Here is a 115343-nt window from a genome sequence, read left to right on the forward strand (position 1 = left end):
GCATCACCTCGCGGCTGATGAACGACCGGACGGTGTCCCGCACCGCCCGCTCCTCGTCGGTAAGCGAAAAATCCACTGTGGTCCTCCTGGCGTCGGAGCTGCCGGTCACCCTTAAACTAGCGGTGTAAGTTTTCATTCGTCCAGACCCCTGCCCGCCCGTGGTCCCCGATAGGGTGCGTGAACAGGCGGTTCCCACGGGGAGGGACGCCGCACACCGAGGAGGTCCGACGTGCCCCGACCTCTACGGCCGCTGCTCACCCGCGACCGGATCGTCGAGACGGCGCTCGCGCTCATCGACGCCGACGGGCTCGGCGCGCTCTCCACCCGCCGACTCGCCGCCGCCCTGGGGGTGCAGGGCCCCTCGCTCTACAACCACTTCGCCACCAAGGACGAGATCCTCGACGCGGTCGCCGACACGGTCACCGGCGCCGTCGACACCAGCGGCTTCGCCAGCCGGGACTGGGCCGCCGCGCTGCGCGACTGGGCCTGGTCGTACCGGCGGGCGCTCACCGCGCACCCGAACATCGTGCCGTACCTGGCGCAGGGGCCGGGCCGTCGACCGGCCGCGCTGACCATGGCCGACGCCGTCTACGGCGGTCTGGTACGCGCCGGCTGGCCGCCCGCCCGCGCCACCCACATCGGGGCCGCCCTGCGGTACTTCGTGGCCGGGTCGGCGCTCGGCTCGTTCGCCCGGGGCTTCGTCGAGGACCCGGAGCTGTACGCCGCGCACTACCCGCACCTGCGGCAGGCGCACCGGCTCGCCGAGCACCAGCAGAGCGTGGACGAGGGCGCCTTCGCCCTCGGCCTGGACGCGCTGCTGCACGGTCTGGCCGCCGAGTACGCCCGCAGCGTCGCCACGGTGGAGTCCGGGCGACCCAACGGGTAGCGTCCAAACTCCCAGCGCTAGTTTCATCGCCCGTCGCCATCGCCCGTCGACCACCCCCCGAAGGGACGCCATGGACCTCGCCGCCCCGCCGTCGCAGCTACCCGACACCCTGCGCTACCGGCGTCACCTGCACATCGGCGGCGAGTGGACCTCTCCCGCCGGCACCGACGTGCTCGACGTGCTCGACGTGGAGAATCCGAGCACCGGTGAGCCGGTCGGGCAGGTTCCCGCCGGCACCCCGGCCGACGTGGATCGCGCCGTCGCCGCGGCCCGTGCCGCCTTCCCCGGCTGGGCGGCCACCGCTCCCGCCGAGCGTTCCGCCCACCTCGACCGGCTGCACACCGCGCTCGCCGCCCGCGCCGACGACCTCGCCCGCACCATCGCCGTGGAGCTGGGCTCGCCGCTCCGGTTCGCCACCCGGGTCCAGGTCGGGCTGCCTTTGACAGTGCTGCGTGACCACGTCGCGCTCGCCGCCCGACCACCCGTCGAGGAGAGCATCGGCAACTCGCTCGTCGTCCGCGAGCCGATCGGCGTGGTCGGCGCGATCACCCCGTGGAACTATCCGCTGCACCAGGTGCTGGCGAAGCTGGCGCCCGCGCTGGCCGCCGGCTGCACTGTGGTGCTCAAGCCCAGTGAGCTGACCCCGTTGACCGCGTACCTGCTGTTCGACGCGGTCACCGAGGCCGGCTTCCCGCCGGGGGTGCTCAACCTGGTCCCCGGCACCGGGCCGGCGGTCGGCGAGGCACTGAGCGGGCACCCCGACGTCGACCTGGTCTCGTTCACCGGCTCCACCGCCACCGGCGCCCGGATCATGCGGGTCGCCGCCGACCGGATCGCCCGGGTCGCGCTGGAGTTGGGCGGCAAGTCCGCGAACGTGATCCTGCGCGACGCCGACCTGGCCGGCGCGGTGAAGGTGGGCGTCGGCAACGCCCTGCTCAACTCCGGGCAGACCTGCACCGCATGGACCCGGATGCTCGTGCACCGCGACCGGTACGCCGAAGCACTCGACCTGGTCGCCACGGCGGTGGCCGGCTACCGGCTCGGCGATCCGTTCGATCCGGCCACGCGGCTCGGCCCGCTGGTCTCCGCCGCCCAGGTCGAGCGGGTACGCGGCCACGTCGACCGGGCCCTCGCCGACGGCGCCCGGCTGGTCGCCGGCGGCCCGGACGCGCCGGTGCCGGCCCGGGGGCACTTCGTCGCCCCGACCGTCTTCGCCGACGTGCACCCCGACAGCGCGCTCGCCCAGGAGGAGGTCTTCGGCCCGGTCCTCGCCGTCCTCCCGTTCGACGACACCGACGAGGCGGTCGCCATCGCCAACAACTCGCGCTACGGGCTGGCCGGTGCGGTCTGGTCGGCCGACACCGAGGCCGCGCTCGCGGTGGCCCGGCGGCTGCGCACCGGCGCGGTCGACATCAACGGCGCCCCGTTCAATCCGCTCGCCCCGTTCGGCGGCTACAAGCAGTCTGGCCTGGGCCGGGAGCTGGGCGTGCACGGGCTCGCCGAGTTCTGCGAGCTGAAGGCGATCCAGCGATGAGCGCCCCCGAGCGGTCTCCGGCCGTGCCGGGCGGCGGCGAGCCGGTCACCGTCCGCGCGCTCGTCGCGCGCGGTGCCGGTGCCGAGTTGCGCATCGAGCGGGTACGCCTGCCCGCGCCCGGCCCCGGCGAGGTGCGGGTGACGATCCGAGCCGCCGGCGTCTGCCACTCCGACCTGTCCATGGTGAACGGCACCATCGCCGCGAGGTTCCCGCTGGTGCTCGGGCACGAGGCGACCGGCGTGATCGCCGAGGTCGGACCGGGCAGCGGCCTGCGGGTCGGCACTCCGGTGGTGCTCAACTGGGCGCCGGCCTGTCGGGCCTGCTGGTGGTGCCGCAACGGCGAGCCGTGGCTCTGCGCCGACACCACGGCCCCGACGGTGCCGCGCGGCGAGACCGACGACGGCCAACCGCTGCACCTGACCCTCGGCCTCGGCGCGCTCGCCGAGGCGGTGGTGGTGCCCGAGAACGCCGTCATCCCGATCCCCGCCGGCCTGCCTCCGGAGCGGGCCGCGCTGCTCGGCTGCGCGGTGCTCACCGGTGTGGGCGCGGTCCACAACACGGCCCGGGTCGCGCCCGGTGAGTCGGTCGCGGTGATCGGGCTCGGCGGGGTCGGGCTCGCCGTGCTCAGCGCCGCCCGCCGGGCCGGCGCCACGACGATCCTCGCGGTCGACGTCGCCGAGGCCAAACGGGACCTGGCGCTCGCCGCCGGCGCGACCGACTTCCTGCTCTCCGACGACCGGCTCTCCAAGGAGGTACGGGCGCGCACCGAGGGTCGGGGCGTCGATCACGCCTTCGAGTGCGTCGGCCGCGCCGCCACCATCCGCGCTGCCTGGCGGCTGACCCGGCGCGGGGGAGTGGTGACGGTGGTCGGCATGGGCGCCAAGGACGACATGGTCAGCCTCGGCGCGCTGGACATCTTCCACTCCGCCCGCACCCTGCGCTCCTCGGTGTACGGCTCGTCCGACCCGGAGCGGGAGGTGCCGGTGCTGGCCGCCGGGCTGGCCGACGGTGCGCTGGATCTGCGTGTGCTGGTCAGCGGCACGTTCCCGCTCGACGAGGCGCCCACGGCGTTCGCCCGGCTGGCACGCGGCGAGGGTGCCCGCTGGGTGGTCACACTGGACTGAGGCGGGTGGGTCGGCCGCGGCAGCTCAGCCTGACGCGTGTCACATCCGCGCCCGCAGCACGTCGACCTCGCAGCCTGGCGACGAGGGGTCGAAGCCGTGTTCGACAAGCCAACGGATGCCCAGCAGGCTGCGCATCGACCACCACGCCCGGATCACGTCGACGTCGACGTCGGCACCGTAGCCGGCCAGGACGTCGCCGAGGTGCTCCTCGTGCCCGAGCGTCAACGTGGCGAGGTCGAAGAGGGCGTCGCCGGCACCGGCCTCGGACCAGTCGAGCACGCCGGTGATCTCGTCACCGTCGACGAACACGTGGGCGATCTGCAGGTCACCGTGCGCGAAGACCGGGGTCCACGGGCGGAGCGCCGCCTCGGCGACGTGTCGGTTGCGGGTGACCAGGTCGGTGGGAAGAACGCGGTTGCTGACGAGCCACTCGCACTCGGCGTCGAGCCGCGCGGCCAACTCGTCGAGGCTGCGGCCCGGCCAGGGCGGCAGCGGCGCGTCGTGCAGCGTGCGCACGGCGGCGCCGGCTGCGGCCCACGCCGCCGGTGACGCGGTCGACGGCTCGCCGAGGCGACCGAGCGCCGCACCGGGCAGGGCGGCGAGCGCGAGCACGGGCGGCCGGTGCCAGAGGACGTCGGGGGTGGGGACCGGCGCCAGCGCCATCGCCTCGACCTCGACGTCGGTACGCCCCGGGTCAGCGTCGATCTTCAGGAAGACGTCGCCGACGCGCAGGGTCGCGCGTTCCTGATGGGCGACGACGACTTTGACCTCCGGCACAGCGCCATTGTCGCGTCCGACCCATTGACAGCCCCAGCGGTTTTTCGGGGCGACAGAGCCTGGGTGGTCAGGCGCCCCGGGCCGACCCCGGACGGGGGGCAACCCTGGGCGCCTGAGCGACAGGTCAGAAGGGTGGTGCGTCCTCGCCCATCAGCGCCAGGACGACGCCGCCCTTGCCGCTCTTGAGGCCCTGGACCACGACTTTGCCGGTGCTGCCGTCGGGCAGCTCCAGGGTGAAGGTCTTTCCGATCGCGTTCTTGGGGCCGTTGCCGGCGCTGTTGGCGGGTCGGAAGTCGCCTGCCCACGGCGGGGTTCCGCCCTTGCGGGCGGGCTCGGCGAAGAGCGCGGCGGTCCCGGGAGTGCGGGTGCCGTCTGCGGAGAGGAGCACTGAGGCGCTGCGAAAGGTAGCCATATGCGCCAAGGCTAACCCGGACCGCGCCCGTTCGGGGCACCGCAGCCGCCGGTGCCGGCGATTCGGACACCACCCGTTACCGCCGAATCGATACCTAGCAGTACGATGCATCGTACTTCTAGGGTTAGGGGTGGGAGGCTTCATGAAGGTCGCCAAGGATCTGGTCGCCGCCTCGGCGACACCGATGGTGCTCGGCATCCTGGCCGAGGGTGACAGCTACGGCTACGCCATCCTCCGACGGATCAACGAGCTGTCCGGGGGTGAGCTGGACTGGACCGAGGGGCTGCTCTACCCGTTGCTGCACCGGCTCGAGCGCCTCGCCTATCTCGAGTCGAGCTGGCAGGCGGTCGCCGGTGAGCGCAGGCGCAAGTACTACCGCATCACCGACCGGGGTCTGGCCGAGCTGGCCGAGCAGCGCCGGCAGTGGGACACGGTCGTGGGCGCGCTCAAGGAGATCTGGCACGACCGCGCTCCGCTGACGGCGCACCCGCTGGGGGGCCTCGCATGACGACACACGACGGGCCGGAGGAGCTGGAAGCGCAGTTCGCGCAGTGGCGTCAGTACGTGCTGCGCCGCAGGGAGCTGCACGCGGTGGACGCCGACGAGCTGGAAGACCACCTTCGCGGCTCCGTGGACGAGCTCATCACCGCTGGCCTGAGCCCGGACGAGGCGTTCCTGGTCGCGGTGAAACGGATGGGCAGCCTCGACGACCTCTCCCGCGAGTTCGCCCGGGAGCATTCGGACCGTTTGTGGAAGCAGTTGGTGCTGACCGGCGACTCCGACAGCCCGGTCGCCGGCACGCGCTCCCGCCGCACCCTGTGGGTCATGCTCGGCTGCGCGGCGGGCGCGGTGGTGTCCGTCAAGGCGCCCGCGCTGTTCGGGCTGAGCTTCGACGACGACGGCTCGTTCTACGCCCGGAACGCCACCCTGTTCGCGCTGCCCTGGCTGGCGGCGTTCCTGGCCTGGCGCCGGCAGGCCCGACCGGCGGTGATCGCGGTGCTGGTGGCGCTGTTCGCCCTCGGCGCCGTGGCGGCCAACGCCTACTCGGTGGCGGACGACTCGCAGTCCGTGGTCGTCACCGGCGTCCACCTGCCCATCGCCCTCTGGCTCGTGGTCGGTCTGGCCTACGTCGCCGACGACTGGCGCTCGGCTCGTCGACGCATGGACTTCATCCGCTTCACCGGCGAGTGGTTCATCTACTTCGTGCTGATGGCCCTCGGCGGCGGCGTGCTCGCGGCGTTCCTGTTCAACACCTTCGCGGCCATCGGAATCGTCCCGGAGGCGTTCGTCTCGCAGTGGCTCCTGCCCTGCGGCGCCGCGGCCGCGGTCGTGGTGGCCGGGTGGCTGGTCGAGGCCAAGCAGAGTGTCGTCGAGAACATCGCGCCGGTGCTGACCCGGCTGTTCACGCCGCTCTTCACGGCCGCCCTGCTCGCCTTCCTCGTCGCCGTGGTCTGGACCAGCCACGGCATCGACGTCGAGCGCGAGGCGCTGATCCTGTTCGACCTGTTGCTGGTCGTGGTGCTGGGGCTGCTGCTCTACTCCCTCTCGGCCCGTGATCCGCTGGCCCCGGCCGGTCCGTTCGACAAACTCCAACTCGCGCTCGTGGTCAGTGCGTTGGCCATCGACGTGCTGGTGCTGCTGGAGATCACCGGGCGCATCACCGACGAGTACGGCAGCACACCCAACCGGGCGGCCGCGCTCGGCGAGAACGTGATCCTGCTGGTCAACCTCGCGTGGTCGGCGTGGCTCCTGCTGACCTTCATCCGTCGGCGTACGCCGTTCGCCACGCTCGAACGGTGGCAGACCGGCTACCTGCCGGTGTACGCGGCGTGGGCCTGGATCGTGGTCCTCGTCTTCCCGCCGTTGTTCAACTACGCCTAGTCGCCGCGCTCGACTTTGTACGCCGGTCCGACCCAGGCACCGTCCGACCCGGGTCGGACGGCGCCCACCAACCATGTGGTTGACACGTGGTGACACAGATGCTGAACTATCAACCAACCACTTGGTTGGGGATGGGCTGAGGGATGACTGAACAGCTCGACCGCCGGCAGGCCCTGGTGCACGCGGCCTTCTCGGCGATCGCCGAGAGCGGCTTCGAGGGGTTCCGGCTGCGACCGATCGCCGCCGCGGCGGGCATTGACCACTCCACCCTGCACCACTACTTCCGGACCAAGGCCGATCTGATCGCCGCGGTGCTCGAGCACGTGACAAGCCAATTCGAGGCGACGATGCACAACGATCTGGAACCCGCCGCCCGGTTGCGGCGCCACCTCAGCGAGATCGCCGCGGCCGTCGCGGAACGACCCGAGTTGTTCGTCGTGCTCGATGAACTCGATCTCCGCGCCCGACGTGACGGGTCCACCGGGGCCGACATCGAGCGCGACGAACAGGGTTGGCGCGACGCGCTGGCGGCGATCTTCACCGAAGGCATCGAGCACCAGGTCTGGTCGGTGAACCTCGACGTCGCTGCCAGCGTCGAGCTGGTGATCGCCACCGTCAAGGGCATTCGCCTGCGTCCGGAGAAGGCCGAGTCGGTTGTCAACCAACTGTGCGACCTCTTCTCACCAGAAAGGCTCACGCATGACTGACGTACTCATCGTCGGCGGTGGCATCGGCGGCCTCGCGCTCGCCCAGGGTCTACGCAAACACGGCATCACCGTCGCGGTGTACGAGCGGGACCGGCGCCGCGACGACCGGGCGGACCGCTACCGGCTCGCGATCAACCCGGCGGGCAGCCGGTCGCTGCGCGCCTGCCTGCCCGACCGACAGTGGCAGGCGTTCACCGACACCACGGGCCGCCCCGGCGGCGGTTTCGGTTTCCTGGGCACGGACCTGCGCACGCTGGTCCTCGTCGAGGACGCGCTCATGTATCCCGAGGATCCCGACCCCGCGGAACGGGCCTACCCGGTCGACCGTCAGACGCTGCGCGGCGTTCTCCTCGACGGACTCGACGACACCGTCCACTACGACAAGACATTCGACAGCTACGAGCTCGCCGCGGACGGTCGCCCCACCGCGCGCTTCGCCGACGGGACGTCCGTCACCTGCGACGTCCTGGTGGGCGCCGACGGGATCAACTCCCGGGTACGCGCGCAGTACCTGCCGACCGCCACCCAGCGGGACACCGGTGCGGTGGGCGTCGGGCTCAAGTTGCCGCTGGACGACGACACCCGAGCCTGGTTGCCCGCCCGGCTGGCCCACGGCATGAACCTCGTCCTGACCGGTGCGCCGCACTTCCTGTTCACCTCCGTGTTCGAACGCCAGCAGCCGGTGGGGGACGACTACCTGCTGTGCGCGTTCGTCGCGAGTACCGAACTGTTCCCCTCACGTCCGGAGCGCCTCGACGGCACACAGTTAAAGGCCTACATCACCGGGCTGATCACGGACTGGCACCCCGCGCTCCGCCACCTGATCGCCGCGTGCCCACCGGAGGACGTGAGCGCGTTCCCGTTCCAGGCGTCCGACCGTCCCGCGCCCTGGGCGCCCGCACGGGTCACCGTGCTCGGCGACGCCGTGCACGGCATGCCGCCGGCCGGCGGCAACGGCGCCAACACCGCGCTGCGCGACGCCGCCCTGCTCACCCGCCAGTTGTCGCTGGCCGGCACCGGCCACCTGCCGCTGCTGGAAGCGATCGGCGAGTACGAGACCGAGATGCGCGAGTACGGCTTCCAAGCCGTCGACCTGGCTCTGCGGACCCTCCAGCAGGGCATGATGAGCAACCCGGTGAACGTGGGCTTGACCCGAGGCTGGTTCAGCCTCTGCGACGTCGTGGCACCGCTGCGCCGGATGACCTTCGGCCCGAGCTGGGCCAGGATCAGCGCTCCCCGCCACTGGGAGCGGGCCGCCGCCGTCTGACCAGCCGTTCCCGCTCGGCAGCCGGGGCAGCGCCGTCGCGGTGGCCACCGGCCGTCGACCCGCCGTCGGTAAATCACGCGCCGGCGCATCCACCGCGCCCCGTTTCAGCGAACCCCCGGGTAGGGAACGTCTATCCGGGGGTACGTCTGGTGCTGACCGAGCCGATGCCGGCGGAGACCGTGGAGATCGCGCACAAGCAGGTCTCGCTGGCTGCCGAGGACCTGGACGGCAACGCCGTCGCCACGCTGATGCTGGAGTTGGCCGAGGCCTGGGGCGTGCCGGCGCTCTGGGAGCAGGTCTGTCGTCCGTTGCTGGCCCGGCTGCCGGGGCGTACCGCCGCCGAGGTCGCCGTCGAGCACGCTCTCTGCGAGGGCGTCCGGGTCGGGTTGGACGTGTACCGCCGGGAGCCGGGCCGGTCGCTGCCCACCGGCGGGGTGCTGGTGGCCGGCGCCGAGCAGGAGGCGCACTGCCTCGGTCTGCACGCGCTCGCCGCCGCGCTGCGCGAGCAGGGCCGCGGCTGTCTGCACCTCGGTCCCGCGCTGCCCTGGCCGGCGCTGACCCGTGCGGTGTACCGGGCCAGCCCGCACACAGTGGTGCTCTGGTCGCAGACGCCGGTCACCGGCCGCGCGTACCGTCTGGTGCGTTTTGCCCGGGACTTCCCCCGCCTGCGGGTGTACGGCGCGGGGCCGGGTTGGATCGAGCCACTCACCGCGCCGGCGCGGCGTCTCGACTCGCTGCCGAGCGCCGTCACCGCCTGTCTGGCCGCCGCTCCCGGGCGTGACGCCCACCACATACGATACGGATCGGTGCCGTATCGTTAATGCGCGCCGTAGGCTGACTCGCGTTACGAGTCTGACCCGTATCGTATTGCGGCGCGGGAAAAGCGTGGGGGGAAAACCAGGCATGGAGCTGCACAACAACACCGGCCACCCGAGGAGGTGGGCGATCCTGGGGGTGCTGGTGATCAGCCTCCTCGTGGTCGTTCTCGACAACACGATCCTGAACGTCGCCCTGCGCACCCTGGCCGACCCGGTGCACGGCCTCGGCGCCAGCCAGGGCGAGCTGGAGTGGTCCATCAACTCCTACACGCTCGTCTTCGCCGGCCTGCTGTTCACCTTCGGGGTGCTCGGCGACCGTGCCGGCCGCAAGCGCTTCCTGATGATCGGTCTGGTGCTGTTCGGCCTGGCATCGCTGCTCTCCGCGTACGCCCAGAGCCCCGGACAGCTCATCGCGGCCCGCGCCCTGATGGGGGTCGGCGGCGCGGCCATCATGCCGGTGACGCTCTCGATCATCTCCAACGTCTTCGACCCGCGCGAGCGCGGTCGGGCCATCGGTGTCTGGGCCGGCGCCGTCGGTCTCGCCGTGGCCATCGGCCCGATCCTCGGCGGCGCGCTGCTGGAGCACTTCTGGTGGGGCTCGGTCTTCCTGATCAACGTGCCGGTGGTCGTCGCCGGCGTGGTGCTGGTGGGACTGCTGGTCCCGGAGTCGCGTGACCCGCGACCGGGCCGGATCGACGTGCTCGGCGTCCTGCTCTCCGTGGTCGGCCTGGTCGCCCTCTCCTACGGCATCATCGACGGCGGCGAGCACGGCTTCGACCGCCCGCTGGCCTGGGGTTCGATCCTGGTCGGCATCGCGGTGCTCGCCTGGTTCGTGCAGCACGAGCGGCGCAGCGACCACCCGTCGCTGGACGTCCGGCTGTTCCGGGTGCCCCGCTTCGCCGCGCCGGTCGCCATCGTCGGCCTGGTGTTCTTCGCCGCCATGGGCTCGATGTTCTTCGGCTCGTTCTACCTGCAACTCGTGCGCGACTACAGCCCGCTGCAGACCGGTCTGCTCTTCCTGCCCTTCGCCGGCGCCCAGCTGATCTTCGCGCCGCGCAGCGCCGCGATGGTCCGCCGCTACGGCGGCAAGGCCGTCGCCACCGTCGGGCTGGCGCTGACCGTGGTGTCACTCGGCGCCTTCGTCTTCATCGGCGCCTCCACCCCGATCTGGATCGTGCTGCTCGTCTTCCTCATCCAGGGCGCCGGAATGGCGAACATCATGCCGCCCGCCACCGAGTCGATCATGTCGGCGCTGCCCCGGGAGAAGGCCGGCGTCGGCTCCGCGGTCAGCAACACCATCCGCCAGGTGGCCGGCGCGCTCGGCGTGGCCGTCCTCGGCTCGGTGCTCTCCGCGGTCTACCGCAGCGACATCGGTGACGCGTTGACCGGCCTGCCTCCGCAGGCCCGCGACGCGGCCAACGAGTCGATCTCCGGCGCGTACGCTGCGGCGGGCCAGCTCGGCCCGGCGGCGCCGACGCTGATCTCGGCGGCCAACGACGCCTTCGTCACCGCCATGCACTGGGCGGCCGGGCTCTCCGCGGTGATCGCCGCACTCGGGATCATCGTGGTGTTGCGCTGGATGCCGGGTCGGGAGGAAGCCAGCGTCGCCCCGGCGGCCCCGGTTGCCGAGCCCGAGTTGGCCGGTACGGCGTAGGTGCGGGAAGAATGTCGGACATGACGTCCACTGCCGATGCTCCGCGGTCGCCCGGGCGACCGCGGAGCATCCGCGCCGACGAGGCGATCATCGAGGCCACCCTCGACCTGCTCGCCGAGGGCAGCACCATCGAGGCGCTCTCGATCGAGGCGATCGCCGCCCGCGCCGGGGTCGGCAAGGCCACCATCTACCGCCGCTGGGCGGGCAAGGACGCCCTGCTGCTGGACGCGCTCCGTCGGCTCAAGGGCGTCCTGGCCCAGCCGACCGGGCACTCCGTCCGCGAGGACCTGGTGCTGCTTGTCGGCGCGATCGGCAAGAACGTCGACCCGCGCGCGGCGAAGATCATGCCCTGTCTGGCGCCCGCCGTGAACCGCAGTGCGGATCAGTTCCAGCTCTACCAGAACATCATCTCGCCCCGCCGGCAGCTGATGCGCGAGGTGCTGCGGCGCGGCATCGACGAGGGAGTGCTCCGGGCCGACATCGACGTCGAGGTGACGATGGCGCTGCTCACCGGGCCGATGCTGATCCAACGGGTGCTGCAGTGGAATCCGGAGCTGGACGAGCAGACCCTGCCCGAGCGGGTCGTCGACGCCGTGCTGGAGGGCATCCAGGTCCGCTGAGCGTGACGCGGCTCAGCCGGCGCGCAGCCGGTGCAGACGCAGCGCGAGCTGCACCTCCAACGCCCGCTCGGGCCGCTGCCAGTCCGCGCCGAGCAGTTGCCCGACCCGCTCCAACCGCTGGGTCACCGTGTTCACGTGCACGTGCAACTGCTCGGCGGCGCGGGCCAGACTGCCACCCACCCCGAAGTACGCCTCCAACGTCCGCACCAGAGCCGTGCCCCGCCGGGCGTCGTAGTCGACCACCGGCCCGACCGTGGTGCGGAGGAACTGGGCCACGTCCGTCTCGCCCCGGTCACCGACGGTGCCCAGCAGCAGCCCGACGAAGCCCAGCTCGGCGGTGCTCGCCCCCTGGCCGGCCCGGCCCAACGCGCCAAGCGCCGTCAGGCAGCGGTCCGCCTCGTGGAACGTCCCGGCAAGCGCCGCCGGCCCGTTCGACGGGCCGCTCGCCCCGGCGGTCACCGGACGGCCGGTCACCCGGGACAGGTCCCGGGCGACCGCACGGGCACTGCCGCCCGCGTCCAGCCCCGGCAGCATGAGCACCACCCGACCGTCGCGCGCCGCGGCGAGCCCGCCGCGCGCCGAGGCGTACGTGGTGGCCCAGGAGAGCACCCGCTGCCGGGCCGAACCGGTCGCGGCGATCGCGTCATCGCCCACCGCCACCAGCACGTGCGGCGCGTCCAGGTCCACCCCGAGCCGTCGGGCCCGGCCGCGCAACGCGTCGGTGTCGCGCAGCGGACGAGCGATCAGGTCGTCCAGCAACTCGCCCCGGACCCGCCCCTCCGCCTCGGCGACCGTCCGGCGGAACAGCAGCAGCAGCGCGGTCACCAGCGCGGCCCGTTCCAGGATGCGCTGGTCGGCGTCGACCAACTCGTCGTCCGGACGCAGCACCAGCGCGCCCAGGTTCTCCGCGCCCGCCACCACCGCCGCGTACCAGAGCGGACCCCGGCGGACGCTGCGCCCCTCGGTCCGCGACGCGGCCACCGCCTCGACGATGTCCGCGCGGTCCGGCTCCTCGATCTCACCCACCCGGGCCAGCCGGCGACCCTCGGCGTCCAACGCCAGCAGCGCCCCACCCAGCACCTCGGTCACCGCCGCCGCCACGTCCTCCACGCCGCCGCCGCGCAGCACCAGCGCCGTCATCCGGTCGTGTGCCGCGGCGGCCCGCTCCACCGAGCTGCTGTGCGCCCGGATGGTGGTGTTCGCCGCCGACAACTCGGCCAACGCCGAACGGGTCTCGGTCAACAGTCGGGCGGTGTCGATCGCCACCGCGGCGTGCGCGGCGAGCGACACCAGCAGCGCCACCTCTTCCCGGACGAACGGCCGGGCCGAACGGTTGGCCGCGTAGAGCACGCCGATAGAGGTGGAACCGAGCCGCAGCGGCACCCCGAGGATCGCCACCAGGCCCTCCTCGCCGACCCCGGCGTCGATCTCACCGGTGTGGTGGAAGCGCGCGTCCTCCCCGTAGTTGGCGGTCACGTACGGCGCGCCGGACTGGGCCACCAGACCGCCCAGGCCGGCGCCCATCGGCAGCCGCAGCCGCTGGAAGCGGGCCGAGACCGACCCGTCGGTCACCCGCATGTAGGTGTCGCCGCGCTCGTCGTCGTTGAGCGTCATGTAGGCCACGTCCGCGCCGAGGAGGTTGCGGGCCCGGTGCGCGATCGCCCGCAACACGTCGTCCAGGTCGCGCAGCCCGGCCAGGTCGCTGACCGTGTCGTACAGGCCGGACAGCTCGGTCTCCCGGCGGCGGCGACGCTCCAACAGCGCGCGGACCCGCAACGCCACCGACCTGGCCTGCTCCAGCTCGGCCAGCCGCTCCGGCGGCAGCCCCGCGGCCCGCGCGGCCACCAGCGGTCCCTCGAACTCGACCGCCGCGGCCTCACGGGCGAGCAGCTCCAGGAACTCCACCGGCGATGACATGGTCGACATTGTGCTCAGCCCCACTAGTTGGCCGTCCAGCCCCCGTCGAGGGCGATCGACGCGCCGGTGATGAACGCCGCCGGCGGCGAGCAGAGGTACGCCAACAGCTCGGCGACCTCCTCCGGCTCGATCAGTCGCTTGATCGCCGCCCGAGCCAGCATGATCTTCTCGATCACCTCGGCCTCGTCGATGCCGTGACTGGCCGCCTGGTCGGCGATCTGGCTCTCCACGAGCGCGGTGCGTACGTACGCCGGGTTGATGCAGTTGGCGGTCACCCCGTGCGCGGCGCCCTCCAGCGCCACCACCTTCGACAGCCCCTCCAGGGCGTGCTTGGCCGAGACGTAGGCCGCCTTGTACGGCGACGCGCGCAGCCCGTGCACCGAGGAGATGTTGACGATCCGACCCCAGCCCCGGGCGTACATGTGCGGCAGCGCCCGGCGGATCAGCAGGAACGGCGCCTCCACCATCACCCGGTGGATGTACTCGAAGCGCTCGACGGGAAAGTCCTGGAGCGGCGCGACGTGCTGGAGCCCGGCGTTGTTCACCACGATGTCCACGTCCACGTCGAGGCGGTCCACCGCCGCGGCGTCGGACAGGTCCACACCCTCGGCCCGGCCACCGACCTCGGCGGCCACCGCCCTGGCCGCCGCCAGGTCGCGATCCACCACGAGCACCGTGGCGCCGGCCGCCCCCAGCCGCCTGGCACACGCCCGCCCGATGCCGCTACCACCCCCGGTGACCAGGGCGGTCCGACCGGCGAGGTCGATCTGCACGACGTGGGGGACCGCCACGGGTTCTGCCGTCATGGCGCAAGAAGTTACGAGCTGTGTGCTCCCCGGCACATGGGCCAGCGACACATACTCCGTACCAAAGCTGTGTGGCCCACCCGCCCTCGCGCCGCAAGATCGCGCAGCATCCAGGATGTAGTTGTCTCCTGATGCTTCGTTGCCACTACATCCCGGATCGAGCGTGACCTTGCGGCTGGCGCTCCGGAACCCCGCTCCCGGCCGGTCGAGCGCGGGGCGGGAGGGCGTGTCCCGTGGGGCTGGTGGGAAGAGCGCCGGTTAGGGTGTCGAACACACGTACTGCTGACGGCTGGGGAGGGGGCGGCGTGCGGGTGCTGGGGGTCGACCCGGGGCTGACCCGTTGTGGGGTGGGCGTGGTCGAGGGTGTGCCCGGGCGTCCGTGCACTCTGATCGCCTACTACGTGGTCTACACCGACCCGGCCGACGACCTGGCGCTGCGCCTGCTGCACCTGGACCGGTCGCTGAACAAGTTGGTCGCCGAGCACCAGCCGGAGAGCGTCGCCGTCGAGCGGGTGTTCAGCCAGCACAACGTGCGTACGGTGATGGGCACCGCGCAGGCCAGCGGCATCGCCGTGCTGGCCGGGGCGCGCGCCGGCCTGCCGGTGCAGACGTACACGCCGAGCGAGGTGAAGGCGGCCGTGACCGGTTCCGGTCAGGCGGACAAGGCGCAGATGACCGCGATGGTCACCCGGCTGTTGCGGCTGGCCGAGCCGCCGAAGCCGGCCGACGCCGCCGACGCGCTGGCGCTGGCCATCTGCCACGTGTGGCGCGGCGGGACCCGCTCGAAGCTGGCCGCGGCAGCCGACCGGGCACGACGAGGAGGAGCGCGATGATCGCCAGCGTGCGCGGCACGGTGACCGCGACGGGTCCGGACCAGGCCGTGATCGAGGTCGGCGGTGTCGGCCTCGCGGTGAACTGCGCCCCCGGCACCCTCGCGGAGCTGCGGGTCGGCCAGGTCGCCCGGCTCGCCACCAGCCTGATCGTGCGGGAAGACTCGCTCACCCTCTACGGCTTCGCCGACGACGACGCCAAGTCGCTGTTCGAGCTGCTCCAGACCGCCAGCGGGGTGGGGCCGCGACTGGCGCAGGCGGTGCTTGCCGTGCACAGCCCGGACGGGGTGCGCAAGGCGATCGCCAACGCCGACACGGCAGCCCTGACCCGGGTGCCCGGGATCGGCAAGAAGGGCGCCGAGCGCCTGGTGCTGGAGCTGCGCGACCGGATCGGCCCGGTGCCGATCGGCGCCGACGGGGTGGCCGGGGTGACCCGCGGCAGCTGGCCCGACCAGGTCCGGCAGGCGCTGGTCGGCCTGGGTTGGACGGCCGGCCAGGCCGATCAGGCGGTGGCCGCGGTGGCCGAGACGATCGAGGGTGAGACCCCGCCGGTGCCGGTCCTGCTCAAGCAGGCCATCCGCCTGCTGGGTCGGACCCGATGAGCGCCCCGGCGGCGACGGAGGGTGGCGCGGTGCGCGCGAGGAGTGCGTCGGGGTCGCGAGCCCCGCGGTCGCGAGTGAAGAGGGCACGGTGAGCGAGACCGACGGGCTTGTCTCGGCGTACGTCAGTGAGGCCGACCGGGACGCGGAGGCCACAGTCCGGCCGAAGCGGTTGGCCGAGTTCATCGCCCAGAACCGGGTGCGTGATCAGCTCGACCTGTTGTTGCAGGGCGCGATGCGGCGGGGTTCGCCGCCGGATCACATCCTGCTCTCCGGCCCACCCGGCCTGGGCAAGACGAGTCTGGCCAACATCGTCGCCGCCGAGTTGGGCGCGGGTATCCGGGTGACGAGTGGCCCGGCGATCGAGCGTTCCGGCGACCTGGCGGCGATCCTGACCAGTCTCGCCGAGGGGGACGTGCTCTTCATCGACGAGATCCACCGCATCGCGCGTCCGGCCGAGGAGCTGCTCTACAGCGCGATGGAGGACTTCCGGGTCGACGTGGTGGTCGGCAAGGGGCCGGGGGCGACGGCGATCCCGCTGGACGTCGAGCCGTTCACCCTGGTCGGCGCGACGACCCGCTCGGGTCTGTTGACCGGGCCGATGCGGGACCGGTTCGGGTTCGTCGCCCACCTCGACTTCTACGCCCCGGCGGATCTGGAGACGCTGCTGCACCGGTCGGCGCGGATCCTCGGTGTGCCGATCACCCCCGAGGGCGCGACCGAGATCGCCGGTCGGTCCCGGGGCACGCCGCGGATCGCCAACCGGCTGCTGCGCCGGGTCCGCGACTACGCCGAGGTGCGGGCCGACGGCGTGGTCGATGTCGACACCGCCCGTGCCGCGTTGATCGTGTACGACGTGGACGCGCTCGGGTTGGACCGGCTGGACCGTGCGGTGCTGACCGCGTTGGTCGACTCGTTCCGGGGTGGCCCGGTAGGTCTGTCCACCCTTGCCGTGGCGGTGGGGGAGCAGCCGGACACGGTCGAGGAGGTCTGCGAGCCGTTCCTGGTCCGCGCCGGTCTGTTGGCCCGTACGCCGCGGGGGCGGGTGGCCACGGAGGCCGCCTGGCGGCATCTGGGGCGTACTCCGCCGAATGGTACCTTTGGCATGGATAGTCCACCCGTGCCCGATCTGTTCTCGATGGATACCGATCAGCCGTGATAGGAACGTGATCTGTGCCGCATTCGGCGTTCTCAGGCGCAGGGTTTAGACTTCGCCGCGGTCTGTACAGGACGTGAGATTCCGCCTCCGCTCCGGCGCCCCAAGCGCCGGGCCGGTGGCCAGTGGGAAGGTCAGTAACCGTGAACTACATAGCAGCGGGCCCCTCAGGCGGCGGCATCACGCCGATCCTGATGATCGTCCTGCTCTTCGGTGTCATGTATTTCATGATGATCCGACCCCAGCAGAAGCGCCGCCGTGAGGCCGAGTCGATGCAGTCCGGGCTCGGCCCGGGCGACGAGGTCGTCACCATCGGCGGGCTCTACGGCACGGTCACCGGCATCGAGGACGACACCGTCCTGATCGAGGTCGCCCCGGGCGTGCAGACCCGCTACGCCCGCGCCGCCATCGCCCGGGTGACCACTCGCGCGGAGCTGCCGAGCGAGCCGGTCAGCGAGGACGCCGACACCATCAAGGAATGACCCCTGCTCCCGGGGAATGGCGGGTCCGGCGTACGGCCGGTCGGCCGACCTCCGGGCCACCGCGCCCGACGGGGCAGCGGACCAGGCAGTAAAACTGGATAGTTGGGTCGACGCCGGGCGTCGGCACGTTCCCGTGACCAGCGGCGTTCCACGCTGGCGTGTCCGGGCCACGTGTCGGCATCTCGTCGGCCCAGGTCAGACCCGTCAGCCGGGACCCCCGGCCCGACACCGCCGCCGCTGCGCACAGCGGCGCGACCGCACAGGGAGACAGGACAGCCGTGGCACCACCTCAGGGACAGATGCGCCCCGGGCGGCAGCTCGCCGTGCTCGGGTTCATCTTCGTCGTCCTCTATCTTCTGGTGTTCTTCTCCGGCGGCGCCAAGGGCAGCTTCCAGGACCGGCTCGAGCCTCGGCTCGGTCTGGACCTGATCGGCGGCACCCGGGTGACGTTGGAGGCGACCAACAGCATCGGCGGCAAGGCCCCGACGGCGGAGAATCTCGAGGAGGCTCGTCAGATCATCGAGAGCCGGGTCAACGCGTTCGGCGTGGCCGAGGCCGAGGTGGTCACCGAGGGCAACCGGAACATCGTCATCTCCCTGCCCGGTGAGAACCGCAACCTGGACAACGTGGGCAACGCCGCCGAGCTGCGCTTCCGCAAGGTGCTCAAGGGCGCCGACGGCAGCGGTACGGCGGCCGTGCCGCCACCGGCCACGGCCGCCCCGCCCGGCAGCGTGACCCCCTCCGGCGGGGCGACTCCGTCCGCCGGCGCGACCCCGACCCCGTCGGGCAGCGGCGCGCCGAAGGTGACCTCGTCGCCCAGCGGCGGTCAGGGTGGGATGGCCCCGGCGCCCAGCGCCACGCCCACTCCCTCCGCGTCCGCCTCGCCCTCGGCGAGTGCCGCGCCCAGCGCCAGTGCCAGCGCGGAGCCGGTGTCGGCCAGCATCGAGGAGCAGCGCAAGGCCGTCGAGCAGAAGGTCGGCGCCCCCGCCTGGCAGGCCGCCAGCGGGTTGCAGGCTCCCGCGGACCTGAGCGCCGACCCGTCGCTCGCCGACAAGCTCAAGCCGTTCAGCACGCTGTCGCCGCAAGAGGTTGCCGTGCTGTCGGCGCAGATGCAGTTCAACGTGCCGACCATCGGCTGCAAGCAGCTCGACGAGCGTCCCCCGGCGTCGATCTCCGACCCGAAGCAGCAGGTCGTCTCCTGCGAGGACGGCGCCTCGAAGTACCTGCTCGACCAGGCCAAGGTGCAGGGCACCGACGTGTCCGACGCCGACGCGGTGCTCGACCAGACCAACGCCTGGGTGGTCAGCCTGGACTTCAAGGGCGACGGTCAGGGCAAGTGGACCGGCCTGACCCGCGAGGCGTTCACCAACGAGGGCCAGGCCTGCGACGCCACCGCGCTCGGGCAGGACGGCAAGTGCCGCGTGGCCGTCGTGCTGGACAACAAGATCGTCTCCTCCCCGGAGATCCAGGGCGTGCTGACCGGCAACTCGCAGATCACCGGCAGCTTCACCCAGAAGGACGCGAGCGCGCTCGCCGGTCAGCTCCGCTACGGCGCGCTGCCGGTGACCTTCAAGCAGCAGGAGGCGCAGAACGTCACCGCCACGCTGGGTGCCAGCCACCTGCGCGCCGGTCTGCTCGCCGCCGGCATCGGCATGCTGCTGGTCATCATCTACTCGTTCTTCTACTACCGGCTGCTCGGCTCGGTGATCTTCCTGAGCCTCATCCTCTCCGCGCTGCTCGTCTTCGGCGCGCTCGTGGTGCTCGGCCGGCAGATCGGCTTCACGCTCACCCTCGCCGGCATCGCTGGCATGATCGTCTCACTAGGTGTGGCGGCGGACTCGTTCGTCATCTACTTCGAACGACTGAAAGACGAGATCCGCGAGGGCCGCAGCCCACGGAGCGCGGTGCCGCGCGCCTGGATCCGGGCCCGCCGGACGATCATCTCGGCCAACGCGATCACCCTGCTCTCCGCCGTGGTGCTCTACGTGGTCTCGGTCGGCACGGTCAAGGGCTTCGCCTTCGCTCTCGGTCTGGCCACCGTGCTGGACCTGGTCGTGGTCTTCCTCTTCCGGCACCCGATCATGACGATGTTCGCCCGCACCCGGGCGTTCCTGTCCCCGCGGGTCAGCGGTCTGGGCCGGGCACTGCCGGCCCGCAACCAGCCGACTCAGACTCAGCCCCGCAACCCGCGCGCCAAGGAGGCCTGAGATGGCTCAAAACGGTCTGGCGAGCCGCCTCTACAACGGCGAGGCCGGTCTCAACATCGTCGGCCGCCGCAAGCTCTGGTTCGGCGTCGCCGGGACCCTGATCCTGATCGCGCTGCTCAGCTTCGGTCTGCGGGGCTTCAGCCTCGGCATCGAGTTCGCCGGCGGCAACTCGTTCCAGGTGCCGGCCAGTGTCGGCACCCTGGAAGACGCCGAGCGGGAGGTCAACTCGGCCCTCGCGGCGGAGAACACCGGCATCAAGGTGGCCACCGTCCAGAAGGTCGGCGGCACCGGTGGTGACACCTACGAGCTGCGGACGCCGCAGCTCGACGCCGAGAAGACCAACGCGGTGAAGGGTCAGATCGCCGAGGACCTCGGGATCAACCCGGATCAGATCAGCAGCAACCAGGTCAGCGAGGCGTGGGGCAGCCAGGTGACCCAGCGGGCCTTGCTCGGTCTGGTCATCTTCATCGCGCTGGTGATGGTCTACCTGATCCTGCGCTTCGAGTGGCGGATGGCCGTCGCCGCGGTGGCGTCGCTCATCACCAACCTGATCCTCACCGCCGGCATCTACTCGCTCGTCGGCTTCGAGGTCACCCCGTCGACGATCATCGGCTTCCTCACGATCCTGGGCTTCGCGCTCTACGACGTGGTGGTGGTCTTCGACAAGGTCCAGGAGAACACCCGCGGCATCACCGCCAACAACAACCAGACGTACGGCGAGGCGGCCAACCTGGCCGTCAACCAGAGCCTGATGCGGTCGCTGAACACCTCGGTGGTCGCCCTGCTTCCGGTCGGCGGTCTGCTCTTCATCGGTGCCGGCCTGCTCGGTGCCGGCACGTTGAAGGACCTCGGCCTGGTGCTGTTCGTCGGTATGGCGGTGGCGTTCCTGACCTCCATCCTGGTGGCCACGCCGCTGCTGGCCCTGCTCAAGAGCTACGACCCGCGGATCCAGGCGCACGCCAAGCGCGTCCAGACCCGGCGGGGCGGGCTCGCCCGGGGCGAGGTCACCAGCAAGGGCGCGGTGAGCCCGACCGAGGGCCAGGCGACCGAGGAGTCGCTCGACCCGGACGCCGCCGCGCTGGCCGGTGCCGCGCCCAAGGTGGGCGCTCGCCCGGCGGGTAAGCGGCCGACCGGCGCCCGGGGCGGTCGTCCCGGTGGCGGCGGCAACCGGCCGGGTGGCGCCAAGCGGCGCTGACCCACCACGAAACACCCGAACGGCGTCCGGCATGCTGTGCGTGCCGGACGCCGTCGTCGTTGAAGGAGAGCGGAACAGCCATGACGGAGACCCACAGCACCGCGGCGCGCGGGGACAGCGGCCCGGAGGCCGCCCGACTGGTCGCCAGCCGGGTGCTGGACGTGCCCGACTTCCCCAAGCCCGGTGTCATGTTCAAGGACCTGATGCCGCTGTTCGCCGACGGTGCGGCGTTCCGTGAGGTGATCGACGGGATCGTCGCGTACCACGGTCGGGACGCCTTCGACGTGGTGGTCGGCATCGAGGCGCGCGGGTTCGTCGTCGCCGCGGCCGTCGCGTACGCGACCGGGGTCGGCGTGGTGCCGGTCCGGAAGGCCGGCAAGCTGCCCCGCCCGGCGCACTCGGTCTCCTACGCGCTCGAATACGGCGAGGCCACCCTCGAGGTGCACGAGGACGCCTTCACGGCCGGGCACCGGGTGCTGGTGGTCGACGACGTGCTGGCGACCGGTGGCACCGCCGAGGCGACGCTTGACCTGGTGGAGCGGGCCGGCGGAACCGTCACCGGCTTCACCGTGCTGCTGGAGCTCGGCTTCCTGGGTGGACGCAAGCGGTTGGCACCGCGTCCCGTCCATGCCCTGCTGACCGTTTGACCCCGTCGGTGACGGACTGACCGTTTGGTGGCGGAGTCGTCGGGCGGAGCCCGTGCCGACCGTCCGGCGGAGCGGCAGCCGACCGTGCGTGCGGGTAGCATTGCCCATTGCTGACGCCGGCGGTACGCCGCCTGCGTGGCGCGAGACCAGGCCGGCCGAGTGTTCGGCAGGTGTTTTCCCGGCGAGCGGTGAGGAGGCCGGTGTCCCACGATGTCGTCCCTCCGGCGGAGGGCACGGTGCACCCGACAGGCGACGCTGACGGCACGGTGACCGACCGGGCAGGCGACGCGCCAGCCCGGGTGACGGGCGCCGACAGCGGCTCTGGCCGGGCTGCGGGCGAGAGCCCGGCAGATCCGATCAGCGGCCCGCCGAGCGTCCAGGCGTCCCCCGGTGCCGACGGGGTGGTGGTGCCGTTCCCGAGCGACGCCGGCGTCGACCCGTCGCCGAGCGGTGGCTTCGGGTTGTCCAACGCGCCCACCGGGCGGCGGGTGCGGGCCCGGCTGGCCCGGTTCAACGCGCCCTGGCAGACCTCGCAGGTCAGTGAGGTGCTGGAGCCGCTCATCGCGAGCCACCGGGACAACCACCCCAAGGCCGACGCCCGGCTGCTCCAGCGCGCCTTCGACACGGCCGCGCGGTGGCACTCCGGGCAGTACCGCAAGTCCGGCGACCCGTACATCACCCACCCGCTCGCGGTGGCGACCATCCTCGGCAACCTGGGGATGGACACCACCACGCTCGTGGCCGCGCTGCTGCACGACACCATCGAGGACACCGAATACACCCTCGACGCGATGCGCGCCGACTTCGGCGGCGAGGTCGCCCTGCTCGTCGACGGCGTCACGAAGCTCGACAAGGTCAAGCTGGGTGACGCGGCCAAGGCCGAGACGATCCGCAAGATGGTCGTGGCGATGGCCAAGGACCCCCGGGTGCTGGTGATCAAGCTGGCCGACCGGTTGCACAACATGCGCACCCTGACCTTCCTGCCCCGCCCCAAGCAGGAGCAGAAGGCCAAGGAGACGCTGGAGATCCTGGCGCCGCTGGCGCACCGGCTCGGTATGAACACGATCAAGTGGGAGCTGGAGGACCTGTCCTTCGGCACGTTGTTCCCGAAGCGCTACGAGGAGATCAACCGCCTGATCGGGGAGCACCAGCCGCAGCGCGAGACGCTGTTGCGGCAGGTCACCCAGAAGGTCGGCACCGACCTGAAGGCCGCCAAGATCAAGGCGGAGACCACCGGGCGGCCGAAGCACCTCTACTCGATCTACCAGAAGATGATCGTGCGCGGTCGTGACTTCAACGACATCTACGACCTGGTGGGCGTGCGGATCCTGGTCGACACGGTGCGCGACTGCTACGCGGCGCTGGGGGTCATCCACGCCAACTGGCAGCCGGTGCCGGGCCGGTTCAAGGACTACATCGCGATGCCCAAGTTCAACATGTACCAGTCGTTGCACACGACTGTCATCGGGCCCACCGGCAAGCCGGTGGAGATGCAGATCCGCACGTACGCGATGCACCGCACCGCGGAGTTCGGCATCGCCGCGCACTGGAAGTACAAGGAGCACAAGGGCACCCAGATCGTCGGCCCGCCCGCGCACATCGACGAGATGACCTGGCTGCGGCAGTTGCTGGACTGGCAGCGGGAGGCGGCCGACCCGAGCGAGTTCCTGGACGCGCTGCGCTTCGACCTGTCCAGCCAGGAGGTGTACGTCTTCACCCCGAAGGGTGACGTCATCCCGCTGCCGACCGGGTCGACGCCCGTGGACTTCGCGTACGCGGTGCACACCGAGGTTGGGCACAAGTGCATCGGGGCGCGGGTCAACGGCAAGTTGGTGCCGTTGGAGTCGACGCTGTCCAACGGCGACGTGATCGAGATCTTCACGTCGAAGTCCGAGACGGCCGGCCCCACGCAGGACTGGCTGGGCTTCGTCAAGAGCCCGCGGGCGCGCACGAAGATCCGCCAGTACTTCAACAAGGAGCGGCGCGAGGAGGCGATCGAGGCCGGCAAGGACGCGATCGTCAAGGCGATGCGCAAGCAGGGCATGCCGTTGCAGCGGATGCTCACCTCCGACGCGCTGATGTCGATCGCACGGGACCTGCACCTGGCCGACGTGGCGTCGCTCTACGCGGCGGTCGGTGACAGCCAGGTCTCCGCGCAGTCGGTGGTGCAGAAGCTGATGGCCGCGTACGGCGGCGAGGAGGGCGCGGCGGAGGACATCGCCGAGACCGCCGTCGCCACCCGGCCGCCCCGCAGCCGCCAGAGCAGCAACGACCCGGGTGTCGTGGTCCGTGGCGTCAGCGACGTCTGGATCAAGCTGGCCCGCTGCTGCACCCCGGTCCCACCGGACTCGGTGTTCGGCTTCGTCACCCGCTCCGGCGGGGTGAGCGTGCACCGCGACGACTGCGCCAACGCCGAGGACCTGCGGGCCCAGAGCGAGCGGGTGGTCGAGGTCAGTTGGAAGCTCACCTCCGCCTCGACCTTCCTGGTCGCCATCCAGGTCGAGGCACTGGACCGGCACAAGCTGCTGGCCGACGTCACCCGGGTGCTCTCCGACGAGCGGGTCAACATCCTCTCCGCCACCGTCACCACCACCCGCGACCGGGTGGCGGTGAGCCGGTTCAGCTTCGAGATGGCCGACCCGAAGCACCTGGGCCACCTGCTGGCCACGGTCCGCAAGGTGGACGGCGTCTTCGACGCGTACCGGGTCACCTCCGGCGCCTGACGCGTACCCCGGACACGACAGCGCCCGCCGGCTCAGCCGGCGGGCGCGTGGTCGTCTGCGCGGGTGTCAGCCCTGCGGCGCGCTCATCGTGAGGTCCTTGATGATGACCTCCTTCTTCGGGTGGCCGCCGCCGGCCTGCTGGGCGAACGCCCCGTCGTCGCCGGCCTTGGCCACGTCCTTGACGATGTCCATGCCACCGGTGATGGTGCCCAGCACCGTGTACGCCGGGTCCAGCGGCGAGTCGCCGTAGACGATGAAGAACTGGCTTCCGGTGCTGCCCGGATCGGAGGACTTGGCCATCGCGATGACACCCTCCGGGTACGGCGGGCGCTTGTCGGTGGGCAGGTTCTCCTCGGCCATGCGGTAGCTCGGGCCGCCCTGGCCGTCGGTGTCCCGCCAGCCGTTGCCGGTGGCGCTGGGGTCGCCGCACTGCAACACCTTGATGCCCTCGCTCACGAGGCGGTGGCACTTGGTGTTGTCGAAGAAGTTCTTCTCCGCGAGGTAGGTGAAGCTGCCCGCCGTGCAGGGGACCTGCGACCTGTCGACCTTGGCCGTGATCGGGCCCAGGTTGGTGTCGATCGTCATGGTCTGCACGCCGGTGCCGGACTGCTGGTTGCTCGGCAGCCCGACGTCCTTGATCTGCGGGGGCCGCTTGTCGGTGGGCAGCGCGTTGAACGCGCACTCCGCCGCGCCGGCCGCCGGTGCGGCGGAGTCCTTCTTGTCGTCGTCGCCGCCGCCGAGGCTCACCGCCAGCCACACGGTGCCGGCGACCACGAGCACCAGCGCGGCGGCCGCGCTGATGATCGCGCGGGTCTGCCGGCGCTTACGGGCCGTGGCCGCGCGCTCGGCCATCTCCTTCTCGAGCCGGGCGCGTGCCGCCGCGCGCTGCCGCTCTCTGGTGGACGTCACGCCTGGATCCTCCTGGCTGTCTGCTGCTGGGTGCCGCTTGGGTGTGGGTGGTTGCGACCGGTCAGCCGGCGCTGGGGCTGCTGGCCGGCGCGCCGGAGGCCGACGGCGCCGGTGCCGCCGCGGTGACCGGCTCACCGACGGTGAGGCTCTGGATGGTCACGTCGGTGCTGGGCTTGACCTTGGCCCCGGTCCCATTGTCCACGGTCGGGAGGGCACCGATCTTCTCCACCACGTCCAGCCCGCCGGTCACCCGGCCGATCACCGGGAACTTCGGGTCGGTGGTGGTGAAGTCCTTGAAGAAGATCAGGAACTGGCTGCCGTTGCTGCCCGGCGGGTTGGCGATCATCGCCACGGTGCCCTTCGGGTACGTCGGCGGCTGGCCGGGGGCCGGGCTGGCCGACGGTGACGCCGACGGCACGGTGGGCAGCTCCTCGTCGTAGAACGAGTAGGTCGGCCCACCGAGACCGGTGCCGCTCGGGTCGCCGCAGCGCAGCGCGCCGTCGGCGGTGATCTCGTGGCACTTGGTGTTGTCGTAGAACGACCGGCTCGCCAGGTGCACGATGCTCGCCGCCGCACAGGGCGAGTTGGTCAGGTTGAGCTCCGCGGTGATCGGCGCACCCTGGTTGGTGGTCACCGTCATCGCCCGGGTGCCCTCGGTGGGCAGACCCTTGCTCTCCGGCGTGCCGACGTCCTTGAGGTTGGCGTTGGCCGCCGCGTCCTGCGGCGTCCAGAGGCAGGTGTCCCCGGTGGCCGTGGTCTGCTTCGAGTCGGAGTCGAACGCCCCGAGCGCCCAGGCGGAGCCGGCCACGACCAGCACCAGGATCAGGGCGGCACCGACACCGGCCTGGATCTGCCGACGTCGCCGCGTGGCGGCGGCCCGGCGAGCCAACTGCCGGTCGAGCTTGGCCCGCGCCAGTTTGCGCTGCCGGTCCCTGCTGGAAGCCACAGGTGCTCCCCTTTCCTCTACCTGGTCGTCGCCGGCGGCCGGACGTCCCGGCCCGTCCGGGCGTCACGTGTGCCGCGCCACACGCCCGCCAGAGTGTACGGCTAGTGACTGGGAAAGTGGTGTACGAGGTCCACCCCGTCCCGAGCAGCGCTTATCGGGCGATGTCACTGTGCCCCACGGGGCCCGCGGGACGGACGCGGCAAACTCGCTCGGCGCGCCCGTTAGGCTGCTGGGCAGGACGACAGCCGTTCGACGAAAGGACAGCGCCCGTGCTCGTGGCCGGCTTTCCCGCGGACGCCTTCGGCACCAACTGCTACGTGGTTGCCACCGCGCCGGGGGAGCAGTGCGTGGTGGTCGACCCCGGCATCGGGGTGCTCGACCAGCTCGACGCGCTGCTCGCCGAGCACCGCCTGCATCCGGCCGCCGTGCTGCTCACCCACGGCCACCTCGACCACACCTTCTCGGTCGCGCCGGTGTGCGGCGCGCGGGGCGTCACCGCGTACGTGCACCCCGGTGACCGGGAGATGCTCGCCGACCCGACCAAGGGCCTCTCCGCCGACCTGACGTCGCTCTTCGGCGGCCGGCTGAGCTACACCGAGCCGGACGACGTGGCCGAGCTGACCGACGGCGCCACCCTCAGCCTCGCCGGCCTGGAGATCGCCGTCGACCACGCCCCGGGCCATACCGGCGGGTCGGTGCTGTTCCGGCTGCCCGGCGCGGGCTCGGGCTGGGAGGCGGACGAGATCTGCCTGTCCGGCGACGTCCTCTTCGCCGGGTCGATCGGCCGCACCGACCTGCCGGGCGGGAGCATGCCGGCGATGCTCACCAGCCTGCGCGACAAGGTCCTCCCGCTGGCCGACGACACCGTCGTGCTGCCCGGCCACGGCCCGAGCACCACCATCGGCCGCGAGCGCGCCAGCAACCCGTACCTCATCGAGGTGGCCGGCACGTCGCCGGCCGCTCCCACCCGGGGCCTCTAGATCTCCCGTCCGCGCCGCGCGCGGACCCACGACACCACCGCGCCGTGGGCGCGGCACCGCAAGGAGTACGCCGATGAGCAAGCCCACGCCCATCTCCGGTTTCCCGGAGTGGACCCCCGGTCAGCGGATGATCGAGCAGTTCGTGCTCGACAAGATCCGGACCACGTTCGAGCTGTACGGCTTCGCGCCGCTGGAGACCCGCGCGGTGGAGCCGCTGGACCAGTTGCTGCGCAAGGGCGAGACCTCGAAGGAGGTCTACGTGATCCGTCGGCTGCACGCCGATGCCGAGAGCGGGGGCGGCGACGACCAGCTCGGCCTGCACTTCGATCTGACCGTGCCGTTCGCCCGCTACGTGCTGGAGAACGCCGGCAAGTTGACCTTCCCGTTCCGTCGCTACCAGATCCAGAAGGTGTGGCGGGGGGAGCGGCCGCAGGAGGGGCGCTACCGGGAGTTCGTCCAGGCCGACATCGACATCGTCGACCGGGACACCCTGGCGCCCCACCACGAGGCGGAGATGCCGCTTGTCATCGGGGACGCGCTGCGGTCGCTGCCGATCCCGCCGGTGACCATCCAGGTCAACAACCGCAAGATCCCCGAGGGCTTCTACCGGGGCATCGGGCTCACCGACCCGGAGGCGGCGCTGCGGGCGATCGACAAGCTCGACAAGATCGGCCCGGTGAAGGTGGCCGACCTGCTGGCCCAGACCGCCGGGGCGAGCGAGGCGCAGGCCAAGGCGTGCCTGTCGCTGGCCGAGATCTCCGCACCGGACGCGTCGTTCGCCGACGCCGTGCGGGCGCTCGGGGTGAGCGACCCGCTGCTGGACGAGGGCATCGAGGAGCTGGTCCGGGTGGTGCAGACCGCCGCCGAGCACTCGCCCGGCCTCTGCGTGGCGGACCTGCGCATCGCCCGCGGCCTGGACTACTACACCGGCACCGTCTACGAGACCCAACTGCGCGGCTACGAGCGGTTCGGCTCGATCTGCTCCGGCGGCCGGTACGACAACCTGGCCAGCGCCGGCGCTGTCTCGTACCCCGGGGTGGGTATCTCGATCGGGGTGACCCGGCTGCTCGGGCTGCTGTTCGGAGCGGGTGACCTGTCGGTCTCCCGCTCGGTGCCCACCTGTGTCCTGGTGGCGCTGGCCGACGAGGAGCACCGCGGGGCCAGCGGCCGGATCGCGGCGGCGCTGCGGGCCCGCGGGATCGCCACCGAGGTGTCGCCGAGCGCGGCGAAGTTCGGCAAGCAGATCCGCTACGCCGAGCGGCGCGGCATCCCGTACGTCTGGTTCCCGGGCGTCGACGGGGCGCCGGACGAGGTGAAGGACATCCGGTCTGGTGCGCAGGTCACGGCCGGTGCGCAGGAGTGGGTGCCACCCGTGGAGGACCTTCGGCCGACGGTCAGCTGACTCTCCCCACTGGCGCTCATGGCCGCGGGGACCTACGGTAGCGTAAGTTACGCCACCGTAGGGAGTTTCTCGTGACCATGAGCACCACACTGAGCCAGACCGCGCTCCTCGTCGAGTTGGAGCCGGTGGTTGCCCGCAACCTCGACCGCCACCTTTCGCTGGCCAAGGAGTGGTTCCCGCACGAGTACGTGCCGTGGAGCGAGGGGCGGACCTTCGACGGGCCGCTCGGCGGCGAGGCGTGGTCACCGACCGACTCCACGATCCCCGACGTGGCCCGCACCGCCCTGATCGTGAACCTGCTGACCGAGGACAACCTGCCCTCGTACCACCACGAGATCGCCACCCTGTTCGGCCGGGACGGCGCGTGGGGCACCTGGGTGCACAGGTGGACCGCGGAGGAGGGCCGGCACGGTGTCGCGATCCGCGACTACCTGACGGTCACCCGGGCGGTCGACCCGGTGGCGTTGGAGCGGGCCCGGATGACGCACATGTCCGAGGGGTACACGAACGCCCACGGCGACGAGGTGCTGCACTCGCTGGCGTACGTCTCGTTCCAGGAGCTGGCCACCCGCATCTCGCACCGCAACACCGGCAAGGCCACCGGCGATCCCGCCTGCGAGGCGCTGCTCGCCCGGGTGGCCGCCGACGAGAACCTGCACATGGTCTTCTACCGCAACCTGCTCGCCGCCGCGTTCGAGCTGGCCCCGAGTCAGGCCATGCGGGCCGTCGCCGACGTGGTGGCCGACTTCCAGATGCCGGGCAGCGGCATCGACGGCTTCGCCCGCAAGTCGGTGGCGATCGCCCTGGCCGGCATCTACGACCTGCGCCAGCACCGTGACGATGTGCTCCAGCCGGTGCTGCGCCAGTGGGACGTCTTCAACGTGACAGGTCTCGACGCCGACGGCGAAGCCGCCCGCGAGCAATTGGCCACCCAACTGGACACCCTGGACCGCGCCGCGAGCCGCTTCGAAGAAAAGCGCGCAGCCCGAGCCGCCCGCCTAGCCCCCCGCTAACCCCGACCCGCCCCCCCCGCGCCCACCCGGGCCCCCACCCACCCCCACTCCCCGCGTTGATCATGACGTTATTGCCACTCGCATCGGCGTGTCAGGGCAATAACTCCATGATCAACGGGGGAGTGGGCTGGGCGGGCGGGGTGGGGCGGGCGGGTGGGGGTGGGGGCGGTGGGGGTCAGGGTTGGGGGAGGAGTAGGCAGGTGCTGGTGGCGTGGGCTACCAGGCGGTTGGTGGCGTCGGTGATGCGGGCTTCGGCCAGGGCCGTGCGGCGGCCGCGTTGGAGCACCGTGCCCTCGCAGCGCAGCGTGCCGCTGTCGACGGTGACCTGGCGGAGGAACTTCACGTTGAGGTCGAGCGAGGTGTAGCCGACGCCGGCCGGCAGGGTGGTGTACACGGCACAGGCCGCCGCGGTGTCCAGCAGTGTGGAGAGCACGCCACCGTGGACGCTGCCGAGCGGGTTGTAGTGGAACTCCTGCGGGATCAGCTCGACGACCACCCGGCCCTCGTCGGCCGCCATCCGGGTCATGTCGATGAGGTGCATCACCGGTGGCGCGGCCATCTCGCCGGCGATCATCGCCCGGAGCGTGTCGAGGCCGCTGCGTCGACCGACCTGAGCGGCGTTGACCGCCGGGTCCGCCCAGGTGAAGGTACGGCTGCGTGCCGGTTCCTGAGTCTGCGTCATGGACGCAGCCTGGCAGCAGGTTGCTGAGTCTGTCAACGAGATCTAGCCTGGTCGGATGCGACCCGCGGCACTTGACTGGTCGGTGGAGAACTGCACCATCGCCCGCGCGATGGAGATCCTCGGTGAGCGGTGGACCCTCGTGGTGCTCCGCGAGGTGTTCACCGGCATCCGCCGCTTCGACGACATGCGGATGCGCACCGGGATTCCGCGGCAGGTGCTGACCAACCGGCTGGCCGTCCTGGTGGAGCAGGGCGTGCTGCGCCGTGAGCCGTACCGGGAGCCGGGCAGCCGGCTGCGCCACGAGTACCGGTTGACGGACAAGGGCCTGGATCTCTGGCCGGTCCTGGTGGCCGTGCTCGGGTGGGGTGACCGGCACCTTGCCGACGCCGAGGGGCCGCCGCTGACGGTCACTCACCGTGACTGCGGTGCCCAGGTGCGCGTCGAGTTGCGCTGTGCCGACGGGCACGACGTGGGGCAGGCGCGCGACGTGCTGCCCCGCCCCGGCCCCGGCGCCCGTCGCCGTACCCCCTGACGGGTCCGCCGGCGCGCTGACACATCGACGACCGTACGCGTCGAGCGCGGTTCTGGTGTGACGGTGGTTGTGCGTCATCGTGTCAGTGGTGTTGCGGAGATGTGGCCGGCCGCGTCCGCTGGATCCGGGCGGAATCAAGCCTTGTCAATGATCTTAAGTATGTGAATACTTCAGTGCACTCGGCCGGTTTCCCCAGATCGGCCGGGTTGCCATCGGGTCAGCCGACCTCGGCGAGACCCGCTCCCCCGCCCAGGAGGTTGTTACATGCGACCCACGAGGTCCACGTTCCGCGTTGCGGCCACTGTCGCCGTTTCCGGAAGCCTGGTCGTCGGCGTGCTCATCGGCGCACCCGCCCAGGCCGCACCCGCCGCCGCACCCGACGCCGCGGCCGCGCTGTCCGCGCAACTCGGTGACCGCTCGGCCGGCTCGTACATCGACGCGAGCGGCAAGTCCGTCGTCACGGTGACCGACGCGGCCGCCGCGAGCGCGGCGAGCAAGGCCGGCGCCGTCGTCCGTTACGTCACCCGCGGTGCCGGCGAACTCAACCGGGCCACCGCCGACCTGGAGCGCTCCGCCAAGATCCCGGGCACCGCCTGGTGGAGCGACCCGGTCACCAACCAGGTGGTCGTCTCCGTCGACAGCACCGTCACCGGCGCCAAGCTGGAGCGGGTCAAGGCCGCCGCCGCGCGGGCCAACGGCGCGGTCCGCGTCGAGGCCGAGGCTGGCGTGCTGAGCACCCGGATCTCCGGTGGCCAGGCCATCTACGCCGGCGGGGGCGGGCGTTGCTCGCTCGGCTTCAACGTGCGCAGCGGCAGCACCTACTACTTCGTGACCGCCGGGCACTGCACGAACATCTCGGCCAACTGGTACTCGAACTCCGCGCAGACCGCCCTCATCGGCACGCGGACCGGCACCAGCTTCCCGGGCAACGACTACGGCATCGTCCGGCACAGCAACTCGGCGAACGCCGCCGGCAACGTCTACCTCTACAACGGCAGCTACCGGGACATCACCGGCGCCGGCAACGCCTCCGTCGGCCAGTCGGTGCAGCGCTCCGGCAGCACCACCGGCCTGCGCGGCGGCACGGTGAACGCGACGAACGCCACGGTCAACTACGCCGAGGGTTCGGTCTCCGGCCTGATCCGCACCAACGTCTGCGCCGAGCCGGGTGACAGCGGCGGCTCGCTGTTCGCCAACACCACGGCCCTGGGCATGACCTCCGGCGGTAGTGGCAACTGCCGCACCGGTGGCACGACCTACTTCCAGCCCGTCACCGAGGCCCTGAGCCGCTACGGCGTCAGCGTCTTCTGATCGAGTCACCGCCCGCGGGCCGCCGGAATCCTCCGGCGGCCCGCGTCGCGCGTCCGGCCGCCGTCGCGCGCCGGCTCACGCGAGCCGGTCGGGCCGCTGGGTGGGCCGCAGGGGATCCGGGGGTACGACTCCCACGGCGGGGGTGGCGGCGCCGGGTGTCACGGCACCGAGGGCCCAGGCGAGGTGCGCCCGCCGGGCGGAGACGACCGCCAGCAGCGGCCACAGGGACACCGCCACCGCCGTGACCCGCTCGGCCAGGCCGGTGCGCGACCCACTCGTCACCTCGAAGGCGCACCAGCCGAAGAGGGCGAGCAACACCACGGTGGCGCTCAGCCCCACCGCCCGGCGAAACGCCCAGGGTGGCTCCGGTCGGGTCGGGTACGCGGCGTCGTGGCCACGCGGCAGCCACAGCGCCGAACCGGCCGGCCAGAGCACCAGGGCGAGGACGGCCACCGTGGCCGCGACGCCGTGGCTGACCGAGCCGCCCACCGGCGGGCGGGGAAACGCGACGAGCGCGATGGTGGCCACCCCACCGATCGCGAGCAGGAACCGACTGGGTAGCCCGGCCGCGTGCAGGACGGCGGCCACCGACAGGTAGCAGCAGCCGAGCAGCACCAGCGCCACCACCATGATCCAGGCGTCGGTGGCGTCCTGCCCCGCAAGCTCGCTGATGGTGTCCCGGATCGGGTCGTACCCGGCGGGTTGCCGCGCCTGGGCGACCGTCCAGCCGCTCACCAGCAACAGGGGCGCGGCCGCCGCCGTGGCGACGGCCCAGTTCGGTACGGCGCGCATTTCGCCACGTTAACCGGCATGGCCGCGGGCCGAGTCGGGTTCACCGGCCTGCCCCACCTGCGAATCGCGCCGGCCTGCCGGGTGCCCCGGAGGTCAGGCGGCCACCCCTGACAGAATGCGGGTGAGGACTGTTCCACGATGAGGAGTTGCCAGCCGTGATCCGTACCCACAATGCCGGAAGCCTGCGCGCCGCGGACGCCGGCTCGACGGTGACGCTCGCCGGGTGGGTGGCCCGCCGGCGCGACCACGGCGGGGTCATCTTCGTCGACCTGCGCGACGGCACCGGTGTCGTCCAGGTGGTCTTCCGTGAGGAGGATGCGCACGCGCTGCGCAACGAGTTCTGCGTGAAGGTCGTCGGCGAGGTGACCCGCCGGCCGGCCGGCAACGAGAACCCGGAGCTGCCCACCGGTGAGGTCGAGGTGACAGTCACCGAGCTGGAGGTGCTCTCCGAGGCCGCGCCGCTGCCCCTGCCGGTGGACGACCAGATCGAGGCCGGCGACGACATCCGGCTGAAGTACCGCTACCTGGACCTGCGCCGCAGCGGCCCGGCGAACGCGCTGCGGCTGCGCTCGCGGGCCAGCCACCTGGCCCGGGGTGTGCTGCACGAGCGGGACTTCCTGGAGATCGAGACGCCGACGCTGACCCGGTCGACGCCCGAGGGCGCCCGCGACTTCCTGGTCCCGGTGCGGTTGCAGCCGGGCAGCTGGTACGCGCTGCCGCAGTCGCCGCAGCTGTTCAAGCAGCTGCTGATGGTCGGCGGCATGGAGCGGTACTACCAGATCGCCCGCTGCTACCGCGACGAGGACTTCCGCGCCGACCGGCAGCCCGAGTTCACCCAGCTCGACATCGAGATGTCCTTCGTCACCGAGGACGACGTGATCGACCTCGGCGAGGCGATCGTCTCGACGCTGTGGAAGGAGCTGGCCGGGCACGAGATCTCCGGGCCGATCCCGCGGATCACCTGGCACGACGCCATGGCCCGGTACGGCTCCGACAAGCCGGACCTGCGCTACGGCGTCGAGCTGACCGAGCTGACGGACTACCTGCGCGGCACCGGCTTCCGGGTGTTCGCCGGGGCGATCGACGCGGGCGGCTACGTCGGCGCGGTGGTGATGCCGGGCGGCGCGGCGCAGAGCCGCAAGGAGCTGGACGGCTGGCAGGACTGGGCCAAGGCGCGTGGCGCGCGCGGCCTGGCGTACGTGGTGTTGGACGCCGAGACCGGCGAGGCGCGCGGGCCGGTGGCGAAGAACCTCTCCGCCGAGCACCTGGGCGGGCTCGCCGACGCGGTCGGCGCCAAGCCGGGCGACGCGGTCTTCTTCGCCGCGAGCGCCACGACGCGCGAGGCGCAGGAGCTGCTCGGCGCGGCCCGGGTCGAGATCGCCAAGCGGTCCGGCCTGATCGACGAGAGCGCCTGGGCGTTCTGCTGGGTGGTCGACGCGCCGATGTTCGAGCCGACCTCCGACCAGGAGAACGGCGGGGCGGGCGGCTGGACGGCCGTGCACCACCCGTTCACCTCGCCGAACGCCGAGTGGGTCGACCGGTTCGAGGAGGCTCCGGACCGGGCCCTGGCGTACGCGTACGACATCGTCTGCAACGGCAACGAGATCGGCGGCGGGTCGATCCGTATCCACCGGGGTGACGTGCAGAAGCGGGTCTTCGACCTGCTCGGCATCACCCCCGAGGAGGCGCAGGACAAGTTCGGCTTCCTGCTGGAGGCCTTCAAGTACGGCGCTCCGCCGCACGGCGGCATCGCCTTCGGCTGGGACCGGGTCTGCATGCTGCTCGCCGGCGCGGACTCGATCCGCGAGGTCATCGCGTTCCCGAAGACCCGGGGTGGCTTCGACCCGCTGACCGGCGCGCCCACGCCGATCACCGGCCAGCAGCGCGCCGAGGCCGGCATCGACGCCAAGCCCAAGCCCCCGGCCACCGCCCACACGGGAACGGCCGGCCCGGCAGCCCCGGTAGCAGACCCCGTCTGAACCCCCTTCCCTCGCCGTCGATCATGAGGTTGGCGGGCCCGCGCCACGGCGTGTCGCTCGTTAACCTCATGATCGACGGCGGCAGGGGGGCGGGCTGGGATGCGGGTGCTTGTTGTTGGGGGTAGCGGGTTTCTCGGGCGCGAGGTTTGTCGGCGGGGTCTCGGGCTTGGGTGCTCGGTGGTCGGGTCGTTCTACGCCGGTGAGATCTCCGTGCCGGGGGTCGCGGCGCGCCGGCTGGACGTGACCGACCGGGCCGCCGTGCGTGCGCTGGTCGCCGAGGTGCGGCCGGACGCCGTGGTCGCGACCCCCTACCGGTACGACGACTGGGCGGTCACCGCCGACGGGGCCGCGCACGTGGCGGTCGCCGCCGCCGAGGTGGGCGCCCGGCTGGTGCACGTGTCGAGCGACGCGCTGCACGCCGGCCGTCCCACGCCGTACGCCGACGACGACCCACCCGCACCCGTGCACGCGTACGGTGCCGCGAAGGCCGCGGCCGAGACCGCCGTACGGGCGATCGACCCCGGCGCGGCGCTGGTGCGGACCTCGCTGATCCTGGGGGAGGGCAGCAAACAGATCCAGCTCTGCCGGGACGCGCTCGCCGGTCGGGCCGTCCTGTTCAGCGACGAGCTGCGCTGCCCCATCGACGTCGGCGACCTGGCCGACGCCGTGCTGGAGCTGGTCGCCTCCTCGTACGCCGGTCTGCTCAACGTGGCCGGCCCGGACGCCGTCAGCCGGGCCGAGCTGGGCCTGCTGGTCGCCGAGCGGGACGGCCTGGACCCGGCCGGGTTGAGGACCATCACCAGCGCGGCCACCGGCCTGGTCCGACCCCTGGACGTACGCCTCGACTCCACCCGCGCCACCGGCCTGCTGCGCACGCGACTGCGGGGAGTACGCGAACTCCTGGCCTCCTGAGCGCGTGCACACTTCCTATGCATAATTCTTGTGCACAGGAAGTGTGCAGAGATAGTGTGCAGACATGGCGAACGACGAAGCGACCCCGCGGCCGGCACCGCGCGAGGTGCGGATCGACAAGCGGCAGGTCCGGGTGCTGGCGCATCCGCTACGGATGCGGCTGCTGGGCGCCCTGCGCGTGCAGGGACCCGCCACCGCCACCACCCTCGCGGAGCTGCTCGGCACCAACACCGGCGCGACCAGTTACCACCTGCGGCAACTTGCCGAGGTCGGGCTGGTCATCGAGGACCCGGACCGGGGCGGCGGGCGGCAGCGCTGGTGGCAGGCGGCTCACGACGTCACCAACTGGGAGCCGACCGACTTCGACGACGACCCCGACGCCCGGGCCGCGATCGAGTGGATCCAGGGCGACCAGGTGCGTCTGCTCGTCGAGAAGGCCGACCGCTGGTTCGCCATGCAGCACGAGTGGTCCCCGGCGTGGCGGGACGGCATCGGCATGAGCGACATCTTCCTGACCATCCCGCCGGCCCGGCTGGAGGAACTCAAGACGGAGGTGTGGCAGCTGCTGGAGCGCTACCACCGGGACGCCGAGGCGGTCGACCCCGCCGACCCGGAGGCCCGGCCGGTGCAGGTCTTCCTGGCCGCCTACCCGCTTGAGGGTCCGCGATGAGCGCGTTGACCGTACGCCAGGTCCGGTTCCGCTACCTCACGCTCTACGGTCTGCGCTGGTTGCCCACGGGTCTGATCATCCCGGTCATGATCCTGCTGATGCAGGAGCGCGGCCTGTCGCTGCCGCAGATCGGCCTGGTCTTCAGTGCGCAGGGTTTGCTGGTGCTCGCGCTGGAACTGCCCACCGGCGGGCTGGCCGACGCCCTCGGCCGCCGACCGGTGCTCGTCGTGGCCTGGGCGCTCAGCCTCGTCTCACTGGCGCTGTTCGCGGTGGCCGACTCGTTCTGGGTGTTCTTCCTGGTCTATGCCGTGCAGGGGATCTACCGGGCACTCGACAGTGGGCCGTTGGAGTCCTGGTACGTCGACGCCACACTGGCCGCGGACCCGGATGCCGAGTACGAGCGGGGCCTGGGCTACGCCGGCACCGTCAGCGGCGGGGCGATCGGCGCTGGCGCGCTGCTCAGTGGTGGCCTGGTCGCACTGGGTTCGATCGGGCGGGTCAGCGCGCTCACCGTGCCCGTGCTGGCCGCGATCGTCGCTCAGGCGGTCGCCCTGGTCGCGCTGACCGTCCTGCTTGTCGAGCAGCGACCGGCCAGCGGGTTCGCGGCCCTGCGGGCCTCGGTGGTCCAGGCGCCCCGGATGATCGGCCAGGCGATCGGGCTGCTGCGCCGTTCCCGGGTGCTGCTGGCGCTGGTGCTGGTGGAGCTGTTCTGGGGCTTCGGCATGATCACTTTCGAGTCGCTGCTGCCGGTCCGGCTCGCCGAGGTGATCGGCGATCCGGAACGGGCCGCCGCGCTGCTCGGGCCGGCCAACTCGGCGGCCTGGCTCGCCTCGGCCGCCGGCGCGGCGCTGACCCCGTTGCTGCTGCGCTGGTTCGGGGCCGCTCCGGGAGCGGCGCTGCTGCGCATCCTGCAGGGCGTCACGGTGGTCGGGATGGGCCTGTTCGCCGGGCCGGTCGGAGTGCTGGTGGCCTACCTGGCCTGCTACACCGTGCACGGCGCGTCGAATCCGCTGCACAGTGGGCTGCTGCACCGGCAGGTCGACGGCCCGTACCGGACCAGTGTTCTCTCGCTGAACTCGATGATGGCGCAACCCGGCTTCGCCCTCGGCGGGGTGGTCCTGACCGCGATCGCCGCCACCGCCAGCGTCAGCACCGCGATGGTGGTCGGCGCGGTGGTGTTGGCCGTCGCCGCCCCGCTCTACCTTCCCGCCTGGCTGGCTGGCCGTCGGGCCGCACCGGCCGCCGAGCCGACCTCGGTTCCGGTTCCCGCCGCCGACCATTGACGGAAGTCCCCTCGCCTGACTGGCAGCCGGCCGGTCAGGCGAGGCGGATCGAGCTGAGCGGGAGGGTGTTGGTGTAGCCGAGCCGGCGGTAGAGCCGCGTCGCACCGACGTTGTGCGTGTAGACGCCGAGCCCCACCGTGTCGTGGCGCGCCAGTAGCGCCCGGGTCATCCCCGCGGTCAGGGACGCGCCCAGCCCGCGACCTCGTTGGTCGGGGGCGACGGTCAGGCCGGCGACGAATCCGATGTCACCCTGGCTGCGGTCCGCGCCGCACGCCACCAACCGGTCGCCGGCCCGGATGCCGTACCAGTCGACCACCCGTGGGTCGCCCGGTCGGGAGGTGCTGCTGGGGAACGACTCTTCGACAAGCGCGGTCAGTTCCGGCTGGTCGGCGTCGGTGAGGCGTACCACCGGCTGCTCGTCCGACTGCGTCGGCGGCACCGTGTCGGTCCAGTGGAAGTCCCAGTCGCTGTGCTCGGCCACCGCCAACCTGTCGGCCAGCAGTGCGCGATCGTGTCGAGGCAGGTGCAGCCGCTGTCCGGGCTGGAGCACTCCGTCGGCGGCGAGCGCGACACAGATCTCCAGCGCGGCTTCGGCAGGGCCGATCGCGCAGCCGGCCGGGCCGTACTCGGGCGGGACCAGCCACAGGACGGCGCCATCACCCCGGTACGCCCGCGCCGGTGTGGCTCGCCCGAGCGCGTGCCGGGCGAACGGGTGATATCCGACGGCGGCCAGGACGGCGCTCCGGTCCTGGAGCACCCGGTCGTCGATGATCATGCGGTCCAGCCTAGGAGCCGACTGTCGAATGCCTCCGCCGGGCCCTCGCGGCGTGGCCGTCTCCACCGTGGAGATTGGCGAGTCGACCGATTGGGTACATCACGCGCCGACCTACTGGGAACCCCCACCGGAGGACCGACATGCTCGCCATCCTGGCCGCCATCGTCTTTGGCTTTGCCCTGCTGCTCGACCTGCTCAACACCGACTTCGGAGCACCCGACCTTTTCAACTGGAACACCCTCGTCCTCATCGGGCTGCTCCTGCTCTCGCTCTACCTGGGCGGCGTGGGCAGCGGCCCGCGCAGTGGCGGCGGTGGCGGTCGCTGGTACCGGGGCCGTCGCCCCGGTCGTGGCTGACCGGAACCGATCACCGGTGGCGGGCCCACGGCGCGATTCCGGCCTCGTGGGCCCGGCCCGGTACTGTCTTCGTGATGGAGTCCGACGCCCTCTTCTCCCTCGGTGAACCCGCCGGGTCGCGCAGCGCGCCCGACGGTCCCGCCGGTGTCGACGGCTTCACCGCGGTCGCCGACGATTCGCCCCTGCCCGTCCGGATGCGTCCGGTGACCCTCGACGAGTTGGTCGGGCAGGACCACCTGCTCGCCCCGGGTGCCCCGCTGCGGCAACTGGTCTCCGGCGGCGCCCCGATGTCGGTGATCCTCTGGGGTCCCCCCGGCAGCGGCAAGACCACGATCGCGCATCTGGTGGCCGGTGCGACCGACCGCCGCTTCGTCGCCATGTCGGCGCTCTCCGCCGGCGTCAAGGACGTGCGGGCGGTGATCGAGGCGGCCCGCCGCCAGCGCCGCGCGGGCGGCCCGCAGACCGTGCTCTTCATCGACGAGGTGCACCGGTTCAGCAAGACCCAACAGGATTCGCTGCTCGCCGCGGTCGAGGACCGCACCGTCACGCTGCTGGCGGCGACCACCGAAAATCCGTACTTCTCGGTCATCTCCCCGCTGCTGTCGCGGTGCGTGCTGCTCACCCTGCAACCGTTGGACGACGAGGCGGTCCGGGGCCTGCTGCGCCGCGCGGTCGCCGACAAGCGGGGCCTGGACGGCGTGCTCACCCTGACCGGCGAGGCCGAGGACCACCTGGTCCGGCTCGCCTCCGGTGACGTCCGTAAGGCGCTCACCGCGCTGGAGGCGGCGGCTGCCTCCGCCACGGCGCTGGGCGGCGGGCGGATCGACCTCGCCACCGCCGAGCAGGCCGTCGACGTCGCCGCGGTGCGCTACGACCGCGACGGCGACGCCCACTACGACGTGGTCAGCGCCTTCATCAAGAGCATGCGCGGCTCGGACGTGGACGCCGCGGTGCACTGGCTGGCCCGCATGCTGGTCGCCGGCGAGGACGCCCGGTTCATCGCCCGCCGCCTGGTCATCTTCGCGAGCGAGGACGTGGGCATGGCCGACCCCGGCGCGCTGAGCGTCGCCACCGCCGCAGCCCACGCCGTCGAGTACGTGGGGCTGCCCGAAGCGCAGCTCAACCTGGCCCAGGCGGTGATCCACCTGGCCACGGCCCCCAAGTCCAACTCGGCCACCACCGCCATCGGCGCCGCGATCGCCGACGTCCGGGCCGGCCGCGGTGGCTCGGTGCCGCGCGGGCTGCGCGACGCGCACTACGCCGGCGCCCGCGGCCTGGGCCACGGCACCGGCTACCGCTACCCGCACGACGACAAGCGTGGCGTGGTCACCCAGCAGTACGTGCCGGACGACCTGGTGGGCACCGACTACTACCAGCCCAGCCCGCACGGCGCGGAACGGTCGGTGGCCAACCGGCTGCCGGTGCTGCGCCGGATCGTGCGTGGCCTGCCGGCCCCGGCCACCCGTCCGGACACGCCGACAGCCGAGCCGCCGGTAACGGCGCGGACCGCGTCCACGCCTCCTGGTGAGAGCGACCGCCCGACGACGGGCACCGGCGCCCCCGGCACGACGCAGGACAGCGGCGCTGACGCCGCAGGAGAGGGTCAACAGTGAAATCGCGTGGTGGGGACCGCCCGGACGAGGGCCCGGACGAGCGGCGCGATCCCCGCGCCAAGACGCGCCGGTGGGGTCGAGGCCGCGCGGCCGAGGCCGAGCCGGAGGAGCCGGTCGCCGGCGAGGAGTTCGGCTGGATCGACGACCTCCGTTCGGCCAAGCAGCAACGCGGCGAGCTGGGCCCGGACGGCGCACCGGCGGAACCCAACCGCCCACACGGCGGCCCGCCCGAGCCCGCCGGGCCGCGCAGGGGTGTGCCGGCCGAGCCACCGGGGCCGCGGACGGGTGTCGCGCCCGAGCCCGCCGGTGCGCGTGCGCCGGTGCCGCCGCCCGGCCCGCGCCAGAGCGGCCCGGACGGTGGTGCCGCCGCGCGGCGACCGGTCGACACCCCCTGGCCGGGGAACGCGCCGCCAGTGGGCCGCCGCCCGGACGACCGACCGTCTGCCGCCGGCCCCGCCGCCCCCGGCCAGCCCGCTCGTCGCGGCGTGCAGCCGGCGCCCGGCGCCCGTGCCGCCGTACCGCCGGCGCCCCCCGCCGCCCGCCCGGTCGGCGGCGACCCGGCCAGCCCGCCGGTGTCTCGCGCCACGCCCGAGGGGCCCGGCGGCCCGGCTCGGCCCCGCTCGGCGGCGGCTCCTCCCGGCCCACCCGTGGGCCCACCGACCTCGGGCGCCCCGACCGGTCGTCGTCCGGAGGCCGCCGTTCCGCCGGGCCGTCGCCCGGACGCCGCCGCAGCCGGGGGTCACCCGGACGCGATGCCGCCACTGCGCCGTCCGGACGCCGGCGCACCGGTTCGCCGACCTGGTCCGGAGTCCGCCGAGCCCGGTCGTGCACGGCCGCCGGCCGAGGGGATGCCCGCCGGTCGACGCGCCGCGGCGGCACCCGATCCGGCCCGGGCCGCCGGACCGTCCGCCGCCTCCGGCTCGGCGCAGCTGGCCGGCACGCCGGCCGGTGCCGCGGTGCCGGCCGCGGACGGCCTGCGACCCGACCCCGCCATCGACCGCGACCCGCGTACCGCACGGCGTCGCCCAGGTCCGGTCGACCCGGGGGCCCCGGAGCCCACCGACGGTCGTCCCGCCGATCGCTCCCGTCCGGCCGCCGGCCGCCGCCGCGCCGCCGAACCCGACGAGCCCCCGGTGCCCCGCACGGGCAACGCCCCACCGGTGCCCAGGGCCACCGGCGCGCACAGCGGTGCCACGCCCACCGTCGCACCGCCCGACGGCACCGGTCGCCGCCGGGCCGTCTCCGCCGAGCCGGAACGACGTACGCCGCCCGGCGGCGAACCCCGGGCGGACCGCCCCGAACGACCCGCCGACTGGCTGCGCCAGGCCGGCCGCCTGCCGCACACCGACCCCGGCCTGCCCGTGGTCAACCGCCGCGGCGGCACCCCGCCGGCCGCGGATCGCCGCCCCGCGCCGGCCGACGGTGCGGGTGACCTCGTCGACCACGCGTCCGGTCGCCTCGGCGTGCCCGACCCGGCCGCGGAGCGCACCGCCGCCCGCCGGCCCGCCGGCCCCCCGGCTGACCCCGGCGCGGACGCACCGACAGGTCGTCGTGCCGTCCGAGCCGACGCGCCGGGAACCACGGGTGAGCAGGCTCCGCCCCACGCGCCGGCGGCCGGCGACCGCCCCACCCGTGGGCGGGGCGCCGCGGCGCCCGTTCCGGACCCCGCCGGCGGGCGGGCCCGCCCGGTGGGCGCGCCCGGCCCGGGCGCGGACCCCACGCCGGATCCGAGCGGCCGACGACGCCGGCCGCCCGTCGAGCCCGGCACGGACGGCCCGGGGCGACCCGGACCGGCGGACGACCCCTACGACGGCGGACGACAGGCGCCCGGCGCCGGTCCCGCCGCACCGACGCGCGGCGCCGCCCGCTCCGCCCCGCCCGGCCGGGCGCGACCCGTCCCGGGTGGCGCGGCGGCCGCGGGTGGTGCGGCGGTCCCGGGCGCCGGGCGCCGAGGCGCGGACGCCCCGCCCCGCCCCGCCCCGGGCACCGAGACGGCCCCCCGCGACGTCGCCCGCCCGGACGGCCCGGCTCGGGCCGCCGTCGCACCCGGTGGGGACGGCCCGGTTCGGGCCGCCGCCGCAGCGGCTGTGGACGGCCCACCGCGTACGCGCCCGGATGGTCCGGCGCGGGCCGCCGTTCGCCCGCCCGGCGGTACGCAACCGCCGCTCACCGACGACCGGGCGCACGGTGACCCGGGTTCCGGTCCCGGATCCCCGGCGCGTGGAGGCGCCCCGGTCGGCCGAGCCGTGCCGACCGATCGTGCCGCGGGTCGTGCCCTGCCGCCGCACCGGGAGCCTGGCCGCGCCGACCCGAGCGGCGTCGCCCCGGTGCCACCACCCGGCCGCTCCGGCGAGCCTGTCGGGGTGGCCCGTGCCGCCGCCGCCGTGCCGGTCCCGGCCGGCCCGGTGGACCGGCCGGCAGTCGACCCCGCCGACGGGCCCGCGCTGCGCGCGGCCGGTCCGGACACCACCGACGACGATGCCGCGCCGGGCGCCCGCTCCGAGTTGCGCCGGCGGTTGCGGGAACGCCGTCGTCTCCGCGCGGCGGTGCTGGTGCTGGTCAGCGTCGTGCTGCTCGGTGCGGTGCCGCTCTTCTTCGGCGTCCGGACGCTGAGCCGGGACCCGGTCTTCGACAACCTGGATCAGCTCGACGTGCCGGGCTGGGCCGCCGCCAAGACCGTCGACGACGTCAGCGGCAGCCGCTGGTGCCTGCTCGACTGCCGGCTGCGGGAGCGCACCGTGACCTCGGAGAAGCCGCCGACGGACACCGCGCAGGTCTACGAGGACGCGCTGCGCCAGGACGGCTGGCAGCCGTGGAAGGTGAGCCGCTGCCCGGAGCAGAAGACGAAGGGCAGCTACACCTGCTGGCGCCGGGACGAGTTGACCCTCGACCTGTGGGTCCGCGAGCCGACCTGCGTGCCGCCGCCGGTCGACGGTGAGCCGGCCGTCGTGCCCTCTGGCGACCCGTCGGCCGCTGCGACGGAGTGCACCGGCTCGTTGGTGTCGGTGAAGGTACGCAACGCGATCGACGACGAGCGGACCCGGCCGCAGCCGACCACCGACCCGTCACTGACCGGCGAGGACCCGTTCCCGACGGTCAGCGGGGATCCGCTGGGTGAGCTGACACCCTCACCGTCGTGAGGCGGCCTCCATCACGGACGGTAGGGTCTGGGGCTGGCGGGCTCGCCCGCCACGGGTGACCGCCGACGGCGTGGCGGCCGCCACGGGTGCCACGGTTGTGCGTTCCGGGGACGTCGGGTCCTGCGGAACTCTGCTTGAGGAGGACAGGCGTGGGCGACATTTTGGCGATCGCGGCGCTGATCGCGGCAAGCGCGTTCGCGGTGCTGGTGCTCATCCTGACGCTGCCCATCCTGCGGCTGCGGCACACGGTGGACGCCACCACCCGGATGATCAACGACCTCAACGATCGGACCGGACCGCTGCTCGGTGACGTGAACACCACGGTGAAGAACGTCAACACCGCCCTGGAGCAGGTGCAGACCTCGCTCGACGGTGTGAACCTCCAGCTGGCGAAGGTCGACACCATGACCAGCCACGCGCAGAACGTCACCGCCAACGTCGCCAACCTGGCCACCGTGGTCTCGGCCGCGGCCGCGAACCCGCTGGTGAAGGTGGCCGCGTTCGGTTACGGCGTGCGCAAGGCCGCCGCCGGGCGCCGGCACGCCGAGACCGAGCGCGAGGTACGCGACACCATCAAGCAGCAGCGACGGGCCGCGCGGCGCGGCAACAGCTGACCGGCCCGGCGCACCAGGAGGTAGCGAGACATGAGGCGCTTGTTCTGGCTCGGTATCGGGGTCGCCGTCGGGGTGATCGTGGTCCGCCGGGCGACCCGGACCGCGCAGGCGTACACGCCGGCCGGCATCGCCAGCTCACTGACGGAATCCGCTGGCGGGCTCGTCGAGTCGTTGCGTAGCTTCGTGGAGGACGTGCGGGTCGGGATGGCCGAGCGCGAGCAGGAGATCCACCAGGCGTTCGCCCAGGGCGAGGCGTTCGACGATCAATTCGCCGACCTGCGGGAAGACCCGCGGATCGGCGATCGAGACATCTTTCCGGAGGAACACCAGCGATGAAGACGGCGGAGATCAAGCGGCGGTATCTCGCCCATTTCGCGGCGAATGGCCACACCGTGGTGCCGTCCGCTCCGCTGCCCGCCATCAGCGACCCGAACCTGCTGTTCGTCAACGCCGGCATGGTGCAGTTCGTGCCGTACTTCCTCGGTCAGCAGACGCCCGCGTACCAGCGGGCGGTAAGCGTGCAGAAGTGCATCCGCACGCCGGACATCGAGGAGGTCGGCAAGACCAGCCGGCACGGCACGTTCTTCCAGATGAACGGCAACTTCTCCTTCGGTGACTACTTCAAGGCGGGCGCGATCCCGCTCGCCTGGGACCTGGTCACCAAGTCGCAGGCCGACGGCGGCTACGGGCTGGACCCGGAACGCGTCTGGCCGACTGTCTACCTCGACGACGACGAGGCGTACGAGATCTGGCGGTCGGTGGGGGTGCCGGCCGACCGGATCGTCCGCCGGGGCAAGGCGGACAACTTCTGGTCGATGGGCATCCCCGGGCCGTGCGGTCCGTGCTCCGAGCTGTTCTACGACCGGGGCCCGGAGTACGGCCGCGAGGGCGGCCCGGCGGTCGACGAGGACCGCTACATGGAGTTCTGGAACCTCGTCTTCATGCAGTTCGAGCGGGGTCCGGGCATGACGAAGGACGACTACCCGATCCTGGGTGACCTGCCGGCGAAGAACATCGACACCGGCATGGGCCTGGAGCGGATGGCCTCGATCCTGCAGGGCGTCGACAACCTGTACGAGATCGACGAGGTGCGGCCGATCCTGGCGCGGGCGGCCGAGCTGACCGGTAAGCGCTACGGCGCGCACTCCGGCCACGTGGCGAGTGAGTCGCACCCGGACGACGTGCGGCTGCGGGTGATCGCCGACCATGTCCGGACGGCGCTGATGTTGATCGGCGACGGCGTGACGCCGAGCAACGAGGGGCGCGGCTACGTGCTGCGCCGGATCATGCGCCGGGCGATCCGGTCGATCCGGCTGCTCGGTTGGCAGGACCGGGCGCTGCCCGAGTTGCTGCCGGTGGCGCGGGACTGCATGGCCCCGTCGTACCCGGAGCTGGCGACCGACTTCGATCGGATCGCGGACTACGCGTACGCGGAGGAGGAGGCGTTCCTGTCCACCCTGCGTGCCGGCACCACGATCCTGGACACCGCGATCGCCGAGACCCGCACCGCGGGTGGCTCCGCGCTGTCCGGGGCGAAGGCGTTCCAGCTGCACGACACGTACGGCTTCCCGATCGACCTGACCCTGGAGATCGCCGCGGAGCAGGGCCTCACGGTCGACGACGAGGGCTTCCGCCGGCTGATGGCCGACCAGCGGACCCGGGCGAAGGCGGACGCGCAGGCCCGCAAGACCGGGCACACCGACCTGTCGGCGTACCGGTCGGTGCTCGACTCGGGTGGCCCGGTGACGTTCACCGGCTACAGCGAGGTGGCCCGCGAGTCGACGGTGCGGGCGCTGCTCGGCGCCGACGGCCCGCGGCAGGCGGCGACCGAGGGCGACACCATCGAGTTGGTGCTCGACACGACCCCGTTCTACGCCGAGGGCGGTGGCCAGCAACCCGACCAGGGCATGATCACCGTGGGCGGCGGGCAGGTCGAGGTCCTCGACGTGCAGCAGCCGGTGCCCGGTCTGATCGTGCACCGGGCCCGGGTGATCCGGGGTGAGGTGCGCGCCGGTGAGGCGGGCTACGCCGAGATCGACACGACCCGGCGGCGGGCGATCTCCCGGTCGCACACCGCCACGCACCTGGTGCACCAGACCATGCGGAACTTCCTCGGTGAGTCGGCCACGCAGGCGGGTTCGCTGAACGCGCCGGGCCGGCTCCGGTTCGACTTCAACACGCCGACCGGGGTGTCGCCGAGCGTCCTGCGGGACGTGGAGCAGCAGGTCAACGAGGTGCTGCTGGCCGACCTGGAGGTGCACGCCTTCATCACCTCGCTGGACGAGGCGCGGCGGATCGGCGCGATGGCGCTCTTCGGCGAGAAGTACGGCGAGGAGGTGCGGGTCGTCGAGGTGGGCGACTACGCCCGGGAGCTGTGCGGCGGCACGCACGTGGCGCGGTCGGCCCAGCTCGGCCTCGTGAAGATCCTCTCCGAGTCGTCGATCGGATCCGGCGTGCGCCGGGTCGAGGCGCTCGTCGGCATGGACGCCTTCGGCTTCCTGGCCAAGGAGCACCTGCTGGTCTCCCGGCTGGCCGAGCTGTACCGGGTGCCCAACGATCAGGTCGCGGACCGGGTGGAGCAGACCGTCACCCAGCTTCGGGACGCGGAGAAGGAGCTGGAGAAGCTGCGCGCCCAGTTGGTGCTGGGCGGTGCGTCGGCGCTCGCGGCGCAGGCCAAGGATGTGCGCGGCGTCGCGTACGTGGGCACCGAGGCGCCGGAGGGCGCGGCCGGCAACGACGTGCGGACCCTGGCCCAGGAGATTCGGGGCAAGATCGACGCGGCGCGGCCGGCGGTGGTCGCGGTGGCGGCCCGGTCGAACGGCAAGGCGTCCCTGGTGGTGGCGGTCAACGCGGCCGCGCGCAGCCGGGGTCTGGCCGCGTCGGAGCTGGTGAAGGCGGCGTTCTCCGGGCGCGGCGGGGGCAGCCCCGACCTGGCCCAGGGCGGCGGTCTGCCCGCGGCCGAGGCGCCGAACCTGCTGCTCACCGTCGAGAAGGCGATCACCGAGGCGTGACGACCCATCACTCTCAGCCAGGGCGGGCCGGTTGGTCCGCCCTGGTTCGCGCCCGACCGGTGGTGACCATCGGTGGTTGAGTCGACGCGCGGTGTGCGGATCGGGGTGGATGTCGGTCAGGTGCGGGTGGGCGTCTCCCGCTCGGACCCGGACGGGATCCTGGCTACGCCGCTGGTCACCCTCGCTCGGGACCTCACGGCGGCACCGGATGCGGTGCCGAGCGATCTCGCCGAGCTGGCCGCGTTGGTGGCCGAGCACGAGGCCGTCGGGGTTGTCGTCGGCCTTCCGGTCAATCTCGCCGGCAAGCATGGCCCGGCGGCTCTCCACGTGAAGGCGTACGCTGACCGACTGGTCGATGTGATAGCGCCCGTCCCGGTAACGCTCACCGACGAGAGGATGTCGACGGTGGTCGCCTCTCGTAGGCTTGCCGAGCGTGGCGTCCGAGGTAAACGTCAACGTGCGGTTGTCGATCAGGCGGCCGCAGTGGAGATCCTGCAGAGCTGGCTGGACGCGCAGCGGAGGCGGACGTAATGATCGACGATCTGGACCTGGGGTTCGACGAGGCGGAGCGGGGGGAGAAGGGCCGGCACCGGCGCAGCTTCCGCAAGCGCAACGGCGGGTCCGGCGGCGGCCGGGGCAAGACGTTCCTGGCTCTGCTGATGGCCCTGGTCCTGTTGGGCGCGATCGGTGGCGGCGCGTTCTACGGCTTCGACCGCATTCAGAGCTACTTCGTCACCCCCGACTACGACGGCGCTGGGTCCGGTGAGGTCACCGTCGACATCAAGAACGGTGCGCTGATTGCCGACATGGCCGACGCCCTCGTCACGGCCGACGTGGTGAAGAGCCAGAAGGCGTTCATCGAGGCGGCCGAGGCCAACTCGCGCAGCAAGAACATCCAGCCGGGCACGTACAAGTTGCGCAAGCAGATGAGTGGCCAGAACGCGGTCACCGCGATGCTCGACCTGAAGAACAAGATCGTCAACGGGTTGACGATCCCCGAGGGTCGCACCAGCCTGAACATCTACAAGCTGCTCTCCGAGAAGACCAAGATCCCGGTGAAGGACTTCCAGACCGCCGCGAAGGACCCGGAAGCGCTCGGCGTTCCGGACTGGTGGTTCAAACGTGACGACGGCAAGAAGGTCGTCAAATCCGTCGAGGGCTTCCTCTTTCCGGACACCTACGAGATCCCGCCGAAGTCCACCGCGCAGAGCATCCTCAAGCTGATGGTGAACCGCTTCCTCTCGGTGACCGGGGGGATGCAGTTCGCCGACACGGTGCAGGAGAAGCGCAAGGTCAGCCCGTACGAGGCGCTGATCGTGGCCTCGCTGGCCCAGGCCGAGGCCGGCAACGCCGACGACCTGGGCAAGGTCGCCCGGGTGGCCTACAACCGGGTGTACGGCGAGTTCTTCTGCAACTGCCTGGAGATGGACGTCACGGTCAACTACTACCTGGAGTCGATCGGCAAGCCGACCAAGTCGTCCAAGCAGATGACGGCGGCCGAGATGGACGACCCGAAGAACCCGTACAACCGCAAGCTGCGGGGCATGATCCCGACCCCGATCAACAACCCCGGCAAGCTGGCCCTGGAGGGGGCGATGGACCCGCCGACGGGCAAGTGGCTCTTCTTCGTGGCGGTCGACAAGCAGGGGCACTCCGACTTCGCCGAGACTCCCGAGCAGCACGAACGCAACAAGGACAAGGCCCGGGCGGCCGGCATCATCGACTGACGGCATCCGATCCGACACACACGGGGGGCAGGGCAGTGACGACAACCGGCGGTGCTCGTGTCGACCCGTAGGGCCGCGGTGCTCGGCAAGCCGATCGCGCACTCCCTCTCCCCGGTGATCCACAACGCCGGTTACGCGGCGGCCGGCCTGACCGGGTGGTCGTACACCCGGATCGAGTGCGCGGCCGCGGAGCTGCCGGATCTGGTCGCCGGCCTGGGGCCGGAGTGGGCCGGTCTGTCGGTGACCATGCCGGGCAAGGAGGCGGCGCTCGCCGTGGCCGACGCCGCCTCGCCGGTCGCCGTCGCCGTCGGCGCGGCGAACACGTTGGTACGCCGTCCCGACGGCGCCTGGTACGCGGACAACACCGACGTCGCCGGCATGGTGCGGGTGCTCACCGACGCCGGGGTGGGCGCCGGTGCCGCCGTGACGGTGCTCGGCGCCGGTGGCACGGCCCGCGCCGCGCTGGCCGCCGCCGCGCGGTTGGCCTGCTCCTCGGTCACGGTGGTGGCCCGTCGTGCGGCGGCGGTGGACGAGTTACGGCCGGTGGCGGACGCACTCGGTGTCGTGCTGATCCCCGCCGACTGGGCCGCCGCGCACCAGCACCTCGCCGCCGCCGATCTAACCGTCTCCACGGTGCCGAAGGGAGCCGCCGACCCCCTGGCGGACGCGGTGGACTGGCGGCCGGGAGCGGTGTTCTTCGACGCGCTCTACGACCCGTGGCCCACGCCACTGGCCGCCTCCGCCGTCGCGGCCGGCCGGCAGGTCGTGTCCGGTCTGGACCTTTTGCTGGCCCAGGCGGTCGGGCAGTTCGAGCAGTTCACCGGCGTGGCCGCGCCGGTGTTGGCAATGCGGGAAGCGGTGCGACAGGCGACCAGGGGCAGTCTTCTTTAGCTGACGGTTAAGACGCGCTTACGGGAAACTGTCCTTCCCGCGATGTGCCCTGGTCATGGATACGCTGCTCACCGTTACGGACGCAGACACAGGGAGTTTCCTTGACCAGGCACGGACTGCACCGCATCACCCGGTTCCGCTCCGCACCCCGGCGCAAGGCGATCGCCATCGGCGTGGTCGGCGGATCCGTGGTGGCCGGCATCGTGGCGACCATGATGCCGCTGTTGGCCGACGACGACCTGTCGATCCGGGCGGCGGCCGACACCACCGCGACAGTTGTCTCGCAGGACGGCGACAACGCGGCGAAGTCGACGCTGGCCACCTGCTCGACCCGGTGCGACGGCAATCCGCGCGGTGGCCGCGAGGCGATCGTCGAGTTCGCGGTGACGACCGTGCCGGCCGCCGCGGTGAACGTCCGGGCGACGCTGCGGATGCACGCCTGGCAGCAGTTCCCCGCCACGGTGACGGCGCACGCCACGCCGCTGAGCGCCCGTGAGGCGCGGCCGGCCCCGGCGCCGGCCGGTCCCGCGTTGGACAGCGTGACAGGCGTGTCCAAGGGCTTCAACGAGTGGGACGTCTCCAAGCTGGTCACCGGCAACGGCATCTGGACTGTCGGGCTGGCCCAGTCCGGGCTGGAGAGCCGGGTCTACTGGGCGTCGGTCGAGAACCGCAACGCGGACCTGCGTCCCCGCCTGGTGATCAGCTACGACATCGGCACCAAGCCGTCGCCGGTGACGACCACCCGGCCCGCGCCGCCGCCGAGCGCCGCGCCGACCACCGCCGCGCCGAAGCCGTCGGCCACCATCGCGCCGAGCCGGACCGCGACACCGAGTCCGAGCGGCACCCTCCCGGACGGCCGGTGTGGGTCGGTGTCGAACAAGCTCGTCCCGTCCTGCGGCGCCTGGTGGGGCATGTACGCACCGGCGGGGGCATCCGGCGGCTGGGACCACGGCAAGGCCGTCACCACCGTGGAGGCGCAGGTCGGGCGCAAGTTCGACATCGTGCACCGCTACCACGACTTCTCCAACGCCGGCAGCAACGGCGCCTTCCCGGACGCCTACGAGACGCAGCAGATGCGCGAGGGCCGGTTGATGTTCTTCGCCTGGGAGTCCCGTGACTTCTCCGCCGGCACCACGATGAAGTGGTCGGAGATCTACAGTGGCCGGCAGGACGCGACGATCGACGCGGTCGCGGGCCGCATCCGCGCGGCTGGCGTGCCGGTGTTCATGGGCTTCGACCACGAGCCGGAGGACGAGCCGGCCAAGGGCGACGACGCCGACTTCGTCCGCGCCTGGCGCTACGTCTACGACAGGTTCGCCAAGGCCGGCGCGACGAACGCGGTCTGGGTCTGGACGATGATGGGCTGGTCGGGGCACTACTCCCGGTACGCCGGCCTCTACCCCGGTGACCGCTACGTCGACTGGGTGGCCTACGACCCGTACAACTTCCACGTCTGCAACGGCAGCACGGTGTGGAAGAGCCCGAGCACGACAATCGGCGGTTTCTACGACTGGTTGGACGCCAACGGCATCGGCGCCGGCAAGCCCCGGATGCTCGCCGAGTTCGGCACCAACTTCAACTCCGCCGACCTGGGCGCCAAGCAGCGCTGGTTCCAGGACTTCCCGGCCGCGCTGAAGGCGCACCCGAAGATCAAGGCCGCCATCTACTTCAACTCGCCGGGCATGACCAGCCGCACGGCGACCTGCGACATGACGATGAACCACGACGCCTCGGCCGTGGCCGGCTTCACGAAGGCCGGGCAGGATCCGTACCTGCGCCAGCCCACCGGGGGGAGCCGCTGACGACCGTTTCTGACCACTGACAGAACGCCGCGCACCGGAGGTCGGGCATCCGACCGTCCGGCGTTCTGTCGGCTAGCAGATTCATGCACCGCCCAATCGGCGGATTTCGCTGACCAAGCTGGACGAGGCACGCTACCCCGGGTTCTCATCCACCTTGGAGGCGCAGCGTGCCTAGACTCTCGCACTTGTGGCGTTTCGCGGGACGACGTCGGATCACGGCGGGGATGGTCGCGTCGGCGATCGTCGCCACGGTTCTCGGCGTCCCCACCACCGCGTCGGCCGCGGTGGTGCCGGTCCCGGAGACGGCGACCCTGGTGTCGGCCAATCCCGCCGACGTGACGCCGCATGCCCGAGACGGTGAGACCCGAGCCTTCGCGCAGGTGGGCAACACGGTCTTCGTCGGCGGCAGCTTCACCCAGCTCCGGCAGACCGCGGGCTCCGCGTGGGTCACCCAGCGGTACCTCTTCGCGTACGACCGGCTCACCGGCACCATGTCCACCACCTTCCTGCCGGTGCTCGACGGCGCGGTCAACACGCTTGTCGCCGGTCCCGGCGGCACGCTTATCGCCGGCGGCACCTTCAAGAACGTCAACGGGGTCTCCCGGAAGAACCTGGTCGCACTCGACCCGGCCACCGGCGCGATCGTCGACAGCTGGGTCGGGCGCTCCGACGGCGGCGCGATCCGTGATCTGGCGCTGCACGGCAACTGGCTGTACGTGGCCGGCGCGTTCAACTGGCTCAACGGCACCGCGCACGCCGGTATCGGCCGGCTCAACGCGACCACCGGCGCGATCGACCCGAGCTTCGTCATCGACGCCACCGTGGGACGGCACGGCACCACGTCGTACGTCTGGACCCTCGACGTCGCGCCGGACGGCAACACGCTCGTCGTCGGCGGCAACTTCACGCTCGTCAACGGGCTGGCACGCAACCAGATCGCCCTCGTGGACGTCTCCGCGACGCCCACGCTGCTCGACTGGAGCACCGAGAAGTACGCCTCGCCCTGCGCGTCGCCGACGACATTCGTGCACTACGTGCAGGACGTGAAGTTCGGCGAGGACGGCACCTATTTCGTCGTCGGCAGCAACGGTGGCGGCGGCTGGCCGACCGCGTACTGCGACGTCCTGGTCCGCTTCGAGACCGCCGCGCGCGGCAGCGGCCTGGTCGCCACCTGGGCCGACTTCACCGGCAACGACACCATCACCTCGGTCGAGGTGGCGGACAACGTGATCTATCTGGGCGGGCACTTCCGCTGGATGAACAACCCCAACGCCAGCGACACCGCCGGTCCGGGCGCTGTCGACCGGCTCGGCATCGCCGCCGTCACCCCGGCCACCGGGATGCCGGTGAACTGGAATCCACGTCGCAGCGGCAGCGCCTCGATGCCCGCGGGCACCAGCAGTTGGGGTTCGGCGGTGCCGGTGCTCTGGCGCGGCTCGGACGGCCTCTACTTCGGGCACAACTCCGACGGGATGGGCGAGGAGTACCACGGCCGGCTCGGCATGTTCCCGCTCGCCGGCGGGCGTACCTTCGCCCCGATGAACCCGCCCTCGGCCACCACCGGCAACCTCTACCTGAACACCGGCGCGGGCACGGTGGCGAAGGTGCCGTTCGACGGCACCGCGCTGGGCACCGCGGCCACTGTCAGCCAGCCCGCCTACACGGATGCCGGCGCGACGTGGCGGGTGAACGACCGGATCTACTGGTCGCACACGGTGGCCGGCACGCCCACCGGCAGCCGGATCGACGTCTCGCTGTTCAACGGCGGCGCGATCGGCTCGTCGTGGGAGGCGTCCGGCTACAACGACTGGTACAACCCGGCGCTGTTGACCGGCGCCTTCTTCCTCGACGGCCGGCTCTACTACACCCGTACCGGGGCCAACAACCTCTACTACCGCTACTTCGAGATCGACGGCAACTATCTCGGCGCCACCGAGTTCAGCCTGCCGACGACGGGTGTGACCTGGTCCGCGGTGCGTGGCATGGCCTGGGTGGGCGGTCGGATCGTCTACGGTGGCACCGACGGCGCCCTGCGCAGCGCGCCGTTCGACCCGACGTTCGCGGCGAGCATGGCGGTCGATGGCACCACGGCGACGGTCATCAGCGCCGCGACGCCCGAGTTGTCCTGGTCCACCCCGTCGACGTTCTTCTCCGTCCAGTAATGGTCAACCGTTCGTAACGGGGCGTCGGTAGATTGTTCACGTTGGGTCGGTGGCGGGCACACCGCCACCGGCCCCGTGACGTGGGGGAGGATCGTTGCTCGGCGCCGCTGGCATCCATAAGAGACGCGCGGTGCGTCTGATCTTCGCGGTCAAACGCCTGTGGTACCGGCTCCGCTACCGGCGCCTGACGCTCGGCCGGGACGTGGAGATCCGTGGTCGGATCCGGCTGCGCCGCGGCGTGCGGGTGACCATCGGCGACCGCACCCGGATCAACAAGCTGGTCCGCTTCGCGGGCCCCGGTGAGGTCCGCGTCGGCGCCGACTGTCTGCTCAACGCCACCTGGATCGGCACCTGGACGTCGGTCACCGTGGGGGACCGGTGCCTCCTGTCGGACTGTGAACTGCTCGACAACGACTTCCACAACCTGCCGCCCGCGCAGCGGCACGCCCCGCCCAGCCCGGCCACCCGTGCCCCGATCGTCCTCGAGGACAACGTGTGGGTCGGCGCACACGCCCTGGTGTTGAAGGGCGTCCGGGTCGGTCAGGACAGCGTCGTGGGCGCGGCGACCGTGGTCCGCACGGACGTCCCACCCGGCGTCGTGGTCGTCGGCAATCCTCAACAGACGGTGAAGAAGTTCCATGACTGATGCGACATCCGGTTCCTGGACCACGGACGGCCCGTCCGCCGCGACCCCCGGCGCGGTGACACTCACCGACCTGCTGCGGGTGCCGATGCACCGGATGCGGCTGGTCGGCGCGGCGGCCCTGGTCGGTCTGCTGGCCGCGCTCGGCTACGTGCTGCTGGTCCCGTCGACGCTCACCGCGAACGCCGTGGTGGCGGTCCGGCCGGTGGTGACCGACGCGTTCACCCCCAGCGGCGCGGGCGCCGACCGGGCGGTCAACATGAACGTGGAGAGCGGCATCGCCACCGGCACCGAGGTGGTGCGACGGCTCGCCGACGCGGCCGGCGGACACCCGCGCGACATCCGCGGCGCGCTCGAGGTCGAGGTGCCCACCGGTGGGCAGATCCTGCGCTTCAGCTACCAGGCGGGCGAGGCACAGCGGGCGGTGCAGGGCGCCAACCTGGCCGCCCAGGCCTACCTGGACGTGCGACGCACCATGTACGAGCAGCAGCGCGCCGAGATGCTGCGCTCCTACGACGCCAGCATCACAAAGGTCGCCGCCCAGCAGGCCGTGCTGCAGAGGCGGGCCAGCACCACGAAGGACCCCGCCGTCGCCAACGCGGTGGTCGCCGAGCTGTCCGGGGTCAACAACCAGCTCACCCAGCTCAACTCCGCGCGTACCGAGATCGCCGCGGTCGACGTCAACCCCGGCTGGGTGACCCAGAGCGCGGAGAAGTCACTCGTCGCCTCCGCCGGGCACCGGCCGCTCTACCTGGTCGCCGGCCTGCTCGGTGGCGCGCTGATCGGCATCGTGCTCGCGTACGCCTGGGAGTCGGCCGACCGGCGGGTCCGCTCGGTCGCCGACGGCCGGGACGCCACCGGCCTGCCGCTGCTCGGCACCGTGCGCCGGCCGGCGTTCCGGGGCAGCCCCCGGGCCGTCGACGCGGACGTCCGGTACGTGGCGATGGCGGTCGCCGAACGGGTCCGTCCACCGGCCCGGGTGGCGCTTGTCAGCACCCGGGAGGACGCCACCGCGCTCACCGCCGGGCTCGCGGTGGCGCTCGCCGCCGACGGCCGCGACGTCTTCGTCGCCGACGACAGCGGACGCGCCGAGCGGCTGCGCGCCACGGTGCTCGCCGACCGGGGACGACTGCCCATCGATCCGTCCCGGCCGCTGGTGCCGAAGCCCCGCCCGGCGGGCAGCCCCCCGGCCGCCGCTGCCGGAGAGGCCGCGGCAGCCCGCCGGCCGTCCCCGCATCCGCCCGGCGGCCGCCCGTCCACCGATGCGGACGCGACGCTGACGATTCCCCGGGTGTCGTCCGCCCGGCCCGAGAACGGCCGGGTCGTCGACCCGGACGAGGTGAGCGTCGGTGTGGGCAGCGTCCGGTTCGGCACCTGGCGACAGGGCGCGGACCACGGCCTGGTGCTGTTCAACGCCCCGGCCGCGGAGTCCGACGAGCGCGGTGTCGCCGTCGCACGGCAGGGCAGCGCGGTGGTGGTCGTGGAGCGGGACCGCACCCGGCAGAGCGACCTGCGACGCCTGGTGGAGCGGCTGCGCGCCGCGGGGGTCACCCCACTGGGCTTCGTGCTCACCCGCAACGGCCGGGCCTGAGCGTGTCGGTCACCCGCGCCCCGGCGACCGACCCGCCGCCCGGCGTCGCTCCCGCCGGCGTGGCCCCGGTGCCGCCGCCGCTGCCGCCCCGGCTGCCGCTGTGGCCCCTGTCGCTGATGTTCGGCCTGGTGCCGCTCTGGTGGGTGGTCGGCGCGTTCTACCTCGGCTGGCCGCTGCTGGGTGGGCTGCTGTTCGCGTTGCTGCTCACCCGGGGCCGGGTGCCACTGCCGCCGGCGGCCGGGATCTGGTTGCTGTTCCTCGCCATCGTGGTGGTCAGCGCCACCCAACTGCCGTCGCCCGCCTCGCTGCTGACGTTCGCCCTGCGTCTGGCGTTCTACCTGACCGCGCTTGTGGTCGGCGTCTACGTCTACGTCGCCGCCCGGGAACGCGCGAGCCTGGTGGCGGTGCTCAGCCCGCTCTGCGTGTTCTGGTTCGCGCTGGTGGCGCTGGGCTGGCTCGGGGTGCTGGCGCCCCGGCTGGCCATGGCCACCCCGATGGAGGTGCTGCTGCCCGGAGGGGTGGCCGGCACCCCGTTCATCCAGGACATGGTGCACCTGACCACCGCCGAATACAGCGCCCGGTCGCTCAACCCGATCTACCGGCCGGCCGCGCCGTTTGCGTACACGAACAACTACGGCAGCGCGTACGCCATGACGTTGCCCTGCGTGGTGGCCTTCACGATGTTGCGCCGGCGGGGTGTCCTGCGCTGGGCGCTCCTCGCGTCGTTGCCGCTGTCGCTCGCGCCGGCGTTCCTCACTCTCAACCGGGCGATGTTCCTGAGCCTCGGCGCCGGCTTGGCGGTGCTCGGGGTGCGGGCCAGCCTGCGCGGCAACATCCGGGTGGCCGCGTCCATCGTGGGGGTGGTGGTGATCGGCGCGTTGGCCACGCTGTTCATCCCGATCACCGAACTGATCAGCAAGCGGGTCGATTCCAGCGACACCAACACCGACCGGCTCTCGCTCTACACCGAGGTGATCCGCCGGGTGCAGGAGTCACCGTGGCTGGGCTACGGCGCGCCGGTGAACGTCGACACCGTGTCGGCGGACGCGCCGATCGGCACCCAGGGGCAGCTCTGGATGGTGCTGTTCAGTCACGGCGTACCCGCGCTCGTCTGTTTCCTCGCCTGGTTCGTCGCCGCCGCGGTGATCTGCGCGCGGGCCACGTCGGCGGCCGGGCAGTGGCTGTCGGTCGTGCCGGTGGTCTGTCTGGTGCAGGCCCCGTTCTACGGCATGGCGAACCAGAATCTGGCTGTCGCGTTCTTCGCGGTCGGCTTCGCGATGGCGCTCACCGAACGGGAACGGTGGACCGGGCCGCCCCGGGCGCCCGGGCGGCCGATGCCCGCCGCGCCGGCCGCGGCGGTGCCGGCATGACCGCCGCGACCCGACCGCCGACCGGCCCGGAGTACCCGACGCCGGTGCCCGCGGGCGCGGCGGTGCCGGCCGTCGGCGCGGACGCGGGCTCGACCGAGACCCGACGCAGCGCGCGCAGCGGCGTGGCCGGGCTGCTCGGCGCGGCCGCCAGCGGCCTGTTCGGCTTCGTGCTGGCCGTGGTGATCACCCGGTCGTACGGCACGGCCGGCGCGGGCGCGTTCTTCGCGGCCATCGGGGTGGTCACCGTGGCCACCGCCGTCTGCACGCTCGGTGCGGAGACCGGCCTGATGTGGTCGCTGCCCCGGCGCGGTCTCGGCGTGCGCGGGGACGCGGCCCGGGTGCTCCCGGTGGCGCTGATCCCGCCGCTGCTGGCCGGGCTCCTGGTCGCCGGCGTCGGCGTGCTGGCCGCCGACGGGCTCGCGCCCCGGTTGCTGCGGGGCTCCGGCGCGAGCGGCCACGCGCTGCTCACCGTCACGTTCGCCGCGGTGCCGGTGGTGGTCGCGATGACCCTCCTGCTGGCGGCGCTGCGCTGCGTACGGTCCATCCGGGCGTACGTCGGGGTGCAGTTCCTGCTGCTGCCGGTTGCCCGGCCGGTGCTGGTCGGCGCCGCCGCGCTGGCCGGCCTGGGCCTGGTCGCCGGCATGACCGGCTGGTTGGTGCCGGCGGCGGTGGCGCTGCTGGTCTGCCTCGTCCTCGTGGCCGGCCCACTCGGGCTGGGCCGGGGAGCGGCGCTGCGTCCGCGCCGCGCCGACTGGTCGACGTTCTGGCGCTTCGCGCTGCCCCGGGCCGCGTCGGCGGCCATCGACGCGGGCAGCATGTGGGTGGGTGTGCTGCTCACCTCCGTGCTGGCCGGGCCGACGGACGCCGGCGTGTTCGGTGCGGTCGGCCGGTACGTGCTGGCCGGCCAGCTCGCCATGCAGGGGTTGCGGGTGGCGGTGTCACCGCAGTTGTCCCGGCTGCTCGGGCGCGGCGAGCGCGCGGCGGCGGCGGCCGTGCACCGGCAGTTGACCATCTGGGGGCTGGTGCTGTCCTGGCCGGTGTACCTGCTGCTGGCGGTCTTCGCACTGGCCTTCCTGCAGCTGTTCGGGCCGGAGTTCACCGCCGGTGTGCCGGCGATGACGGTGCTCGCGTTGGCGATGCTCGTCAACACCGGGGTGGGCAACGTGCAGAGCCTGCTGCTGATGGGTGGGCGCAGCGGCCTGCACCTGGTGGCCACCGTGGCCGGGTTGACGGTGACCGTCTCGCTGGGCCTGTGGCTGATCCCCCGGTACGGCGCCACGGGAGCGGCGGTGGCGTGGGCCGCCGGCATCGCCACCGAGAACCTCACCGCCGCCGGGTTCGCCCGGTCGGTGGTCCGGGAGCCGCTGTTCGACGGCGCGACGGTGCGTGCCGCGACGGCCACGGCCGTCGCGGTGGGCGTGGCCGCCGGCGCCGGCGTGCTGGTGGGCGGGCGCGGCCTGCCCGGCCTGGCGGTGGCACTGGGTGTGCTGCTGGCCGGCTGCGTCGGCATGTTGACGTTGCCCCGGGTGCGCGCCGGCGTCCGGGAGACCATGAGGCAGGTCCGTGGACGGGAGAACACGGCCGCGGCCGCCGACCCCGACCCGGTATCGACGAGAGGCAGGTGAGGTCCGTCGTGGCGTCCATCCGTGACCGGGTCAAGCAGTTGGTCCCGACCCAGGTGACAGGCCGGGTGAAGGAGTCCCTGGTGGACTACGGGGTCCGCACGAGTGACCGGCGGCCCCTGCCGGACTTCCTGATCATCGGCACGAAACGGGGCGGCACCACCTCCCTGTGGAACTACCTCATCCAGCACCCGCTCGTGCCCCGCCTCTTCCCGGCGTGGAACACCAAGTCGGCGCACTACTTCGAGGAGCACTGGGGACGCGGCGAGGCGTGGTACCGCTCGCACTTCCCGACCCAGCGCCACCGCGACGCCCTGTCGAAGCGGCACGGCGGGCCGGTCCGGGTCGGCGAGGCCGCGCCGCTGTACATGTTCCACCCGCTCGCCGCGCAGCGGGTCGCCGCGCTGCTGCCGCAGGTGAAGCTGATCGTGCTCCTGCGGGACCCGGTGGAGCGGGCGTACTCGCACTGGAAGGAGCGCCGTACGCACGGCATCGAGCCGCTGGACTTCGCCGCCGCGCTGGCCGCCGAGCCGGAGCGTACGGCGGGGGAGCGGGAGCGGCTGATCGCCGAGCCGGAGTCGTTCAGCGAGGCGTACGACTGGTACACGTACCGGGCGCGGGGGCGTTACCTGGAGCACCTGGAGCCGTGGTTGGAGCGTTTCGACAGGCAGCAGATCCTCTTCCTGCCCAGCGAGGACCTCTACCGCGACTCCCGGGCGACCTACCGGCGCACCCTCGACTTCCTCGGGCTCCCGGCGTACGACCTGCCGGACTTCAAGGTCTACAACGACAGGCGCTCGGCGCCGCTGGAGCCCGCGGTGCGCGCCGAGTTGACCGACTACTACCGGCCGCACAACGAGGCACTGCGCCAGCGGCTCGGGCTGGACCTCGACTGGGCGGACCGGCCGGCGTGACGACGACTGTGGGCCCGGCCACCGACCCGCGTGCCCGGGTGGACGGTCTGGGCTGGGTGAGCCGCGCGGTCTTCCCGGACGAGCGGGTGAACCTGACCGTGGGCGGGCTCGCGCCGGCCGGTCACCGGACGGTGGCCCGGTACGCGGTGGTGCCGTCGGTCGCCCGGGCCCGGTTCCTGGTGCCGTTGGGCGCCGCACGGGCCGGGGCGGCGTCGCTGTTGGCGTACAACGCCCTGCGGCCACCGAAGGTGCGTGCGTTGCGGGCGGTGCTCGGCGGGCTGGCCCGGCTCGGCGCGGTGGGGCTCGCGCCCTTTCCGACGTTGACCGTGTCGGTGCCCGCCGGTGCGGCGGCGGCGGAGCTGTTGCTGACCGAGCGGCTCGCGGCCGATCTGGGCGGCACGCCGCTGCTGGCCGCGTGCGGGGTCCGGCCACCCGACCCGAACGGCAAGCCCACCCTGCAGCTCTTCACCGCCGACGGTCGTCCGCGTGGTTACGCGAAGATCGGCTGGAACGACGCGACCCGCGCGTTGGTCACCGCCGAGGCGGCGGCGCTGCGGGCGCTGCGGGCGGTGGCCGGTGTCGCCGACCACCCGACGCCGCCGCGGCTGCTCGCCGAGACGGCGTGGGGAGGCCAGGTGGTCGCGGTGATCGAGCCGCTGCCACCGGCGGTACGCGGTGTGCCGGTCGACGATCCACCGCGGATCGCGGCGCTGCTCGCGGTCGCCCGCCGTGGCGACTCGCCGGGCCCGCCCCGGGCGCTGGCCGGGTCGACCTTCCTGTCCCGTCTGGCCGGTCAGGCCGACCGGGCCGCCGCGGCCGAGGAGACCGGTGCGCGGGCGGTCGCCGCGGTCGCCGCGTTGGCGCGCCGGCACGGCGACACGAGCGTCGAGTTCGGCCACTGGCACGGCGACTGGGTGCCGTGGAACCTGGGCCGGCACGACGGCCGGTTGGTCGCCTGGGACTGGGAGCACAGCGGGGCGGACGTGCCGGTCGGGTTCGACCTGGCGCACGACGCGTTCCAGCGGGCCCTGGTGCTGCGGGGTGAGTCGGCGGCCGTCGCGGCGGCCGCGGTCGACGCGTACCTGGGTCGGCACGGCGACCGCCTCGGTCTCGGCGCGCCGCAGCGCCGGCTTGTCGCCGACGCGTACCTGGTGGAGATGTGGTTGCGGACCTGGCGGCTGGCCGACGCGGGCGCGGGCTGGAACACCGCGCTGCATCCCGCACTCTTGGACGTCATCGAGAAAAGACATAGCGGCTGATCCGGAGGAATCGCTGTGTCGGGATGCGCCACAGAGTAACGACAAAATAGCAGGTGGTGATAACGATCGATGTGGCTCGGACGTTCGACGCGTCCGAGTGCCCGATGTGGAGATCGATGTCTCGTCCGGTCGCGCTATTCAACGACCGGAGAACGTGTGATCTGCTTCTGCGTGGCGTGAACTGGAATTCCAAGCGAACTTGTGGGGAGTCGCGTGGACACGAAGAACGACGACGATGCCGCGCCAGTGCTCCTGCTGGTCGGCTCCAGCGGTGGCCATCTGGCCCAACTACTCGCCCTGCGGCCCTGGTACGAACAGTGGCGGCGCTGCTGGGTAACCTTCGACACCCCGGAGGCGGTGTCCCTGCTGACCGGCGAGGACCTCGTGCCGGCGCACCACCCGACCACCCGCAACATCCCGAACCTGCTGCGCAACGCGTTGCTGGCCTGGCGGGTGCTGCGGGCCCGGCGGGTCGCCGCGGTGGTCACCACCGGCGCCGGGGTGGCGGTGCCGTTCGTGGTGCTGGCCCGGCTGTGGCGCATCCCGACCGTCTACATCGAGGTGTACGACCGGATCGACACTCCGACCATGACCGCCCGGCTCTGCCGCCCGTTTCTGTCCGCGATGCTCGTGCAGTGGGACGAGCAGCGTCGGCAGTACCCCGAGGCCACCGTCGTCGGGACGCTGCTGTGACGGGGGAGGCCGGCACCGCCCGGCGTTCGCAACCCGCCCCGACCGGTGCGGAGCCCCGGATGCCGCGCCAGCGCGACACCCCGACCGACCGGCTCCGGCTGTTGGTCGCGGTCGGCACCGACAAGCACCCCTTCGACCGGCTCGTCGACTGGTTGGCGCAGTGGCACGAGCAGGCCACCGACGAGGTCGAGCTGACGGTGCAGCACGGGCACACACGTGCTCCGCACCTGCCCGGCGCGGTGGCGTTCCTCGGCCACGACGCGCTGCAACAGGCGATGGACGAGGCCGACCTGGTGGTCTGCCACGGCGGTCCCGCGACCATCCTGGAGGCCCGCCGGCACGGCCATCTGCCCATCGTGGTGGCCCGCGACCCGGCGCGTGGTGAGCACGTCGACGACCACCAGCTCCTGTTCGCCCGCCGGCTCGGCGCCGCCGGCCTGGTGGCGCTCTGCGAGACCCGGGAGGCGCTGCACGGCGCGTTGACCGACGGGTTGGCCGACCCTTCCCGGTACGCGGTGGCCGCCGACCCGCAGGCGCACGAGGCACAACGGGCGGCGGTGGCCCGGGTCGGGCAGATCGTCGACGACCTGGTGGCCCGCTCGACCCCGCGCCCACACCGGCTGCGGGCCTGGTCCCGGCCGCGCCCGGGTGCGAAGGAGATCCGATGACCGACCAGACGAGCGTCAGCGTCGTGGTGCCCACCCGGGACCGCCCCGAGCTGCTGCGGTCCGCGGTGCGCGCGATCCTGGCGCAGGAGTACCCGGGCCCGATCGAGGTCGTGGTGGTGTTCGACCAGTCCGTGCCGGACGAGTCGCTGACCGAGCTGGCGGACGGCCCGGCCCGGTCGGTGCGGGTGATCGGCAACACCCGTACGCCGGGGTTGGCCGGGGCCCGCAACAGCGGCACCCTCGCCGGCGGGGGTGAGCTTGTCGCGTTCTGCGACGACGACGACGAGTGGCTGCCCGGCAAGCTGGCCGTGCAGGTCGACGCGCTGGCCGCCGATCCGGCTGCCGAGTTCGTCTGTTGCGGCATCCGGGTCAGCTATGACGGGCACACCGTCGACCGGGTGCTGGACAAGGACCGGATCAGCCTGGACGACCTGCTGCGGGACCGGTTGACGGAGCTGCACCCGTCGACCTTCCTGATCCGCGCCAGTGCGCTGCGCGACGGGTTCGGCCTGGTCGACGAGGAGATCCCGGGCAGTTACGCGGAGGACTACGAGTTCCTGTTGCGGGCGGCGCGCAGCGCGCCGCTGATCAATCTGCCGACGCCCCTGGTGCTGGTCCGCTGGCACAAGCGCTCGTACTTCTCGCAGCGCTGGGACACCATCTCCGACGCGTTGCAGTGGCTGCTGCGGCGCTACCCGGAGTTCGCCGGCCAACCGGCAGGTGCGGCCCGGGTGGCCGGTCAGATCGCGTTCGCCCAGGCCGCCGCCGGCAACCGCCGGGGCGCGCTGCGGTGGGCGCGGCGCACCCTGCGGAGCAATCCCCGCGAGCCGCGCGCGTATCTGGCCCTCGCCGTCGCCGGTCGGGTGGTCCGGGCGGACGCCGTGCTGCGCACCCTGCACAAGCGCGGCCGGGGCATCTGACTCGCCGCGGGCACCCGTTCGACCTGCCGCTGCGCCCGCTCGACCGGGCACCGGTGTCCGCTCGACCGGGCACCGGTGTCCGCTGGGCGGGACGCGGCGGGCAGCGTGCCGGGTCGGTGGCGCGCCGTGACAGACTGACCGCTGTGTTGCGTTGGTTGACTGCAGGTGAATCGCACGGTCCCGCCCTCGTCGCGATGCTGGAGGGGGTGCCGGCCGGCATTGAGGTGACCACCACCGAGATCGCCGACGAGCTGGCCCGTCGGCGGCTCGGTTATGGCCGGGGTGCCCGGATGGCGTTCGAACGCGACGAGATCGAGCTGCTCGGCGGTCTGCGGCACGGCGTGACCCTGGGCAGCCCGGTGGCGATCCGGGTGGGCAACTCCGAGTGGCCGAAGTGGCAGACCGTGATGGCCGCCGACCCGGTCGACCCCGACGAGCTGGCCCGCCAGGCCCGCAACGCCCCGCTGACCCGTCCCCGGCCGGGTCACGCCGACCTGGCCGGCATGCAGAAGTACGGCCACACCGACGCCCGGCCGATCCTGGAACGCGCAAGCGCCCGGGAGACCGCCGCCCGGGTGGCCGTGGGCACTGTCGCCAAGGCGTTGATCCGGCAGGCGCTCGGCATCGAGATCGTCTCGCACGTGGTCGAGCTGGGTCCGGTGGCCGCGAAGCCCGGCCTGCGTCCCGTGCCGTCCGACGCCGCCCGGATCGACGCCGACCCGCTGCGGTGCCTCGACCCGGAGGCCAGCGCGCTGATGGTCGCCGAGGTCGACGCCGCGAAGAAGGCCGCCGACACCCTCGGTGGTGTGGTCGAGGTGCTGGCGTACGGGGTGCCGCCGGGGTTGGGCAGCCACGTGCAGTGGGACCGCAAACTCGATGCCCGGCTGGCGACCGCGTTGATGTCCATTCAGGCGATCAAGGGCGTGGAGATCGGCGACGGCTGGCAGCAGGCCCGGTCCCGGGGCTCGGAGGCGCACGACGAGATCATTCCGTCGGCGACGGGCGTCCGCCGGGTCACCGACCGGGCCGGCGGGCTGGAGGGTGGCATCACCACAGGTGAGCCGCTGCGGGTTCGTGCCGCGATGAAGCCGATCTCCTCGCTGAACCGGGCGTTGGCCACCGTGGACGTCACCACCGGCGAGCCGGCCACCGCGATCAACCAGCGCTCCGACGTCTGTGCGGTGCCCGCCGCGGCGGTGGTCGCCGAGGCGATGGTGGCGCTGGTGCTGGCCGAGGCGGCCACCGAGAAGTTCGGCGGGGACTCGATCGCCGAGATCCGCCGCAACCTGGCGGGCTACCTCGACGCGCTGGTGATTCGCTGATGGCGCCTGTCGTCGTGCTGGTCGGCGTGCCCGGCTGTGGCAAGACCACGGTCGGCCGGGCGCTCGCCGACACCATCGGGGTGGAGTTCCGCGACACCGACATCGACATCGAGCAGATGGCCGGCAAGCCGATCCCGGAGATCTTCATCGACGAGGGTGAGGCGCACTTCCGTACCCTGGAACGGGCCGCGGTGGCCGCGGCGCTGGCCGGCGGCACGGGCGTGCTCGCCCTGGGCGGCGGCGCGGTGTTGGCCGAGGAGACGCGGGCCGCTCTGATCGGGCACCGGGTGGTGCACCTCTCGGTGGAGCTGCCGGACGCGGTGAAGCGGGTGGGCCTGGGCGCCGGCCGACCGCTGCTGGCGATCAACCCGCGCGCCACCCTCAAGCACCTGATGGATCAGCGCCGGCCGCTCTACCGCGAGGTCGCCACCGTCACGGTGACCACCGACGGGCGGACCCCGGCGGCGGTCGTCCAGGAGATCGCCGCCCTGCTACCGCACTGACCGGCGCGCGGCGGCGGGCCGGCCCGCTCAGCCGCGGGCGATCAGGTCGAGGACGTCGGCCAGAGCCTTCGGCTCGCTGAGCATCGGCCAGTGCCCGGTGGGCACCTCGTGCAGTTGTCCGTCGGCCAGGCCGGTGAAGAACGGGTGCTCCTGCTCGATCATTTCCCGCACCACGCCCAGCGGAAAGGTGCTGGCGACAAGTGCCGTCGGCACCGGCCGGCCACCGGTGCGTTCTACCGGGTCGGTGGCGGTTCGCAGTGGCTGCGCGGTGGCCCGCGCACGCAGCAGGGCACGCGTCGGCTCGTCCAGTCCGGCGACGTTCACCGGGTCGGCGAGCGGATCCCAGGCCGGCGGCGGCATCAGGTGACCGTCGCCGATCGCGGCCCGGAGGCGCTGCTGCTCCTCCGGCGGCACGGTGTCGAACTGCGCGGTGCCGTCGGGGAGCGGCCCACTCTCCACGTAGACCACCCGGGCGATCCGGTCCGGGATGCGGTCGGCCGCCTGGGCGACCGGCATGCCACCGCCGGAGTGCCCGACAAGGAGTACGTCGCGCAGGTCCTCGACCTCGATGAGCCGGACGATGTCCAGGGTGTGCGTCTCCAGGCTCACGTCCGGCCCGGCCAGGTGGTCGCGTTCGGCCAGCCCGGTGAGCGTCATCGGGTAGACGTCGTGACCCCGCGCGCGCAGGGTCTCGGTCACGTCCCGCCACGCCCAGGCACCCAACCAGAACCCCGGCACCAGCACATATGTCGCCATCTGTCGCTCCTTCGCTCGGTTACCGACAGACCGTACGATCGAATCCGGACAGAAGCCGCCCGGTTTTGAGGAGTGGTCCGTGTCACATCCCGCTGGTCGGGTGCTGGCCCTGCTGGAGTTGCTCCAGGCCCGGCACCGCGCGACAGCCGCCGAGCTGGCCGACCGGCTCGGCGTCGACGAGCGGACCGTGCGCCGGTACGCGGCCACCCTCGTCGAGCTGGGCATCCCGGTCACCGCCGACCGGGGTCGGCACGGCGGCTACCGGCTGCACCCCGGCTACAAGCTGCCACCGCTGATGCTCACCGACGACGAGGCGGTGGCGGCGCTGCTCGGGCTCGTCGTCGCGGAGCGGGTCGGGCTGGCCACCGAGCAGCCCGCGACGGCCACGGCACTCGCGAAGATCCGTCGGGTGCTTCCGGCGGCGCTGGCCGACCGGCTCGCCGCCGTGCAGGAGCACCTCGGGTTCACCCTGCGACGCCCCGAGCCGGAGCTGCGGCCGGCGTCGGGGACCCTGCTCGCCCTGGCCGCGGCGGCCCGGCACCGGCAGCGGGTGGCACTCGACTACCGCTCCTGGCGGGGCGAGCAGTCGCACCGGGAGTTGGACCCGTACGGCCTGGTCTTCCACTCCGGCCGCTGGTACGTCACCGGCCACGACCACAGGCGCGGTGAGGTCCGCACGTTCCGGCTGGACCGCGTCGGCGCCGTGACACCCGGCACGGCGACGTTCACCGTGCCGGAGGGCTTCGACCCGGTGGCCCGGGTGACCCGGTCGCTGGCCGGCGTGCCCTACTCGCACGAGGTCGAGGTGCTGCTGGAGACCGATGTGGACGTCGCTCGCCGCCGCATCCCGCCCAGCGTGGCAGAGTTGACCGTCACCGCCGAGGGGGTGCTGTTGCGGGCCCGGGCGGAGAGCCTGCCCGGCATGGCCGCGCTGCTCGCCGGTCTGGGCTTCCCGTTCACGGTGCGACACCCGGAGGCGCTGCGTGTCGCGGTGGCCGAGCACGCCCGCCTGCTCGCCGAGTGGGCGGCCCGGCCATCAGGTGGGCAGATGCCCGCACCGCGCCGCCCGCTGGACTAGGCTCCCGGCGATGGACGACGTGACCCGGATCCCGGTCGGCGGCGAGCGGCCGTACGACGTGTTGGTGGGACGTGACCTGCTGGGCGCGTTGCCCGGCCTGCTGCCCGGCGCGAGCCGGGCGGCGGTGCTGCACGCGCCCCCGCTCAAGGCCCTGGCGGACGCGGTGGGCGAGCGGCTGCGCGCCGCAGGCGTCGAGCCGCTGCCGATCGAGGTGCCCGACGCCGAGTCCGGCAAGCAGATCGACATTGCCGCCGCCTGCTGGGACCGGCTCGGCGCGGCCGGCTTCACCCGTACCGACGCGGTGGTCGGGGTGGGCGGCGGCGCGGTGACCGACCTGGCCGGCTTCGTCGCGGCCTGCTGGTTGCGCGGGGTGCGCTGGGTGCCGGTGGCGACCTCGCTGCTGGGCATGGTGGACGCCGCGGTGGGCGGCAAGACGGGCATCAACACGGCCGCCGGCAAGAACCTGGTGGGCGCGTTCCATCCGCCGGTCGGGGTGCTGGCCGACCTGGCCACCCTGGACAGCCTGCCCGCGGTCGACCTGGCGGCCGGGCTCGCCGAGGTGGTCAAGTGCGGGTTCATCGCCGACGCGGCGATCCTGGACCTGGTCGAGCGCGACCCGGCGGCGGCCACCGACGCGCGCGGGCCGGTGCTGCGGGAGCTGATCGAGCGGTCGATCCGGGTCAAGGCCGACGTGGTCGCCGGTGACCTGCGGGAGTCGGGCGTGCGGGAGGTGCTCAACTACGGGCACACCCTCGCCCACGCGATCGAGCAGAACGAGGGCTACCGCTGGCGGCACGGCCACGCCGTCGCCGTCGGCCTGGTCTACGCGGCCACGCTGGCCCGGCTCGCCGGCCGGCTGGACGCGCCGACCGCCGACCGGCACCGGGCCACGTTGAGCGCGCTGGGCCTGCCGGTGAGCTACCCGGCCGACGCCTGGCCGCAACTGTTGGCCGCCATGCGGGTGGACAAGAAGACCCGGGGCAGCCGACTGCGCTTCGTGGTGCTGGACGGGCTGGCCCGCCCCTCGATGTTGGAGGGCCCGGACGACGCGCTGCTGGAGGCCGCGTACCGGGAGGTGTCGGTTTCGTGAGGGTGTACGTCCTCAACGGGCCGAACCTGGGCCGGCTGGGCACCCGCGAGCCCGAGGTGTACGGCGCGACCACCTACGCCGATCTGGTGGCGCTCTGCGAGACCACCGGCCGGGAGGTGGGGCTGGACGTGACGGTCCGGCAGACCGACGCCGAGCACGAGTTGCTGGGCTGGCTGCACACCGCCGCCGACGAGGGTGCCGCCGTGGTGCTCAACCCGGCTGCCTGGTCGCACTACTCGTACGCGGTGCGCGACGCGTGCGCGATGCTGCGGGGGCCGTTGGTGGAGGTGCACCTGTCCAACATCCACGCCCGTGAGGAGTTCCGGCACCATTCGGTGGTGTCCGCGGTGGCGACCGGGGTGATCTGCGGTCTCGGCATCGACGGCTATCGCCTCGCTCTGCAGCACCTGGCCGGCCGGGGCGCCTGACCGCGGCCGTCCCGCCCGTTTTCCCGCTGTCTGTGACAAATCACCGAATGTGAGCGTTAACGCCGTCGCCGAGCGTCACCTGGTGCGCCGCGTCCGACGCCGGAGTGCCGTGCCTGCTCGGATCCTTTGCTCTGCACCCCCGGATGCGCCAGTGCCGTGAGCTGCGAGTTTGTGAGTTGCGTCGTACCGGGGGCGGCTGTCCGGCCGGCACGGTGGGTGACTGGCGCGCGGGTGGGTGCAGAGCAAAGGACCCGACGCGGGGGACGAGCACCGCCCTGCGGGTCACACTCAGTAACCGTTGTGGGCGTCGATGCCCGATGCTCGGCCCCCGCCCGCGTAGGGCGGTCGGCAGGTCTCGGCGCAGCTAGTAGACTCGCAAGGTCTGTCCGCCAATTGATGATCAAGGCAGGAAATGGCCTCCACCAACGACCTCAAAAACGGCCTGGTACTCAACCTGGACGGCGAGCTCTGGGCTGTCGTCGAGTTCCAGCACGTCAAGCCCGGTAAGGGTGGTGCCTTCGTGCGCACCACGCTGAAGAACGTGCTGTCCGGGAAGGTGGTCGACAAGACCTTCAACGCGGGCACCAAGGTCGAAACCGCGACCGTTGACAAGCGCACGATGCAATACCTGTACGCCGACGGTGAGGACTTCGTCTTCATGGATCTGGAGACGTTCGACCAGATCACCGTTCTCGGTGGCACCGTCGGTGAGGCAGCCAACTACCTGCTGCCCGAGGCGGAGGCGACCGTCGCCCAGCACGAGGGTGTGCCGCTCTACATCGAGCTGCCCACAAGCGTCGTGCTGGAGGTCACCTACACCGAGCCGGGGCTGCAGGGCGACCGCTCGACCGGCGGCACCAAGCCGGCGACCGTGGAGACCGGCGCCACCGTGCCGGTGCCGCTGTTCATCACCACCGGTGAGAAGATCAAGGTCGACACCCGCGACGGCCGTTACCTCGGCCGCGCCTGATGGCTGAGGGTTCCAAGCAGCAGATGCCGGCGCGCCGCAAGGCGCGCAAGCGGGCGCTGGATGTCCTCTACGAGGCCGACCTGCGGGACAAGCCTCCGGTGGAGGTGCTGGCCGGCTACGTGCAGCGGATCGAGCAGCCCCGACCGGAGCACCTCGGCTACGCGGTGGGCCTGGTCGAGGGGGTCGCCGAGCACCTCAACCGGATCGACGAGCTGATCGCCAGCTACGCCGAGGGTTGGACGTTGGAGCGGATGCCGGTCGTCGACCGGAATCTGGCCCGGATCGCCGTCTACGAGCTGCTCTACGTCGACGAGATCGACGACGCGGTGGCGATCAGTGAGGCAGTGGAGCTGGCTCGGCAGATGTCGACAGACGATTCGCCGCGCTTCCTCAACGGGGTGCTCGGCCGGATCGCCGAGTACGCCACCCGCTGAGCGTCGCACCACCGAACGCCGTACCGCGAAAGGGCCCGTGCCAGATGGCACGGGCCCTTTCGGTACAGCGACAGCTCAGGAGGCGAAGAACGCCCGCGGGTCGGCCACCAGCACACCGTGCTCGGTGAGCCGCTCGATCAGACCCGACGGTGAGGCGTCGTAGACGATCGCGAGCGCCCGCAGGTCGTCGGCGCGGATCGAGAGCACCCGGCCGTTGTAGTCACCTCGCTGCTGCTGGATGGCGCGGGCGTAGCGGGCGACGTAGGCCAGGTCCTCGGAGGCCTCGTCGTAGAGCCGCTCCAGGTCCAGGACGATCTTGCTGGTGGGCTCGTGCCGGACACCGCTGCCGTCAGGCAGCAGCTCCGAAACGGGGACCCGGTAGAACTCGGCCAACTCGGCCAGACGGGACACCGTCACGGCCCGGTCGCCGCGCTCGTACGAGCCGACCACCACGGCCTTCCACCGCCCATTCGACTTCTCCTCCACACCCTGCAGGGAAAGACCCTGCTGCTGGCGGATGGAGCGCAGGCGGGCGCCCAGAGACTTGGCGTATTCAGAGGGCATTCGGACACTCCCAGTGCTGCTCGGGGTTCTCCCGTCGATCGCTACGGAGCGTGACGGTACGGGGAATGCGACACCTGGTCAAGTGGTCGTGACCCGACCGTTGGGGAGCGTCCGGGAAGTTATCCCCATTTCCTGCTCCTGACCCGGTGGTCAGCGGCCGCCGTCCATCGGCCCGGTGACCACTGGTAACGTGGCGTGAAGCCCCGGTCGGATCCGCTGTGCGGTTCGGCCGGAGGTGCCCGACATCCTTTAACGACCCGTCCCGTGAGGCGGGGAAGGAGGTCCGCCGTGGCATACCCACCGGCTGCCCGCCCGTCACCACCGCGACAACCCTCGGTGAAGGTGATCCTCGCCAGCGCCGACGTGCAACGCGTGGTCGACCGCATCGCCCACCAGATCCTGGAGAAGACCCAGGGCGCCGCCAACACGGTGCTTCTTGGGATTCCCACGCGCGGAACCCCCCTCGCCCGGCGGCTCGCCGACCGGATCAGCACCTTCGAGGACGTCGCCGTTCCGGTAGGTGTGCTCGACATCACCCTCTACCGCGACGACCTGCGCCGGCAGGCCACCCGCGCGATCGGCCCGACCGAGCTGCCGCCCGGCGGGATCGACGGCAGGCGGGTCATCCTCGTCGACGACGTGCTCTTCTCCGGCCGCACCGTCCGGGCCGCGCTCGACGCGCTCAACGACGTGGGCCGACCGGCGTCGGTGCAGCTCGCCGTCCTGGTGGACCGTGGCCACCGGGAGTTGCCGATCCGCGCCGACTACGTCGGCAAGAACATCCCGACCTCGCTGGCCGAGAGCGTGAAGGTGACGTTCGCCGAGACCGACGGGACGGATGAGGTCAAGCTGTACGGGGGTGCCAATTCATGATCAAGCATCTGCTCTCCGGCGCGGACCTGGACGCCGACACCGCCACCGAGATCCTGGACACCGCCGCCGAGATGGCCACCGTCGCCGGCCGGGAGATCAAGAAACTGCCCGCGCTGCGCGGCCGGACCGTGGTGAACCTCTTCTACGAGGACTCCACCCGCACCCGGATCTCCTTCGAGGCGGCGGCGAAGCGGCTCAGCGCCGACGTGATCAACTTTTCCGCCAAGGGCTCCAGCGTCACCAAGGGCGAGAGCCTGAAGGACACCGCGTTGACCCTGCAGGCCATGGGCGCCGACGCCGTCGTGGTGCGACACCCCGCCTCGGGCGCCCCGCACCGGCTGGCCAACTGGGTCGACGGGTCGGTCGTCAACGCCGGCGACGGCACCCACGAGCACCCCACCCAGGCACTGCTGGACGCGTACACCATGCGGGCCCGGCTGGGCCGGCTCGCCGGGCTGTCGGTCGCGGTGGTCGGGGACGTGCTGCACTCCCGGGTCGCCCGCTCCAACGTGCTGCTGCTCTCCACCCTCGGTGCGAAGGTCACCCTGGTCGGCCCGCCCACCCTCATCCCGGTCGACATCGCGGGCGCCCTCGCCCCCGCCACCGACGTCTCCTACGACCTCGACGCCGTGCTGCCAAACGTCGACGTGGTGATGATGCTGCGGGTGCAGCGGGAGCGGATGAACGACTCCTACTTCCCCTCCGCGCGCGAGTACGCCCGCCGCTACGGGCTCGACGGCCCGCGGATGCGCCGGCTGCCCGAGCACGCGATCGTGATGCACCCCGGCCCGATGAACCGGGGGATGGAGATCACCCCCGAGGTCGCCGACTCACCCCGCTCCACAATCGTCGAACAGGTCACCAACGGTGTCTCCGTGCGGATGGCTGTTCTTTACCTGCTGCTCGGAGGGAACAACCGGTGACCGCGTACCTGATCACCAGCGTGAGTGTCGTCGGCGGAGCGCCGACCGACCTGCTGATCCGCGACGGCCTGGTCGCCGAGGTCGGCCCCGGCCTGTCCGCACCGGACGCCGCGGTCGTCGACGGCACCGGGTTGGTCGCCCTGCCCGGCCTCGTCGACCTGCACACCCACCTGCGCGAGCCCGGTCGGGAGGACGCCGAGACCGTCGAGTCCGGGTCCCGCGCGGCGGCCCTGGGTGGCTACACGGCGGTCTGCGCGATGGCCAACACGTCCCCGGTCGCCGACACCGCCGGCGTGGTCGAGCAGGTCTGGCGGCTCGGCCGGGAGGCCGGTCTGGTCGACGTGCAACCGATCGGCGCGGTCACCGTCGGGCTGGCCGGCGAGCGCCTGGCCGAGCTGGGCGCGATGGCCGACTCCGCGGCCCGGGTGCGGATCTTCTCCGACGACGGGCACTGCGTCGCCGACCCGAAGCTGATGCGCCGGGCCCTGGAGTACGTGAAGGCGTTCGACGGGATCATCGCCCAGCACGCCGAGGAGCCCCGGCTCACCGAGGGCGCGCAGATGCACGAGGGTGAGGTCTCCACCCGACTCGGTCTGATCGGCTGGCCGGCGGTCGCCGAGGAGGCGATCATCGCCCGGGACGTGCTGCTCGCCGAGCACGTGGGCAGCCGCCTGCACGTCTGCCACGTCTCCACCGCCGGCAGCGTCGAGGTGCTGCGCCACGCCAAGGCACGCGGGGTACGCGTCACCGCCGAGGTCACCCCGCACCACCTGCTGCTCACCGACGAGCGGGCGGAGAGCTACGACCCCGTATTCAAGGTCAACCCGCCGTTGCGGACGGCCGCGGACGTCACCGCGCTGCGCGCCGCGCTCGCCGACGGTGTGGTCGACGTGATCGCCACCGACCACGCCCCGCACGCCGTGGAGGACAAGGAGTGCGAGTGGGCGTACGCCCGGCCGGGCATGCTCGGCCTGGAGACGGCCCTGTCCATCGCGCTCGACGTGCTCGGCCCCGAGTGGGACCTGATCGCCGAGCGGATGTCGCGTACCCCCGCCCGGATCGCGGGGCTGACCGGGCACGGCGTCGACCCCGCGCCGGGCGTGCCGGCCAACCTGACCCTGATCGACCCGGCCGTCCGCCGCACCATCGAGCCGGCGGAGCTGGCCAGTCGCAGTCGCAACACCCCGTACGCCCGCATGACGCTGCCGGGTCGCATCGTGGCGACCTTCCTGCGCGGCGAGCCGACGGTCCTGGACGGAAAGGCTGTCAAGTAATGGTGAAGCGCAGACCCGCGATCCTGGTCCTCGAGGACGGGCGCACGTTCCCCGGTGAGGCGTACGGCAGCGTCGGGGAGACCTTCGGCGAGGCGGTCTTCAACACCGGCATGACCGGTTACCAGGAGACCCTGACCGACCCGTCGTACCACCGGCAGGTGGTGGTGCAGACCGCCCCGCACATCGGCAACACGGGCGTCAACGGCGAGGACGACGAGTCCGGCCGGATCTGGGTGGCCGGTTACGTGGTGCGTGACCCGGCCCGGATCGGCTCGAACTGGCGGGCCACCGGCTCCCTGGAGGATCGCCTCGCCACCGAGGGCGTGGTGGGCATCAGTGGGGTGGACACCCGGGCGCTGACCCGGCACCTGCGCGAGCGGGGCGCCATGCGGGTGGGCATCTCCAGCGTCGACAACGACCCGCAGAGCCTGCTGGCCCGGGTCCGCCAGGCGCCGCAGATGGTCGGCGCGGACCTGTCCGCCGAGGTGAGCACCGCGCAGCCGTACGTCGTCGAGGCCCAGGGCGAGCACCGGTTCACCGTGGCCGCGCTGGACCTGGGCATCAAGCGCAACGTGCCGCGTCGGCTGGCCACCCGCGGGGTGACCACCCACGTGCTGCCGGCGTCGTCGAGCATCGACCAGTTGCTCGCCACCGGCGCCGACGCGATCTTCCTGTCGCCCGGCCCGGGCGACCCGGCCACCGCCGACGGCCCGGTGGCGCTGGCCCGGGAGGCGCTGCGGCGGGAGGTGCCGCTGTTCGGCATCTGCTTCGGCAGCCAGATCCTCGGTCGGGCGCTCGGCTTCGGCACCTACAAGCTGGGCTACGGCCACCGGGGCATCAACCAGCCGGTGCTCGACCGGGTCACCGGCAAGGTCGAGGTGACCAGCCACAACCACGGCTTCGCGGTCGACGTGTCGAGCCGCGAACAGCGGCTCGGCGCGGTCGACGTGCCGGGCACGGGTGCCGGCGCGGTCGTCCCCGACCAGGTGATCGACACCGACTTCGGCGGCGTACGGGTGTCGCACGTCTGCCTCAATGACAACGTGGTCGAGGGGCTGCGGGCCGTGGACGTGCCCGCCTTCACCGTCCAGTACCACCCGGAGGCGGCGGCCGGCCCGCACGACGCGGACTACCTCTTCGACCGATTCGCTGACCTCATCGAGGGCCGGACCCACAGCAGGGGGCGCAGCAATGCCTAAGCGGACCGATCTCAAGCACATCCTGGTGATCGGCTCCGGGCCGATCGTCATCGGGCAGGCCTGTGAGTTCGACTACTCCGGCACCCAGGCGTGCCGGGTCCTGCGCAGCGAGGGGATCCGGGTCAGCCTGGTCAACTCCAACCCGGCGACGATCATGACGGACCCGGAGTTCGCCGACGCGACATACGTCGAGCCGATCACCCCGGAGTTCGTGGAGCTGGTCATCGCCAAGGAGCGCCCGGACGCGATCCTGGCGACCCTCGGCGGGCAGACCGCGCTGAACACGGCCGTCGCCCTGCACGAGGCCGGCGTCCTGGAGAAGTACGGCGTCGAGTTGATCGGCGCGAACATCGACGCGATCAACCGGGGCGAGGACCGGCAGCTGTTCAAGGAGATCGTGGCGAAGGCCGGCGTACGCCTGGGCGTCGACGACCCGGCCGCGCTGGTGCCCCGCTCCCGGGTCTGCCACTCCATGGACGAGGTCGAGGCGACAGTCGCCGAGCTGGGCCTGCCGGTGGTGATCCGGCCGTCGTTCACCATGGGTGGCCTGGGCTCCGGCATGGCGCACACCCCGGAGGACCTGGCCCGCATCGCCGGCGACGGCCTGGCCGCCAGCCCGGTGCACGAGGTGCTCATCGAGGAGAGCGTGCTCGGCTGGAAGGAGTACGAGCTCGAGCTGATGCGCGACCGGCACGACAACGTGGTGGTGGTCTGCTCGATCGAGAACATCGACCCGATGGGTGTGCACACCGGCGACAGCGTCACCGTGGCCCCGGCCATGACGCTCACCGACCGGGAGTACCAGCGCCTGCGGGACCTGGGCATCGCGGTGCTGCGCGAGGTCGGGGTGGACACCGGCGGCTGCAACATCCAGTTCGCGGTCAACCCGGTCGACGGCCGGATCGTCGTGATCGAGATGAACCCGCGGGTGTCGCGCTCCTCGGCGCTGGCCTCGAAGGCGACCGGCTTCCCGATCGCGAAGATCGCCGCCAAGCTGGCCATCGGCTACACCCTCGACGAGATCCCCAACGACATCACCCTGAAGACCCCGGCGGCGTTCGAGCCGACCCTGGACTACGTGGTGGTGAAGATCCCCCGGTTCGCGTTCGAGAAGTTCCCCGGCGCCGACCCGGAGCTGACCACGACGATGAAGTCGGTGGGCGAGGCGATGAGCCTCGGGCGTAACTTCGCCGAGGCGCTGAACAAGGCGATGCGCTCGATGGAAACCAAGGCGGCGGGCTTCTGGACGCAGCCCGACCCGGCCGGCGTCACCCTGGCCGACACCCTCGCCGCGCTGCGGATCCCGCACGATGGCCGGCTCTACACCGTCGAGCGGGCACTGCGCCTCGGCGCGTCGATCGCCGAGGTCAACGAGGCGTCCGGCGGGATCGACAGGTGGTTCCTGGACCAGATCGCCGCGCTGATCGAGCTGCGCGCCGAGATCGTCGACGCGCCGGTGCTCGACGCCGAGATGCTGCGCCGGGCCAAGCGGGCCGGCCTGTCCGACCGGCAGCTCGCGGCGTTGCGCCCGGAGTTGGCCGCCGAGGACGGCGTACGGACCCTGCGGCACCGCCTCGACGTGCGCCCGGTCTACAAGACGGTGGACACCTGCGCGGCCGAGTTCGAGGCGACCACGCCGTACCACTACTCGTCGTACGACCTGGAGACCGAGGTCGTGCCGTCGGACCGGCCGAAGGTGCTGATCCTGGGCTCCGGCCCGAACCGGATCGGGCAGGGCATCGAGTTCGACTACTCCTGCGTGCACGCGGTGCAGGCGTTGCGGGCGGCCGGCTACGAGACCGTCATGGTCAACTGCAATCCGGAGACGGTCTCCACCGACTACGACACCGCCGACCGGCTCTACTTCGAGCCGCTGACCTTCGAGGACGTGCTGGAGGTCTGGCACGCCGAGGACTCGTCCGGCCGGGCGGCCGGCGGGCCCGGTGTGGTCGGGGTGGTCGTGCAGCTCGGCGGGCAGACCCCGCTGGGGTTGGCGCAGCGACTCAAGAACGCCGGGGTGCCGGTGGTCGGCACCTCCCCGGAGTCGATCCACCTGGCCGAGGAGCGGGGCGCGTTCGGCGCGGTGCTGGCTCGGGCCGGGCTGCGCGCCCCGGCGCACGGCATGGCCACGTCCTACGACGAGGCCAAGACGATCGCCGACGAGATCGGCTACCCGGTGCTGGTCCGCCCGTCGTACGTGCTGGGCGGGCGGGGCATGGAGATCGTCTACGACGACCCGACGCTGCGCGACTACATCGGTCGGGCCACCGACATCTCCCCGGACCACCCGGTGCTTGTGGACCGGTTCCTGGACGACGCCATCGAGATCGACGTGGACGCCCTCTGCGACGCCGACGGCGAGGTCTACATCGGCGGGGTGATGGAGCACATCGAGGAGGCCGGCATCCACTCCGGCGACTCGTCCTGCGCGCTGCCGCCGATCACCCTGGCGGGCTCGCACCTGGCCGAGGTCCGCCGTTACACCGAGGCCATCGCCCGTGGCGTCGGCGTCCGCGGCCTGCTGAACGTGCAGTACGCCCTCAAGGACGACGTGCTCTACGTCCTGGAGGCCAACCCGCGCGCGTCGCGGACCGTTCCGTTCGTCTCGAAGGCGACGGCGGTGCCGCTGGCCAAGGCTGCGGCCCGGATCGCCCTCGGCGCGCGCATCGCCGAGCTGCGCGCCGAGGGTCTGTTGCCCGCGACGGGGGACGGGGGCACGATGCCCGCCGACTCGCCGGTCGCGGTCAAGGAGGCGGTGCTGCCGTTCAAGCGCTTCCGCACCCGCGCCGGCAAGGGGATCGACTCGCTGCTCGGCCCGGAGATGAAGTCGACAGGCGAGGTGATGGGCATCGACACCAACTTCGGGCACGCCTTCGCCAAGAGCCAGTCGGCCGCGTACGGGTCGCTGCCGACGGCCGGGAAGATCTTCGTCTCGGTGGCGAACCGGGACAAGCGCGGCATGATCTTCCCGATCAAGCGGCTGGCCGATCTCGGCTTCGAGATCGTGGCGACCACCGGCACCGCCGAGGTGCTGCGTCGGCACGGCATCGCGTGTGAGCAGGTCCGCAAGCACTACCAGGCGGGCGAGGGCGACGACGCGGTGTCGCTGATCGGCGGCGGCCAGGTGGCGCTGGTGATCAACACGCCGCAGGGGTCGGGCGCCAGCGCCCGCTCCGACGGCTACGAGATCCGCAGCGCGGCCGTCACCGCCGACATCCCCTGCATCACCACGGTCCCCGGCGCGGCGGCGGCGGTCATGGGCATCGAGGCGCGCATCCGCGGCGACATGCAGGTACGCCCCCTGCAGGACCTGCACGCCATCCTCCGGGCCGCCCAGTGACCCTGTTCGAGCGGGCGGTACGGCCTCTGTTGTTTCGGGTCGGGGGTGAGGACGCCGAGGCGGCGCACGAGTGGACTCTGCGGCGGTTGGCGGCTCTGTCGCGGCGGCCGACCGCGCTCGCCGCGCTGCGGGCCCGGTACGCGGTCAGCGCGCCACGCACGGTGTTCGGCGTGCGCTTCCCCAACCCGGTCGGGTTGGCCGCGGGGATGGACAAGGACGGCGCGGCGCTGCCGGCCTGGCCGTCCCTGGGCTTCGGCTTCGTCGAGGTCGGTACGGTCACGGCGCACGCCCAGCCGGGCAACCCACGGCCGCGGCTGTTCCGCCTGCCGGCCAGCGAGGCCGTGGTCAACCGGATGGGCTTCAACAACGCCGGGGCCCAGGCGCTGGCCGCCCGGCTGACGGCGCTGCCCCGCCCGCTCGGGGTGCCGCTGGGCATCTCGTTGGGCAAGTCCAAGGTGACCCCACTGGACGAGGCGGTCGAGGACTACCTCGCCTCGTACCGGGCGCTTCGTGGCCACGGCGACTACTTCGCGGTGAACGTGTCGTCACCCAACACTCCGGGGCTGCGCTCCCTGCAGGACCGTACCCACCTGGACGCGCTGCTCGGCGCGTTGGTGGGGGAGAAGCCGGTGCTGGTCAAGATCGCACCCGACCTGACCGAGGCGGCGATCGCCGAACTGCTGGAGGTCTGCCTGGCCCGTGGCGCCGCCGGGGTGATCGCCACCAACACCACGCTGTCCCGGACCGGGCTGGCCACTGTGGACGCCGATCGCGGCGCCCAGGCCGGTGGTCTCTCCGGTCGGCCCCTCACCGGGCGGGCCCGGGAGGTGGTCGACTTCGTCCACCGGGAGACCGGTGGTCGGCTGCCGATCATCGGCGTCGGCGGCGTGCTCGACCCGGACGACGCGGCGCGGATGTTCGACGCCGGCGCAGCCCTGGTGCAGCTCTACACCGGCTTCATCTACCGGGGCCCGGCCCTGGTCCGCGCCGCCGCCCGCGCGGCGGCCGCCACGGCGGCACCGGACCCCGTCGGGGGCCGGTGACTGTCCCCGGTCCGGTGCTGGCCCGGCGCGGTCGGGCACCGAGTCCGCTGCGCGCCGAGGAGCCCTCTCCCATCCTTGCCCCTTTGCTCTGCACCCGTGGATGCACCACCCGGAGCGCTGCCGGACGCCGTGTCTCCAGCGGGAGCGTGACGCCCGGCCACCGGGTGTCGCGTCCGCGGGTGCAGAGCAAAGGCGGCGGCGGTGGAAGCGACGGCGGGGGAGGCGGCGTCGGCGAGGTTCGACCCGGCCGCAGGACGTCCGCTGTCCGGGCCGCTTGAGGCACGAAGGAGTACGCGTGACACCCGAGGAGATCCTGTCCGCCGATCGGGCCCACGTCTGGCATCCGTACGCCACGTTGCCACCGACGAACCCGCCGTACGTGGTGGAGAGCGCCGAGGGGGTGCGGCTGCGGCTGGCCGACGGGCGGGAGCTGGTGGACGGCATGTCGTCCTGGTGGGCGGCGATCCACGGCTACCGGCACCCGGTGCTGGACGCGGCGGTGACCGACCAGCTCGGCCGGATGAGCCATGTGATGTTCGGCGGGCTCACCCACGAGCCCGCCGTACGGCTCGCCCGGAACCTCGTCGAGCTGACCCCGGATGGTCTGGAACACGTGTTCCTGGCCGACTCCGGCTCGGTGAGCGTCGAGGTGGCGGTGAAGATGTGCCTGCAGTACCAGCGGGCCGTCGGTCGACCGCAGCGGCGCAGGTTGGCGACCTGGCGGGGCGGCTACCACGGCGACACGTTCCACCCGATGAGCGTCTGTGACCCGGAGGGCGGCATGCACCACCTCTGGGGTGACGTGCTGCCCCGGCAGGTGTTCGCCCCGGTCCCGCCCGGCGGCTTCACCGACCCGCCGGACGACGCGTACGTGGCGGCGTTGGCGGAGACCGTCGAGCGGCACGCCGACGAACTGGCCGCGGTGATCGTCGAGCCGGTCGTCCAGGGCGCCGGGGGGATGCGGTTCCACCATCCGGGTTACCTGCGGGTGCTGCGCGAGGTGACCCGGGCGCACGGGGTGCTGCTGATCTTCGACGAGATCGCCACCGGGTTCGGCCGTACCGGTGCGATGTTCGCCGCCGAGCACGCCGGGGTGACGCCGGACGTGCTGTGCCTGGGCAAGGCGCTCACCGGGGGCTACCTGACGCTCGCGGCGACGCTCTGCACCCCGGAGGTCGCCCGGGGCATCTCCGCCGCCGGCGTGCTGGCGCACGGACCCACGTTCATGGGCAACCCGTTGGCCTGCGCGGTGGCCAACGCCTCCATCGGGCTGCTGCGGGCCGGGGACTGGTCGGCCCAGGTGGCCAGGGTCGGTGCCGGCCTGCGCGCCGGCCTGGAGCCCCTGCGCGGTGCGCCCGGCGTGGCCGACGTGCGGGTGCTCGGCGCGATCGGGGTGGTCCAGCTCGACCACGACGTCGACCTCGGCGCGGCCACCGTCGCCGCGGCCGATCAGGGGGTGTGGCTGCGCCCGTTCCGCGATCTGGTCTACACGATGCCGCCGTACGTCACCGACGACGCCGACCTGGCCCGGATCACGGCCGGGGTGGCGGCGGCGGTGGCGGCCGGCTGAACCGCTTCGTCAACGGACACCCGGGAGGCGCTCCGCCGCCCGGCAGGAGAGAGGGAGTACCGGATGGAGAGCTTCGGAACCCGGCTGCACCGGGCGATCAGCGAGCGGGGGCCGCTCTGCGTGGGCATCGACCCGCATCCCGGTCTGCTGGCCGGCTGGGGCCTCCCGGACGACGTTTCGGGACTGGACCGGTTCGCCCGGACAGTCGTCGAGGCGCTCGGTGACCGGGTTGCGGTGGTGAAGCCTCAGTCGGCCTTTTTCGAGCGATTCGGATCCCGCGGAGTGGAGATCCTTGAGTCAACTATCCGACAGTTACGGAATGCTGGCTCGCTCGTTCTCCTCGACGTGAAGCGCGGCGACATCGGCTCGACGGTGCGCGCGTACGCCTCGGCGTATCTCGATCCATCCAGCCCGATGTATGTCGACGCGGTCACCGCGAGCCCCTACCTCGGAGTAGGTTCGCTGGCGCCGATGTTCGAGCTGGCCGCCGAGCACGGCGGCGGAGTGTTCGTGCTGGCCCTCACTTCCAACCCCGAGGGCGCGGCCGTGCAGCGGGCCCGCACGGCCGACGGCCGCACCGTGGCGCAAACCGTGATCGACGAGATTTCCCAGCTCAACCGGGGTGCGAGTCCGCTCGGAAGCTTCGGTCTGGTGGTTGGCGCGACCATCGGTGACACCGGTCACGACCTCTCCGACGTGCGGGGTCCGCTGCTCGCCCCGGGGCTCGGCGCGCAGGGTGCGGGTGCCGCCGATCTGCGTACCGTCTTCGGTTCGAGCCTCGCCTCGGTGCTCCCGTCGTACTCCCGGGAAGTGCTCTCGGCCGGCCCCGATGTCGACGCCCTGCGGGCCGCCGCGGACCGGGTGTTGGCCGACTGTCGGGCCGTTCTGCCTGCCCGGTGACTGACTGACGGGTCGGTCACCTTACGGTGATCATGCGGCCCCCACGTTGCCGAAAGCTCCGTTGGCCGCTAGTTTTCCCCGCGCTGGGAACCATGGACCCCTTGGTTCACAGCGACACCACGTTTCACAGATGCGGCGGTGCGCCCCGCCCGCCGCGATAGGGACCTGAGGAGAACTGGTGCCGCTCCCGTCACTGACCCCCGAACAACGCGCTGCCGCGCTCGAGAAGGCCGCGGAGATCCGCAAGGCCCGTGCTCAGCTGAAGGAGCAGCTCAAGCAGGGCAAGACCACTCTTGGTGCCGTCCTCGAGCGCGCCGAGAGCGACGACGTCGTCGGAAAGCTCAAGGTTTCGGCCGTCCTGCAGGCCATGCCGGGTATCGGCAAGATCCGGGCTACCCAGATCATGGAGAAGCTCAAGATCGCCGACAGCCGTCGCCTGCGTGGCCTCGGCGAGCAGCAGCGCAAGGCACTGCTTGGAGAGTTCGCCGCCAACTGAACCTGGCAGCGTGTAGAAACAAGCAGTGAGCACGGATGACGAGGCGCGCCCGGCTGCTCGGCTCACTGTCCTGGCTGGACCTTCGGGTTCCGGCAGGGAGAGTGTCGTCGAGTTGGTCCGGGCGCGTTCTCCGTCCGTGTGGATCCCGGTGCCGGCAACCACCCGCCCGCGCCGGGAGTCGGAGATCGACGGGGACGATCGCGTCTTCCTCGCCCCCGCCGAGTTCGATCGCCGGCTCGCCGTGGGGGAGCTGCTGGAGTGGTCCCGGATCGGCGGATACCGCCGGGGCACGCCCTACCCGCCGCTGCGGGCCCGGCTCGACGCCGGGCAGCAGGTGCTGCTCCCGCTCGACCTGCCGGGCGCCTCGCTGGTGCGGGCGCGCCTGCCCGCCGCGCGGCTGGTACTGCTGAGCCCACCCGGGTACGCACCCGACCCCGCCGTGACGGCCGCCTTCGCGCACACGCTGACCCACGACCGCACCGAGCGGGTGGTCGACGAGCTGGTAGGCTTACTCGGTTCTTCTTATCCGGACCCGGCCTGGTCGCGCGTGCGCGGCTGACCGCCGGCGCCGTTGAGACTCAGCACCGCGTGCGCGCGGCTCGAAAGACGCAGAGGTTAATTCGTGGGATCCATCGCCAACCCCGAAGGCATCACCAACCCGCCGATCGACGAGCTCCTCGAGAAGACGACGTCGAAGTACGCGCTTGTCATCTTCGCCGCCAAGCGCGCGCGTCAGGTCAACGCCTACTACAGCCAGCTCGGCGAGGGCCTGCTGGAGTACGTCGGCCCGCTCGTCGAGACCACCCCGCAGGAGAAGCCCCTCTCCATCGCCATGCGCGAGATCAACGCGGGCCTGCTCACCGCCGAGCCGACCGACCAGCCGTAAGCTCCCGCCGGCCGATGTCCGCCTCGATCGTCCTCGGGGTCGGCGGCGGCATCGCCGCCTACAAGGCGTGTGAGCTGCTGCGACTCTTCACCGAATCGGGCCACCGGGTTCGTGTCGTGCCGACCGCGTCGGCGCTCCGCTTCGTCGGGGCGCCGACCTGGGCAGCGCTCTCCGGCCAGCCGGTCGCCGACGACGTCTGGACCGACGTCCACGAGGTGCCGCACGTCCGGCTCGGTCAGCAGGCCGACCTGGTGGTGGTCGCGCCGACCACCACCGACCTGCTCGCCAAGGCCGCGCACGGGCTCGCCGACGACCTGCTGACCAACACCCTGCTGACCGCCCGCTGCCCGGTGTTGCTGGCCCCGGCCATGCACACCGAGATGTGGGAGCACCCGGCCACCGTGGCCAACGTCGCCACGCTGCGCTCCCGGGGGGTCCGGGTCATCGACCCGGCCGTCGGGCGGCTCACCGGCGTCGACACCGGCAAGGGTCGGCTGCCGGACCCGGCGGAGATCTTCGCCGTCGCCCGTCGGGTCCTGGCCCGGGGCGGGTCCGCGCCCGCCGACCTGGCCGGCCGCCGGGTGGTCGTCACCGCCGGTGGCACCCGGGAGCCGCTGGACCCGGTCCGCTTCCTGGGCAACCGCTCGTCGGGCAAGCAGGGGTACGCGTTCGCCCGCGCGGCGGTCGCCCGAGGCGCCCGGGTCACGCTGATCGCGGCCAACGTCTCCCTCGCCGACCCCGCCGGCGTCGACCTGATCCGGGTCGGCACCACCGCCGAGTTGCGGGAGGCGACGCTGAAGGCCGCCGTCGAGGCCGACGCGGTGGTGATGGCGGCGGCTCCGGCCGATTTCCGGCCGGCGACCTACGCGCCTGGCAAAATCAAGAAGTCCGACGACGGTGTCGCGCCCACCATCGAGCTCGTCACGAACCCGGACATCGCGGCGGAGCTCGGCCAGCGCAAACGGCCGGGGCAGCTGCTCGTGGTGTTCGCCGCCGAGACCGGCGATGCCGAGGCCAACGGCCGAGCGAAGCTCGCCCGGAAGCGGGCCGACCTGATCGTCATCAACGAGGTCGGCCCCGACCTGGTCTTCGGCGCCGACACCAACACGGTGACCGTCGTCGGCGCGGACGGCTCGGTCAGCCGGCTGCCCGAGCAGGCCAAGGAGGCCGTGGCCGATACCGTCTGGGATCTCGTCGTGGCGCGTTTGCCGGTCCGCTCCTGACGGGTGGAACAGAGCGCGACCGGTCCCTACACCGGCCGCAGTGGTGATTAGACTGCCGCGGAACGACCTCACACGCTTAGGAGTGCCGTGACACGCCGCCTCTTCACGTCCGAATCGGTCACGGAAGGCCACCCGGACAAGATCGCCGACCAGATCAGCGATGGCATCCTCGACGCGTTGCTGACCGAGGATCCACACAGCCGGGTCGCGGTGGAGACCATGATCACCACTGGCCAGGTGCACATCGCCGGTGAGGTGACCACCAAGGCGTACGCCGACATCCCGACGATCGTCCGCCGCACCATCCTCGACATCGGCTACGACTCGTCGAAGAAGGGCTTCGACGGGGCGTCCTGCGGCGTCAGCGTCTCCATCGGCGCGCAGTCCGAGGACATCGCGCAGGGCGTGGACAACGCCTTCGAGCTGCGTACCGGGGCGTCTGAGAGCGCGCTCGACGCGCAGGGCGCCGGCGACCAGGGCATGATGTTCGGCTTCGCCTGCTCGGAGACGCCCGAGCTGATGCCGTTGCCGATCGCCCTGGCCCACCGCTTGGCCCGCCGGCTGGCCGCCGTGCGCAAGGACGGCACGATTCCCTACCTGCGGCCGGACGGCAAGACCCAGGTGACGATCGAGTACGAGGGGCTGCGCCCGGTCCGGTTGAACACAGTCGTCGTGTCCAGCCAGCACGCCGCGGACATCTCGTTGGACTCGCTGCTGACCCCCGACGTGCGCGACCACGTGATCGCCCCGGAGCTGGAGAGCCTCGGTCTGGACACCGACGGCTACCGGCTGCTCGTCAATCCGACCGGCCGGTTCGAGATCGGTGGCCCGATGGGTGACGCCGGCCTGACCGGGCGCAAGATCATCGTCGACACCTACGGCGGGTACGCCCGCCACGGCGGCGGCGCGTTCTCCGGCAAGGATCCGTCCAAGGTGGACCGCTCCGCCGCGTACGCGATGCGTTGGGTCGCCAAGAACGTGGTCGCCGCCGGCCTGGCCGAGCGCTGCGAGGCGCAGGTCGCCTACGCCATCGGCAAGGCCCACCCGGTGAGCCTGTTCATCGAGACGTTCGGCACCGAGACGGTGCCGGTGTCCTCGATCGAGAAGGCCGTCGCCGAGGTGTTCGACCTGCGCCCGGCCGCGATCATCCGGGACCTCAACCTGCTCCGCCCGATCTACCAGCAGACCGCCGCCTACGGCCACTTCGGCCGGGAGCTGCCGGACCTGACCTGGGAGAGCACCGACCGGGCCGCCGACCTCAAGTCGGCCGCGGGAGCCTGACCGCCACCACGCGTAGCGACCGGCGACCCGCGGACGGGTCGCCGGTCGCGCGCGTCTGCGTGGATGTCGGACTGGCGCACCTGGACCGGCCGTTCGACTACCTGGTGCCGGCCGAGCTGGACGCGGTGGCGGTGCCCGGCACCCGGGTGAAGGTGCGCTTCGCCGGAAAGCTCGTCGACGGGTGGCTGTTGTCCCGCGCCGACGACTCCGGGCACACCGGCCGGCTCGCGTACCTGGAGAAGGTCGTCTCGCCGGAGCCGGTGCTGGCGCCGGAGATCGCCCGGCTGGCCCGCGCGGTCGCCGACCGGTACGCGGGCAGCCTCGCCGACGTGCTCCGGCTCGCCGTCCCACCCCGGCACGCCCGGGTCGAGAAGGAGCCCCGCGGCGACCAGTCCACCCCGGCGGACGCCGACGCACCGGCCGCCGATCCCTCGGCCGTGCGGCCCGGGCCCACCGTGTCCGCGACCATGGAGCCCGGGACCGTCGACCCGGCGACCGTGCGGCGGGAGCCCACCGCGTCCGTGACCGTGCGGCCGGAGCCCGTCGCTCCGGGGACTGCGGGGGCGGTCGACCCGCGCGGGTGGCGGGACTACCCGACGGGCCCGGCGCTGCTGCGGGCGCTCACCGACGGCCGGGCGCCCCGCGCGGTCTGGTCGGCGCTGCCCGGCGAGGACTGGGCGGCCCGCTACGCCGACGCGGTGGCCGCCACCGTCGCCGGCGGGCGCGGCGCAGTGGTCGTGGTGCCCGACGCCCGCGACCTGGAGCGGCTGGACGCCGCGCTCACCGGCGTGCTCGGCCCGGGGCGGCACGTCAGCCTCTCCGCGGCCCTCGGTCCGGCCCGGCGCTACCGGGCGTTCCTCGCCGCCCGCCGCGGGCACGTGCCGGTGGTGATCGGCACCCGGGCGGCGATGTTCGCCCCGGTGGACCGGCTCGGCCTCGTCGCCATCTGGGACGACGGTGACGACCTGCACTCCGAGCCCCGCGCGCCCTACCCGCACGCCCGCGACGTGCTGCTCACCCGCGTCCAGCTCGCCGAGGCCGGTGCGCTGGTCGGCGGGTACGCCCGCACCGCCGAGGCGCAGCTGCTGCTGGAGACCGGCTGGGCGCGGGAGGTGGTCGCCGAACGGGCCACCGTACGGGCTCGGATCCCGGCCATCGCGCCGACCGGCGACGACCCGCAACTGGCCCGCGACCCGGGGGCCGCCACCGCCCGACTGCCCAGCCTGGCCTGGACGGCCGCCCGCGACGCCCTGCGGCAGGACCTGCCGGTGCTGGTGCAGGTGCCCCGTCGCGGCTACCTGCCGTCGGTCTCCTGTGCCGAGTGCCGCACCCCGGCCCGCTGCGAGCACTGCTCCGGGCCGCTCGCGCTGCCCTCGGCCGGCGGCACTCCGGCCTGCCGGTGGTGCGCCCGGGTGGCCGCCGCGTACGCCTGCCCGCACTGCGGTGGACGGCGGCTGCGGGCCGCGGTGACAGGCGCCCGGCGGACCGCCGAGGAGCTGGGTCGGGCGTTCCCCGGTGTGCCGGTACGCACCTCGGGGCGCGAGGAGGTGCTGACCGACGTGCCCGGCGGCGCGGCCCTGGTGGTGACCACGCCCGGCGCCGAGCCGGTCGCCGAGGGCGGCTACGGCGCGGTGCTGCTGCTCGACTCGTGGGCCCTGCTGACCCGGGCCGACCTGCGGGCCGGCGAGGAGGCGTTGCGCCGCTGGCTGGCGGCGGCGGCCCTGGCCCGTCCGGCGCCGGCGGGCCGGGTGGTGGTGGTCGCCGACGGTGCGCTCGCCCCGGTGCAGGCGCTGCTGCGCTGGGACGCCGCCTGGTTCGCCGGCCGGGAGTTGGCCGAGCGCCGGGAGTTGGGCTTCCCGCCGGCCGTCCGGATGGCGAGCGTCACAGGCACGGCCGAGGCGGTGGCCGACCTGCTCGGCGCGGCCCGGCTGCCCGACGACGCCGAGGTGCTCGGGCCGGTGCCGGCCGAGGAGGGCCGGGAACGGATGCTGGTCCGGGTGCCCCGGGCCCGGGCTGCCGCGCTCGCCGAGGCGCTGCACTCGGCCGCCGGTGCCCGCGCCGCCCGCAAGGCCGCCGATCCGGTTCGTCTCCAGGTCGACCCGCTGAGCCTGTTCTGAGCAGTTCCGGTGGGTGCCGGCGGGCAGCGACCCCGGCCCGCGCGGCCGGCCCTCGCACACCGCGTCCGACAAAGCGGTGGCGGCGGAGTGGTAGCATCGCCCGTCATGCCAAGGCGTACGACGACTCCAGGTTGCGACGGAGCGTCACAGGCGCCGAGCTGGGGCCGCCGCAGGATGGCGCGACGATGGCGGGAACGCGTCGGTCGGACGCGATGTCGATGATGTCTTTGAGCCGGTGAGCAGGGGTGGACCAGTCGTGACCGTTGGACAATCGATCGTCTTCAACGGCGACCTCGGCAGCGGCAAGAGCACCGTGTCGGTCGAGATCGCCAAGCGGCTCGGCATGCGCCGGGTCAGTGTGGGAGACCTCTACCGCGAGATGGCGCAGCAGCGGCAGATGACCGCTCTGCAGCTCAATCTGCACGCCGAGCTCGACCAGGCCGTCGACGGCTACGTCGACCAGCTCCAGCGGGACATCGCCGCCTCCGGTGAGCGCCTCATCATGGACTCCCGGCTGGCCTGGCACTTCTTCACCGACGCGCTCAAGGTGCACATGATCACCGAGCCGGGTGAGGCGGCCCGCCGGGTGCTCGCCCGCCCGTCCGGGCCGGCGGAGAGCTACGCCTCCCTGGACGAGGCCAAGGCCAAGCTCCGGGAACGCAGCGCCAGCGAGCGCAGCCGGTTCATCGTCCGGTACGGGGTGGACAAGGCCCGCCTGCGCAACTACGACCTGATCTGCGACACCACACGTGCGTCGGCCACCGAGGTGATCGAGCACATCGTCGCCGCGTACGAGGGCACGCTCGGCGCCGAGGTGCTGCGCGACGGGCCGCCGCTGCTGCTGCTGGACCCGGCCCGCGTCTACCCGACCGAGGACATCGCCACCCTGCGGGGTCTGTGGGACACCGACTTCGTCGGCGACGTGGCCGAGGCCGGCGACGAGGCCCTCGAACCGCTGAAGATCGGTTTCACAGGTGAGTACTTCTTCGTCGTCGACGGTCACCGCCGGCTCAGCGCCGCCCTGCAGAACGGGTTCTCCCTGGTCCCCGCCCAACTGGTCGCGGAGGTCGACGAGCCGGTCGTGGGTGGCATGACGGCGATCGACTACTTCGCCGCCCAGGTCCGCCCCGGCCTGGTCTACGACTGGGAGGCGGCGCACAAGATCCACCTGCCGCTGCCCGAGCCCGCGCTGCTGCGCGGTGACGTGGTGCTCGCCGGGGATCCGGCCGCCGGCGTCTAGGGCGTGTGTCAAAGCCCCTGGCCGAACCGAGGACTTTGACACACGCCCTGAGCCCAGCGGTGGGCCGGGCCGGCACGCGGGTGCGCGCCGGCCCGGCCACCTGTTCACTCGTCGCGTCGAGGCGATGCCTCAGCCGAGGACCACGCCGGAGGCGCCGACGCCGGCCATCCCCGAGAGGATGTCCTCGTAGTAGAACCGCCAGGCGCAGACCCGGCCGGTGGTCACGTAGCCGGTGCAGGGCACCGTGGTGTTGGTGTCGTCGATGGCGGTGTTGGTGCCGGTCGCCCAGACCTGGAGGGTGTTCGCCGCGTTCACGATCTCCACCGGGCCGCCGCTGTCACCCTGACCGACGGCGTTGGTGCCGGTGGTGTTCTCGGCCTGCACCTGACCGCAGACCGTGCCGAAGTTGCGCACGTTGATGCACAGGTTGCGGGCCTTCACCTGGATCGAGCAGCGGGTGCCGGAGTACGCGCCGGAGGAGCACACCCAGTTGCCGACCTGGCTGGGCGTCGCGCCGATCACCTGGTTGTTGAACTCACTGACCACCGCGCCGGCCGCAGTGGTGCTGTTGTTGAAGACCCGGCCGCCCCCGCTGCCGTTGAGCAGCAGGGTGTCGGTGCTGACGTTACGGGTGGTGACGGTGCCGATCGTCTGCCCGGTCGGGTCGGTCGCCAGGACGTTCAGGTTGGCGCAGTGCGCGGCGGAGAGCACCCGCGTCACCCCGCCCTGGTAGACACCGAAGCCGGTCGAGCAGCCACCGCCGGTGGCGGTGTTGCGCCACGCGGCGCCACCCCACCACGGCGGCGAGTCGTCCCACCGGGTCGCCGGCGCGGCGGCGACGCCGGTCTGCACGGTCACCGGGACACCGGCGAGTGCCGACGCGCCGAGCAGACCGTCCTGGGTGCCGACGAGCAGGCCGGCGCCGTCGGCACGCGGTCCGACAGTGGTGATCTGGTTGCCGGCCTTGGCCCGCAGCCGGTCGGCCGCGGCGAAGAGTTCCCGCTGTGAGTACGGGGCGGACAGCACCTTGGTGGCGACGGTGGCCCGGGTGGTGGCCATCAGGTTGGCCGGCGGCTCGCCCTTCCAGTAGACCTGGAGCTGTCGGGTGGTGGGGTCGGCGACGATTCCGGCGAAGCCGGAGGTCGCGCTGCGCTCGGCGGCCTTCGTGATCCGCGCGGCGGCGGTGTTCATGCGCTCCTGCAGCTTGAGCAGCTCCGACCAGGAGGCGAAGCCGCCGGGCACAGGCGTGCTGTCGACGAACGATCCGGTGGTGGCGGCCTTGCCTCCGGGTGCGGCGGTGGCCGGTGCGGCGGACACGCCCGTGGCGAGCAGCGTGAGGCCGAACGCGGCGACGGCGACGCGACGCAGCAGCGACGGGGACCGCCGGACGGTCAGATGTGGACGGATCATCAGTACCTCTTCCCCCAGGGTGTGTGGAGCGGGGTCGAACCCGCACCAGGACGGTGGCATGGGACGTCGGCTCGACGCGGCGCATCCTGGACGGGACTGGACACCGCCGGACACCGCCGGACGGTCGACCGTCCGACAGGGAACTGTCAGACATCGGCGCTCGCCTATCGAAGGGCGCTGGGGCGGAATTAGCCTGCCCGTGCGCATCCGGGGCGGCCGGGTGACCGGGGGGTGGGAGCCGCATGTCCGACCAACGGGTACCTTCCGTTCGACCGGCATCGGGATCGTCCGCGGCGTTCGAGGTGGCCCGCGGCGGCGCGGAGGCGCAGACACTGCAGGAGCTGGCCGGGTTGCTGCGCCAGTTGCGTCGTCGGGAAGCCCGTCAACAGGGCGAGACCCAGCTGACCTACCGGCAACTGGCCGCGAAGACCGGCTGGTCGCGCGGGATCATCGGGGAGTACTTCGCCGGCAACATCCTGCCTCCACCGGAGCGGTTCGACGCGCTCATCCGGCTGCTCGGGGCAACCCCCGCCGAGCAGGGTGTGCTCGCCACGGCACGGGACCGGGTCGAGGAGCGCCGTCGAAGCCCGAACCGGGACCACGCGACGACCGGACGGGCGAGCGCCGGTGCCGGACGAGCCAGGGCCGGTGGCCCGCGCCCCGGTACGCCGGCGGCCCGCTTCCCGGTGCCCCGCCAACTGCCCCCGGCGCTGCCGGGCTTCGTCGGGCGTGCCGCCCAGCTCGCCGAACTCGACGCGGCGTGCGCCAGCCCCGGCGGGTCCGGGGAGGACGGCCTGGCGACGGCCACCGTCATGACGTTGTCCGGCACGGCCGGGGTCGGCAAGACGACGCTGGCGGTGCACTGGGCGCACCGGGTCGCCGACCGCTTCCCGGACGGCCAGCTCTACGTCGACCTGCGCGGGTTCGACGCCTCCGGAGCGGTGGTGACGGCCGTCGAGGCGGTCCGGGGGTTCCTGGAGGCCCTCGAGGTGCCGCCCGAACGCATCCCCACCCACCTGCCCGCGCAGGTGGGCCTCTACCGCAGCCTGCTCGCCGGCCGCCGGATGCTGGTGCTGCTCGACAACGCCCGCGACATCGACCAGGTCCGCCCCCTGCTGGTCGGCAGCCCGAGCTGCCTGGTCCTGGTCACCAGCCGCAACCAGCTCGCCGGTCTGATCGCCGCCGACGGCGCCCGGCCGATCGGCGTCGGCCTGCTCAGCACCGCCGAGGCGTGGCAACTGTTGGCCCGGCGGCTCGGCGCGGACCGGCTGGCGGCCGAACCGCAGGCGGTGGACGAGATCATCGAGCGGTGTGCGCGGCTGCCGCTGGCGTTGGCGGTGCTCGCCGCCAGAGGCGCGGCGAATCGCGCCTTCGGGCTGGCCACCCTCGCCGACGAGCTGCGCGAGGCGCCGCACCCGCTGGACTCGTTCGACGGTGGCGACGCCGGCAGCGACGTGCAGGCGGTCTTCTCCTGGTCGTACCGGAGCCTGACGCCCGCGGCGGCGCGCCTGTTCCGGCTGTTCGGCTGCCATCCGGGGCCGGAGCTGGGGGTCGCCGCGGCGGCCAGCCTGGCCGGGCTGCCCCGGGGCCAGGTGCCTCGACTGCTGGCGGAGCTGGCCCACGCCCACCTGGTCACCGAGCAGGCCCCCGGCCGGTTCGGCGCGCACGACCTCCTCCGGGCGTACGCGACGGAACTGGCGGAACGTCTCGAGCCGGCGGAAGCCCGGCGGGCCGCGATCCGGCGTGGGCTGGATCACTACCTGCACACCGCCCACGCGGCCGCGCTGCTGCTGCAACCGGGCCGGGATCCGGTCACCCTGGACGCCGCCCCACCGGGCGTGCTGCCCGAGGAGATCATCAACCACGGTCAGGCGCTCGCCTGGTTCACCATCGAGTACCCGGTGCTGCTGGCGGCGGTGGCCCACGCGAGACGTGCCGGGTTCGACGGCCACGCCTGGCAGTTGGCCTGGACACTCGTGGACTTCCTGCAACGGCGGGGGCGTTGGACGGACCTGGCCGTCGCCCAGCGGAGCGCCCTGGCCGGGGCGCGGCGGGCGGGCGACCGGCTCGGGCAGGCGAACGCCCACCGCGACCTGGCCCGGGTGCTCTCCCGGCTGGGTCGGGTGGAGGAGGCGGCCCGCAACTACCGGCAGGCCCTGGTGATCTTCGAGGCGTTGGGTGACCACACCGGGCAGGCGCGCACCCACCGGGCGTTCGGCGCGATGTTCGACGGTCTCGGCCGCTACGCCGAGGCGCTGGACCACGGCCAGCGGGCCCTGACGCTGTACCGGGACGCCGGCCACCCGGCCGGGGAGGCCAGCGCCCGCAACGCGGTCGGTTGGGCACACGCCCAGCTCGGCCAGTACGGGCCCGCGCTCGCGCACTGCGAGCAGGCGTTGGCGCTGCTGCGCCCGACCGGCGACCGGCACGGTGAGGCGAACACCTGGGACAGCCTCGGCTTCATCCACGCCCGGCTGGGTGACCACCGCGCGGCGATTCGCTGTTACCAGCGGGCGCTCGGCCTGTACCGGCGGATCAGCGACCGCTACGACGAGGCGGACACCCTGTCCCGGCTCGGCGAGAGCCGACACGCGGCGGGGGACACGGCCGGCGCCGTCCGCACCTGGCGGCGGGCCCTGGGCATCCTCGACGACCTCGGCCACCCCGACGTCGAGCGGGTACGTGACCTGTTGAGCCGGGCGACGGCCAGGTGCGCGATGCGGAGCTGACGCTCGCCCCCGAACTGCCCGGACGTCGGCGAGGGGTCGCCGCCGGGCGCGCGCGGCCGGTGCCCGGCAGCCGGCCGGTGACGCTCGGCACACCGGCGGTGGCCGATCGAGGTACGCCGGCCAGCGCGCGGCCGGGCACTCCGTAGACTGGTACGCAATGCCCGTCCACCTGTTGAAGGAGCCATCCCGCGTGACCGTTCAGCCCATCCGTCTGTTTGGGGATCCGGTGCTGCGCACGCCGGCCGATCCGGTGGTCGACTTCGACGCCGAGCTGCGTCGGCTCGTCGCCGACCTGACCGACACGATGCGTGAGCAGAACGGCGCCGGCCTGGCCGCGCCGCAGCTCGGCGTGAGTCTGCGGGTGTTCACCTTCGACGTCGACGACGTCCTCGGGCACCTGATCAATCCGGTGCTGGAGTTTCCCGACGAGGAGGAGCAGGACGGCCCGGAGGGCTGCCTGTCGATCCCCGGGCTCTACTTCGACACCAAGCGTCGGCAGAACGTCATCGCCAAGGGCTTCAGCTCCTTCGGTGACCCGGTGCAGATCGTCGGCACCGGCCTGATGGCGCGGTGCGTGCAGCACGAGACCGACCACCTCGACGGGGTGCTGTTCCTGGACCGGCTGGACCAGGAGGGGCGCAAGGAAGCCATGAAGGCGATCCGTCAGGCCGACTGGTACGACGCGGCGGCCCCACCCACGGTCAAGCTGAGCCCGCACATCAGCGACCCCTTCGGTCTGGGTCGGTGACCCCGATGCGTGTGATCTTCGCCGGCACGCCGGCCGTGGCCGTTCCCGCCCTGGCCGCCGTCGCCGCCTCCTCGCACGACCTGCTCGCCGTGGTCACCCGGCCGGACGCGCCCGCCGGGCGTGGGCGTGGCCTGTCCCGCTCCCCGGTCGGCGAGTGGGCCGACGCGCACGGCGTCGAGGTGCTCACGCCGGCCCGCCCCCGCGAGCCCGAGTTCCTCGACCGGCTGCGCGCGCTCGCACCGGACTGCGTGCCGGTGGTCGCCTACGGCGCGCTGGTGCCGCCGGCCGCCCTGGAGATCCCCCGGCACGGCTGGATCAACCTGCACTTCTCGCTGCTGCCCGCGTGGCGTGGCGCCGCTCCCGTGCAGCACGCCGTGCTGCACGGGGACGAGCTGACCGGGGCCAGCGTCTTCCAGTTGGAGGAGGGCCTGGACACCGGCCCGGTCTACGGCACCCTCACCGACGAGATCCGGCCCGCCGACACCTCCGGTGACCTGCTGGAACGGCTCGCCGACTCCGGTGCCGGGCTGCTGGTGGCGGTGCTCGACGCGATCGCCGACGGCACCGCCCGCGCCGAGCCGCAGCCCGCCGACGGGGTCTCGCTGGCGCCGAAGTTGACCGTGGACGACGCCCGGGTGCGCTGGGTCGACCCGGCCTTCGCCGTGGACCGCCGGATCCGGGCCTGCACGCCGGCCCCGGGCGGCTGGACCACGTTCCGGGGCGAGCGGGTGAAGCTCGGCCCGGTCGTGCCGGTGCCCGACGGCCCCGAGCTGAAGCCCGGGGAGTTGCTTGTGGAGAAGTCGCGGGTGCTGGCCGGCACGGCGACCGTGCCGGTGCGCCTCGGTGAGGTCCGCGCCGCGGGCAAGCGGGCCATGGGCGCGACCGACTGGGCGCGCGGCGTCCGGGTCGGCACCGGAGAGGACTTCGCGTGACAGCCCCGGAGGGGACCCGCCCCACCCGTTCCGGCCCGCCCGCGGGTCGTGGCGGGGACCGCCGGCCGGTTCGGCCACCGCTGGACCGCCCGCGCCGCGCGGCGTACGAGGCGGTGGCCGCGGTGCACCGCGACGACGCGTTCGCCAACCTGGTGCTGCCCATCATCCTGCGGGAGGAGGGGCTGTTCGGCAGGGACGCGGCCTTCGCCACCGAGCTGACCTACGGCACCCTGCGCAACCTGGGCACGTTGGACGCGATCCTGACCGACGCCGCCGGCCGGGACGTGGCCCGGATCGACCCACCGGTGCGCGACGCGCTGCGGCTCGGGGCGTACCAGCTCCTGCACACGCGGGTGCCCGCGCACGCCGCGGTGTCGTCGACAGTCGACCTGGTCCGTTCGGTCGCACCGGGCGCGACCGGCTTCGCCAACGCGGTGCTGCGCGAGGTGTCCAGCCGCGACGCGGACGCCTGGGTGGCGAAACTCGCCCCACCGATGGAGACCGACCCGGTCGGGCACCTGGCGTTGGCGTACAGCCATCCGCAGTGGATCGTGCGGGCCTTCTCCGAGGCGCTCGACGGCGATCTCGGTGAGACGGCCCGGCTCCTGATCGAGGACAACGAGCGCCCGCCGGTGCACCTGTGCGCCCGGCCGGGCCTGATCGACCCGATCGAGCTGGCCGACCAGGTCGGTGGGGCGCCCGGCGCCTTCTCGCCGTACACCGTCTATCTGCCCGGCGGCGCGCCCGGCGACATCCCGGCGGTTGTCGACGGCCGTGCCCACGTCCAGGACGAGGGCTCCCAGCTGGTCGCCGCGGCACTCGCCGACGCGCCGCTGGACGGCCCGGACGGGCGCTGGCTGGACCTGTGCGCCGGTCCGGGCGGCAAGGCCGGCCTGCTCGGCGCGCTGGCCGCGCAGCGTGGTGCGCGGGTGACCGCGGTGGAGGTGGCCGAGCACCGCGCCCGGCTGGTGTCCCTGGCCACCCGCGACCTGCCGGTGACCGTGCTGGCCATGGACGGCCGCGACGTCGGCGCCGACCCGAAGCTGCCGGAGCAGCACTTCGACCGGGTGCTTGTGGACGCCCCCTGCACGGGGTTGGGCTCGCTGCGACGCCGGCCGGAGTCGCGGTGGCGTCGCCAACCGTCCGACCTGCCGCCGCTGACCCGGCTGCAACGGGAGTTGCTGGGTGCGGCGTTGCGGGCGGTGCGCCCCGGTGGCCTGGTCGCCTATGTCACCTGCTCGCCGCACACGGTCGAGACGCACGTGACGGTGACCGAGGCGGCCCGCCGCAGTGGCGTCGCGGTGGACTTCGTCGACGCCCGGCCGCTGCTGCCGGTCGGCATGCCCGGTCTGGGTGACGGACCGACGGTGCAGCTCTGGCCGCACCGCCACGGCACCGACGCGATGTTCCTCGCCGTCCTGCGGCGAGGCTGACGGCTCCCGTCCGGCCGGTCACCCGACCGGCCGGACGCGGACGCTCAGGTGATCGGGAGACCATTGGTGCCGGCGTTGCGCATCGAGCGGGTCAGGTTCCGGTCGGAGATCCAGAGGAAGCACTGCACCCCGCGGTTGCCGTTCTTCCACTCCTCCTCGTACGGCTGGTAGTAGATCGTGCCGGCGCGGAAGTCGAGCTGGGAGTTGTCCGGGACTTTGGCGTACTTGGCGATCATCGTCTGGCAGGCCCGGTGGGTCTTCTTGACGGTGCGGGAGAACTCGGCGAAGGTGACCGCCGGGGCCTGCCAGACCCCGACGAACTCGGCGTGGTGCTTGGCCGTGCAGGAGACCGGCGCCATCTCGTCGATGTCGTCCTTGACCAGCTTGGGGTTGAAGCACCGGTACGCCAGCGGCGCCTTGCCGGACAGCGCGCCCCGGAGGCTGCCGGTGCGCGGGCCGACGGTGGTGTCGTCGATGCTGGCGATCTCGCTGACGTCGCAGCGGTACCAGCGGGCGCCGCCCGCCCAGGCCTGCGGCGACGGCAACACGACGGTCAGGCCGATCCGCCCGGAACGCCAGTCGGCGCCCACCGCCTTGTTGACCACCGTGTCGCACCCGGCCTGTGCGGCCCGCATGCCCGCCGAGCCGGGCTGCGGGGGCGTGCCCGGCGTGGCGTCCGCGCCGGTGAACGTGCCGACGTGCATGGTCTCCACCAGGTGCGACTCGGTGCACGCCGTCGGGTTGTAGCCGGTCAGGAAGCCGACCTGCTGAGCGGTCAGGTGGCAGACGTCGGCGGCGGGCACGAACTGCTGCGCCGCGACGGGCGCCGGCCAGTCGTCCACGAGGTCACGGTCGACGCCGGCGGGTGCGCTGCACCCGACCAGCATCAGGGCCAGGGCCGCACCCCCGGCGTACGCCGTCCACCACCGTCGCATCCCTGACCTCCCGCCACTGTGGCCTCCGGCCGGACCCCGCCGGTCGGTAGCGCCACGGCGCAGCAGCATACGGCACCCGTGCTCAGATGGCGGGCAGTCCCTCGGGGCCGGCGCCGCGCATCGAGCGGGTGAGTTTGCGGTCGTCGCTCCACAGGAAACAACGCACCCCACGGTCGCCCTCCTCCCACTCCCGTTGTGACGGCGGGTAGTAGATGGACCCGGCCCGGTACGGCAGGTCCTTGTTGTTCGGCACGGCGGCGTACGCGGCGATCAGCTCCATGCAGCGTCGGTGTGCCTGCACGGCGGTGCGGGCGAACTCGGCCCAGGTGGTGTCCCGTTCCTGGTAGACGCCCACGAACTCGGCGCGGTGCGGCTCGGTGCAGAGCACCGGCGCCATGTAGTTGAGGTTGTCGCCGATCAGCTTGGGGTCGAAGCAGCGGTGGGTCAGTGGGCTGTCGCCGATCAACGCGCCGCGCAGGCTGCCGGTGCGGTTCACCGGGCGGGTGTTGTCGATGCTGCCGGTCTCGCTGAGGTCGCAGCGGAACCAGCGCGCGCCGCCGGCCCAGGCCGGCGCCGAGGGCAGCGCCAGGGACAGCGTGAGTCGGGCCGTGTGCCAGTCGCCGCCGAGCACATCCCGGGCCCGTTGGTCGCACTCGGCGCGGGCCGTGCGCAGCGCCGACGAGCCCGGCTCCGGCCGGGTCTCGGTCAGCGCGTCGGGCCCGACGAAGGCGCCGACGTGGATGGCCTCGGCCAGGTGGTTGCGCGCGCAGTCCACCGTCTCGTAGGTGCTGGCCTGCACGACCGCGGTGATCCGGGGCAGGCAGGTGTCGGTGGCCGGGGTGAACGGCGTCGGCTCCCGCAGCGCCGGCCAGTCGTCGGTGAGATCACCGTCCGCGCCCCGCGCCGGCGCGCAGCCGGCCAGCAGCATCGTCGTGACGCCGGCCAGCACCAGCGCTGGAAACCACCGTCGCATCGTCCGCCCTTCCGGGAGCTGGCGGCCGGTCACCGCGCCCCGCGGCGAAACCCCGGCGGGTGAGCGCCCTTCGGCACTGTCCCGCTTGGAGTGTCGTCGCGTTTCCGTCGATCGGCCAGCCACTCATGTCTGTTCGTCCGGATTCGGCAGTCCGGAGCGCCTAATTCTGCACCACTGGTCACTGTCGCATCACAACGCGTCGGAGTTGGTGCCGCGATGCGGGTGACGGGTGACCGCGTTCGTACACTGGCCCCGTGACCGTACCGCCGCCGATCGTCGCGCCGAGCATCCTGGCCGCCGATTTCGCCCACCTCGCCGAAGAGGTCCGTGCCGTCGAGGACGCCGCGGACTGGTTGCACGTCGACGTGATGGACAACCATTTCGTGCCGAACCTGACCATCGGGTTGCCTGTGGTGCAGAGCCTGCGGGCGGTCACCGCGATGCCGTTCGACGTGCACCTGATGATCGAGGATCCGCGCCGGTGGGCCCCCGGTTACGCCGACGCGGGGGCGTACAACGTCACCTTCCACGCGGAGGCGGCCGACGACCCGGTGGCGCTGGCCAAGGACCTGCGCTCGGCGGGTGCGAAGGCCGGCCTGGCCATCGACCGGGACACCCCGATCGAGCCGTACCTGGACCTGCTGCCCAGCTTCGACACCCTGCTGATCATGACGATCAAGGCCGGTTTCGGTGGGCAGCGGTTCATCCCGCAGTTGCTGGAGAAGGTGCGTACCGCCCGCCGGCACGTCTCGGCCGGGCACCTGGAGCTGCGCATCGAGGTGGACGGCGGGATCGCCGCGGACACCATCGAGCAGGCGGCCGCCGCCGGCGCCGACGCGTTCGTGGCCGGCACCGCCGTGTACGGCGCCGCCGACCCGGCGGAGGCGGTACGACACCTGCGGGCACTCGCGGAACGCGCGGCTCCCGGGGCCTGAGGTGGAGCCCGAGGTCGACCGCAAGGACATCATCCTCGTCGTCGACGACGACGAGGACATCGCTCGTTTCGTCGAGTTCAACCTGCGGCTGCACGGCTTCGACGTGATCCACGCCAGCGACGGCCAGGAGGCCCTGGAGGTCATCGAGCGCCAGCGACCGGACCTGGCGGTCGTCGACCTCATGATGCCCCGCATCGACGGGCTGGAGCTGACCCGGCGGCTGCGCGCCGACCCGATGACCTCCGCCCTGCCGGTGATCATGCTGACGGCCAAGGGGATGACCGTCGACAAGGTGCACGGGCTCAGCGCCGGCGCCGACGACTACCTGGTCAAGCCGTTCGACACCGCCGAGCTGGTGGCCCGGGTCTCGTCCACCCTGCGCCGCAACAAGGAGTTCCGGGAGGTCTCCCCGCTGACCGGGCTGCCCGGCAACAGCCGGATCCGTCGGGAGATCAGCGACCGGGTCCGAAACGGCGTGGACTACGCCGTCGGCTACGTCGACATCGACCGGTTCAAGAGCGTCAACGACAGGTACGGCTTCGTGCGCGGCGACGACTTCATCTCCGCGCTGGCCCGCAGCCTGCACCGGGCGGTGGTGGGCGTCGGGCTGCCACCGGCCTTCCTCGGTCACGTCGGCGGCGACGACTTCGTCATCGTCTGCGCCCCGGACCAGGTGCGCCCCCTGACGTCCCGCGCGGTCGTCGACTTCGAGAACGCCGCCGACACGCTCTACGACCCGACCGACCGGGAGCGCGGCTTCGTCGAGCTGAAGGATCGCCGCGGCAACATCCGGCGGGCGGCCCTGGTGACGCTCTCCATCGGGGTGTCGCTCTCCGACGCCGGCAAGCGGTTCACCGACCCCCTGGAGGCGATCGCGGTGGCCTCGGAGATGAAGACGGTGGCCAAGAGCCAACCGGGGTCGTACGTCGCCGTGGACCGGCGCCGCGGTGTCACGTGAGCATGACAGCCCTGTGAAGTAGCTCGCCTGGGTGGCGACGCACCCCCGTCGGCGTGTAAGACTGCCCTGTACCCACCACGCGCTGGCGGGACTCGGTGAAATTCCGAACCGGCGGTGATCCACGGTCCAACCGTGGTCAGCCCGCGACCCGGACGGCTCTGCTGTCCGGTGGACCTGGTGAAAATCCGGGGCCGACGGTTGGGAGCGGTTCGTCCGCCCCCAGACAGTCCGGATGGGAGACAGCGCGCGGGACGGACGGGTCCGAGCCGGCCGCTGGCTTCAGCGTGCCGCGCCGACCCTCCGGGGGCGGCTGTGCCGTTCCCGGAAATCCGCGGGCGGCTCGCGCCGTTCCCCGGATCCGCCACCGCCTGCCCGCGGCCCCATGGCCGCAGCCTCCCTGACCGCCCGCGCGCGGACCGGCGAGTGAGAGGGCAGGACAGGGCGATGGCCAGCGTCTCCGTCGACGAGGCGATGCGGCGTGCGATCGAGTTGGCGGCACGCGGGCTCGGCACCACCAGTCCCAACCCGGTGGTCGGCTGCGTGCTGCTCGACGAGGACGGCGAGGTCGTCGGTGAGGGCTTCCACGCGTACGCCGGCGGGCCGCACGCCGAGATCGTCGCGCTGGCGCAGGCCGGGCGACGCGCCAAGGGCGGCACCGCCGTCGTCACTCTGGAACCCTGCGACCACACCGGTCGCACCGGCCCCTGCAGTTCCGCGCTCGTCCAGGCCGGGGTCTCCCGGGTGGTCATCGCCGTGCCCGACCCCAACCCGGTCGCGTCCGGGGGCGCCGCCACCCTGCGCGCCGCCGGGGTCCGGGTCGATCTGGGGGTACGCGGCGAGGAGGCCGAGGCCGGCAACGTCGCCTGGCTGACCTCGATGCGCCGCGGCTGGCCGTACGTCATCTGGAAGTACGCCGCCACGCTCGACGGGCGCTCCGCCGCGGCAGACGGCACCAGCATGTGGATCACCTCGGAGGCGGCGCGGATGGACGTGCACGCGCTGCGCGGCACCGTCGACGCGGTGCTCGCCGGGGTGGGCACCGTGCTCGCCGACGACCCCCGGTTGACCGCCCGGAACCTGCGCGACGGCAGCCTGGCCATCCGGCAGCCGCTGCGGGTGGTCGTGGACAGCTCGGGGCGTACCCCGGCTGACGCCCTGGTCCGCGACGGCGCCGCGCGGACGTGGATCGCGACCGCCGACGAGGTCGGCGCCGACCCGGACGGCCGGGTCGACCTGCCGGCGCTGCTCGCGGCGCTGCACCAGCGCGGGGTCCGCGCGGTGCTGCTGGAGGGCGGCCCCCGACTGGCCGGCGCGTTCCTGCGGGCCGGCCTGATCGACAAGATCGTCTCCTACGTCGCGCCCCGGTTGCTCGGCGCCGGCCCGACAGCTCTCGTCGACGCGGGAGTGACCACCATCGCCGAGGCCATCGATCTGGAGTTCGTCGACGTTACGCAGATCGGTCCGGATCTCCGGATCACCGCTTTGCCCCGCAAAAGGGAGGGCTGACATGTTCACCGGCATTATCGAGGAGTTGGGCGAGATCGTCCGGGTCACGGCGACGGCGGGCGATTCGGCGCTTGTCGCCGTTCGCGGTCCGCTCGTCACGTCCGACGCCCGGCACGGCGACTCCATCGCGGTCAACGGCGTCTGCCTGACCGTCGTGGAGGTCACCGACGGGGTTTTCACCGCCGACGTGATGGGCGAGACGCTGCGCCGCTCCGCGCTGGGCGCGTTGAACGTCGGCGACCCGGTCAACCTGGAGCGGGCCGCCGCCCTCGGCAGCCGCCTCGGCGGGCACCTGGTGCAGGGCCACGTCGACGGCGTCGGCGAGCTGATCTCCCGGGAGCCGGCCGAGCAGTGGGAGACCGTCCGTTTCCGTCTGCCCGCCGCACTCTCCCGGTACGTGGTGGAGAAGGGCTCGATCACCATCGACGGCGTCTCGCTGACCGTGGCCGAGGTGGGCACGGACGAGTTCGCCGTCGGGTTGATCCCGACCACGCTCACGCTGACCACGCTCGGCGCCAAGGGCGTCGGCGACCCGGTCAACCTGGAGGTCGACGTGCTGGCCAAGTACGTCGAACGGCTGCTCGGCGACCGGCTCACCGACGCTCGCGGGGCGAGCACGAACCCGGGCGAGGTGGCCTGATGGGTCCGCTGAGTTGGCTGTTGGACGCCCAGGTGCAGGTGGCCGGCTCGCCGGTGCTGGCCCGGGAGATCGTCGGCAACGCCTTCGGGCTGATCTCCGCGGTGCTGGGGCTGCGCCGGCTGGTCTGGGCGTGGCCGGTCGGCATGGTCGGCAACGCGCTGCTGCTCACCGTCTTCCTCGGCGGGGTGTTCGCCACCCCGCAGGAGCACGACCTGTACGGGCAGGCCGGCAGGCAGGTGTTCTTCTTCGCGGTCAGCGTCTACGGCTGGTGGCGCTGGCGGCGCAACAGTCGCGCCGACGCCGGTCAGGCGGCTGTCGTCCCGCGCTGGGCCACCGGGCGGGAGCGGCTGATGCTGCTGCTGGCCGCCGTGGTCGGCACCGCCGCGGCGTACCCGGTGCTCAAGGCACTGGGCTCGTGGGGTCCGCTGCCCGACGCCTGGATCCTCACCGGCAGCCTGCTGGCCACCTACGGCATGGCCCGTGGCTGGGTGGAGTTCTGGCTGCTCTGGATCGCGGTGGACGCGGTCGGGGTGCCGCTGCTGCTGCGCGGCGGCTTCTATCCGTCGGCGGCCATGTACCTGGTCTACGGCGCCATCTGCGCCTGGGGCTTCGCCGCCTGGTGGCGCACCTCGCGCGCCACCCGGCCGGCGCCCGTCCGTCCCATCTACACGGAGGCCGTGGCATGAGCGAGCGAATCAGCAGGCTCAGCCCCGTGGTGGGTCATGACGCCACTGCTCACAGTCCGACCCCCGGCCGAGGCCGCGTGGCCTTGTCAGGACAGACCGACGCGGCCGGGGCTCGGACCGTTCGGCGAAGTGGAGTGGCGGCATGACCAGTTTCGGGGATATCGAGCAGGCGATCGCGGAGATCGCCGCCGGGCGGCCGGTCGTCGTGGTCGACGACGCCGACCGGGAGAACGAGGGCGACCTGATCTTCGCGGCCGAGTTGGCCACGCCGGAGCTGATGGCGTTCATGGTGCGCTACACCTCCGGGTACGTCTGCGTGGCGTTGACCGAGAGCGAGGCCGACCGCCTCGACCTGCCGCCGATGCACCACACCAACCAGGACCGGCGCGGCACCGCGTACACGGTGACCGTGGACGCCCGGGAGGGCATCAGCACCGGCATCTCGGCGGCCGACCGGGCGCACACCAGTCGGCTGCTCGCCGGCGCGGCGACCGACTCGACCGACCTGGCCCGGCCCGGCCACGTGGTGCCGTTGCGTGCCCGCGAGGGCGGGGTGTTGCGGCGACCCGGGCACACCGAGGCGGGGATCGACCTGACCCGGCTGGCCGGGCTGCGCCCGGCGGGTGTGCTCTGCGAGTTGGTCAACGACGACGGCACCATGATGCGGCTGCCGGACCTGGAGAAGTTCTCCGCCGAGCACGGCCTCATGCTGATCACCATCGCCGACCTGATCGCCTACCGGCGGCGTACCGAGAAGCAGGTCGAGCTGGTCGCGGACGCCCGGATGCCCACCCGGCACGGGGTGTTCCGGGCGCTCGGCTACCGCGCCGCGCACGATCCGGCCGAACACGTCGCGATGGTGCTCGGTGACCTCGGCGACGGCCACGACGTGCTGGTCCGGGTGCACTCGGAGTGCCTCACCGGTGACGTGTTCGGCTCGCTGCGCTGCGACTGCGGGCCACAGTTGGACGCCGCGCTGGCCCGGGTCGGTCGCGAGGGCCGAGGCGTGGTCCTCTACGTCCGGGGTCACGAGGGGCGCGGCATCGGGCTGCTGCACAAGCTGCAGGCGTACCAGTTGCAGGATTCCGGCCGCGACACCGTCGACGCCAACCTCGACCTGGGCCTGCCGGCCGACGCCCGCGACTACGGCACCGGCGCCCAGATCCTCTACGACCTCGGCGTGCGCTCGATGCGACTGTTGACGAACAACCCGGCCAAGCGGGCCGGGCTGGAGGGGTACGGGTTGACCATCACCGGCCGGGAGGGGTTGCCGGCCGGCGCGCACCCGGAGAACCTGCGCTACCTGCGCACCAAGCGGGACCGGATGGGTCACCTGCTGGACGAGTTGGACGAGGTGTCCGAGGCGCCGCTGGGGCGCCCGGTCGCCAACGACGAGATCGGAGCATGACGATGGCGGGTTTCGGTGAGCCGGGAGTCGACGCGGTGGACGCCGCGGGGCTGACCGTCGGGATCGTGGCGGCCCGGTGGCACGGTGACCTGACCGACCACATGCTGGAGCGGGCGGTGGCCGCCGCCGAGGCGTGCGGGGCGCGTTCGGTCGTCGCCCGGGTCGCCGGCTCGGTCGAGTTGCCGGTGGTGGCCCAGGCCCTCGCGCGCCGCTGTGACGTGGTGGTCGCTCTCGGCGTGGTGGTGCGCGGTTCCACCGCCCACTTCGACTACGTCTGCCGCTCGGTGACCGACGGGCTGACCCGGGTGGCGCTGGACGAGGGCAAGCCGGTGGCGCACGGGGTGCTGACCGTGGAGACCATCGAGCAGGCCCGCGACCGAGCCGGTCTGCCCGGCTCGGCCGAGGACAAGGGCTGGGCCGCGACCGTGGCCGCGCTCGACGCCGCGCTCGCCGTGCGGACGGTGGCGGCGGGCAACGCCCAGCGGGTCGGGTTCAGCGGCTGACGCCGCCTCGGTCGGCTCTGCGGGCGGGCCCTCAGAGCCGACCGGCCTCGATGATCCGGTGCAGGAACTGCCGGGTGCGGGGCTGGGTCGGCTCGCCGAGCACCTGCTCCGGCGGGCCGCTCTCGACGACCCGTCCGGCGTCGAGGAAGCAGACCTGGTCGGCGACCTCCCGGGCGAAGCCCATCTCGTGGGTGGCCAGCACCATTGTCATGCCGTCGGCCTTCAGGTCCCGGATCATCGCCAGCACCTCACCGACGAGTTCCGGGTCCAGCGCGGAGGTGATCTCGTCGAGCAGCATCAGGCGGGGTGAGTTCGCCAGCGCCCGGACGATCGCCACCCGCTGCTGCTGCCCGCCGGAGAGCCGATCCGGGTATGCGTCCGCCCGGGCGCCGAGACCCACCCGGTCGAGCAACTCCCGGGCCTGGGCCTCCGCCTCCGCACGGGCCCGCCGGTGTACGCGCCGCGGCGCGAGGGTGATGTTGTCCAACACGCTCAGGTGCGGGAAGAGGTTGTACGCCTGGAACACCATCCCGATCCGGCGGCGGACCCGGTCCGGGTCCACCCGGGGATCGGAGATGTCCTCCCCGTCCAACTCGATGGTGCCGTCGTCGAGGTCCTCCAGCAGGTTCACGCAGCGCAGCAGTGTCGACTTGCCCGAACCGGAGGCGCCGATCAGCGCGACCACCTGGTGCTCGGCGACGGTCAGGTCGAGCTGGTCGAGCACGACGGCGCCCGCGAACTCCTTGCGCAGGCCCCGGCAGCGCAGCAGTGTCATGGTCAGCCTCCCGACTGTCGGCGGGCCGCGCGCAGCGTCACCCAGTCGGTGACCGCGATCAGCGGGATCGCGAGCAGCACGAACAGCACCCCCGCCACGACGTACGGCGTGTAGTTGAACGACTGGGCGGTGGCGATCTGCGCGGCCCGGACCGCGTCGATCGGTCCGGCGAGCGAGACCAGCCCGACGTCCTTCTGCAACGCCACCACGTCGTTGAGCAGCGGTGGCGCCACCCGGCGGACGGCCTGCGGCAGGACCACGTGCCGCATCGTCTGCCGGTAGGTCAGGCCCAGCGAACGGGCCGCCGCGAGTTGGCTGGGATGCACCGACTCGATGCCGGCCCGGAACACCTCGGCGAGATAACCGCCGTAGGTGAGGATCAACGCGAGCCCGCCGAGCACCAGCACCGGTGGCATGCCCTGCAGGCGCAGGCCGGGCACGCCGAGGGTGAGCAGGTAGAGCACGATGATCAGCGGCAGGCCGCGGAAGGTGTAGGTGTAGCCGGCGGCCAGCGCCCGGACCGGAAAGAAGACCGGGCCGCGCAGCGTCCGCAGCACCGCGATCACCAGACCGAGCAGCAGCGCGCCGACCGCGCAGCAGACCAGCAGCCGGACGTTGAGCCAGAGCCCGACCAGCACCGCCGGCAGCGCGTCGGAGGCGATCCCCGGGTCCAGGAACGACTGCCGGACCCGGTCCCAGCCGGGCGCGCCGGTCACCGCGACGATCAGCAGCGTGCCGAGCGCCGCCGTGGAGCAGGCCGCGACCAGCACGCTGTAGGCGGTCTGCCGATTCCGGTACGCCGAGCGCCGCCGCTGCGCCGCGGAGGGAACGTGATCGAGCAGGGTCACTGTAGCTCGGCCGCCCCCGCCACCTGCGCGAGCCACTTCTGCTCCAGCTGCTTCAGCGTGCCCGCCTCGGTGAGCTGACCGACCGCGCCGGTGACGCAGGAGGTCAGCGGTGAGTTCTTGTCCAGCAGCAGCCCGAAGGCCTCGGGCGAGCCGACCTGCGGCACCTGTCCGACGATCGTCGCGTCGGTGAGCTCCGCGCCGGTCATGTAGAAGGCGGTCGGCAGGTCCACCACCAGACCGTCGATCTGCCCGTTCTGCAGGGCCTTCTTGGCGTCGTCGTTGTTGTTGTAGACCTGTGGCTTCCTGGTCGGCTTGAGCACGTCGACGATCGCCTGGTGGCTGGTGGTGCCGACCTGGGCGCCGAGCTTGGCGTCACGGAGTTCCGCCAACGACTTCCGGCCGGCGATCTTGGACGACTTCAACGCGATCACGGTCTGCCGGACCAGGTAGTACGGAGCGGTGAAGTCGACAGCCCGCTTGCGCTCCTCGGTGATGGAGAACTGGTTGATGTCGAAGTCGAAGTTCTTTGGCCCGGGCGCGACGGCGGTCTCGAACTTGACCCGGGTCCAGGCGACGTCCGCGCGGGCGTAGCCGAGCTTCTCGGCCACCGCGTACGCGACGGCGGATTCGAAGCCCTCGCCGTTGTCCGGCTTGTCCTTGGCGAACCACGGCTCGTACGCGGGCTGGTCGGTGGCGATGGTGAGCTTGCCCGGCGTACGCGTGGGCAGGCTGTCCTTGGCGCAGGACGCCGCGGTGACAGTCGGGGTGGGGGACTCCTTCTGTGGCGCGCACCCGACGGTGGCGACGACGACCGCACCGGCGAGGGTGAGCGCGAGGAGACGTGAGCTGCTGGCCATGGCCGACAGCGTAGAGGTATCGACAAGTCTGCTTGGGGATTTTTCCCACCATGTTGATAGGGAATTGTCCGCTTGCTGGATTTCGGCGGACCCGGACGCGGGGCGTCGCCCCGGCGGCTGGAAGAATCGTCCACCGTGAAGACGTTCGAGGAGTTGTTCGCCGAGCTGCAGGCCAAGGCCGCCGCCGGCACCCCGGGCTCGGGCACCGTCGCCGCCCTGGAAAAGGGCGTGCACTTCATCGGCAAGAAGGTCGTCGAGGAGGCCGCCGAGTCGTGGATGGCCGCCGAGCACGAGGGGCCGGAGCGCACCGCCGAGGAGATCTCCCAACTGCTCTACCAGGTCCAGGTGCTCATGCTCGCCAGCGGTCTCGACCTCAAGGACGTCTACCGACATCTGTGAGTGCCCCCCACCCGTTGATCGCCATCCGGATCGAAGGAGCACTCCCGTCATGCTGCGTGTCGCCATTCCCAACAAGGGCACCCTGGCCGAGCCGGCCGCCCAGATGCTGCGCGAGGCGGGCTACCGCCAGCGCACCGACCCCAAGGATCTCGTCTGCCGCGACGAGGCCAACGACGTCGAATTCTTCTACCTGCGCCCCAAGGACATCGCCACCTACGTCGGGTCCGGTGACCTCGACCTCGGGATCACCGGCCGCGACCTGCTGATCGACTCGGCCGCGCCGGCGGAGGAGGTCGTCGACCTCGCCTTCGGTCAGGCCACCTTCCGCTTCGCCGCCCGCCCCGACGACATCGCCTCCGTGCGGGACCTGGGCGGGCACCGCATCGCCACCGCGTACCCCGGGCTGGTCGAGCGGCACCTCGGCGAGGCGGGCGTCAAGGCCGACGTGATCCGCCTCGACGGCGCGGTGGAGAACGCCGTACGCCTCGGTGTCGCCGACGTGATCGCGGACGTCGTGGAGACCGGCGCCACCCTGCGTCAGGCGGGCCTCGTGGTGTTCGGCGAGCCGCTGCTGCGCTCCTCGGCGGTGCTGGTCCGCCGCGCCGCCGCGCCGGCCCACCCGCAGGCCGCGCAGCTGCTGCGCCGCCTGCACGGTGTGCTGGTCGCCCGCCGCTACGTGATGCTCGCCTACGACGTGCCGGCCGGTCTGCTGGAACGGGCCAGCGGGCTCACCCCCGGCATCGAGTCGCCCACGGTGTCGCCGCTGCACCGCGAGGGATGGGTGGCGGTGCAGGCGATGGTGCTCCGGGACGACGTCCACCGCATCATGGACGAGCTGTACGAGCTGGGCGCCCGCGCCATCCTCGTCACCAACATCCACGCCTGCCGCCTCTGACGCGTCTCCCCGGTCCGCGCCGCGGCGCGGCGCCGGTGGTTGATCAACTCGGTGTCGCTGAAACGGGGGTGTCCGCGCGTCGGGGACACCCCCGTTTCACTGACCTTGAGTGGATCTATCGGGTACGCGCGGGTGCGCCTGATGGCCGCCCGGAAACAGGCCCGAGGTGGTGGGCGGGTGTGACGCGCGTGTGCGCGAAACGGCCGTGCCCGACGAGGCGCAAGATCGTGCTCGATCGTTGATGTAGTGGCCTCCGCCGCCACCGAGACCACTACATCCTGGTTCGAGCACGATCATGGCCGGGTGACCGGGTGACCGGGTGACCGGGTGACCGGGTGGCTGGTGCTGCCGGGTGAAGGGTGCTGTTTTTCGTGGGGTGCGGCGGGTGACCGGTGGTGTGGGTCTGGGCCTGGGCGGCGGGGGCTCGGGGTGGTGGCTCGGCGGGTGGCGCGTTTGAAGGGCGGGTGTGGTGGCAGACTGGTGGGGTGAGTGAAACCGATCTGGTCCGCCTGAAGCCCCGCCGCATCCGCGTGGTCTGTTGGTCCGCGGCGGCTGCCCTGGTGGTGGTGTTCGGTCTGGTCGCCACGTCGCTGAGTGGCCCGACCGGCGACGGTTACGGCAGCTTCCAGCGCGGCGACCAGATCGCCATGATCGGCCTCGGTGTTTTCGGTGCTCTCGGCTTTCTCCTGTTCACCCGTCCGCGGGTGGAGGCGGACGCACGGAGCGTCCGGGTCCGTAACGTCATCAGCTCCTACGAACTGCCCTGGGAGGTCGTCCGGGGCGTGCGCTTCGACCGGGGCGCGCCGTGGGCCAGCCTGGAGCTGCACGACGACGACCTGCTGCCGATGATCGCCCTACAGGCTGCCGACAAGGAGTTTGCCGTCGACGGGGTCCGCGCGCTGCGCCGACTGCATGAGGCGCACCAGGCCCACCTTGCCGAGCGCGCCACCCGTCGCTGACCCCGACGACGACGCGTTCCCCCGGGTTCGCGCAGCTACCGCACATCCCAGCGCCCCAAGATCCGAGCAACATCACCGAAAGTGCTGCCTCAGCCCGCTCTGAGGCAGCACTTTCGGTGAAAGTGCATCGATCTTGACCCAACCGCGTCCACCCTTGGGCCATCAGGCACGCGAGGAGCCACCTCGGCCACCGCGAGTCAGCGGCAACCCCGGCCACCCGCGAGCCGTCGGCGGCAACCCCCAACCACCCGCGAGCCATTGCCGGCACACCCTGGCCACCGCGGGTCGGCGGCAACCCCCGACCACCGGCGAGCCGTCATCGGCACACCCCGGCCACCCGCGAGCCGTCGGGGGCAACCCGGCCACCCGCGACCCGCCGGCGGCTGACCCCCGCCGGCGAGTCGTCGTCGGCACACCCCGGCCACCCGCGAGCCGTCGGGGGCAACCCGGCCACCCGCGACCCGTCGGCGGCTGACCCCCGCCGGCGAGTCGTCGTCGGCGCACCCGGCCACCCGCTAGCCGGCGGGTGGCGGGTGCGGAGGCCCAGCGTGGCTCGGGTGTGCCCGGTTTGGGGGCGGCCGGGGCGCGGGTGTAGTGTTACCGAGTCGACCAGGCTGTCTCCGCATGCGAGCAGGCAGCCTTGAAAGCGGAGCGCCTGTCTCCCACCCGAGTCGCCGCTACGGTGGCCGGGTCCGGTCACCGGTTCCGGGCACGTCCCGGCGCCGGACGTGTGATCCTGTGATCACGCCGACCGGTCGAGCGGGCCCTGGCATGCGCCGGGGCCTTCTGCTTTCCAGGTCGGTTCCCACCTGGGAGCCGCCGGGGTCGGTACCTGAGCAGAAACGACTCGAGGAGGCCCCATCAGCGTCGAACCACGCGTGAACGAGCAGATCCGGGCACGTGAGGTCCGACTGGTCGGCCCCGAGGGTGAGCAGGTGGGCATCGTCCCGCTGGAGCGCGCCCTTCAGCTGGCCGCGGACGTCGATCTGGACCTGGTCGAGGTCGCGCCGATGGCGCGCCCGCCGGTGTGCAAGCTCATGGACTTCGGCAAGTTCAAGTATGAGAGCGCACTCAAGGCGCGCGAAGCGCGGCGTAACCAGCAGCAGACCGTCATCAAGGAAATGAAGCTTCGGCCGAAGATCGACCCGCACGACTACGAGACCAAAAAGGGTCACGTGGTGCGGTTCCTCAAGGCGGGCGACAAGGTCAAGGTGACGATCATGTTCCGCGGTCGCGAGCAGAGCCGCCCGGAGCTGGGTTACCGGCTCCTGCGCCGGCTCGAATCCGAGATCACGGACCTGGGATACGTCGAGGCCGCTCCCAAGCAGGACGGCCGAAACATGATCATGGTTCTCGCTCCGCTGCGGGCCGTGAAGGCCTCCGCGGTCGCCGCCACGGCGTCCCGCGGTGCACCTCGGGACCGGGCAGCGGACGAGTCCGCCGCTCCGGCAGCCGATGAGACCGCGGCGGCCGGCGAAACCGCAACGGCCGGCGAGACCGCAACAGCCGGTGACACCGGCCTCGCTGCCGACACCAGCGGCGAGTAACAGGGGAGAAGACGTTCCACATGCCGAAGATGAAGAGCCACACGGGTATGGGCAAGCGGGTCAAGGTGACCGGCCGTGGCAAGATCGTGGCCGAGCAGGCCGGCAAGCGCCACCTGCTGGAAGGTAAGTCTTCCACCCGTACCCGCCGGTTGACCGGCACGGTCGAGGTGGCCAAGGCTGACGTCAAGCGCATCAAGAAGCTGCTCGGCCGCTGACGCGCGCCACCTTTACGTTTTAAGGAGTTGAGATGGCACGCGTCAAGCGGGCTGTAAACGCCCAGAAGAAGCGTCGTACCCTGCTGGAGACCGCGAGCGGTTACCGCGGTCAGCGCTCCCGGCTGTACCGCAAGGCCAAGGAGCAGGTGCTGCACTCGATGCAGTACGCCTACCGGGACCGTCGCGACCGCAAGGGCGACTTCCGGCAGCTGTGGATCCAGCGGATCAACGCGGGCGCCCGGGCCAACGGGATGACCTACAACCGGCTGATCCAGGGCCTGCGTCTGGCTGGCATCGAGGTCGACCGCAAGATCCTGGCCGACATGGCTGTCAACGACGCCGCTTCCTTCGCGGCGATCGTCGAGCTGGCCCGGGCCGCGGTCACGGCCGAGGGCACCGGCGGCGCGGCGGCTCAGGCCGCCTGATCCCCACGCACCAGAGCGAGGCGTCTCCCGTGTCGGCACCGCCGTCCGGGGGGCGCCTCGATCGTGCCGGAGGAGCGCACACCATGGCCTTCACTCCCCGTACCCCCAGGGTTGTCGCCGCCCGGCGGTTGCAGCGCCGGCGCGACCGCGACGCCACCGGCCGGTTCCTGGCCGAGGGACCGCAGGCGGTCCGCGAGGCCCTGGCGCGGCCGGGGGTGGTCACCGAGCTTTTCGGTACGCCCGCCGCGCTCGACAGGTATCCGGAGTTGGCCGCCACGGCGGCCCGCGCCGACGTGCCGGTCTCCGAGGTGACCGACGAGGCCGTCGCCGCGTTGACCGAGACCGTCGCCCCGCAGGGGCTGGTCGCGGTCTGCCGGCACCTCGACGTGTCGCTTCAGCAGGCGCTCGAGAACGCGCCCCGGCTGGTGGCGGTGCTCGCCGAGATCCGGGACCCGGGCAACGCGGGCACGGTGTTGCGTACCGCCGACGCGGCCGGCGCGGGCGCGGTGGTCTTCGCCGGCGACGCCGTCGACCCGTACAACGGCAAGTGTGTGCGGGCCTCGGCCGGCAGCCTCTTCCACGTCGACGTGGTGCGCGCGCCCGACCCGGCCCAGGTGGTCGACGCGCTGCGGGCCGCCGGGCTGTCGATCTTCGCCACCACGGGGTACGGCGACAGCGACCTGGACGACCTGACCGACTACGGTCGGCTCGTCGGGCCCACCGCCTGGCTGTTCGGCTCGGAGGCGCACGGCCTGCCCGAGGAGTTGACGGCCGCCGCCGACGCCCGGGTACGGGTGCCGTTGTACGGGCGCGCGGAGAGCCTCAACCTGGCTGCCGCCGCGGCGGTGTGCCTGTACGCTTCAGCGAGAGCACAGCGCTGACGGTGACCGTGCCCGGCGCGACTGACAGCAGGGGAGAGCGTCCGCCCATGAACGCGACACGGCGTTCCTTTAGCCAGCCCGCCGGTGTCGGCGGGCGGCGGGCCTGACCTGCTCCCTGCACAACTCCTACCGGCGGGCTGCGGCACAGCCGCGCGTCCGTAGACTCGCCTAGCCGCCCGTGGAGGGCTGGCGCCGCCGTGAGGGAGTGCCCGTACGCCATGAGCTACCGCAACGATCCGTACGACCCGAAGCAGGTCGCCCTGCTCGACCCCGCCGCCCTGGACGAGGCTGTCGCGGACGCCACGAAGGCGTTCACGGCCGCCGCCGACCCGGACGCGTTGACCGCGCTGCGCTCGGTGCACCTGGGGGACCGGTCCCCGGTCTCGCTCGCGCGCCGGGAGATCGGCGCGTTGCCGCCGGCCGCGAAGTCCGACGCGGGTAAGCGGGTCAACGAGGCCCGTCGGGCGATCGAGACCGCGTACGCCGACCGCGCCGAGGTGCTGGAGCGCGAGCAGGCCGAGCGGGTGCTGGTCGAGGAGCGGGTGGACGTCACCCTGCCCTACGACAGGCGTCCGCGGGGTGCCCGGCACCCGTTGAGCGTCCTGATGGAGTCGATAAGTGACCTCTTCGTCGGGATGGGCTACGAGGTGGCCGAGGGGCCCGAGGTCGACCTGGAGTGGGTCAACTTCGACGCGTTGAACATCCCCGCCGACCACCCGGCGCGCGGGTTGATGGACACCTTCCACATCGCACCGGAGGGCTCCGGCCTGGTGCTGCGTACGCACACCTCCACCGTGCAGACCCGCACCATGCTCAGTCGGAAGCCGCCGATCTACGTGATCGTGCCCGGCCGCGTCTACCGCACCGACGAGATCGACGCCACGCACAGCCCGGTGTTCCACCAGGCCGAGGGCCTGGTGGTCGACAAGGGCATCACGATGGCGCACCTGCGGGGCACGCTCGACCACTTCGCCCGGGCGATGTTCGGCCCGGAGGCGAAGACCCGGTGGCGGCCGCACTACTTCCCGTTCACCGAGCCGTCGGCGGAGTTCGACGTGTGGTTCCCGGAGCACCGCGACGGCCCACAGTGGGTCGAGTGGGGTGGCTGCGGGATGGTCAACCCGCGGGTGCTGCGCGCCTGCGGCGTCGACCCGGAGGTCTACTCCGGCTTCGCGTTCGGGATGGGCATCGACCGGACCCTGATGGTCCGGCACGGGGTCAGCGACATCCGCCATCTCTTCGAGGGCGACGTGCGGTTCAGCCGCGCGCTCGGGACCGAGGCGTAGGCGATGCGGGTACGAGACACGGAAACGGTGGTCTGACGTCATGCGAGTTTCTGTCAGTTGGCTTCGGGAGTACGTCGATCTCCCCGCCGACCTGCCCACCGGTGACCTGGAGCAGGCCCTGGTCGACCTCGGCATCGAGGTCGAGTCCGCAGTGGACCTGGCCGAGACGGTCACCGGTCAGCTCGTCGTCGGTGAGGTGCGCGAGATCGAGGAGCTCACCGGTTTCAAGAAGCCGATCCGGTTCTGCCGGGTCGACGTGGGCGCCGCCAACGGCACCGGCGAGCCGCAGGAGATCGTCTGCGGGGCGCGTAACTTCGCCGTGGGTGACCGGGTGGTGGTGATCCTGCCCGGCGGTGTGCTGCCCGGCGGCTTCGCCATCGGCGCCCGCAAGACGTACGGGCACAACTCGGCGGGCATGATCTGCTCGGCGAAGGAGCTGGGTCTGGGCGACGACCACTCCGGCATCATCGTGCTGGGGTCGGACGTGACGGCCAAGCCGGGCGACGACGCGCGTGCGGTGGTCGGCCTCGACGACGTCGTGCTCGACCTGGAGATCACCCCCGACCGGGGGTACGCGCTGAGCCTGCGGGGTCTGGCCCGGGAGCTGTCGCACGCGTTCGACGTGCCGCTGCGCGACCCGGCCCTGGCGCCCGCGCCGAGTGGCACCGAGACGCCGGCGTACCCGGTGGAGGTCCGCGACACGGTCGGCTGTGACCGGTTCACCGCCCGCCTGGTCCGGGGCGTCGACCCGACCGCGCCCACGCCGTCCTGGATGGCGCAGCGGCTGGTCACCGCCGGCATCCGCAGTATCTCGCTGCCGGTGGACATCACGAACTACGTGATGCTGGAGCTGGGTCAGCCGATGCACGCCTTCGACGCCGACCGGATCGCCGGGCCACTCGTGGTCCGCCGCGCCGAGGCGGGAGAGAAGCTGACCACCCTGGACGGCGTTCACCGGGTGCTCACCGCCGACGACATGGTCATCTGCGACGACAGTGGTCCGATCTCCCTGGCGGCGGTGATGGGCGGCGAGACCAGCGAGGTCGTCGCCGACACCACCACCGTGCTCTTCGAGGCCGCGCACTGGGACCCGGCGATGGTCGGGCGGACGGCCCGCCGGCACAAGTTGTTCAGCGAGGCCGCGAAGCGCTGGGAGCGGGGCGTCGACCCGGCCGTGGCGCTCGTCGCGCTGGAGCGTGCCGTGCGGCTGCTCACCGAGCACGGCGGTGGCACCCCCGGCACGGAGATCCTCGACATCGACCACGTCCGGCCGCGTACCCCGATCAGCCTGCCGGCGGACCTGCCGACCCGGCGGGTCGGGGTCGAGTACCCGCCGGCGCGGGTGGTCGCCCTGCTGGAGCGGGTCGGCTGCACGGTCGCGCAGGGTGCGGACCGGTTGTCCGAGGACCCGGGCGCGGTCGGGGTGGCAAGCGGCGCCGGGACGGCGCTGAGCGTCACCCCGCCGACCTGGCGGCCTGACCTGACCGACCCGGCCGACCTGGTCGAGGAGGTGGTCCGCCTCGACG

The 115343-nt window shown here is 72.5% G+C and carries 107 protein-coding genes and 1 riboswitch (2 of these 108 cut by a window edge); of the genes, 89 read left to right on the forward strand and 18 right to left on the reverse strand.

The window, feature by feature from the left end; all coding sequences use genetic code 11:
* Positions 1-76 carry the start of an acyl-CoA dehydrogenase family protein gene (locus tag ACPXBU_RS10805; RefSeq protein ID WP_425757937.1) on the reverse strand. Its footprint begins 1097 nt before the window's first position, so only the first 76 of its 1173 coding nucleotides appear in the window; it begins with the start codon at positions 74-76; its stop codon lies beyond the left edge, outside the window.
* A 153-nt stretch (positions 77-229) separates the two neighbouring features.
* On the opposite strand from ACPXBU_RS10805, the gene ACPXBU_RS10810 reads away from it, so the two are divergent.
* The 3 genes from ACPXBU_RS10810 (at position 230) to ACPXBU_RS10820 (ending at position 3544) form a co-directional block, all read left to right on the forward strand.
* Positions 230-886 (forward strand): TetR/AcrR family transcriptional regulator C-terminal domain-containing protein, encoded by a 657-nt coding sequence (locus tag ACPXBU_RS10810; RefSeq protein WP_393367765.1) that lies wholly within the window; start codon positions 230-232, stop codon positions 884-886.
* Positions 887-956: 70 nt separating this feature from the next.
* Entirely contained in the window at positions 957-2420 is a 1464-nt protein-coding gene (locus ACPXBU_RS10815; RefSeq protein WP_425757938.1) for an aldehyde dehydrogenase family protein, read from the forward strand.
* The gene (locus ACPXBU_RS10820; RefSeq protein ID WP_393367769.1) at positions 2417-3544 is read left to right on the forward strand and encodes an alcohol dehydrogenase catalytic domain-containing protein; all 1128 of its coding nucleotides are present in this window, start codon (positions 2417-2419) and stop codon (positions 3542-3544) included. The genes ACPXBU_RS10815 and ACPXBU_RS10820 overlap by 4 nt, the downstream gene beginning before the upstream one ends.
* A gap of 39 nt (positions 3545-3583) precedes the next feature.
* On the opposite strand, the gene ACPXBU_RS10825 is transcribed toward ACPXBU_RS10820, so the two are convergent.
* Together ACPXBU_RS10825 and ACPXBU_RS10830 are read right to left on the reverse strand one after the other, a co-directional pair.
* A complete protein-coding gene (locus ACPXBU_RS10825; RefSeq protein ID WP_425757939.1) occupies positions 3584-4321 on the reverse strand; it encodes a phosphotransferase family protein in 738 nt (245 codons plus the stop codon).
* Positions 4322-4445: 124 nt separating this feature from the next.
* Positions 4446-4733, reverse strand: a complete 288-nt coding sequence (locus tag ACPXBU_RS10830) for a hypothetical protein (RefSeq protein ID WP_393367772.1) — start codon at positions 4731-4733, stop codon at positions 4446-4448.
* A gap of 142 nt (positions 4734-4875) precedes the next feature.
* On the opposite strand from ACPXBU_RS10830, the gene ACPXBU_RS10835 reads away from it, so the two are divergent.
* The 7 genes from ACPXBU_RS10835 (at position 4876) to ACPXBU_RS10865 (ending at position 11680) form a co-directional block, all read left to right on the forward strand.
* The gene (locus ACPXBU_RS10835) at positions 4876-5241 is read left to right on the forward strand and encodes a PadR family transcriptional regulator (RefSeq protein WP_393367774.1); all 366 of its coding nucleotides are present in this window, start codon (positions 4876-4878) and stop codon (positions 5239-5241) included.
* Positions 5238-6614: a permease prefix domain 1-containing protein gene (locus ACPXBU_RS10840; RefSeq protein ID WP_425757940.1), complete on the forward strand. Its 1377-nt coding sequence runs from the start codon at positions 5238-5240 to the stop codon at positions 6612-6614. Before ACPXBU_RS10835 ends, ACPXBU_RS10840 begins: the two co-directional genes overlap by 4 nt.
* Positions 6615-6757: 143 nt before the next feature.
* Positions 6758-7321, forward strand: a complete 564-nt coding sequence (locus ACPXBU_RS10845) for a TetR/AcrR family transcriptional regulator (RefSeq protein WP_425757941.1) — start codon at positions 6758-6760, stop codon at positions 7319-7321.
* Positions 7314-8588: an FAD-dependent oxidoreductase gene (locus ACPXBU_RS10850; protein ID WP_425757942.1), complete on the forward strand. Its 1275-nt coding sequence runs from the start codon at positions 7314-7316 to the stop codon at positions 8586-8588. The genes ACPXBU_RS10845 and ACPXBU_RS10850 overlap by 8 nt, the downstream gene beginning before the upstream one ends.
* Before the next feature lie 149 nt (positions 8589-8737).
* Complete coding sequence (locus tag ACPXBU_RS10855) at positions 8738-9409, forward strand: transcriptional regulator (protein WP_393367779.1); 672 nt, start codon at positions 8738-8740, stop codon at positions 9407-9409.
* 82 nt (positions 9410-9491) lie between these two features.
* Entirely contained in the window at positions 9492-11060 is a 1569-nt protein-coding gene (locus ACPXBU_RS10860; RefSeq protein ID WP_425757943.1) for an MFS transporter, read from the forward strand.
* A gap of 11 nt (positions 11061-11071) precedes the next feature.
* The gene (locus tag ACPXBU_RS10865; RefSeq protein WP_393367783.1) at positions 11072-11680 is read left to right on the forward strand and encodes a TetR/AcrR family transcriptional regulator; all 609 of its coding nucleotides are present in this window, start codon (positions 11072-11074) and stop codon (positions 11678-11680) included.
* A gap of 12 nt (positions 11681-11692) precedes the next feature.
* Here ACPXBU_RS10865 and ACPXBU_RS10870 read toward each other — a convergent pair whose 3' ends face one another.
* Positions 11693-13606 carry a helix-turn-helix domain-containing protein gene (locus ACPXBU_RS10870; protein WP_425757944.1) on the reverse strand — a complete coding sequence of 638 codons (1914 nt, stop codon included), beginning with the start codon at positions 13604-13606 and terminating at the stop codon, positions 11693-11695.
* Positions 13607-13620: 14 nt separating this feature from the next.
* On the reverse strand, positions 13621-14403 hold the full coding sequence (locus ACPXBU_RS10875) for a 3-hydroxybutyrate dehydrogenase (protein WP_393367787.1): 783 nt from the start codon (positions 14401-14403) through the stop codon (positions 13621-13623).
* Positions 14404-14708: 305 nt separating this feature from the next.
* On the opposite strand from ACPXBU_RS10875, the gene ruvC reads away from it, so the two are divergent.
* The 8 genes from ruvC to ACPXBU_RS10915 all read left to right on the forward strand — a co-directional run bounded on the left by ruvC (position 14709) and on the right by ACPXBU_RS10915 (position 24242).
* Entirely contained in the window at positions 14709-15236 is a 528-nt protein-coding gene (gene ruvC / locus ACPXBU_RS10880) for a crossover junction endodeoxyribonuclease RuvC (protein ID WP_357245262.1), read from the forward strand.
* Positions 15233-15835, forward strand: a complete 603-nt coding sequence (gene ruvA, locus ACPXBU_RS10885) for a Holliday junction branch migration protein RuvA (RefSeq protein WP_425757945.1) — start codon at positions 15233-15235, stop codon at positions 15833-15835. Before ruvC ends, ruvA begins: the two co-directional genes overlap by 4 nt.
* 88 nt (positions 15836-15923) lie before the next feature.
* Positions 15924-16991 carry a Holliday junction branch migration DNA helicase RuvB gene (ruvB, locus tag ACPXBU_RS10890; RefSeq protein WP_425757946.1) on the forward strand — a complete coding sequence of 356 codons (1068 nt, stop codon included), beginning with the start codon at positions 15924-15926 and terminating at the stop codon, positions 16989-16991.
* A gap of 140 nt (positions 16992-17131) precedes the next feature.
* On the forward strand, positions 17132-17470 hold the full coding sequence (gene yajC, locus ACPXBU_RS10895) for a preprotein translocase subunit YajC (protein ID WP_393367792.1): 339 nt from the start codon (positions 17132-17134) through the stop codon (positions 17468-17470).
* A gap of 278 nt (positions 17471-17748) precedes the next feature.
* The gene (secD, locus tag ACPXBU_RS10900; protein ID WP_425757947.1) at positions 17749-19677 is read left to right on the forward strand and encodes a protein translocase subunit SecD; all 1929 of its coding nucleotides are present in this window, start codon (positions 17749-17751) and stop codon (positions 19675-19677) included.
* A gap of 1 nt (position 19678) precedes the next feature.
* Complete coding sequence (gene secF / locus ACPXBU_RS10905; RefSeq protein ID WP_393367796.1) at positions 19679-20872, forward strand: protein translocase subunit SecF; 1194 nt, start codon at positions 19679-19681, stop codon at positions 20870-20872.
* An 80-nt stretch (positions 20873-20952) separates the two neighbouring features.
* Positions 20953-21519, forward strand: coding sequence for an adenine phosphoribosyltransferase (locus ACPXBU_RS10910; protein WP_393367798.1), 567 nt, complete (start codon positions 20953-20955; stop codon positions 21517-21519).
* A gap of 200 nt (positions 21520-21719) precedes the next feature.
* Positions 21720-24242 carry a RelA/SpoT family protein gene (locus ACPXBU_RS10915; protein ID WP_393367800.1) on the forward strand — a complete coding sequence of 841 codons (2523 nt, stop codon included), beginning with the start codon at positions 21720-21722 and terminating at the stop codon, positions 24240-24242.
* Positions 24243-24308: 66 nt separating this feature from the next.
* On the opposite strand, the gene ACPXBU_RS10920 is transcribed toward ACPXBU_RS10915, so the two are convergent.
* Both ACPXBU_RS10920 and ACPXBU_RS10925 read right to left on the reverse strand, forming a co-directional pair.
* The gene (locus ACPXBU_RS10920; protein ID WP_425757948.1) at positions 24309-25151 is read right to left on the reverse strand and encodes a peptidylprolyl isomerase; all 843 of its coding nucleotides are present in this window, start codon (positions 25149-25151) and stop codon (positions 24309-24311) included.
* A 61-nt stretch (positions 25152-25212) separates the two neighbouring features.
* On the reverse strand, positions 25213-26097 hold the full coding sequence (locus ACPXBU_RS10925; RefSeq protein WP_425757949.1) for a peptidylprolyl isomerase: 885 nt from the start codon (positions 26095-26097) through the stop codon (positions 25213-25215).
* Positions 26098-26366: 269 nt separating this feature from the next.
* On the opposite strand from ACPXBU_RS10925, the gene ACPXBU_RS10930 reads away from it, so the two are divergent.
* The 3 genes from ACPXBU_RS10930 to ACPXBU_RS10940 all read left to right on the forward strand — a co-directional run bounded on the left by ACPXBU_RS10930 (position 26367) and on the right by ACPXBU_RS10940 (position 29492).
* Positions 26367-27077 carry an MBL fold metallo-hydrolase gene (locus ACPXBU_RS10930; protein ID WP_425757950.1) on the forward strand — a complete coding sequence of 237 codons (711 nt, stop codon included), beginning with the start codon at positions 26367-26369 and terminating at the stop codon, positions 27075-27077.
* A 73-nt stretch (positions 27078-27150) separates the two neighbouring features.
* The gene (hisS, locus tag ACPXBU_RS10935) at positions 27151-28479 is read left to right on the forward strand and encodes a histidine--tRNA ligase (protein WP_393367807.1); all 1329 of its coding nucleotides are present in this window, start codon (positions 27151-27153) and stop codon (positions 28477-28479) included.
* Between the two features lie 77 nt (positions 28480-28556).
* On the forward strand, positions 28557-29492 hold the full coding sequence (locus ACPXBU_RS10940) for an acyl-ACP desaturase (protein ID WP_393367981.1): 936 nt from the start codon (positions 28557-28559) through the stop codon (positions 29490-29492).
* A 175-nt stretch (positions 29493-29667) separates the two neighbouring features.
* Here ACPXBU_RS10940 and ACPXBU_RS10945 read toward each other — a convergent pair whose 3' ends face one another.
* Positions 29668-30174 carry a PaaI family thioesterase gene (locus ACPXBU_RS10945; RefSeq protein WP_425757951.1) on the reverse strand — a complete coding sequence of 169 codons (507 nt, stop codon included), beginning with the start codon at positions 30172-30174 and terminating at the stop codon, positions 29668-29670.
* 55 nt (positions 30175-30229) lie between these two features.
* Between ACPXBU_RS10945 and ACPXBU_RS10950 the strand changes: the two genes are divergently transcribed.
* On the forward strand, positions 30230-30706 hold the full coding sequence (locus tag ACPXBU_RS10950; RefSeq protein WP_425757952.1) for a winged helix-turn-helix transcriptional regulator: 477 nt from the start codon (positions 30230-30232) through the stop codon (positions 30704-30706).
* 264 nt (positions 30707-30970) lie between these two features.
* Positions 30971-32017, forward strand: a complete 1047-nt coding sequence (locus ACPXBU_RS10955; protein WP_425757953.1) for a S1 family peptidase — start codon at positions 30971-30973, stop codon at positions 32015-32017.
* 75 nt (positions 32018-32092) lie between these two features.
* On the opposite strand, the gene ACPXBU_RS10960 is transcribed toward ACPXBU_RS10955, so the two are convergent.
* Positions 32093-32809, reverse strand: coding sequence for a DUF998 domain-containing protein (locus tag ACPXBU_RS10960; RefSeq protein ID WP_425757954.1), 717 nt, complete (start codon positions 32807-32809; stop codon positions 32093-32095).
* Between the two features lie 155 nt (positions 32810-32964).
* Here ACPXBU_RS10960 and aspS point away from each other — a divergent pair, with 155 nt between their 5' ends.
* The 4 genes from aspS to ACPXBU_RS10980 all read left to right on the forward strand — a co-directional run bounded on the left by aspS (position 32965) and on the right by ACPXBU_RS10980 (position 37653).
* Positions 32965-34788 carry an aspartate--tRNA ligase gene (gene aspS / locus ACPXBU_RS10965; protein ID WP_393367816.1) on the forward strand — a complete coding sequence of 608 codons (1824 nt, stop codon included), beginning with the start codon at positions 32965-32967 and terminating at the stop codon, positions 34786-34788.
* Between the two features lie 99 nt (positions 34789-34887).
* On the forward strand, positions 34888-35700 hold the full coding sequence (locus tag ACPXBU_RS10970; RefSeq protein WP_425757955.1) for an SDR family oxidoreductase: 813 nt from the start codon (positions 34888-34890) through the stop codon (positions 35698-35700).
* Positions 35701-35764: 64 nt separating this feature from the next.
* On the forward strand, positions 35765-36370 hold the full coding sequence (locus tag ACPXBU_RS10975; protein ID WP_393367820.1) for an ArsR/SmtB family transcription factor: 606 nt from the start codon (positions 35765-35767) through the stop codon (positions 36368-36370).
* Positions 36367-37653 (forward strand): MFS transporter, encoded by a 1287-nt coding sequence (locus ACPXBU_RS10980; RefSeq protein WP_425757956.1) that lies wholly within the window; start codon positions 36367-36369, stop codon positions 37651-37653. The genes ACPXBU_RS10975 and ACPXBU_RS10980 overlap by 4 nt, the downstream gene beginning before the upstream one ends.
* A gap of 34 nt (positions 37654-37687) precedes the next feature.
* Here the strand turns inward: ACPXBU_RS10980 and ACPXBU_RS10985 are convergent, their stop codons facing one another.
* Positions 37688-38428, reverse strand: a complete 741-nt coding sequence (locus ACPXBU_RS10985; RefSeq protein ID WP_425757957.1) for a GNAT family N-acetyltransferase — start codon at positions 38426-38428, stop codon at positions 37688-37690.
* 140 nt (positions 38429-38568) lie between these two features.
* Here ACPXBU_RS10985 and ACPXBU_RS10990 point away from each other — a divergent pair, with 140 nt between their 5' ends.
* The 22 genes from ACPXBU_RS10990 (at position 38569) to ACPXBU_RS11095 (ending at position 65249) form a co-directional block, all read left to right on the forward strand.
* Entirely contained in the window at positions 38569-38784 is a 216-nt protein-coding gene (locus ACPXBU_RS10990; RefSeq protein ID WP_393367825.1) for a hypothetical protein, read from the forward strand.
* 74 nt (positions 38785-38858) lie between these two features.
* Positions 38859-40397, forward strand: a complete 1539-nt coding sequence (locus ACPXBU_RS10995) for a replication-associated recombination protein A (RefSeq protein ID WP_425757958.1) — start codon at positions 38859-38861, stop codon at positions 40395-40397.
* A 2444-nt stretch (positions 40398-42841) separates the two neighbouring features.
* Entirely contained in the window at positions 42842-43537 is a 696-nt protein-coding gene (locus ACPXBU_RS11000) for a hypothetical protein (protein WP_425758012.1), read from the forward strand.
* Between the two features lie 149 nt (positions 43538-43686).
* Entirely contained in the window at positions 43687-44151 is a 465-nt protein-coding gene (locus ACPXBU_RS11005; protein WP_357254791.1) for a DUF948 domain-containing protein, read from the forward strand.
* A gap of 30 nt (positions 44152-44181) precedes the next feature.
* A complete protein-coding gene (locus tag ACPXBU_RS11010; protein ID WP_393367827.1) occupies positions 44182-44487 on the forward strand; it encodes a hypothetical protein in 306 nt (101 codons plus the stop codon).
* Entirely contained in the window at positions 44484-47162 is a 2679-nt protein-coding gene (gene alaS, locus ACPXBU_RS11015) for an alanine--tRNA ligase (RefSeq protein WP_425757959.1), read from the forward strand. The genes ACPXBU_RS11010 and alaS overlap by 4 nt, the downstream gene beginning before the upstream one ends.
* Positions 47163-47234: 72 nt before the next feature.
* Positions 47235-47693: a Holliday junction resolvase RuvX gene (gene ruvX, locus ACPXBU_RS11020; protein ID WP_425757960.1), complete on the forward strand. Its 459-nt coding sequence runs from the start codon at positions 47235-47237 to the stop codon at positions 47691-47693.
* Positions 47693-48889 (forward strand): endolytic transglycosylase MltG, encoded by a 1197-nt coding sequence (gene mltG / locus ACPXBU_RS11025; RefSeq protein WP_393367831.1) that lies wholly within the window; start codon positions 47693-47695, stop codon positions 48887-48889. The genes ruvX and mltG overlap by 1 nt, the downstream gene beginning before the upstream one ends.
* Positions 48890-48967: 78 nt before the next feature.
* A complete protein-coding gene (locus ACPXBU_RS11030) occupies positions 48968-49780 on the forward strand; it encodes a shikimate dehydrogenase (RefSeq protein WP_393367985.1) in 813 nt (270 codons plus the stop codon).
* 101 nt (positions 49781-49881) lie between these two features.
* Complete coding sequence (locus tag ACPXBU_RS11035; RefSeq protein WP_393367833.1) at positions 49882-51582, forward strand: glycoside hydrolase family 26 protein; 1701 nt, start codon at positions 49882-49884, stop codon at positions 51580-51582.
* Between the two features lie 224 nt (positions 51583-51806).
* Positions 51807-53744, forward strand: coding sequence for a hypothetical protein (locus tag ACPXBU_RS11040; protein ID WP_425758013.1), 1938 nt, complete (start codon positions 51807-51809; stop codon positions 53742-53744).
* Between the two features lie 139 nt (positions 53745-53883).
* Positions 53884-54390 carry an acyltransferase gene (locus ACPXBU_RS11045; RefSeq protein WP_393367989.1) on the forward strand — a complete coding sequence of 169 codons (507 nt, stop codon included), beginning with the start codon at positions 53884-53886 and terminating at the stop codon, positions 54388-54390.
* Positions 54383-55978 (forward strand): lipopolysaccharide biosynthesis protein, encoded by a 1596-nt coding sequence (locus tag ACPXBU_RS11050; RefSeq protein ID WP_425757961.1) that lies wholly within the window; start codon positions 54383-54385, stop codon positions 55976-55978. The genes ACPXBU_RS11045 and ACPXBU_RS11050 overlap by 8 nt, the downstream gene beginning before the upstream one ends.
* 59 nt (positions 55979-56037) lie before the next feature.
* Complete coding sequence (locus ACPXBU_RS11055) at positions 56038-57348, forward strand: O-antigen ligase family protein (RefSeq protein ID WP_425758014.1); 1311 nt, start codon at positions 56038-56040, stop codon at positions 57346-57348.
* On the forward strand, positions 57345-58973 hold the full coding sequence (locus ACPXBU_RS11060; protein ID WP_425757962.1) for a lipopolysaccharide biosynthesis protein: 1629 nt from the start codon (positions 57345-57347) through the stop codon (positions 58971-58973). Before ACPXBU_RS11055 ends, ACPXBU_RS11060 begins: the two co-directional genes overlap by 4 nt.
* A gap of 8 nt (positions 58974-58981) precedes the next feature.
* Positions 58982-59884, forward strand: coding sequence for a sulfotransferase domain-containing protein (locus ACPXBU_RS11065; protein WP_393367993.1), 903 nt, complete (start codon positions 58982-58984; stop codon positions 59882-59884).
* Complete coding sequence (locus ACPXBU_RS11070) at positions 59881-61143, forward strand: hypothetical protein (RefSeq protein WP_425757963.1); 1263 nt, start codon at positions 59881-59883, stop codon at positions 61141-61143. Before ACPXBU_RS11065 ends, ACPXBU_RS11070 begins: the two co-directional genes overlap by 4 nt.
* Positions 61144-61356: 213 nt before the next feature.
* Positions 61357-61836 (forward strand): UDP-N-acetylglucosamine--LPS N-acetylglucosamine transferase, encoded by a 480-nt coding sequence (locus ACPXBU_RS11075; protein ID WP_393367839.1) that lies wholly within the window; start codon positions 61357-61359, stop codon positions 61834-61836.
* A gap of 59 nt (positions 61837-61895) precedes the next feature.
* Positions 61896-62504, forward strand: a complete 609-nt coding sequence (locus tag ACPXBU_RS11080; RefSeq protein ID WP_393367840.1) for a glycosyltransferase — start codon at positions 61896-61898, stop codon at positions 62502-62504.
* Positions 62501-63424, forward strand: a complete 924-nt coding sequence (locus tag ACPXBU_RS11085) for a glycosyltransferase family 2 protein (protein WP_425757964.1) — start codon at positions 62501-62503, stop codon at positions 63422-63424. Before ACPXBU_RS11080 ends, ACPXBU_RS11085 begins: the two co-directional genes overlap by 4 nt.
* A 143-nt stretch (positions 63425-63567) precedes the next feature.
* Positions 63568-64746, forward strand: a complete 1179-nt coding sequence (gene aroC, locus ACPXBU_RS11090) for a chorismate synthase (protein ID WP_393367843.1) — start codon at positions 63568-63570, stop codon at positions 64744-64746.
* Positions 64746-65249, forward strand: a complete 504-nt coding sequence (locus ACPXBU_RS11095) for a shikimate kinase (RefSeq protein ID WP_425757965.1) — start codon at positions 64746-64748, stop codon at positions 65247-65249. The genes aroC and ACPXBU_RS11095 overlap by 1 nt, the downstream gene beginning before the upstream one ends.
* Before the next feature lie 27 nt (positions 65250-65276).
* Here the strand turns inward: ACPXBU_RS11095 and ACPXBU_RS11100 are convergent, their stop codons facing one another.
* Complete coding sequence (locus ACPXBU_RS11100; protein WP_425757966.1) at positions 65277-66005, reverse strand: alpha/beta fold hydrolase; 729 nt, start codon at positions 66003-66005, stop codon at positions 65277-65279.
* 79 nt (positions 66006-66084) lie between these two features.
* On the opposite strand from ACPXBU_RS11100, the gene ACPXBU_RS11105 reads away from it, so the two are divergent.
* The 5 genes from ACPXBU_RS11105 (at position 66085) to nusB (ending at position 70005) form a co-directional block, all read left to right on the forward strand.
* The gene (locus ACPXBU_RS11105; protein WP_425757967.1) at positions 66085-67083 is read left to right on the forward strand and encodes a helix-turn-helix transcriptional regulator; all 999 of its coding nucleotides are present in this window, start codon (positions 66085-66087) and stop codon (positions 67081-67083) included.
* 10 nt (positions 67084-67093) lie between these two features.
* Positions 67094-68173: a 3-dehydroquinate synthase gene (aroB, locus tag ACPXBU_RS11110; protein WP_425757968.1), complete on the forward strand. Its 1080-nt coding sequence runs from the start codon at positions 67094-67096 to the stop codon at positions 68171-68173.
* Positions 68170-68601, forward strand: coding sequence for a type II 3-dehydroquinate dehydratase (gene aroQ, locus ACPXBU_RS11115; RefSeq protein ID WP_393367852.1), 432 nt, complete (start codon positions 68170-68172; stop codon positions 68599-68601). The genes aroB and aroQ overlap by 4 nt, the downstream gene beginning before the upstream one ends.
* Positions 68602-69013: 412 nt before the next feature.
* Positions 69014-69571, forward strand: coding sequence for an elongation factor P (efp, locus tag ACPXBU_RS11120; protein WP_210793018.1), 558 nt, complete (start codon positions 69014-69016; stop codon positions 69569-69571).
* Between the two features lie 23 nt (positions 69572-69594).
* Positions 69595-70005, forward strand: coding sequence for a transcription antitermination factor NusB (gene nusB / locus ACPXBU_RS11125; RefSeq protein ID WP_184188983.1), 411 nt, complete (start codon positions 69595-69597; stop codon positions 70003-70005).
* A gap of 75 nt (positions 70006-70080) precedes the next feature.
* Here the strand turns inward: nusB and ACPXBU_RS11130 are convergent, their stop codons facing one another.
* Positions 70081-70569 carry a transcriptional regulator BldD gene (locus ACPXBU_RS11130; protein WP_007458348.1) on the reverse strand — a complete coding sequence of 163 codons (489 nt, stop codon included), beginning with the start codon at positions 70567-70569 and terminating at the stop codon, positions 70081-70083.
* Between the two features lie 288 nt (positions 70570-70857).
* Here ACPXBU_RS11130 and pyrR point away from each other — a divergent pair, with 288 nt between their 5' ends.
* From pyrR to ACPXBU_RS11205, 15 genes are all read left to right on the forward strand, one after another.
* On the forward strand, positions 70858-71442 hold the full coding sequence (pyrR, locus tag ACPXBU_RS11135; RefSeq protein ID WP_393367853.1) for a bifunctional pyr operon transcriptional regulator/uracil phosphoribosyltransferase PyrR: 585 nt from the start codon (positions 70858-70860) through the stop codon (positions 71440-71442).
* Positions 71439-72365 (forward strand): aspartate carbamoyltransferase catalytic subunit, encoded by a 927-nt coding sequence (locus tag ACPXBU_RS11140; RefSeq protein WP_393367855.1) that lies wholly within the window; start codon positions 71439-71441, stop codon positions 72363-72365. The genes pyrR and ACPXBU_RS11140 overlap by 4 nt, the downstream gene beginning before the upstream one ends.
* Positions 72362-73639, forward strand: a complete 1278-nt coding sequence (locus ACPXBU_RS11145) for a dihydroorotase (protein ID WP_393367857.1) — start codon at positions 72362-72364, stop codon at positions 73637-73639. The genes ACPXBU_RS11140 and ACPXBU_RS11145 overlap by 4 nt, the downstream gene beginning before the upstream one ends.
* Positions 73640-73641: 2 nt before the next feature.
* Positions 73642-74838, forward strand: coding sequence for a glutamine-hydrolyzing carbamoyl-phosphate synthase small subunit (carA, locus tag ACPXBU_RS11150; protein WP_393367995.1), 1197 nt, complete (start codon positions 73642-73644; stop codon positions 74836-74838).
* Entirely contained in the window at positions 74831-78178 is a 3348-nt protein-coding gene (gene carB, locus ACPXBU_RS11155) for a carbamoyl-phosphate synthase large subunit (RefSeq protein WP_425757969.1), read from the forward strand. The genes carA and carB overlap by 8 nt, the downstream gene beginning before the upstream one ends.
* Entirely contained in the window at positions 78175-79221 is a 1047-nt protein-coding gene (locus ACPXBU_RS11160; RefSeq protein ID WP_425757970.1) for a quinone-dependent dihydroorotate dehydrogenase, read from the forward strand. Before carB ends, ACPXBU_RS11160 begins: the two co-directional genes overlap by 4 nt.
* A 295-nt stretch (positions 79222-79516) precedes the next feature.
* Positions 79517-80791, forward strand: a complete 1275-nt coding sequence (locus ACPXBU_RS11165; RefSeq protein WP_425757971.1) for an adenosylmethionine--8-amino-7-oxononanoate transaminase — start codon at positions 79517-79519, stop codon at positions 80789-80791.
* A gap of 63 nt (positions 80792-80854) precedes the next feature.
* Positions 80855-81691, forward strand: coding sequence for an orotidine-5'-phosphate decarboxylase (pyrF, locus tag ACPXBU_RS11170; RefSeq protein WP_425757972.1), 837 nt, complete (start codon positions 80855-80857; stop codon positions 81689-81691).
* Between the two features lie 178 nt (positions 81692-81869).
* On the forward strand, positions 81870-82187 hold the full coding sequence (mihF, locus tag ACPXBU_RS11175) for an integration host factor, actinobacterial type (RefSeq protein WP_030335662.1): 318 nt from the start codon (positions 81870-81872) through the stop codon (positions 82185-82187).
* Between the two features lie 25 nt (positions 82188-82212).
* A complete protein-coding gene (locus ACPXBU_RS11180; RefSeq protein WP_393367866.1) occupies positions 82213-82746 on the forward strand; it encodes a guanylate kinase in 534 nt (177 codons plus the stop codon).
* A gap of 63 nt (positions 82747-82809) precedes the next feature.
* Positions 82810-83073 (forward strand): DNA-directed RNA polymerase subunit omega, encoded by a 264-nt coding sequence (gene rpoZ, locus ACPXBU_RS11185; protein WP_007075826.1) that lies wholly within the window; start codon positions 82810-82812, stop codon positions 83071-83073.
* Between the two features lie 14 nt (positions 83074-83087).
* Positions 83088-84296, forward strand: a complete 1209-nt coding sequence (gene coaBC, locus ACPXBU_RS11190; protein ID WP_425757973.1) for a bifunctional phosphopantothenoylcysteine decarboxylase/phosphopantothenate--cysteine ligase CoaBC — start codon at positions 83088-83090, stop codon at positions 84294-84296.
* Positions 84297-84383: 87 nt separating this feature from the next.
* Complete coding sequence (gene metK / locus ACPXBU_RS11195) at positions 84384-85577, forward strand: methionine adenosyltransferase (RefSeq protein ID WP_357812654.1); 1194 nt, start codon at positions 84384-84386, stop codon at positions 85575-85577.
* 59 nt (positions 85578-85636) lie between these two features.
* Positions 85637-87694: a primosomal protein N' gene (locus ACPXBU_RS11200; RefSeq protein ID WP_425757974.1), complete on the forward strand. Its 2058-nt coding sequence runs from the start codon at positions 85637-85639 to the stop codon at positions 87692-87694.
* Between the two features lie 256 nt (positions 87695-87950).
* Entirely contained in the window at positions 87951-88934 is a 984-nt protein-coding gene (locus ACPXBU_RS11205; protein ID WP_425757975.1) for an AAA family ATPase, read from the forward strand.
* Between the two features lie 129 nt (positions 88935-89063).
* Here the strand turns inward: ACPXBU_RS11205 and ACPXBU_RS11210 are convergent, their stop codons facing one another.
* Positions 89064-90344 (reverse strand): hypothetical protein, encoded by a 1281-nt coding sequence (locus ACPXBU_RS11210; RefSeq protein WP_393367872.1) that lies wholly within the window; start codon positions 90342-90344, stop codon positions 89064-89066.
* A 242-nt stretch (positions 90345-90586) separates the two neighbouring features.
* On the opposite strand from ACPXBU_RS11210, the gene ACPXBU_RS11215 reads away from it, so the two are divergent.
* The 4 genes from ACPXBU_RS11215 to ACPXBU_RS11230 all read left to right on the forward strand — a co-directional run bounded on the left by ACPXBU_RS11215 (position 90587) and on the right by ACPXBU_RS11230 (position 96186).
* Positions 90587-93073: an ATP-binding protein gene (locus ACPXBU_RS11215; RefSeq protein ID WP_425757976.1), complete on the forward strand. Its 2487-nt coding sequence runs from the start codon at positions 90587-90589 to the stop codon at positions 93071-93073.
* 190 nt (positions 93074-93263) lie between these two features.
* Entirely contained in the window at positions 93264-93821 is a 558-nt protein-coding gene (def, locus tag ACPXBU_RS11220) for a peptide deformylase (protein ID WP_393367876.1), read from the forward strand.
* A gap of 5 nt (positions 93822-93826) precedes the next feature.
* Positions 93827-94753, forward strand: coding sequence for a methionyl-tRNA formyltransferase (gene fmt, locus ACPXBU_RS11225; RefSeq protein WP_425757977.1), 927 nt, complete (start codon positions 93827-93829; stop codon positions 94751-94753).
* Positions 94708-96186, forward strand: coding sequence for an RsmB/NOP family class I SAM-dependent RNA methyltransferase (locus ACPXBU_RS11230; RefSeq protein WP_425758015.1), 1479 nt, complete (start codon positions 94708-94710; stop codon positions 96184-96186). Before fmt ends, ACPXBU_RS11230 begins: the two co-directional genes overlap by 46 nt.
* A 44-nt stretch (positions 96187-96230) precedes the next feature.
* Here the strand turns inward: ACPXBU_RS11230 and ACPXBU_RS11235 are convergent, their stop codons facing one another.
* Both ACPXBU_RS11235 and ACPXBU_RS11240 read right to left on the reverse strand, forming a co-directional pair.
* Complete coding sequence (locus ACPXBU_RS11235) at positions 96231-97121, reverse strand: septum formation family protein (protein ID WP_425757978.1); 891 nt, start codon at positions 97119-97121, stop codon at positions 96231-96233.
* 82 nt (positions 97122-97203) lie between these two features.
* Positions 97204-98094, reverse strand: a complete 891-nt coding sequence (locus tag ACPXBU_RS11240) for a septum formation family protein (RefSeq protein ID WP_393367881.1) — start codon at positions 98092-98094, stop codon at positions 97204-97206.
* A 254-nt stretch (positions 98095-98348) separates the two neighbouring features.
* Here ACPXBU_RS11240 and rpe point away from each other — a divergent pair, with 254 nt between their 5' ends.
* From rpe to ribH, 7 genes are all read left to right on the forward strand, one after another.
* Positions 98349-99029 carry a ribulose-phosphate 3-epimerase gene (gene rpe / locus ACPXBU_RS11245; RefSeq protein WP_357375470.1) on the forward strand — a complete coding sequence of 227 codons (681 nt, stop codon included), beginning with the start codon at positions 98349-98351 and terminating at the stop codon, positions 99027-99029.
* Between the two features lies 1 nt (position 99030).
* The gene (locus ACPXBU_RS11250; protein ID WP_425757979.1) at positions 99031-99987 is read left to right on the forward strand and encodes a GGDEF domain-containing response regulator; all 957 of its coding nucleotides are present in this window, start codon (positions 99031-99033) and stop codon (positions 99985-99987) included.
* Between the two features lie 77 nt (positions 99988-100064).
* A riboswitch (FMN riboswitch) is annotated at positions 100065-100235 on the forward strand.
* A 196-nt stretch (positions 100236-100431) separates the two neighbouring features.
* Positions 100432-101493 carry a bifunctional diaminohydroxyphosphoribosylaminopyrimidine deaminase/5-amino-6-(5-phosphoribosylamino)uracil reductase RibD gene (ribD, locus tag ACPXBU_RS11255; RefSeq protein ID WP_393367884.1) on the forward strand — a complete coding sequence of 354 codons (1062 nt, stop codon included), beginning with the start codon at positions 100432-100434 and terminating at the stop codon, positions 101491-101493.
* Between the two features lies 1 nt (position 101494).
* Positions 101495-102133, forward strand: a complete 639-nt coding sequence (locus tag ACPXBU_RS11260) for a riboflavin synthase (RefSeq protein ID WP_425757980.1) — start codon at positions 101495-101497, stop codon at positions 102131-102133.
* Complete coding sequence (gene pnuC, locus ACPXBU_RS11265) at positions 102133-102819, forward strand: nicotinamide riboside transporter PnuC (protein ID WP_393367887.1); 687 nt, start codon at positions 102133-102135, stop codon at positions 102817-102819. Before ACPXBU_RS11260 ends, pnuC begins: the two co-directional genes overlap by 1 nt.
* Before the next feature lie 142 nt (positions 102820-102961).
* Positions 102962-104227 (forward strand): bifunctional 3,4-dihydroxy-2-butanone-4-phosphate synthase/GTP cyclohydrolase II, encoded by a 1266-nt coding sequence (locus ACPXBU_RS11270; RefSeq protein WP_393367889.1) that lies wholly within the window; start codon positions 102962-102964, stop codon positions 104225-104227.
* 2 nt (positions 104228-104229) lie between these two features.
* Positions 104230-104730, forward strand: a complete 501-nt coding sequence (gene ribH / locus ACPXBU_RS11275) for a 6,7-dimethyl-8-ribityllumazine synthase (protein ID WP_357375587.1) — start codon at positions 104230-104232, stop codon at positions 104728-104730.
* 31 nt (positions 104731-104761) lie between these two features.
* Here the strand turns inward: ribH and ACPXBU_RS11280 are convergent, their stop codons facing one another.
* Genes ACPXBU_RS11280 through ACPXBU_RS11290 form a run of 3 tightly spaced genes read right to left on the reverse strand, consistent with a single transcriptional unit; the run spans position 104762 to position 107210 of the window.
* On the reverse strand, positions 104762-105505 hold the full coding sequence (locus ACPXBU_RS11280) for an amino acid ABC transporter ATP-binding protein (RefSeq protein WP_393367890.1): 744 nt from the start codon (positions 105503-105505) through the stop codon (positions 104762-104764).
* 2 nt (positions 105506-105507) lie between these two features.
* Positions 105508-106353: an amino acid ABC transporter permease gene (locus ACPXBU_RS11285; protein ID WP_425757981.1), complete on the reverse strand. Its 846-nt coding sequence runs from the start codon at positions 106351-106353 to the stop codon at positions 105508-105510.
* Positions 106350-107210: a transporter substrate-binding domain-containing protein gene (locus ACPXBU_RS11290; RefSeq protein ID WP_425757982.1), complete on the reverse strand. Its 861-nt coding sequence runs from the start codon at positions 107208-107210 to the stop codon at positions 106350-106352. The genes ACPXBU_RS11285 and ACPXBU_RS11290 overlap by 4 nt, the downstream gene beginning before the upstream one ends.
* A gap of 135 nt (positions 107211-107345) precedes the next feature.
* Between ACPXBU_RS11290 and ACPXBU_RS11295 the strand changes: the two genes are divergently transcribed.
* The 9 genes from ACPXBU_RS11295 to pheT all read left to right on the forward strand — a co-directional run.
* Positions 107346-107609: a phosphoribosyl-ATP diphosphatase gene (locus ACPXBU_RS11295; protein ID WP_088947482.1), complete on the forward strand. Its 264-nt coding sequence runs from the start codon at positions 107346-107348 to the stop codon at positions 107607-107609.
* A 49-nt stretch (positions 107610-107658) separates the two neighbouring features.
* On the forward strand, positions 107659-108504 hold the full coding sequence (hisG, locus tag ACPXBU_RS11300; RefSeq protein ID WP_393367895.1) for an ATP phosphoribosyltransferase: 846 nt from the start codon (positions 107659-107661) through the stop codon (positions 108502-108504).
* A 485-nt stretch (positions 108505-108989) separates the two neighbouring features.
* Complete coding sequence (locus ACPXBU_RS11305) at positions 108990-109463, forward strand: PH domain-containing protein (RefSeq protein ID WP_425757983.1); 474 nt, start codon at positions 108990-108992, stop codon at positions 109461-109463.
* 878 nt (positions 109464-110341) lie between these two features.
* Positions 110342-111010, forward strand: coding sequence for a translation initiation factor IF-3 (infC, locus tag ACPXBU_RS11310; protein ID WP_393367899.1), 669 nt, complete (start codon positions 110342-110344; stop codon positions 111008-111010).
* Positions 111011-111030: 20 nt separating this feature from the next.
* Entirely contained in the window at positions 111031-111225 is a 195-nt protein-coding gene (rpmI, locus tag ACPXBU_RS11315; protein ID WP_110566082.1) for a 50S ribosomal protein L35, read from the forward strand.
* A gap of 32 nt (positions 111226-111257) precedes the next feature.
* Positions 111258-111650, forward strand: coding sequence for a 50S ribosomal protein L20 (rplT, locus tag ACPXBU_RS11320; RefSeq protein ID WP_007458417.1), 393 nt, complete (start codon positions 111258-111260; stop codon positions 111648-111650).
* An 83-nt stretch (positions 111651-111733) separates the two neighbouring features.
* On the forward strand, positions 111734-112531 hold the full coding sequence (locus ACPXBU_RS11325; RefSeq protein WP_393367900.1) for a TrmH family RNA methyltransferase: 798 nt from the start codon (positions 111734-111736) through the stop codon (positions 112529-112531).
* 218 nt (positions 112532-112749) lie between these two features.
* Entirely contained in the window at positions 112750-113817 is a 1068-nt protein-coding gene (gene pheS / locus ACPXBU_RS11330) for a phenylalanine--tRNA ligase subunit alpha (RefSeq protein WP_393367902.1), read from the forward strand.
* 40 nt (positions 113818-113857) lie between these two features.
* Positions 113858-115343, forward strand: partial view of a phenylalanine--tRNA ligase subunit beta gene (gene pheT, locus ACPXBU_RS11335; RefSeq protein ID WP_425757984.1) — the 5' portion only. It continues 1061 nt past the right edge of the window; 1486 of the gene's 2547 nt are visible here — the first part of the coding sequence; the start codon lies at positions 113858-113860; the stop codon falls past the right edge of the window.

The sequence above is a fragment of the Micromonospora sp. DT231 genome, assembly GCF_049847025.1.
Classification (GTDB): domain Bacteria; phylum Actinomycetota; class Actinomycetes; order Mycobacteriales; family Micromonosporaceae; genus Micromonospora.

Coding starts and splice junctions, on each gene's coding strand:
- ACPXBU_RS10815 (WP_425757938.1), top strand. CDS start 957: ATGGACCTCGCCGCCCCGCCGTCGCAGCTACCCGACACCCTGCGCTAC.
- ACPXBU_RS10820 (WP_393367769.1), top strand. CDS start 2,417: ATGAGCGCCCCCGAGCGGTCTCCGGCCGTGCCGGGCGGCGGCGAGCCG.
- ACPXBU_RS10830 (WP_393367772.1), bottom strand. CDS start 4,733: ATGGCTACCTTTCGCAGCGCCTCAGTGCTCCTCTCCGCAGACGGCACC.
- ACPXBU_RS10835 (WP_393367774.1), top strand. CDS start 4,876: ATGAAGGTCGCCAAGGATCTGGTCGCCGCCTCGGCGACACCGATGGTG.
- ACPXBU_RS10840 (WP_425757940.1), top strand. CDS start 5,238: ATGACGACACACGACGGGCCGGAGGAGCTGGAAGCGCAGTTCGCGCAG.
- ACPXBU_RS10845 (WP_425757941.1), top strand. CDS start 6,758: ATGACTGAACAGCTCGACCGCCGGCAGGCCCTGGTGCACGCGGCCTTC.
- ACPXBU_RS10850 (WP_425757942.1), top strand. CDS start 7,314: ATGACTGACGTACTCATCGTCGGCGGTGGCATCGGCGGCCTCGCGCTC.
- ACPXBU_RS10860 (WP_425757943.1), top strand. CDS start 9,492: ATGGAGCTGCACAACAACACCGGCCACCCGAGGAGGTGGGCGATCCTG.
- ACPXBU_RS10865 (WP_393367783.1), top strand. CDS start 11,072: ATGTCGGACATGACGTCCACTGCCGATGCTCCGCGGTCGCCCGGGCGA.
- ACPXBU_RS10870 (WP_425757944.1), bottom strand. CDS start 13,606: ATGTCGACCATGTCATCGCCGGTGGAGTTCCTGGAGCTGCTCGCCCGT.
- ACPXBU_RS10875 (WP_393367787.1), bottom strand. CDS start 14,403: ATGACGGCAGAACCCGTGGCGGTCCCCCACGTCGTGCAGATCGACCTC.
- ruvA (WP_425757945.1), top strand. CDS start 15,233: ATGATCGCCAGCGTGCGCGGCACGGTGACCGCGACGGGTCCGGACCAG.
- secF (WP_393367796.1), top strand. CDS start 19,679: ATGGCTCAAAACGGTCTGGCGAGCCGCCTCTACAACGGCGAGGCCGGT.
- ACPXBU_RS10910 (WP_393367798.1), top strand. CDS start 20,953: ATGACGGAGACCCACAGCACCGCGGCGCGCGGGGACAGCGGCCCGGAG.
- hisS (WP_393367807.1), top strand. CDS start 27,151: ATGAGCAAGCCCACGCCCATCTCCGGTTTCCCGGAGTGGACCCCCGGT.
- ACPXBU_RS10940 (WP_393367981.1), top strand. CDS start 28,557: ATGAGCACCACACTGAGCCAGACCGCGCTCCTCGTCGAGTTGGAGCCG.
- ACPXBU_RS10945 (WP_425757951.1), bottom strand. CDS start 30,174: ATGACGCAGACTCAGGAACCGGCACGCAGCCGTACCTTCACCTGGGCG.
- ACPXBU_RS10950 (WP_425757952.1), top strand. CDS start 30,230: ATGCGACCCGCGGCACTTGACTGGTCGGTGGAGAACTGCACCATCGCC.
- ACPXBU_RS10955 (WP_425757953.1), top strand. CDS start 30,971: ATGCGACCCACGAGGTCCACGTTCCGCGTTGCGGCCACTGTCGCCGTT.
- ACPXBU_RS10960 (WP_425757954.1), bottom strand. CDS start 32,809: ATGCGCGCCGTACCGAACTGGGCCGTCGCCACGGCGGCGGCCGCGCCC.
- ACPXBU_RS10970 (WP_425757955.1), top strand. CDS start 34,888: ATGCGGGTGCTTGTTGTTGGGGGTAGCGGGTTTCTCGGGCGCGAGGTT.
- ACPXBU_RS10975 (WP_393367820.1), top strand. CDS start 35,765: ATGGCGAACGACGAAGCGACCCCGCGGCCGGCACCGCGCGAGGTGCGG.
- ACPXBU_RS10980 (WP_425757956.1), top strand. CDS start 36,367: ATGAGCGCGTTGACCGTACGCCAGGTCCGGTTCCGCTACCTCACGCTC.
- ACPXBU_RS10985 (WP_425757957.1), bottom strand. CDS start 38,428: ATGATCATCGACGACCGGGTGCTCCAGGACCGGAGCGCCGTCCTGGCC.
- ACPXBU_RS10990 (WP_393367825.1), top strand. CDS start 38,569: ATGCTCGCCATCCTGGCCGCCATCGTCTTTGGCTTTGCCCTGCTGCTC.
- ACPXBU_RS10995 (WP_425757958.1), top strand. CDS start 38,859: ATGGAGTCCGACGCCCTCTTCTCCCTCGGTGAACCCGCCGGGTCGCGC.
- ACPXBU_RS11010 (WP_393367827.1), top strand. CDS start 44,182: ATGAGGCGCTTGTTCTGGCTCGGTATCGGGGTCGCCGTCGGGGTGATC.
- alaS (WP_425757959.1), top strand. CDS start 44,484: ATGAAGACGGCGGAGATCAAGCGGCGGTATCTCGCCCATTTCGCGGCG.
- mltG (WP_393367831.1), top strand. CDS start 47,693: ATGATCGACGATCTGGACCTGGGGTTCGACGAGGCGGAGCGGGGGGAG.
- ACPXBU_RS11040 (WP_425758013.1), top strand. CDS start 51,807: ATGGTCGCGTCGGCGATCGTCGCCACGGTTCTCGGCGTCCCCACCACC.
- ACPXBU_RS11050 (WP_425757961.1), top strand. CDS start 54,383: ATGACTGATGCGACATCCGGTTCCTGGACCACGGACGGCCCGTCCGCC.
- ACPXBU_RS11060 (WP_425757962.1), top strand. CDS start 57,345: ATGACCGCCGCGACCCGACCGCCGACCGGCCCGGAGTACCCGACGCCG.
- ACPXBU_RS11080 (WP_393367840.1), top strand. CDS start 61,896: ATGCCGCGCCAGCGCGACACCCCGACCGACCGGCTCCGGCTGTTGGTC.
- ACPXBU_RS11085 (WP_425757964.1), top strand. CDS start 62,501: ATGACCGACCAGACGAGCGTCAGCGTCGTGGTGCCCACCCGGGACCGC.
- ACPXBU_RS11095 (WP_425757965.1), top strand. CDS start 64,746: ATGGCGCCTGTCGTCGTGCTGGTCGGCGTGCCCGGCTGTGGCAAGACC.
- ACPXBU_RS11100 (WP_425757966.1), bottom strand. CDS start 66,005: ATGGCGACATATGTGCTGGTGCCGGGGTTCTGGTTGGGTGCCTGGGCG.
- aroB (WP_425757968.1), top strand. CDS start 67,094: ATGGACGACGTGACCCGGATCCCGGTCGGCGGCGAGCGGCCGTACGAC.
- efp (WP_210793018.1), top strand. CDS start 69,014: ATGGCCTCCACCAACGACCTCAAAAACGGCCTGGTACTCAACCTGGAC.
- nusB (WP_184188983.1), top strand. CDS start 69,595: ATGCCGGCGCGCCGCAAGGCGCGCAAGCGGGCGCTGGATGTCCTCTAC.
- ACPXBU_RS11130 (WP_007458348.1), bottom strand. CDS start 70,569: ATGCCCTCTGAATACGCCAAGTCTCTGGGCGCCCGCCTGCGCTCCATC.
- ACPXBU_RS11140 (WP_393367855.1), top strand. CDS start 71,439: ATGATCAAGCATCTGCTCTCCGGCGCGGACCTGGACGCCGACACCGCC.
- carB (WP_425757969.1), top strand. CDS start 74,831: ATGCCTAAGCGGACCGATCTCAAGCACATCCTGGTGATCGGCTCCGGG.
- pyrF (WP_425757972.1), top strand. CDS start 80,855: ATGGAGAGCTTCGGAACCCGGCTGCACCGGGCGATCAGCGAGCGGGGG.
- coaBC (WP_425757973.1), top strand. CDS start 83,088: ATGTCCGCCTCGATCGTCCTCGGGGTCGGCGGCGGCATCGCCGCCTAC.
- ACPXBU_RS11210 (WP_393367872.1), bottom strand. CDS start 90,344: ATGATCCGTCCACATCTGACCGTCCGGCGGTCCCCGTCGCTGCTGCGT.
- ACPXBU_RS11215 (WP_425757976.1), top strand. CDS start 90,587: ATGTCCGACCAACGGGTACCTTCCGTTCGACCGGCATCGGGATCGTCC.
- fmt (WP_425757977.1), top strand. CDS start 93,827: ATGCGTGTGATCTTCGCCGGCACGCCGGCCGTGGCCGTTCCCGCCCTG.
- ACPXBU_RS11235 (WP_425757978.1), bottom strand. CDS start 97,121: ATGCGACGGTGGTGGACGGCGTACGCCGGGGGTGCGGCCCTGGCCCTG.
- ACPXBU_RS11240 (WP_393367881.1), bottom strand. CDS start 98,094: ATGCGACGGTGGTTTCCAGCGCTGGTGCTGGCCGGCGTCACGACGATG.
- ribD (WP_393367884.1), top strand. CDS start 100,432: ATGGCCAGCGTCTCCGTCGACGAGGCGATGCGGCGTGCGATCGAGTTG.
- ACPXBU_RS11260 (WP_425757980.1), top strand. CDS start 101,495: ATGTTCACCGGCATTATCGAGGAGTTGGGCGAGATCGTCCGGGTCACG.
- pnuC (WP_393367887.1), top strand. CDS start 102,133: ATGGGTCCGCTGAGTTGGCTGTTGGACGCCCAGGTGCAGGTGGCCGGC.
- ACPXBU_RS11270 (WP_393367889.1), top strand. CDS start 102,962: ATGACCAGTTTCGGGGATATCGAGCAGGCGATCGCGGAGATCGCCGCC.
- ribH (WP_357375587.1), top strand. CDS start 104,230: ATGGCGGGTTTCGGTGAGCCGGGAGTCGACGCGGTGGACGCCGCGGGG.
- ACPXBU_RS11280 (WP_393367890.1), bottom strand. CDS start 105,505: ATGACACTGCTGCGCTGCCGGGGCCTGCGCAAGGAGTTCGCGGGCGCC.
- ACPXBU_RS11290 (WP_425757982.1), bottom strand. CDS start 107,210: ATGGCCAGCAGCTCACGTCTCCTCGCGCTCACCCTCGCCGGTGCGGTC.
- hisG (WP_393367895.1), top strand. CDS start 107,659: ATGCTGCGTGTCGCCATTCCCAACAAGGGCACCCTGGCCGAGCCGGCC.
- rpmI (WP_110566082.1), top strand. CDS start 111,031: ATGCCGAAGATGAAGAGCCACACGGGTATGGGCAAGCGGGTCAAGGTG.
- rplT (WP_007458417.1), top strand. CDS start 111,258: ATGGCACGCGTCAAGCGGGCTGTAAACGCCCAGAAGAAGCGTCGTACC.
- ACPXBU_RS11325 (WP_393367900.1), top strand. CDS start 111,734: ATGGCCTTCACTCCCCGTACCCCCAGGGTTGTCGCCGCCCGGCGGTTG.
- pheS (WP_393367902.1), top strand. CDS start 112,750: ATGAGCTACCGCAACGATCCGTACGACCCGAAGCAGGTCGCCCTGCTC.